The 115,343-nt window shown below is 49.4% G+C and carries 104 protein-coding genes and 1 riboswitch (2 of these 105 only partly in view); of the genes, 35 read left to right on the top strand and 69 right to left on the bottom strand.

Annotated features, from left to right (window positions below):
• The 23 genes from cbiE to CHH60_RS15960 form a co-directional block, all read right to left on the bottom strand.
• Positions 1-980 carry the 5' portion of a precorrin-6y C5,15-methyltransferase (decarboxylating) subunit CbiE gene (gene cbiE / locus CHH60_RS15850; RefSeq protein WP_255247951.1) on the bottom strand. 301 nt of this gene lie to the left of the window's left edge, so 980 of the gene's 1,281 nt are visible here — the first part of the coding sequence; the start codon lies at positions 978-980; its stop codon lies off the left edge, out of view.
• Positions 943-2,097 carry a cobalt-precorrin-5B (C(1))-methyltransferase gene (locus CHH60_RS15855; protein ID WP_095360048.1) on the bottom strand — a complete coding sequence of 385 codons (1,155 nt, stop codon included), beginning with the start codon at positions 2,095-2,097 and terminating at the stop codon, positions 943-945. Before CHH60_RS15855 ends, cbiE begins: the two co-directional genes overlap by 38 nt.
• A gap of 726 nt (positions 2,098-2,823) precedes the next feature.
• Positions 2,824-3,471 (bottom strand): precorrin-8X methylmutase, encoded by a 648-nt coding sequence (locus tag CHH60_RS15860; protein WP_095360049.1) that lies wholly within the window; start codon positions 3,469-3,471, stop codon positions 2,824-2,826.
• 69 nt (positions 3,472-3,540) lie between these two features.
• Positions 3,541-4,311, bottom strand: a complete 771-nt coding sequence (gene cobK, locus CHH60_RS15865; RefSeq protein ID WP_095360050.1) for a precorrin-6A reductase — start codon at positions 4,309-4,311, stop codon at positions 3,541-3,543.
• Positions 4,308-5,540, bottom strand: coding sequence for a sirohydrochlorin chelatase (locus CHH60_RS15870; protein ID WP_095360323.1), 1,233 nt, complete (start codon positions 5,538-5,540; stop codon positions 4,308-4,310). Before CHH60_RS15870 ends, cobK begins: the two co-directional genes overlap by 4 nt.
• A 201-nt stretch (positions 5,541-5,741) precedes the next feature.
• Entirely contained in the window at positions 5,742-7,640 is a 1,899-nt protein-coding gene (gene cobJ, locus CHH60_RS15875) for a precorrin-3B C(17)-methyltransferase (RefSeq protein WP_095360051.1), read from the bottom strand.
• A gap of 400 nt (positions 7,641-8,040) precedes the next feature.
• Positions 8,041-8,229: riboswitch (cobalamin riboswitch) on the bottom strand.
• Between the two features lie 196 nt (positions 8,230-8,425).
• Complete coding sequence (locus CHH60_RS15880) at positions 8,426-9,250, bottom strand: uroporphyrinogen-III synthase (protein ID WP_095360052.1); 825 nt, start codon at positions 9,248-9,250, stop codon at positions 8,426-8,428.
• 131 nt (positions 9,251-9,381) lie between these two features.
• Positions 9,382-10,584, bottom strand: coding sequence for a GerAB/ArcD/ProY family transporter (locus CHH60_RS15885; protein ID WP_095360053.1), 1,203 nt, complete (start codon positions 10,582-10,584; stop codon positions 9,382-9,384).
• A gap of 55 nt (positions 10,585-10,639) precedes the next feature.
• On the bottom strand, positions 10,640-10,861 hold the full coding sequence (locus CHH60_RS15890) for a hypothetical protein (protein ID WP_095360054.1): 222 nt from the start codon (positions 10,859-10,861) through the stop codon (positions 10,640-10,642).
• Positions 10,854-12,053, bottom strand: coding sequence for a Ger(x)C family spore germination protein (locus CHH60_RS15895; RefSeq protein WP_176476081.1), 1,200 nt, complete (start codon positions 12,051-12,053; stop codon positions 10,854-10,856). The genes CHH60_RS15890 and CHH60_RS15895 overlap by 8 nt, the downstream gene beginning before the upstream one ends.
• 4 nt (positions 12,054-12,057) lie before the next feature.
• Positions 12,058-13,518, bottom strand: a complete 1,461-nt coding sequence (locus CHH60_RS15900) for a spore germination protein (protein WP_441339400.1) — start codon at positions 13,516-13,518, stop codon at positions 12,058-12,060.
• A gap of 297 nt (positions 13,519-13,815) precedes the next feature.
• Positions 13,816-14,802, bottom strand: a complete 987-nt coding sequence (locus CHH60_RS15905) for a siderophore ABC transporter substrate-binding protein (protein ID WP_095360057.1) — start codon at positions 14,800-14,802, stop codon at positions 13,816-13,818.
• A gap of 39 nt (positions 14,803-14,841) precedes the next feature.
• Positions 14,842-15,600: an iron ABC transporter ATP-binding protein gene (locus tag CHH60_RS15910; RefSeq protein WP_095360058.1), complete on the bottom strand. Its 759-nt coding sequence runs from the start codon at positions 15,598-15,600 to the stop codon at positions 14,842-14,844.
• Positions 15,594-16,556 carry an iron chelate uptake ABC transporter family permease subunit gene (locus tag CHH60_RS15915; protein WP_095360324.1) on the bottom strand — a complete coding sequence of 321 codons (963 nt, stop codon included), beginning with the start codon at positions 16,554-16,556 and terminating at the stop codon, positions 15,594-15,596. Before CHH60_RS15915 ends, CHH60_RS15910 begins: the two co-directional genes overlap by 7 nt.
• A 2-nt stretch (positions 16,557-16,558) precedes the next feature.
• Positions 16,559-17,512: an ABC transporter permease gene (locus CHH60_RS15920; RefSeq protein WP_095360059.1), complete on the bottom strand. Its 954-nt coding sequence runs from the start codon at positions 17,510-17,512 to the stop codon at positions 16,559-16,561.
• Between the two features lie 242 nt (positions 17,513-17,754).
• The gene (locus CHH60_RS15925) at positions 17,755-18,090 is read right to left on the bottom strand and encodes a hypothetical protein (protein ID WP_095360060.1); all 336 of its coding nucleotides are present in this window, start codon (positions 18,088-18,090) and stop codon (positions 17,755-17,757) included.
• A 55-nt stretch (positions 18,091-18,145) separates the two neighbouring features.
• Positions 18,146-18,847 (bottom strand): pirin family protein, encoded by a 702-nt coding sequence (locus tag CHH60_RS15930; RefSeq protein ID WP_095360061.1) that lies wholly within the window; start codon positions 18,845-18,847, stop codon positions 18,146-18,148.
• 211 nt (positions 18,848-19,058) lie between these two features.
• The gene (locus CHH60_RS15935; protein WP_095360062.1) at positions 19,059-19,469 is read right to left on the bottom strand and encodes a DoxX family protein; all 411 of its coding nucleotides are present in this window, start codon (positions 19,467-19,469) and stop codon (positions 19,059-19,061) included.
• A gap of 26 nt (positions 19,470-19,495) precedes the next feature.
• Positions 19,496-20,356, bottom strand: coding sequence for a M56 family metallopeptidase (locus CHH60_RS15940; RefSeq protein ID WP_095360063.1), 861 nt, complete (start codon positions 20,354-20,356; stop codon positions 19,496-19,498).
• Between the two features lies 1 nt (position 20,357).
• Positions 20,358-20,774, bottom strand: coding sequence for a BlaI/MecI/CopY family transcriptional regulator (locus CHH60_RS15945; RefSeq protein WP_095291044.1), 417 nt, complete (start codon positions 20,772-20,774; stop codon positions 20,358-20,360).
• Between the two features lie 254 nt (positions 20,775-21,028).
• Positions 21,029-22,489, bottom strand: coding sequence for a catalase (locus CHH60_RS15950; protein WP_095360064.1), 1,461 nt, complete (start codon positions 22,487-22,489; stop codon positions 21,029-21,031).
• Between the two features lie 234 nt (positions 22,490-22,723).
• Positions 22,724-23,530, bottom strand: a complete 807-nt coding sequence (locus tag CHH60_RS15955; RefSeq protein ID WP_095360065.1) for a winged helix-turn-helix domain-containing protein — start codon at positions 23,528-23,530, stop codon at positions 22,724-22,726.
• Positions 23,506-23,901: a Fur family transcriptional regulator gene (locus CHH60_RS15960; RefSeq protein WP_095291039.1), complete on the bottom strand. Its 396-nt coding sequence runs from the start codon at positions 23,899-23,901 to the stop codon at positions 23,506-23,508. Before CHH60_RS15960 ends, CHH60_RS15955 begins: the two co-directional genes overlap by 25 nt.
• A 307-nt stretch (positions 23,902-24,208) precedes the next feature.
• Here CHH60_RS15960 and CHH60_RS15965 point away from each other — a divergent pair, with 307 nt between their 5' ends.
• Complete coding sequence (locus CHH60_RS15965; RefSeq protein WP_255247952.1) at positions 24,209-25,300, top strand: GGDEF domain-containing protein; 1,092 nt, start codon at positions 24,209-24,211, stop codon at positions 25,298-25,300.
• A 105-nt stretch (positions 25,301-25,405) separates the two neighbouring features.
• Here the strand turns inward: CHH60_RS15965 and CHH60_RS15970 are convergent, their stop codons facing one another.
• Complete coding sequence (locus tag CHH60_RS15970) at positions 25,406-26,344, bottom strand: aldo/keto reductase family protein (RefSeq protein ID WP_095360067.1); 939 nt, start codon at positions 26,342-26,344, stop codon at positions 25,406-25,408.
• A 183-nt stretch (positions 26,345-26,527) separates the two neighbouring features.
• Positions 26,528-28,171 carry a GAF domain-containing sensor histidine kinase gene (locus tag CHH60_RS15975; RefSeq protein WP_095360068.1) on the bottom strand — a complete coding sequence of 548 codons (1,644 nt, stop codon included), beginning with the start codon at positions 28,169-28,171 and terminating at the stop codon, positions 26,528-26,530.
• 382 nt (positions 28,172-28,553) lie between these two features.
• On the opposite strand from CHH60_RS15975, the gene CHH60_RS15980 reads away from it, so the two are divergent.
• The 3 genes from CHH60_RS15980 to CHH60_RS15990 all read left to right on the top strand — a co-directional run bounded on the left by CHH60_RS15980 (position 28,554) and on the right by CHH60_RS15990 (position 32,048).
• Positions 28,554-30,515: an anaerobic ribonucleoside triphosphate reductase gene (locus tag CHH60_RS15980; RefSeq protein ID WP_095360069.1), complete on the top strand. Its 1,962-nt coding sequence runs from the start codon at positions 28,554-28,556 to the stop codon at positions 30,513-30,515.
• The gene (gene nrdG, locus CHH60_RS15985) at positions 30,512-31,021 is read left to right on the top strand and encodes an anaerobic ribonucleoside-triphosphate reductase activating protein (protein WP_095360070.1); all 510 of its coding nucleotides are present in this window, start codon (positions 30,512-30,514) and stop codon (positions 31,019-31,021) included. The genes CHH60_RS15980 and nrdG overlap by 4 nt, the downstream gene beginning before the upstream one ends.
• 187 nt (positions 31,022-31,208) lie before the next feature.
• Entirely contained in the window at positions 31,209-32,048 is an 840-nt protein-coding gene (locus tag CHH60_RS15990; protein WP_095360071.1) for a methyl-accepting chemotaxis protein, read from the top strand.
• Between the two features lie 96 nt (positions 32,049-32,144).
• Here CHH60_RS15990 and CHH60_RS15995 read toward each other — a convergent pair whose 3' ends face one another.
• Complete coding sequence (locus CHH60_RS15995) at positions 32,145-34,964, bottom strand: glycoside hydrolase family 3 C-terminal domain-containing protein (RefSeq protein ID WP_095360072.1); 2,820 nt, start codon at positions 34,962-34,964, stop codon at positions 32,145-32,147.
• 385 nt (positions 34,965-35,349) lie between these two features.
• Here CHH60_RS15995 and CHH60_RS16000 point away from each other — a divergent pair, with 385 nt between their 5' ends.
• The 5 genes from CHH60_RS16000 to CHH60_RS16020 all read left to right on the top strand — a co-directional run bounded on the left by CHH60_RS16000 (position 35,350) and on the right by CHH60_RS16020 (position 39,765).
• Entirely contained in the window at positions 35,350-36,894 is a 1,545-nt protein-coding gene (locus CHH60_RS16000; protein ID WP_095360073.1) for an FAD-dependent oxidoreductase, read from the top strand.
• A 261-nt stretch (positions 36,895-37,155) separates the two neighbouring features.
• Positions 37,156-37,485: a PadR family transcriptional regulator gene (locus CHH60_RS16005; protein WP_095360074.1), complete on the top strand. Its 330-nt coding sequence runs from the start codon at positions 37,156-37,158 to the stop codon at positions 37,483-37,485.
• The gene (locus CHH60_RS16010) at positions 37,478-38,071 is read left to right on the top strand and encodes a DUF1700 domain-containing protein (protein ID WP_095360075.1); all 594 of its coding nucleotides are present in this window, start codon (positions 37,478-37,480) and stop codon (positions 38,069-38,071) included. Before CHH60_RS16005 ends, CHH60_RS16010 begins: the two co-directional genes overlap by 8 nt.
• Positions 38,068-38,967 (top strand): DUF4097 family beta strand repeat-containing protein, encoded by a 900-nt coding sequence (locus CHH60_RS16015; RefSeq protein ID WP_095360076.1) that lies wholly within the window; start codon positions 38,068-38,070, stop codon positions 38,965-38,967. Before CHH60_RS16010 ends, CHH60_RS16015 begins: the two co-directional genes overlap by 4 nt.
• A 78-nt stretch (positions 38,968-39,045) precedes the next feature.
• Positions 39,046-39,765, top strand: a complete 720-nt coding sequence (locus tag CHH60_RS16020; protein ID WP_095360077.1) for a 3-ketoacyl-ACP reductase — start codon at positions 39,046-39,048, stop codon at positions 39,763-39,765.
• 75 nt (positions 39,766-39,840) lie between these two features.
• Here CHH60_RS16020 and CHH60_RS16025 read toward each other — a convergent pair whose 3' ends face one another.
• On the bottom strand, positions 39,841-40,389 hold the full coding sequence (locus CHH60_RS16025; RefSeq protein ID WP_095360078.1) for a helix-turn-helix domain-containing protein: 549 nt from the start codon (positions 40,387-40,389) through the stop codon (positions 39,841-39,843).
• Positions 40,390-40,421: 32 nt separating this feature from the next.
• Positions 40,422-40,793, bottom strand: a complete 372-nt coding sequence (locus CHH60_RS16030) for a glyoxalase superfamily protein (protein ID WP_095360079.1) — start codon at positions 40,791-40,793, stop codon at positions 40,422-40,424.
• Positions 40,794-41,003: 210 nt separating this feature from the next.
• Between CHH60_RS16030 and CHH60_RS16035 the strand changes: the two genes are divergently transcribed.
• The 3 genes from CHH60_RS16035 (at position 41,004) to CHH60_RS16045 (ending at position 43,724) form a co-directional block, all read left to right on the top strand.
• Complete coding sequence (locus CHH60_RS16035) at positions 41,004-41,681, top strand: alpha/beta hydrolase (RefSeq protein WP_095360080.1); 678 nt, start codon at positions 41,004-41,006, stop codon at positions 41,679-41,681.
• Positions 41,678-42,448: a DODA-type extradiol aromatic ring-opening family dioxygenase gene (locus CHH60_RS16040; protein WP_095360081.1), complete on the top strand. Its 771-nt coding sequence runs from the start codon at positions 41,678-41,680 to the stop codon at positions 42,446-42,448. Before CHH60_RS16035 ends, CHH60_RS16040 begins: the two co-directional genes overlap by 4 nt.
• 304 nt (positions 42,449-42,752) lie before the next feature.
• Complete coding sequence (locus tag CHH60_RS16045; protein ID WP_095360325.1) at positions 42,753-43,724, top strand: cation diffusion facilitator family transporter; 972 nt, start codon at positions 42,753-42,755, stop codon at positions 43,722-43,724.
• Positions 43,725-43,873: 149 nt separating this feature from the next.
• Here CHH60_RS16045 and CHH60_RS16050 read toward each other — a convergent pair whose 3' ends face one another.
• Positions 43,874-44,461 carry an NAD(P)H-dependent oxidoreductase gene (locus tag CHH60_RS16050; protein ID WP_095360082.1) on the bottom strand — a complete coding sequence of 196 codons (588 nt, stop codon included), beginning with the start codon at positions 44,459-44,461 and terminating at the stop codon, positions 43,874-43,876.
• A 129-nt stretch (positions 44,462-44,590) separates the two neighbouring features.
• Here CHH60_RS16050 and CHH60_RS16055 point away from each other — a divergent pair, with 129 nt between their 5' ends.
• Positions 44,591-45,610: an AraC family transcriptional regulator gene (locus tag CHH60_RS16055; RefSeq protein WP_095360083.1), complete on the top strand. Its 1,020-nt coding sequence runs from the start codon at positions 44,591-44,593 to the stop codon at positions 45,608-45,610.
• A 214-nt stretch (positions 45,611-45,824) separates the two neighbouring features.
• Entirely contained in the window at positions 45,825-46,325 is a 501-nt protein-coding gene (locus CHH60_RS16060; protein WP_095360084.1) for a hypothetical protein, read from the top strand.
• 356 nt (positions 46,326-46,681) lie between these two features.
• On the opposite strand, the gene CHH60_RS16065 is transcribed toward CHH60_RS16060, so the two are convergent.
• From CHH60_RS16065 to CHH60_RS16080, 4 genes are read right to left on the bottom strand one after another with little or no spacing between them, the layout of a single operon-like run.
• Entirely contained in the window at positions 46,682-47,755 is a 1,074-nt protein-coding gene (locus CHH60_RS16065) for an ABC transporter substrate-binding protein (RefSeq protein WP_095360085.1), read from the bottom strand.
• Entirely contained in the window at positions 47,752-48,558 is an 807-nt protein-coding gene (locus CHH60_RS16070; RefSeq protein ID WP_095360086.1) for an ABC transporter permease, read from the bottom strand. Before CHH60_RS16070 ends, CHH60_RS16065 begins: the two co-directional genes overlap by 4 nt.
• On the bottom strand, positions 48,533-49,366 hold the full coding sequence (locus tag CHH60_RS16075) for an ABC transporter permease (RefSeq protein ID WP_095360087.1): 834 nt from the start codon (positions 49,364-49,366) through the stop codon (positions 48,533-48,535). Before CHH60_RS16075 ends, CHH60_RS16070 begins: the two co-directional genes overlap by 26 nt.
• Positions 49,356-50,465 carry an ABC transporter ATP-binding protein gene (locus tag CHH60_RS16080; protein ID WP_095360088.1) on the bottom strand — a complete coding sequence of 370 codons (1,110 nt, stop codon included), beginning with the start codon at positions 50,463-50,465 and terminating at the stop codon, positions 49,356-49,358. The genes CHH60_RS16075 and CHH60_RS16080 overlap by 11 nt, the downstream gene beginning before the upstream one ends.
• A gap of 258 nt (positions 50,466-50,723) precedes the next feature.
• Between CHH60_RS16080 and CHH60_RS16085 the strand changes: the two genes are divergently transcribed.
• Complete coding sequence (locus CHH60_RS16085; RefSeq protein WP_095360089.1) at positions 50,724-52,064, top strand: MFS transporter; 1,341 nt, start codon at positions 50,724-50,726, stop codon at positions 52,062-52,064.
• 41 nt (positions 52,065-52,105) lie between these two features.
• Here the strand turns inward: CHH60_RS16085 and CHH60_RS16090 are convergent, their stop codons facing one another.
• The 11 genes from CHH60_RS16090 to CHH60_RS16145 form a co-directional block, all read right to left on the bottom strand.
• Complete coding sequence (locus CHH60_RS16090; RefSeq protein WP_095360090.1) at positions 52,106-52,573, bottom strand: NUDIX hydrolase; 468 nt, start codon at positions 52,571-52,573, stop codon at positions 52,106-52,108.
• A gap of 138 nt (positions 52,574-52,711) precedes the next feature.
• Positions 52,712-53,920 carry a nitric oxide synthase oxygenase gene (locus CHH60_RS16095; RefSeq protein ID WP_095360091.1) on the bottom strand — a complete coding sequence of 403 codons (1,209 nt, stop codon included), beginning with the start codon at positions 53,918-53,920 and terminating at the stop codon, positions 52,712-52,714.
• Between the two features lie 127 nt (positions 53,921-54,047).
• Complete coding sequence (locus CHH60_RS16100; protein ID WP_441339396.1) at positions 54,048-54,527, bottom strand: Dps family protein; 480 nt, start codon at positions 54,525-54,527, stop codon at positions 54,048-54,050.
• A 344-nt stretch (positions 54,528-54,871) separates the two neighbouring features.
• Positions 54,872-55,612 (bottom strand): HAD family hydrolase, encoded by a 741-nt coding sequence (locus tag CHH60_RS16105; protein ID WP_095360092.1) that lies wholly within the window; start codon positions 55,610-55,612, stop codon positions 54,872-54,874.
• Positions 55,613-56,113: 501 nt separating this feature from the next.
• Positions 56,114-57,853: an adenine deaminase gene (locus CHH60_RS16115; RefSeq protein WP_095360094.1), complete on the bottom strand. Its 1,740-nt coding sequence runs from the start codon at positions 57,851-57,853 to the stop codon at positions 56,114-56,116.
• A 93-nt stretch (positions 57,854-57,946) separates the two neighbouring features.
• On the bottom strand, positions 57,947-59,005 hold the full coding sequence (locus tag CHH60_RS16120; RefSeq protein ID WP_095290989.1) for an ABC transporter ATP-binding protein: 1,059 nt from the start codon (positions 59,003-59,005) through the stop codon (positions 57,947-57,949).
• 18 nt (positions 59,006-59,023) lie between these two features.
• A complete protein-coding gene (locus CHH60_RS16125) occupies positions 59,024-59,815 on the bottom strand; it encodes an ABC transporter permease (protein ID WP_095360095.1) in 792 nt (263 codons plus the stop codon).
• Positions 59,816-59,821: 6 nt separating this feature from the next.
• Positions 59,822-60,643 (bottom strand): ABC transporter permease, encoded by an 822-nt coding sequence (locus CHH60_RS16130; protein ID WP_095290986.1) that lies wholly within the window; start codon positions 60,641-60,643, stop codon positions 59,822-59,824.
• Positions 60,644-60,864: 221 nt separating this feature from the next.
• On the bottom strand, positions 60,865-61,803 hold the full coding sequence (locus CHH60_RS16135) for a nucleoside hydrolase (protein ID WP_095360096.1): 939 nt from the start codon (positions 61,801-61,803) through the stop codon (positions 60,865-60,867).
• Between the two features lie 99 nt (positions 61,804-61,902).
• Complete coding sequence (locus CHH60_RS16140) at positions 61,903-62,973, bottom strand: ABC transporter substrate-binding protein (protein WP_095360327.1); 1,071 nt, start codon at positions 62,971-62,973, stop codon at positions 61,903-61,905.
• A gap of 236 nt (positions 62,974-63,209) precedes the next feature.
• Positions 63,210-63,554 (bottom strand): Na-translocating system protein MpsC family protein, encoded by a 345-nt coding sequence (locus CHH60_RS16145; protein ID WP_095290982.1) that lies wholly within the window; start codon positions 63,552-63,554, stop codon positions 63,210-63,212.
• A gap of 359 nt (positions 63,555-63,913) precedes the next feature.
• Between CHH60_RS16145 and CHH60_RS16150 the strand changes: the two genes are divergently transcribed.
• The gene (locus CHH60_RS16150; RefSeq protein ID WP_110758512.1) at positions 63,914-64,822 is read left to right on the top strand and encodes a hypothetical protein; all 909 of its coding nucleotides are present in this window, start codon (positions 63,914-63,916) and stop codon (positions 64,820-64,822) included.
• Between the two features lie 269 nt (positions 64,823-65,091).
• Positions 65,092-65,823, top strand: coding sequence for a DUF3105 domain-containing protein (locus CHH60_RS16155; RefSeq protein ID WP_176476083.1), 732 nt, complete (start codon positions 65,092-65,094; stop codon positions 65,821-65,823).
• A gap of 178 nt (positions 65,824-66,001) precedes the next feature.
• Here CHH60_RS16155 and CHH60_RS16160 read toward each other — a convergent pair whose 3' ends face one another.
• Both CHH60_RS16160 and CHH60_RS16165 read right to left on the bottom strand, forming a co-directional pair.
• Entirely contained in the window at positions 66,002-66,955 is a 954-nt protein-coding gene (locus CHH60_RS16160; RefSeq protein ID WP_095290977.1) for a nucleoside hydrolase, read from the bottom strand.
• Between the two features lie 232 nt (positions 66,956-67,187).
• Positions 67,188-69,422, bottom strand: a complete 2,235-nt coding sequence (locus CHH60_RS16165; RefSeq protein WP_095360099.1) for an MMPL family transporter — start codon at positions 69,420-69,422, stop codon at positions 67,188-67,190.
• A gap of 175 nt (positions 69,423-69,597) precedes the next feature.
• Between CHH60_RS16165 and CHH60_RS16170 the strand changes: the two genes are divergently transcribed.
• Both CHH60_RS16170 and CHH60_RS16175 read left to right on the top strand, forming a co-directional pair.
• Positions 69,598-70,221, top strand: a complete 624-nt coding sequence (locus CHH60_RS16170) for a TetR/AcrR family transcriptional regulator (RefSeq protein WP_095360100.1) — start codon at positions 69,598-69,600, stop codon at positions 70,219-70,221.
• Between the two features lie 25 nt (positions 70,222-70,246).
• Complete coding sequence (locus CHH60_RS16175; RefSeq protein ID WP_095360101.1) at positions 70,247-70,849, top strand: GNAT family N-acetyltransferase; 603 nt, start codon at positions 70,247-70,249, stop codon at positions 70,847-70,849.
• 26 nt (positions 70,850-70,875) lie between these two features.
• Here CHH60_RS16175 and CHH60_RS16180 read toward each other — a convergent pair whose 3' ends face one another.
• Entirely contained in the window at positions 70,876-71,772 is an 897-nt protein-coding gene (locus tag CHH60_RS16180) for a diacylglycerol/lipid kinase family protein (protein ID WP_095360102.1), read from the bottom strand.
• Positions 71,773-71,879: 107 nt separating this feature from the next.
• Positions 71,880-73,091, bottom strand: coding sequence for a serpin family protein (locus tag CHH60_RS16185; RefSeq protein WP_176476084.1), 1,212 nt, complete (start codon positions 73,089-73,091; stop codon positions 71,880-71,882).
• A gap of 279 nt (positions 73,092-73,370) precedes the next feature.
• Here CHH60_RS16185 and CHH60_RS16190 point away from each other — a divergent pair, with 279 nt between their 5' ends.
• Positions 73,371-73,964: a hypothetical protein gene (locus tag CHH60_RS16190; RefSeq protein WP_095360104.1), complete on the top strand. Its 594-nt coding sequence runs from the start codon at positions 73,371-73,373 to the stop codon at positions 73,962-73,964.
• A gap of 103 nt (positions 73,965-74,067) precedes the next feature.
• Here CHH60_RS16190 and CHH60_RS16195 read toward each other — a convergent pair whose 3' ends face one another.
• The 4 genes from CHH60_RS16195 to uxaC form a co-directional block, all read right to left on the bottom strand.
• Positions 74,068-75,951 (bottom strand): ABC transporter ATP-binding protein, encoded by a 1,884-nt coding sequence (locus CHH60_RS16195; protein ID WP_095360105.1) that lies wholly within the window; start codon positions 75,949-75,951, stop codon positions 74,068-74,070.
• On the bottom strand, positions 75,948-77,675 hold the full coding sequence (locus CHH60_RS16200) for an ABC transporter ATP-binding protein (protein ID WP_095360106.1): 1,728 nt from the start codon (positions 77,673-77,675) through the stop codon (positions 75,948-75,950). Before CHH60_RS16200 ends, CHH60_RS16195 begins: the two co-directional genes overlap by 4 nt.
• On the bottom strand, positions 77,672-78,214 hold the full coding sequence (locus CHH60_RS16205) for a MarR family winged helix-turn-helix transcriptional regulator (protein WP_095360107.1): 543 nt from the start codon (positions 78,212-78,214) through the stop codon (positions 77,672-77,674). The genes CHH60_RS16200 and CHH60_RS16205 overlap by 4 nt, the downstream gene beginning before the upstream one ends.
• Before the next feature lie 182 nt (positions 78,215-78,396).
• Positions 78,397-79,839: a glucuronate isomerase gene (uxaC, locus tag CHH60_RS16210; RefSeq protein ID WP_095360108.1), complete on the bottom strand. Its 1,443-nt coding sequence runs from the start codon at positions 79,837-79,839 to the stop codon at positions 78,397-78,399.
• Between the two features lie 203 nt (positions 79,840-80,042).
• Between uxaC and CHH60_RS16215 the strand changes: the two genes are divergently transcribed.
• Positions 80,043-80,792 (top strand): MBL fold metallo-hydrolase, encoded by a 750-nt coding sequence (locus tag CHH60_RS16215; protein WP_176476085.1) that lies wholly within the window; start codon positions 80,043-80,045, stop codon positions 80,790-80,792.
• A gap of 208 nt (positions 80,793-81,000) precedes the next feature.
• Here the strand turns inward: CHH60_RS16215 and CHH60_RS16220 are convergent, their stop codons facing one another.
• Together CHH60_RS16220 and CHH60_RS16225 are read right to left on the bottom strand one after the other, a co-directional pair.
• A complete protein-coding gene (locus CHH60_RS16220; protein ID WP_095360110.1) occupies positions 81,001-82,473 on the bottom strand; it encodes an alpha-amylase in 1,473 nt (490 codons plus the stop codon).
• Between the two features lie 107 nt (positions 82,474-82,580).
• A complete protein-coding gene (locus CHH60_RS16225; RefSeq protein ID WP_095360111.1) occupies positions 82,581-84,926 on the bottom strand; it encodes a helicase C-terminal domain-containing protein in 2,346 nt (781 codons plus the stop codon).
• 135 nt (positions 84,927-85,061) lie between these two features.
• Between CHH60_RS16225 and CHH60_RS30485 the strand changes: the two genes are divergently transcribed.
• Together CHH60_RS30485 and CHH60_RS16235 are read left to right on the top strand one after the other, a co-directional pair.
• Positions 85,062-85,559: an antibiotic biosynthesis monooxygenase family protein gene (locus tag CHH60_RS30485; protein WP_095360112.1), complete on the top strand. Its 498-nt coding sequence runs from the start codon at positions 85,062-85,064 to the stop codon at positions 85,557-85,559.
• A gap of 163 nt (positions 85,560-85,722) precedes the next feature.
• The gene (locus tag CHH60_RS16235) at positions 85,723-87,705 is read left to right on the top strand and encodes an LTA synthase family protein (protein ID WP_441339401.1); all 1,983 of its coding nucleotides are present in this window, start codon (positions 85,723-85,725) and stop codon (positions 87,703-87,705) included.
• Between the two features lie 120 nt (positions 87,706-87,825).
• Here CHH60_RS16235 and CHH60_RS16240 read toward each other — a convergent pair whose 3' ends face one another.
• The 4 genes from CHH60_RS16240 to cidR are packed head-to-tail and all read right to left on the bottom strand — an operon-like array spanning position 87,826 to position 91,066.
• Positions 87,826-88,497, bottom strand: coding sequence for a GNAT family acetyltransferase (locus tag CHH60_RS16240; RefSeq protein WP_095360113.1), 672 nt, complete (start codon positions 88,495-88,497; stop codon positions 87,826-87,828).
• 31 nt (positions 88,498-88,528) lie between these two features.
• Positions 88,529-89,206 (bottom strand): GNAT family N-acetyltransferase, encoded by a 678-nt coding sequence (locus CHH60_RS16245; protein WP_095360114.1) that lies wholly within the window; start codon positions 89,204-89,206, stop codon positions 88,529-88,531.
• A 51-nt stretch (positions 89,207-89,257) separates the two neighbouring features.
• The gene (locus CHH60_RS16250) at positions 89,258-90,115 is read right to left on the bottom strand and encodes a carbon-nitrogen hydrolase family protein (protein ID WP_095290949.1); all 858 of its coding nucleotides are present in this window, start codon (positions 90,113-90,115) and stop codon (positions 89,258-89,260) included.
• A 57-nt stretch (positions 90,116-90,172) separates the two neighbouring features.
• On the bottom strand, positions 90,173-91,066 hold the full coding sequence (gene cidR, locus CHH60_RS16255; protein ID WP_095360115.1) for a cidABC operon transcriptional activator CidR: 894 nt from the start codon (positions 91,064-91,066) through the stop codon (positions 90,173-90,175).
• Positions 91,067-91,230: 164 nt separating this feature from the next.
• Between cidR and CHH60_RS16260 the strand changes: the two genes are divergently transcribed.
• The 3 genes from CHH60_RS16260 to CHH60_RS16270 all read left to right on the top strand — a co-directional run bounded on the left by CHH60_RS16260 (position 91,231) and on the right by CHH60_RS16270 (position 92,903).
• Positions 91,231-91,602, top strand: a complete 372-nt coding sequence (locus tag CHH60_RS16260) for a CidA/LrgA family protein (protein WP_095360116.1) — start codon at positions 91,231-91,233, stop codon at positions 91,600-91,602.
• Positions 91,599-92,279, top strand: coding sequence for a CidB/LrgB family autolysis modulator (locus CHH60_RS16265; RefSeq protein ID WP_095290944.1), 681 nt, complete (start codon positions 91,599-91,601; stop codon positions 92,277-92,279). Before CHH60_RS16260 ends, CHH60_RS16265 begins: the two co-directional genes overlap by 4 nt.
• A 105-nt stretch (positions 92,280-92,384) precedes the next feature.
• Positions 92,385-92,903, top strand: a complete 519-nt coding sequence (locus CHH60_RS16270) for an AbrB/MazE/SpoVT family DNA-binding domain-containing protein (RefSeq protein ID WP_095360117.1) — start codon at positions 92,385-92,387, stop codon at positions 92,901-92,903.
• A 197-nt stretch (positions 92,904-93,100) separates the two neighbouring features.
• On the opposite strand, the gene CHH60_RS16275 is transcribed toward CHH60_RS16270, so the two are convergent.
• Positions 93,101-93,472: a DoxX family protein gene (locus tag CHH60_RS16275; RefSeq protein ID WP_095360118.1), complete on the bottom strand. Its 372-nt coding sequence runs from the start codon at positions 93,470-93,472 to the stop codon at positions 93,101-93,103.
• A 481-nt stretch (positions 93,473-93,953) separates the two neighbouring features.
• Between CHH60_RS16275 and CHH60_RS16280 the strand changes: the two genes are divergently transcribed.
• On the top strand, positions 93,954-94,226 hold the full coding sequence (locus tag CHH60_RS16280; protein WP_236146850.1) for a winged helix-turn-helix transcriptional regulator: 273 nt from the start codon (positions 93,954-93,956) through the stop codon (positions 94,224-94,226).
• A gap of 115 nt (positions 94,227-94,341) precedes the next feature.
• On the opposite strand, the gene CHH60_RS16285 is transcribed toward CHH60_RS16280, so the two are convergent.
• The 5 genes from CHH60_RS16285 to CHH60_RS16305 form a co-directional block, all read right to left on the bottom strand.
• Positions 94,342-95,346 (bottom strand): Gfo/Idh/MocA family protein, encoded by a 1,005-nt coding sequence (locus CHH60_RS16285; protein WP_095360119.1) that lies wholly within the window; start codon positions 95,344-95,346, stop codon positions 94,342-94,344.
• Between the two features lie 68 nt (positions 95,347-95,414).
• Positions 95,415-97,076 (bottom strand): glycerol-3-phosphate dehydrogenase/oxidase, encoded by a 1,662-nt coding sequence (locus CHH60_RS16290; protein ID WP_095360120.1) that lies wholly within the window; start codon positions 97,074-97,076, stop codon positions 95,415-95,417.
• Between the two features lie 403 nt (positions 97,077-97,479).
• Entirely contained in the window at positions 97,480-98,967 is a 1,488-nt protein-coding gene (glpK, locus tag CHH60_RS16295; RefSeq protein ID WP_095360121.1) for a glycerol kinase GlpK, read from the bottom strand.
• 81 nt (positions 98,968-99,048) lie between these two features.
• Entirely contained in the window at positions 99,049-99,627 is a 579-nt protein-coding gene (locus CHH60_RS16300; protein ID WP_095360329.1) for a glycerol-3-phosphate responsive antiterminator, read from the bottom strand.
• A 234-nt stretch (positions 99,628-99,861) separates the two neighbouring features.
• Positions 99,862-100,629, bottom strand: coding sequence for a GTP cyclohydrolase II (locus CHH60_RS16305; protein ID WP_095360122.1), 768 nt, complete (start codon positions 100,627-100,629; stop codon positions 99,862-99,864).
• A gap of 324 nt (positions 100,630-100,953) precedes the next feature.
• Here CHH60_RS16305 and CHH60_RS16310 point away from each other — a divergent pair, with 324 nt between their 5' ends.
• The 4 genes from CHH60_RS16310 to gntK all read left to right on the top strand — a co-directional run bounded on the left by CHH60_RS16310 (position 100,954) and on the right by gntK (position 105,711).
• Complete coding sequence (locus CHH60_RS16310; RefSeq protein ID WP_095360123.1) at positions 100,954-102,228, top strand: ABC transporter substrate-binding protein; 1,275 nt, start codon at positions 100,954-100,956, stop codon at positions 102,226-102,228.
• Between the two features lie 45 nt (positions 102,229-102,273).
• A complete protein-coding gene (locus CHH60_RS16315) occupies positions 102,274-103,224 on the top strand; it encodes a carbohydrate ABC transporter permease (protein ID WP_227779678.1) in 951 nt (316 codons plus the stop codon).
• Between the two features lie 21 nt (positions 103,225-103,245).
• Positions 103,246-104,073: a carbohydrate ABC transporter permease gene (locus CHH60_RS16320; RefSeq protein ID WP_095360124.1), complete on the top strand. Its 828-nt coding sequence runs from the start codon at positions 103,246-103,248 to the stop codon at positions 104,071-104,073.
• An 84-nt stretch (positions 104,074-104,157) separates the two neighbouring features.
• On the top strand, positions 104,158-105,711 hold the full coding sequence (gntK, locus tag CHH60_RS16325) for a gluconokinase (protein ID WP_095360125.1): 1,554 nt from the start codon (positions 104,158-104,160) through the stop codon (positions 105,709-105,711).
• Positions 105,712-105,775: 64 nt separating this feature from the next.
• Here the strand turns inward: gntK and CHH60_RS16330 are convergent, their stop codons facing one another.
• Positions 105,776-106,147 carry a nuclear transport factor 2 family protein gene (locus tag CHH60_RS16330; RefSeq protein WP_095360126.1) on the bottom strand — a complete coding sequence of 124 codons (372 nt, stop codon included), beginning with the start codon at positions 106,145-106,147 and terminating at the stop codon, positions 105,776-105,778.
• Positions 106,148-106,306: 159 nt separating this feature from the next.
• Here CHH60_RS16330 and CHH60_RS16335 point away from each other — a divergent pair, with 159 nt between their 5' ends.
• The 3 genes from CHH60_RS16335 (at position 106,307) to CHH60_RS16345 (ending at position 108,518) form a co-directional block, all read left to right on the top strand.
• Entirely contained in the window at positions 106,307-106,615 is a 309-nt protein-coding gene (locus tag CHH60_RS16335; RefSeq protein ID WP_255247954.1) for an ArsR/SmtB family transcription factor, read from the top strand.
• An 8-nt stretch (positions 106,616-106,623) separates the two neighbouring features.
• Complete coding sequence (locus CHH60_RS16340; RefSeq protein ID WP_176476100.1) at positions 106,624-107,430, top strand: hypothetical protein; 807 nt, start codon at positions 106,624-106,626, stop codon at positions 107,428-107,430.
• Between the two features lie 128 nt (positions 107,431-107,558).
• Positions 107,559-108,518, top strand: a complete 960-nt coding sequence (locus tag CHH60_RS16345) for an MraY family glycosyltransferase (RefSeq protein WP_095360332.1) — start codon at positions 107,559-107,561, stop codon at positions 108,516-108,518.
• 166 nt (positions 108,519-108,684) lie between these two features.
• On the opposite strand, the gene cydC is transcribed toward CHH60_RS16345, so the two are convergent.
• From cydC to CHH60_RS16365, 4 genes are read right to left on the bottom strand one after another with little or no spacing between them, the layout of a single operon-like run.
• Complete coding sequence (gene cydC / locus CHH60_RS16350; RefSeq protein ID WP_095360128.1) at positions 108,685-110,586, bottom strand: thiol reductant ABC exporter subunit CydC; 1,902 nt, start codon at positions 110,584-110,586, stop codon at positions 108,685-108,687.
• A 1-nt stretch (position 110,587) separates the two neighbouring features.
• Positions 110,588-112,456 carry a thiol reductant ABC exporter subunit CydD gene (gene cydD, locus CHH60_RS16355; protein ID WP_095360129.1) on the bottom strand — a complete coding sequence of 623 codons (1,869 nt, stop codon included), beginning with the start codon at positions 112,454-112,456 and terminating at the stop codon, positions 110,588-110,590.
• A gap of 1 nt (position 112,457) precedes the next feature.
• The gene (gene cydB / locus CHH60_RS16360; RefSeq protein ID WP_255247955.1) at positions 112,458-113,513 is read right to left on the bottom strand and encodes a cytochrome d ubiquinol oxidase subunit II; all 1,056 of its coding nucleotides are present in this window, start codon (positions 113,511-113,513) and stop codon (positions 112,458-112,460) included.
• Positions 113,458-114,873 (bottom strand): cytochrome ubiquinol oxidase subunit I, encoded by a 1,416-nt coding sequence (locus CHH60_RS16365; protein WP_095360130.1) that lies wholly within the window; start codon positions 114,871-114,873, stop codon positions 113,458-113,460. The genes cydB and CHH60_RS16365 overlap by 56 nt, the downstream gene beginning before the upstream one ends.
• 389 nt (positions 114,874-115,262) lie before the next feature.
• Here CHH60_RS16365 and CHH60_RS16370 point away from each other — a divergent pair, with 389 nt between their 5' ends.
• Positions 115,263-115,343 carry the 5' portion of a hypothetical protein gene (locus CHH60_RS16370; RefSeq protein WP_095360131.1) on the top strand. Its footprint extends 1,212 nt past the window's final position, so the window shows 81 of its 1,293 coding nt (coding positions 1-81); its start codon is at positions 115,263-115,265; its stop codon lies beyond the right edge, outside the window.

Genomic DNA, 115,343 nt, shown 5'->3' on the forward strand with positions numbered 1-115,343 from the left:
GGTAGTTCGTCCAGCCCTGCTGGTGCTTTGGCATGAAGGACGGTAAAGTCTGTCCGGAATTTGATCCGGTTGGCCTCGATGTTCACGAGGTCACCTTCGTTCTTCTCGATGGCGAAAACCTGGCCCCGCGGCGCCAGCCGCGTGCACTCCACCGCCACCGAGCCGGAACCTGCGCCGATATCCCACACGATGCTGTCCTCGCCAAGCCGCAGCTCAGACAAGCTGAAGGCGCGGACCTCGCGCTTGGTAATCAGGCCCTTCTCCGGTTTGCGCTGATGGAATTCCTCATCTGCAAACCCAAACCCTTTGCGCGGCGCAGGCGCATCCTTGCGGCGCAGCAAAATAACGACGTTCAGCGGGCTGCATTCAGCTGCCGCCAGTTCGTCCAGGGTGTAATGGCGGGCACGCTCGTCTGGCCCGCCGAGGTTCTCGGCAACGTAGGCATCATACTCGGTCATGCCGAACTTCTGCAGATAAGCCCCAACCGCAGCGGGGCTGTTATGCTCGTCCGTGAGCAGCGCAATTTTGGCTTGCCCATTAATGCGCTGTGCAAGGCCTTTGAGCGGACGTCCGTGCACGCTTTCGAGCACGGCGTCGTGCCAGCTCTCGCCAAGCTTGGCGAATGCCAGCTGCAGCGAACTGAGATTAGGCCGGATCTCCAGTTGATCCGGGCCCAGCTTGCGCGCAAGATACCCGGCGATGCCGTAGAACAGCGGATCTCCCGAGGCAAGCACAACGATGTTGTGCGTGTCCTGCAGCGCTTTTATTTTCACAACCAAGTCGCTTAATCCACTCTTAATCGTGTGTTTCTCTCCCGCAAATGCAGGGAAGTACTGCAGCTGACGTTCACCGCCCACCAGTACATCCGCTTCCTGAATCAGATTCAGGCTATCCGCCGTCAATCCTGCCGCACCTTCTTCACCTACGCCGATGATACGGATTCTATGATTCTTTGCTCCAGCTGCTGTCGTCCAGTTCACTGATTTCCGCCCTCCCCAATTCCATTCCTTTCATCGTGACCAATACCACTTCGACCGTTACCCCGCCTCCGGCATGCTCCAGGCAGTGCCTACAGGCATATGTACATAGCTTTTCAAAATAGGGCAAATAACCCGCCTCAGTCATCATGTCGGCCACTTGAGTCGCCGTGTTGGCTTCCTCGATCGCTTGCGCCAGTTCATCTCCAGCCCCGGTCTCGCGGGCCACGGACGCAAGAAATCCAAAATCCACCGGCGCACTCTTGGAGTGCACCATCATGACCCCTTGGGCCACTTTGGCAAATTTGCCCGGCATCCCCACCAGGCTGATGCGCTTCATGCCCAGTCGTTTCCCGTGTTTGATGGCGAACCCGACAAAGTCACCCATCTGAATGAAGGCTTCTTCGGGCAATTCGGGCATCATTTTCATCGCATATTTCTCACTGCTGCCGCCTGTCGTCAGCACAATGTGATCACAGCCAGATGCCTGCGCAACTGAAATGGCTTGTACCACACTTGCTTTGTATGCAGAGGTGGAGAATGGAACGACCACGCCACGTGTGCCCAAAATGGAGATGCCGCCCAAAATGCCGAGACGCGAATTCAGCGTCTTCTTGGCAATCTCTTCGCCGTCCGGCACGCTAATGACGACCCTCACACCTCTGGCTGTCCCATGTTCGGCAAGCACCTGGGTCACGGCCTCGGTAATCATGCGGCGCGGAACGGGATTAATCGCAGCTTCGCCGACAGGAACAGGCAAGCCGGGTTTGGTCACACGACCTACCCCGATGCCGCCATCCAGCTCCACACCAGGCTCCTCCCGCCAGGATACATGTGCGATGATCTTCGCCAGATGCGTAGCATCCGGATCATCCCCGGCATCTTTGATGGTGGCACAGGTAGCCGTGCCGTCCGTCATCAGTTCCTGCTCGATCAGTTCGAACGAGTGGTCAAAGCCCGCGGGCAATGAAACCACAGCCTGTGCAGGGGTAACCCCGGTTAACAGAATTTGCGTGGCCCCCTTGGCAACGGCCGTAGCGCAGGCTCCAGTGGTGAAACCGGAACGCATCGGTTTGTCCGGATCGGGTGCTTCCCCGCTTTTCATGCGTTTCTTTTCCATGGCTTTGAACCTCCCGTCCTTTCTTATCACATTACATAGTAGATGACACTTGGCTCACCGCGTATGCGAAAACTATGGGGTAGCCGCTACGGGTACGGATCGTTCTTCCGATCGCTGTTGTCTCCAGATTTCTTTGATTCCCTTATGTATAGGGAGAATTCCGGAGACAAAGGCGAACGCTGTCGCTTCTACAGAATCGATTCCGTCCCCTTCGCTACTCCCTGCGTCTTTGCATACCTAACAAAGTTCGTGATCAAACCTCATGAGCTAAACAATGTCATGAGGTTTATTATGGGTAACTGGACATTCCATGCTACTAGCAGATAGCTTGGAATGTAGTTACCAAGTTTACGGTTCATGCCATCACAATTTAGCAATTGAGCGATGTTTAAGGATTGAATCTACCTCATACACTTTATACCCTGCATGCTCCAACATTCGCTCCGGTTTAGTTGATGATTGCTATTCTCTAACGAACTCAGGAAGTGCTATTCGAGCCGATTTCCACACACTGAAAATCTAACGAATCGTAGCGATGCTATTTCACCAGGAATTCGATGCCTCCACCGTTTTTGGCATCTTTGAGCAGAATAGCTTCACTCAGGTTCGTTAGAGTTTAAAACTCATGATTATCTGCGAAATAAGGCTCTTGATGTTCGTTAGTACTGCCCTTGTACTCCCTGCTAGGTACGCTCTAGATACGCTCAGTTTAGACTGAAACAGCGACTAATCCTTCACTGCCATCAGTGAGATCGCGTTCAGCGCAGCTACCACGATGGTACTGCCGCCTTTGCGGCCAATGTTCGTGATGAACGGGATGTCCAGCTTGCGCAGCTCATCCTTGGATTCGGCTGCGGACACGAATCCGACAGGCATACCAATGATCAAGCCTGGCTTGGCTTCGCCTTCTTTTACCAAACGGATCAGCTCAAGCAATGCTGTCGGTGCGTTACCGATGGCATAAATTCCGCCATCGTAGGCCTTGGTTGCTTTGCGAGTCGAGATGATGGCCCGCGTTGTATTCAATCGCTTCGCTTCCTCCATCACATCTGGGTCGGAAATATGCACGTGCACATCTCCACCGAACCCGCGAATACGATCCTTGCTTACTCCAGCCTGGATCATCTGTACGTCGGCAATAACGGATTGTCCTGCACGAAGGGCTGCAATTCCTGCCTGAATGGCATCCGGATGAAACACCATGCTGCGGCCAAGTTCGAAGTCAGCTGAGGCATGAATGACACGCTGTACAACGGGATATTGTTCTTCCGTGAATGGGTGCTCACCCAGCTCCTCGGTAATCATCTCGAAGCTTTTCCCCTCAATCTCCTGAGGCTGTACAGTTAAAGGTTTAAATTCCGTTTTGAAATCCATATGCACTCACTCCTTCAATCGTAATATGATTCAAAATGGGTCTATCCTAATTTGATCTATTCGGGTGTCCTACTCCATCAATACGCGCTTCAACTCGGAGAGTACGCCTTCAAATTCATCAAACACCGTTCCGAATTCAGCTTCTGGGCGGGATATCAATACAACCTGAATGCCAAGCTCCAGCGCAGATTGAATCTTCTCATCTACAGCCCCGGTCTTGCCGCTCTCCTTGGTCACCATCACGGTGGTGGCATAATGCTTGTACAATGCTTCATTCATTTCACGGGAAAAGGGCCCCTGCATCGCAATAATATTGCGCTGTTCCACACCCAGTTCACCGCATTTCTCCATATTGTCGAGACGCGGAAGCATACGGGCAACGAGACGAATATCAGGATCACCGAGCAGATGCTTGGTGAAAATCTGCAGCGTTTTGCTTCCAGTCGTTAACATGACAGAACCTTTGAGTTCTTTTGCCTTAAGAGCTGCTTCCTCATAGGAAGGCACGACATGAAGCAGCGGATGGTCATCGTAGGCAAGTCCCGTCCGCTCGTAACGGATATAAGGAATTTCTGCCTGTCTAGCTGCTTCCATGGCATTGGCATGGGCCTCTTCCGCAAAGGGATGACTTGCATCCACTATGGCACGGCTACCTTTTTCACGGACAAGCTGGACCATTGCCTCTATCGTCAGCCTGCCTGTTCGAACCGGCAGCCCCGCCTCGGACAGACTGTGCGCTGCACTCTCAGTTACAACCGATGTGAGTACGTCCATCCCCTGCTGCTGAATCTGTACAGCCAATTCCCGCGCATCACTTGTACCGCATAACATCAAAATCATGGACGGTTCACCCGCTCCGAAGCAGCTGCGATCTGAGCATGCCCTGCATCTTCTAGTGAGATGTTCTCTCCGTCTCCGCCCTCTTCATCTTGATTATGTAACGCACCTTCGTGGTCATGATGCGAATGGTGAAGTTCTCCGTCGTGGTCATGATGATAATCCAGCGATGCTTCACGGCTGCTCACGGCATGTTCGTGAGTATGATGCTCCTCATTGTGGTGCTCGTGATCATGGGCGTGATGATCGTGACTGTGTCCATGGTCTTGGTCATGATGATGATGGTCATGGCTGTGATCATGTGCATGATCATGATGATGGTGATGGTGGTCATGATCGTGGTCGTGGTCGTGATGATGATCGTGATCATGGTGATGGTGGTGATGTTTGGCAGCCTCAAGTCTGAATTGGCAGTTGTCACAGTTGGCCGCTACCCGTCCATTCAATCCTTCGTTCGCGCGTTCCAATACCAGTTCCACCAATTTCGGATGGAATCCAAAATATCCACCGATCTCTACCTGAACTTCCGGATGTGCCGCAGCAAATTCTGCGGTCATCTCATCAATCCGTTTGATCAGCACCCCTGTGAAAAGGAAATAAGGCATGATGACGATTTTCTTCGCCCCGAGCAGGAGACAACGCTGCAATCCATCCGGGAATGAAGGCTGCGTCACGCCGATAAAGCTGCTTTCGGCCCATTTGTACGGTAGCTTCTCCCATAACATCCGGGTCATTTTGAAAAAGTCACTGTTGGCATCTGGGTCACTGCTTCCCCGTCCAAGGACAAGTACGGCTGTCTCTTCATCCGTAACAGGAGCGGGTGGAGCCGCCACTGCTGCGCCGCCTTGCTTGGCGGTAACAAGGACAGGCTGTGCTTCCTGCAGACGGGTCTGCATAATTTGTACGACTTTTTCATGTACGCCAATCGGACGCCCATATACGAATTCCACTTGCGGATAACGGATCTTGGCCCGGTCGATGGCATTCGGGATATCAATTTTGGCGTGGCCCGCAGCAAACAAAATAATCGGCACCAATACGACGCGCGTTGCCCCTTTATCTACACAAGCCGTAACCCCTTCGGCGATGCTCGGTCTTGTTAATTCTAGAAAACAGGTCTCTACCACGGTATTCTCCGGCGCTTTCTCCGCTACCGCTCGTGCAAACTCCATTAACTCCCGGTTTCCCTCTGGATCACGGCTGCCGTGTCCAACCAGCAAAATGGCATTCATCATGGCTTCTTCCTCCCCCGCCTGATCCATAGACCAGGCATCTCAATTTTAGGTTGTGCTTACTTGGTAAACGAGCCTTTCACGAAGGGTAACCTGGTTACCCCATCATTTCGATCTATATAAAAGTGCGATGAACTTTTCCGCTATAACTACACACATTGGATAGAAAATATTAAGACGATAACAAAACTGGCGCGAATCCTAGTCGCCGCATACCGGGTTTACTTCCACGGTCACAGGCGCATCGACGTGACGGAAGCCTTGGATTACTCCAACGCGTTTGAAAAATTTATGGAACCTCTCATTGGGGTGTCCTTTTTCCTTGTACTCCGCTACGATTCGCTCCACAACCCCGCCAATCTGATCACCTGGAATCCCTTCGGCTACCGGCTGGGCAGGGTGAGCGTTTCGTCCGAACTTCTTGCCGCCAAGGAACAGGTCGTATCCGCCCTTGCGGTAGACGATACCGATGTCCTCCAGCACGGCGCCATAACACGCCATGCCGCAGCCATTCAGAGCCACACTGGTCTCTTTCGGCGCACTAAGTCCGCCTATAACAGCCTGCAAATGATTGGCCATCGGAACAGCATCATCCTTCTCCATATTGCAGAAGTCACAGGCCTTCACCTTGATAACGTCACCGATCGGCACCACGATGAAATTCGCTGCACGCAGTTCTTCTACCAGCTGATCCGGCTCAAAGGTCGGTACCCGCAAAATAATCTGATGCTCCGGCGTGTATTCCAGCTCGCCTTCTTCACTCGCGCATTGTGCCAGCAGCGCCATCTGGGCTGCGGTAAACTTCTTGTTGCCGACGCCAGGCGACACGCCAATCTCGAACAGCGGTGCCTTGCGTCCCGGCTCAGGTGCTGTCCGCACAGCAGCTGCCCCTGCAGTCTGCGGCGTCGCGGCTGGCACGCCTAACCCGGCTGTATCCAGCCAGCGGCTGGCCGCCTCGCCAGCGAGCTTGCCGCCTGCCGCAAGCCGCGTCAGTGCTTCGGCAGCCAGTTCGGCTGGACCAGCATGCGGCACCGCCAAGACAGCACGAGGTGCGCCTTCGACCGCTGCAGGCCGCTCGGCTGCAAGCACCGCGGTGCTGCCGCCCGCTGGCTGAGCAGCAGGCAGGCCAGCGCCCTGCTGCCCTTGCGGGCCCATGCCCGTACTGGCGCTAGCGCCGCGCAGGGCTGGTTCCGCAGCCGGCTGCGCGATCTGCGTATCGCGGGCCGCGCTTGCTGCATCGGCGGAAGCGGCAGAGCGGGCCTCCATCGCACCGAGCGACCAAGGCTCAGCTTCCGTGCGGAGCCGCTCATGCGGTCTGAGCGGCTGTTCCACGGTATTCAGCGTGTATTTGCGCTGATATCCGCGCGGTGTGACCATGAGTCCTTCGTACATCATGGTCGAGGAGTTACCAATGATCACAGTCGTAAGCATGCCGATATCATGATTCAACATGTCTTCCAGCGTGGTCATCACAACATCTTGACGTTCTCGATAGGCACTTTTTACAAGCCCCACGGGTGTCTGAGGACTACGGTACCGCAGCAGCATCTCCTGCGTCTCCACGATCTGGCGTGTCCGGCGTCCACTGCGAGGGTTGTACAGAGCAATGACAAAATCAGCTGATGCTGCTGCTTCAACACGGCGAATAATCGTCTCCCATGGCGTAAGGTGGTCACTCAGACTGATCGTACATGCATCATGCATCACGGGTGCACCGAGCAAGGAAGCACAGGATTGAATGGCAGATACACCCGGGATAACTTCAACGCCAACGCCCGTTTCCGGCTTCCAGCCTTGCTCCATCAGCACCTCATACACTAATCCGGCCATGCCATATACACCTGCATCGCCACTGGAGATTACTGCAACGATTTTGCCCATCTCGGCCTGTCTGACCGCTTCCTGTGCCCGGCTTACTTCCTCGGTCATGCCTGTCCGTACAATCTCCTGTCCGTCCAGGAGTGGACGAATCAGATCAACGTAAGTGTTATAACCAATGATGACCTCACTCTCCCGAAGTGCCTCCAATGCCCGTGTGGTGATATGCTCCATCGCTCCTGGGCCAAATCCGATAATCAGCAGCTTTCCTTGACTCTGCATTGCTTCTCCTCCTCCATCTCCCTGTTCACCCTTAACACGCCAACCACATCTATATCATCGCTACTTTAGCCGTTGTCTGTAGCGAGCTCTTGATTATTGAGTTGCTCCGTGCAGCTCAACCTTCTTATCCCGGCTATTCCAAAACAGTGAAAAAGGACGGCTTGACCGACCTTCTTCTTCGCGGCATGTTCGATTAAATCCAGTTCCAGATCGACTGTAAAAAAACAAAAAAATCCCATCCTTATAACGGATGGGATACGCATGTACGTACACTCAAGAAGACAGTCCACGGCCCTATAGAGGATAGACCTGTGGCTGCATGGCCGCAAAGGGCCTGCCAGGCGAACCGGTTGTTCGCCCGTTTCCTGATTCTTCGTACACCACTCCTTTCCGCGAAGGGTTCGGTGACACATGCAAGGTAGGTCTCCTGGCTCTGGATCATCAGCTTCCTTTTCTGTCTTCCCCGAATGTACGAGTGACCTGGATGAAAAGGGCTTCACCATTACAGTGGCGGGACCGCTCGGGATTTGCACCCGATTCCCTGTTACCTCTTGCTCGACGCAAGAGCACCTTGCTTGTTTTCATGAATGATATTGCTTTCATCATAACATCGCTCAGGAAAAAATGTCCATGCTTATGATGTTTGTCCTTGATTCTATTTTCAGACAAAACAGAAAAAAAGTTCTGATCCAGAACCGATCAGAACTTGAATTATGATATGCATATGAGAAACCCTCATAACAATCTTACTAGATACTATATTAGACTACGTCCTGATCTGCTTATCAGGATTGATCTGCGTGTGCTGCAGCAATATATCGTCCCAGCTCAACGATGAGCGCTCCCATCTTTTCTTCCTCCGGAACAACTCGTGCTTCAATCCCTTCTTCACGCATGGCGTTCGCAGTCACTTTGCCAACAGATGCAGGAATGACACCGTCCCGGAAGGCCTGCTGCATCTGTTCCAGCTTGCCTTGGGAAGCCGCATACGCTGCCAAAAACCTTACTTGGGGACCGCTCGTGAATGCTACGGCATCAACCTCACGCTGCACGATCTCATTCAAAAGCAGTTCCAGTTCAGCCTCTTCCGGCGGTACATGGCGATAAGGCAGAACCTGTCTTACCTCGGCACCCTGTTCTTCCAGCCAGTTGACCAGCTTCGGCGCAGTCTCCCCATGAAGCTGGAGCATGACTTTCTTGCCGGCAAGATCATGTGGCGCGAATTCGCGGATCAGCCCGTCCGTACTGCCATCATCATCCCGGACCAGCGGTACGAGCTTGCGCTTGCGAAGTGCATTCACCGTTTTGTATCCTCTTGCCGCAATTGAAGCTTCCGACAGGACATCCAGCAGTTGACCAGCTATGTCCATATCCTCTGCCATTTCAAATATGGCATCGAGCCCCATGCCAGTAGTTAATACTGCCCAATCGGGTGGATCAGAGATTAAGGATACGAGACCATTACGTATGTTCCGATCATCCAGGAATACCGTTCCCTGTGCTGGCCGCACGAGTGGAATGCCACCCATTTTCTCAACTAACAACGCCATTTCCTTGGATTTACGCGGTCCCGTCAGTGCTACACGTATACCTGCCAAATGTTGAGCCATTCATGTTTCCCCCCAGTTCGTTCGTCCGAACGTCATTCGTTTGACTACAGTATACAGGGTAGTTTCATGGAGGGAAACCACGTTTCACGTCATTTGGCCTGATCTTCTATAACGATTTTTTATGATTGGCATCAGGAAGGCTGAAGCTCGCCCCCCTGCATGTCATCCTTTCCAGTTTCGTCTTCCTGGTCCGAACCACGTCTTTTCTTCTCCTGTTCATGCTGCTTTTTGGATGGTTCACGATGCTTCTCTCCTTGACGTGAAGAGTCTCTTTCCTTTTTACGTGGTCGGAGAAACACGAAAAGAATGATGGGAAAGAGAACTTCAAACAGAATGGCAATCCATGTCCATTCCCGCGTGAAGCGGAACAGTTGAATCGCATTCTTGAAAAACCAAAATGCACATACGAATCCTAACAGTGCAATTGGACCCGTCATCAGCTTACCAGATAACTTGGGAATCATCCGTTTCAGACCCCAACAGATAAAGTACAGGTCAAACCCAATCTTCGTAATCATGGTAGGCAGGGTAGCTGCAGCTAGGGCCAAGTCAAACCGGTCCAGAAAGTCACTTACCTGCAGCTGTCTGGCAAGTTCGTATGACGGGTATACCAGCCTCGACGCAATCGGCACACCAATGGAGGTAATGGTCTCGATCATAATCAGCATCATCAGCAAGGCACCGATCGTTATTCCCCATGTTATCGGTTTGAAACGAAAGTCGCTTCCCTTAACTACAAAAGGCAGTGCAATCATCTCTCCAAAGAAGGACAAGATGTACCAGCTTCCCTTGCCTACACCTGCTACATCAATATCAAAGTACGGCATCAGATTATCCAGGTTAACTTGTTGAATTAACATGAACGGGACAATGACCGAGTTGAGCAGAAACAAGGTAATGTACAGCTCAGACATCCCAATTAAGGAACCCAGTCCTCCTCTCACGATAAACACAGCCATGAACAAGAGAGACAACACGATAATGGATATGGGCGTCGTCTCGAGCAAGGTTATACTTACGTAGTCACCGATCAGCCGGATGTCACGGGCAAATATCAAAAGAAAAAACATGATATACATTAAGCCCGTCACCCGGCCCAGGAAGGGAAATCTTTCGGTCAAAGACTCAAACAGGTCCTGATCGGGGAATCGGCTCTGGACACGATTTAACATCCACATGGATGCAAATATAACTAAAAACACAGGAATATAGGATAGATAGGCATGCTGTTCGGCATAGAAAATGGCCTGTGCATGGGGTTGAATCAGCGTACCTGTTACACTCATCAGCAAGATCAGCAGCGTAAGCTGCCGGCTAGTCACTCCCTGATTCATCAAATACCTCCTTTCTGCCTACTCAACCGGAAGACGATAAACAACAAACAAACATCTATGGCAGCGGCAAATTTCGCTGAATCCAATGGGTCAGCCAAACCGTAATAAAGAACGTTTTGCTTAAATGGGTAACATAGAACCAAATTCCGGTACTGCCTGCTATCACCACATAAGATAACCAACGGTTGATCGCCGCCGCCTGCTTCAGATGCTTAAAATCCATGATAATGACGATGATGACCATCGCCAGGTAAGTAAACACGAGCGGCTTAATCATGGACGATCTCCTCCTCAGTCAATCCAATCGGTTTATTAGTAATACCTACATTCTCTATGATGATATGGGGCTCTACCACAACCTCCATATTTGGATATATGTCATACCAACGGTCCTTGATCCTGTCCCATTCTTTTGGCATCTGCTGATGGATGGACCGACCAAGCCCCAAAATATCGGCATTATACTTACGCTGGAGCAGCCTTACGCCCTCCTCGATATCTTCCTTCACTTTTTTGTGAAAAGCTTCGTTAAGCGTCAAAATCTCACGTTCCCGCAGATCGCCGTAATTCGATTCGTTATCCACCAAAACTCCCTTGGCGTATAGTTGAATCGTGACACTCACTTTGTCATTACGAATATGCGGCTGGAACGAAGAATTGTTTTCGTTCAGCTTCAGGAACAACGTCCCCTCTCCTTCTGGAGCTTTAATCATTACCTCTGGCGTATTGGCTTCACCCATCGCCAAAATAAGAGCATCCGCAGGAGCCTTTTCAATCATTCCCACCAGTTTGTCCTTTTTGAAAATGGCTAGTCCATCCAGCTTGATATTGGTTTTGACATCCTTCCAATTCTTGGGTACATTTTCCGCAACGGAAGCAATCGGGAGAAAGGGATCTATGCCGTCGGCAAGAATGGAGTCTATAAACAATTTGAGCGAACGCGGATGCCGCATATTGAGGAAGCATAGCTCCCGTACCATCTCCGAAGGGAATTTTTCAATAGGTGCGTCTGTATCAAGAACCTTAAATGCTTCTCCCTTGGTCACGACTGGCATGGCTGACAGGCGGTTCAGCGGATATCTGGTTAATAGGTCCAGCATCGGAGCAATGCCTTCCCTGGCCAGGTCCTCTCCGATCAGCAGCGTACGACGATGAGCATAATAGAGACGCCGGGATAAGGCCTTTTGCCCTTCTAGCGAGGTCCCGCGAAACGTTTTGGCTGTCGTGGACAGCATGAACCAGGATTTGTCCCCGCTTGTCCCTCCCCCGCCACCTTCACTTCCGGAAGCGCCAGACTGACCAGGTAACGCTATTTGCAAACTTGTCCTATAATCCTGCTTTTCCTTGTCCACTGCAATTCCAATCACAAATGCAATATCATTAATCTCTTCGCGATCCCAACAGCCTGATAACAGGAGGGTACACAGGAAAAGCAGCACCACGGTGCGATACTTATGCATGAAATGCATGAGCTTACCATCCCTCCTCAGCTTCTGGCGAACCATTGATCTTGGCATTCATACGCTTCTGATCCCGATGCACCGTAGAAGGACGATTGATCATCTTCCACCAAGGTGTACGAATCACAATATCCTTGGTATCCGTTCTGTTATAAGGACTAAGACCTGACAGATACGGTACACCGAAAGAGGTCATTTGCGTCAGATGCACAGAGATCAACACCAATCCAACCACAATCCCATACAACCCAAGCGCTCCGGCAAGAAGCATGATGGGAAACCGCAGCAAGCGAACCGTGATAGCAAAGTTAAAGCGCGGGATGGTAAACGATGCAATACCTGTCATGGATACGATGATAACCATGGGCGCCGATACAATCCCGGCCTGAACCGCGGCCTGCCCAATTACGAGTGCACCCAGAATGCTGACGGCCTGACCCACCGTCTTCGGTAACCTGACCCCTGCTTCACGCAAGGCTTCAAATGAAAGTTCCATAATAAGAGCTTCCACCAGAGCGGGGAACGGAATGGCTTCCCTGGCTCCGGCAATACTCAGGATCAGCGTTGTCGGAAGCATATCCTGATGGAAGGTTGTAATGGCGATATACAGTGCTGGCAAAAACAATGCGATCGCCACGAACAGAAACCGGATCCATCGTACCAGATTACTGATAAAGAACCGTTCATAATAGTCCTCACTGGCCTGCAGCATCTGCCACATGGTAACCGGACCAATCAGGGCAAACGGGCTGCCGTCCACCAGAATGGCAAAGCGGCCCTCCAGCAGGTTCCCCACGACCGTATCGGGTCGTTCCGTATAATGCATCTGTGGGAACGGAGAATACGGATGATCTTCAATCAATTCCTCGATATATCCCGTTTCCAGAATCCCATCAATCTTGATCTTATTCAGGCGTTTTTTGACATCCTTGATCAGTTTGGGATCCACAATGTCATCCAGATAGGTCAGCACCACATTGGTCTTGGTCTCTGTCCCGATGGTCATGCTCAACATCTTGAGCGACGAATTCTTTAACTTGAACCGGATGAGAGCTGTATTTACACGAAGTGTCTCCGTAAATCCTTCACGAGGCCCCCGAATAACCGATTCGGTTTGGGGTTCCTCTACTCCCCGGCGGACGCCGCCTTTGACATTAAAGAGCCAGGCATCCCGGCTTCCATTAATCAGCAAGAGTGCCGACGCTTCCAGCACACCATCAGCTGCTTCAGCCCAGGAGTCCACCTTTTTCACCTGAGTTAACGCAATCCGGGTATCATCGATGGGGACGTCAGGTTCATCGGTACGCTGCTCGATCAGTCCCCGAATCAGCGGACGGAGCATATGGTCCTGAATATCAGCCGAATTGACAATCCCTTCGATATACACCAGAAGTCCCTGAACTTCAGGGGATATCATGACATTGCGGAACACCACATCCGAACTGTCAGAGAAAATGTCTTCCAGGGCAAGCATATGGCTCTCATGTGTCAATCCGATGGGCTGCTTCAATATGGGCGGAGATGGCAGCCCCAAGGGGATATATTTTTTTTCGGCTGCGTTTGAGGCAGCTTCTTTTCCTGTTGTCCTGTCGGCCATGTCCGTCCCTCCGCTCTTTTTTATACAAGGTAGCTTGTGCCAAATGAACGGGAATTATGTGGACGATTTACAAAAATCCATGCTTCCTTCCGTCTTCAGGAAAACAAAAAAAGATCCCTGCGTTCGCAGAGATCCTTCTTCTCAGTTCCAATACGTTGCTGTTATATACTTCCGTTATTTGACGCTTGCGTCCACTTCCTTGATCATTTCCTGAATGGATTCCAGGCCGCCACCGGACAAGTACCAGTAGTTCGGGTCAAGGTACACGATATGTCCTTCTTTGTACGCTGTTGTATTCTTAACCAGATCATTCTCAATGACCTGTTTAGCTGGAGCTGCTTCCCCACTACCTGCAACCACTGCACTGCGGTCTACCACAAACAGGTAATCCGGATTAGTCTCCATCACATATTCAAAGGAAACGCTCTGTCCATGAGTTGACACTTCAATATTGGCGTCTGCTGGTTTAAAACCAAATACGTCATGAATGACTCCAAATCGGGAGCCTGCACCATATGCGCTCAGTTTGCCTTCATTTGTCAACACGATCAGTGCGTTTTTGCCTGCAGCCGTTACTTTGTCTTTCAAGGCTTGAGCAGAGGCTTCAATGGTAGTCAACGCTTGTTCTGCTTCAGCTTCCTTGCCGAAAATTTCACCAAGTGTCTTCACGTTTTCCGTCAGGGAATTCATGTAATCCTCGGTGTCTACCGCCATATAAATGGTCGGTGCAATCTTGCTCAATTCTTCATATGAATCGGCCAAACGTCCCGAGATGATAATCAGGTCAGGACTCATGGCATTTACCTTTTCAAAATCGGCTTCTTTCAAGCCACCAACGTTGGTGTACTTGGCATCATTATACTTTTCCAGATATGGAGGAACGCCTTCTTGGGGAACACCGGCAACTTCTACGCCCAACTGATCCAGGGTATCCAGCACGCCATAGTCAAACACCACCACGTTTTGCGGATTTTTCTTCACTTTGGTTTCGCCAAGTTGATGTTTAATAACAATCTCCTCATTGGAATGTGCTGCCCCCGCATTGGCCTCTGAACCTGTTCCTGTACTTGCACCCGCATTCTCCGCTGTTTTATTACCCCCGCATGCTGCAAGCACCACAGACAATACAACGAGCAGCGTAAACAACCAACCCTTTTTCATAAATAGACACCTCTCACTCTCTATATTGGTTTAATTTCCTTACGAAAAGTACACACAAATCTTGCGTCCATCGATCACCTGCACTGGTATATGCATGTCATATACCTGCTGTAATACTTCCGTATCAATGATGTCCTCCGTTTTACCTTCCTGAACGACACGGCCCTCTTTGAGCGCAACAATATAATCGGAGTAGCAGGATGCAAAATTGATGTCATGAATGACAATGACTATCGTTTTGCCAAGCTCATCCACCATTTTGCGCAGTACCTTCATAATCTGCACGGAATGTTTCATGTCCAGGTTGTTCAGCGGTTCATCCAGCAGGATATATTCGGTGTTCTGCGCAATAACCATGGCGATGTACGCCCGCTGCCGCTGTCCACCGCTGAGCTCGTCCAAATACCGTTTGCGGTACGGACCAAGATCCATATAATCAATGGCTTCCTGTACCCACTGGCGGTCTTCTGGTGTAAGCCGTCCTTGTGAGTAAGGGAAACGCCCAAACGCCACCAGATCCTCCACTGTCAGCCTGATATTGATATGATTGGATTGTTTGAGCACAGATATTTTCTTGGATAACTCCTTGCTCTTCCAGCCTTCAATTTCCTTGCCTTCAATCAGGACCTGACCGGTGTCTTTGCCAATGAGCCTGGTAATCATGGATAACAGTGTACTCTTACCGGCGCCGTTCGGTCCGATAAAGGACGTGATCTTCCCTTTGGCAATATTCAGTGATACGTCATCCACTACCCGGACGCCGCCGTATTGTTTTGAGACATTTCTGACTTCTACCACGACTTACTCTCCTTTAGCAGCAAATAGATGAAATACACACCGCCTACAAAGTTGATAATGACACTTACGGTTGTAGAGAAGGTGAATACCCGTTCCACGATCAGCTGTCCGCCTACCAAGGCAACGACGGCGATGATGACCGAGCCCCAGATCAGCACGGTATGCCGGTGCGTCCGGAACACCTGATGAGCCAGATTCACCACCAGCAATCCTAGGAACATAATCGGACCTACAAGTGCAGTAGAGATGGACACCAGCACCATGACAACGAGCAGCAGCCGTTTGACGATATAGTGGTAATCCACACCGAGGTTCACCGCATGATCCTTCCCAAGTGCCAGAACATCAAGATACTTGGTGAATTTCCGCGCATACAGCAGGATCAGAAGGATGGAAGCCATCGAAATGATCAACAGATCCGTATTTACATTGTTAAAACTGGCAAACATTTTGCCTTGCAGAATAAGAAATTCATTGGGATCGATGAGGACCTCCATGAAGGAGGACAGGCTCTGAAAGAGTGTTCCCAGAATCAGACCCACAAGCAGCAGCAGATAAATATTGCGCCCTCGTTCCCGCTTGAACATGAATTGATGCAGCAGCAGGGCAAAGAGGGTCATTAGCAGGACAGACACTGCAAAATTAAGATTTTTATTTACAAAGCTGATATGACTGCTTCCAAACACAAACACCGCAAACGTCTGAAACAACATATACAGGGAGTCGAGTCCCATGATGCCAGGTGTCAGGATGCGATTGTTGGTTATCGTTTGGAAGATGGCCGTTGAGTATGCAATACATGCTCCCGTGAGCACGATGGCCAGAATCTTCTTTCCCCGGCGCGGCAGGATATAATCCCAATTGCCCCCGGACTGAATAACCAGAAACACACCAATCAGAATGAGCGCCGCTGCGATCAAGATGCCAAACTTTAGAGTATTCGCTGAATATTTCATTCTCATGACCCATTTGCCTTTCTTCGAAGCAGTAAATACAGAAACAGCACACTGCCTACGACTCCCACTGTCAAACTGATGGACAGCTGATACGGATAAATAATCAATTGACCCAGAATGTCACAGACCAGAACGAATATCGCCCCCAATACTGCCGTATGAGGCAGTGTGTCACGCAAGTTATCTCCCTTATAGAGCGTAACAATGTTAGGCACGACCAGACCCAAAAACGGAATGGTTCCTACGGTGATAATGACCACAGCCGAGACCATGGCTACCAAAATCAATCCGAGGTTCACCACTCTCCGATACGCCAGGCCCAGGTTGGTAGCGAAGTCTTCTCCCATCCCCGCCAGTGTGAACCGGTTGGCGAAGAGATAGACGATAATCAGCAGCGGAATACTGATATAGATCAATTCATATCGGCCCTTCATGATGGTGGAGAAGTCACCCTGCAGCCAAGAGGAAATGTTTTGGATCAAATCGTTTTTGTAGGCAAAAAAGGTCGTCACCGAACTAACGATGTTACCGAACATCAAGCCCAGAAGAGCGATGTAGATCGTGTCCTTGAATTTGACCTTCTCGAGAATTCGCATAAAGATCAGCGTACCTGCCAGGGCAAAGGCGAAGGCGACCAGCATTTTTTGCAGAGAGGACGCTCCAGGGAACCACATCAGGGTCACCAGAATTCCAAGCCTTGCGGAATCCATGGTACCTGCTGTTGTAGGCGAAACAAAGCGGTTGCGTGTCAGCTGCTGCATAATCAGACCAATAACACTCATACTGATGCCCGCGACCAGAATGCTGATCAGACGGGGAAATCGGCTGACTTGCAGTACCTGCAGCTGCACTGGGGTCAAGTGGAATATATCCAGGGGCGAAATGTCCGAATTGCCGATAAATATGTAAACGATAGACAGAACAACCAGTGCGATCAACATATAACCTAACTTCATCTCTCTACTAAACCCCTCACCGATAGCCTTATGACAACGTAATGACTCTATTCTTCCATATGATATTGATATTCATTATCAATTAATATGGATTATATCTATATTAATTTCCAGATGTCAACCTTCTTTGTCTTCGCAATTTCTGGGATTTCCTAAAACAACCTGAAAGGCATCACATGCCATATGAAATAGACAAAAAGAAATAGGCCTTCCGGTTTGGAAGACCCATCTAAGTATGATCATTAATCAGCAAAGTAATCTTCAGGCACATATCGAATCTCTGAATTCGCAAAAATTGTAAGGGTACCACGATCCTTATCGTATGCAACCCGGTCTCCATGGACGTAGTACCAGTGCTTCAGGAGGGGTTGATCCTTGCGCTGTACGAATCGAAAGACGTTCAGCTCCTGCCTGAGCTCAATGATCTGTTCCACGGTTTGATCATCCAAACCTGTAACGGTGAATACGAAGCCTTCGCCCTCTTTTTGGAACCGATAGGACAGGGAATCTGTTTTGCTATTCGCCAGACCTCGCCCGGTTACCCCATGTTTAACCATAAACCATTCCTGCTGTGCCATAGACGTATATCCTCCCTTAGTGCTCGTGTCTATTAAATGCTGCGTTCCACTCAAGTTAAGGCAAATCAATGAGCATGAAGAACGCATCCTCACTTGCCTGAAAATCCGTGACCTGAGTCTGTTCTACCCTCGCTGTATCGCCTGCAGTTAAATCGTGCTCACCATTCAGTCCAAGCTTACCCTCAATCACAAAAATATACTGGCGGCGCCCCTCATCCTGGTTATATGTTAATGCCTCACCTTTAGCCAAACGGCATAGATATATCGTCATATCCTGATGAATGGATGCAACCCGCGGTCCGCCTTCAGGAGATACTACAGGCAGGAGCGCTCCCGTTAGTGCAGCAGGATCAAATGATGTCGTCTCATACGAAGGCTGCAGCCCCCTAGTCGTAGGCATGAACCAGAGCTGAAGCAAACGTACCTCTTCCGTATCGGACGCATTGTGCTCTGTGTGAATCATGCCGCTGCCCGCGGACATTCGCTGAATCCCCCCAAACGAGGTTACAGCTACATTGCCAAGATTGTCTTCATGACGAAGCTTGCCGTTCAGCACGATGGACACGATCTCCATGTCACTGTGCGGATGTGCACCAAAACCACGCCCAGGTGCAATCACATCATCATTTGCTACCCGCATCGGCCCAAACGCTGTGTTCTCCGCATCCTGATATTCTCCAAAGGAAAAGCTATGACTGCCGCGCAACCAGCCCCGGTCGAAGCTGGCACGGGCTTCAGATGGAATGATATTAATCATAAAGCACATCCTCCGTAATGTTCTTATTTTTTCTTAGTAGCATACTTATTCTCATTGTACCAAAAGTTTAGGCTTGGCGTCCAAAATAAAAAACCTTCTCCTGCCAGAGCAGTTCACAAGTATAATTACCCGTAAACCAACCCAGCAGAAAAAGGCTTCGATGCAGGCTTAGCCTGCTTTTTATGAAATACATGCTCACAAACGGTGAGTCTTATGAGCTTGCATTCTGAACCTTACTTTGTCTGGCTATAAACTGATCCACCGCGAGGAAGCGGCTGCCTGTGAATAGCAAGGTCAGGGAACCTGCCAGCGTCAGATAATCAAATTCAGTACCACCAATAAATGGCTGATCTACTTTGGCCGTAAACAGAACCCCTGCCATCAAGATAATAAACAACGCAGCAAACACACGTGTTCCCAATCCAAGAATCATCGCGGCCCCGCCGGCCAGCTCAATAATGGCTACAACAGATGCGAGGAACCCAGGGATACCCATGCTCTCAAAAAAACCTACTGCACCACTGATTCCACCTTCAAACTTGCTCCACCCATGCAATACAAAGATGAGACCGATCATGATTCTTAAGAAGAACAAACCAATCTCTACACTCCTACTATTCATGTACATCTTCCTCCTTGACATTCAAATTATCCGATCGACCACACAAACAAAACAGACATCAACAGAAACACTGTCGCCGACATTATTATGGCGAACCATGGGAGAGCCAGCTCAACATCTTGTTCCGGATCAAGCAAACGAGAGATGCGCACATTCACCGACGTATCGGCAAACGAGGATTGCACAGCCATCTCCCGTACCCGCCATGGTTCCGGACAAGCGCGGATCAGTTTGAGCAAGGCACTGCCAATTCCCGCTGCATTTCCCGTACGTTCAATCGCTTCATTATCGGCTAAAATTTCGCGGACGATATGATATTGTTTCGAAGTATGCTTCAAAACAGGAATATACGGCATCATCATGGCAAACACCGACAGCAGCGTGGTCTTCAACGGATCACGGTGCCATAGATGATGGACTTCATGATACACAACAGCTGCTTCTTCTTCAGCATCGAGCATACCGAGCAACCCCGTCGAGAGAACAATGTAAGGCCTCCATAAACCAATCGTAAAAGCAATCGGTGACTGCTTGTCCACGACGATGAACCCCGGTTGTTTGAGATGGCGGTACTTGACCTCAAGGGCTCTGGACATCGCTTGGTTCTCGATCGCATGGAGCTTGCGTACGGCTGCTCGCGTCTTCATCATTCGATGCATGAACAGCCAGCCTGTTCCTCCAAAAGTTAGCACGACAAGCAGCATCAAAAAGTGGCCTACCGACAACCAGCCCATCCGGCTCATCCAGTGATTGCACAGCCAGAGCAGATTAAAGGGAATGTCCCAGCCAAACAGTTTGTACATGGCGTACATAAACATTTGAATGAACACAAGTAGCGGAATGCCAAACCCGACAGTAAACAACAGTTTCGAGCGGGCCTTCCACATATCAGTCGCTATCCTTTTTCCATTGTTTGATCTTCTGCTCCAGACGTTCAATCAACCCCGCATCGGCTTCATCCAGTGCATCCAGCATGTGGCTCACTGCAAGTGCACCGAATTCGTCCACCAGTTCATGCGACAGCTCCTTCGATTGGTCGTTCATAAACTCCTCCTTGCTCTGTACAGGGTGATACAGTGACGTCCGGCCTTTCTGTGTTTTGCGAAGCAGCCCCTTGTCCACGAGCCGGTTCATAACCGTCATGACGGTATTGAAATTAACATCTTTATCTTGTTCAAGTGCTGTTTGCACCTCGCGGATGCTGCTGCCTGGACGCGCCCATAAGATATCCATAATCTTCGCTTCCAGCGGGCCAAAAAAACGATTCAGCCCACGCTCACCCACTTTAAAATTGTGTATTTTCATGTTCAGACACCCCTCACACTACCCATTGTAGTGCCATCAAACGAGAAGTCAACCTCTATGTCAGCTATTTATTGTAAATGATTTGTAAATTTGTTTTCCATTTCAGAATATCACTGGGAGCGTATATGAGAAACCAGGTCGGCTGCAAAGACAGCAAAAAGACTGGACAGTCCTGCATTTCCTGCAGTCATGCCCAGCCTTATCAGTATTAATTTTATTTCACGTTATGAAAATATATTAATAATGTCTTTTATTTACGGTCTGCCGGGTGGCATGTATGCCGAGATATCTACACCAAGTCCACGAGCCAGACGTCCACCAAGCTGTCCGTCAGCCTGGAAGAAGTGACATAATGCACGCATCTGCGTCTGGGCCGGAACACCTTTCAGGTCATTAATCAGATTATCAAGCAGATTATTCTGTTCTTCCGCCGTAAAGGAACGGAACAATTCGCCTGCCTGCGTGTAATCATCGGTTTTCTCAATTTTCTCCCGTGTGACATGACCGTGCAGCGGCACCTGAGTATCCCGGTATGCCGGATCTTCCTGTGGACTGCTGGAGGAGCTGTTCGGCTCATAATTCACAGGGGAGGGATCCTGATTCACATTCATGAGTCCATCGCGCTGATGGTTGCGAACCGGTGCATACGGGCAGTTCACCGGAATCTGCAGATAGTTTGGTCCAAGCCGGTGACGCTGGGTATCCGGATAGGAGAACAGGCGTCCTTGCAGCAGTTTATCCTCAGATGGCTCAATCCCAGGCACCAATGCACTTGGCGAGAAAGCCGCCTGTTCTACTTCAGCGAAGAAGTTTTGCGGATTGCGATTCAGGGTCATAGTGCCTACCGTTTGAAACGGAATGATATCTTCTGGCCAGGTTTTGGTTGGATCAAGCGGATCAAATGAGAAATTATCCATCTGCTCCGGCTTCAGAAGCTGAACCTGCAGCTTCCACTGCGGATACTGGCCGTTTTTGATATGGTCATACAGATCCCGGGTAGCGTGGTTGAAGTCCTGTCCTTGCACTTCAGACGCTTCCTGACGAGAGAAGCCGCGCACACCCTGCGCAGATTCCCACTTATACTTCACGTAGTGGATCTCGCCTTGAGCATTAATCCATTTGAACGCGTGCACACCGAATCCATCCATCTCACGGTAACTCGCAGGCGTACCCAGATCAGAGAACAACCACGTCATCATATGTGTGGACTCAGGTGAAAGGGTCATGAAATCCCAGTACCGTGCAGGGTCTTGAATATTCGTATCTGGCGCAGGCTTCAGGGAATGCACCATATCCGGGAATTTCATCGCATCACGGATGAAGAATACAGGCAGATGGTTACCGACAATATCATAGTTGCCCTCCCGTGTGTATAGCTTGACGGCAAACCCCCGTGGATCACGCGCAGTCTCTGGCGAACCCGTTCCGTGAATTACCGTGGAGAAACGGACCAGTACTGGTGTTTCCGTTCCAGGCTCCTGCAGGAAATCCGCTTTGGTGAACTCTTTCATGCTATTCTCCAGGGTAAATACCCCATGAGCACCTGCACCTCTGGCATGCACTACCCGTTCCGGAATACGTTCACGGTCAAAATGGGCAATCTTCTCGATCAAATGATAATCTTCAAGTAGAGTGGGTCCTCTTCTGCCTGCTGTGCGGGAATTCTGGTTATCACCCACGGGTGCTCCCTGGTTAGTTGTCATACGTTCTGTCATTTCTGCATCCTCCTCATGATGGCCTCATGCCTGCGTATCTATTATTTAAATCATATTCGTCATTACTTTAAATATACATTTAGACTTGATCTAACTGTTAAAATGATTCTAACATGTCCCATATAGCGTCTGCATGAGCTTCACATGAGGTTATCATGAGCATCCTGATCGTTTCATGAATGAAGGATGAATATCTGCTTATGTCATAAATAACTGGAAATAAAAAAAAGCGGACTAATCCGCCAGGCGGTAGCCCACTCCTCTTACTGTAACAATATATTGCGGGGAAGCTGCGTTATCTCCAAGCTTTTTGCGCAAGCTTTTGATATGAACATCGACTACATTGCTTCCACCCGTAAAGTCAGTCTCCCAAATATCGCTGAGCATCTCCTCCCGCGAAATGACAGCTCCTTTGGCATCAATCAGCTTCAGCAGCAAATCGTATTCGGTCTTCGTTAAGTGAATCCGCTCATTGTCCCGCTGAACACTCATCCGCTCACGATCCAGCCACAAGTCTTTGAAGCTGATCCGTTGTCCTTCCTCGGGCAAGAAGCCGCGCTTGGGCGTAACCGGACTATTGCCAATCATGCGCTGTACCCGGTACAGTGCTTCCTGCGGACGGGCTGGCCACACCAGCAGCTCTTCCTGAAGCATGGGTCCGCTTGCGCTTCCTATCATATTCTCGCCCACCAGATAGAGGCAAGGTGCCATACGCTCTGCCTCCCGGTTCAAACGGCTGCTGATGCCAGCGAACGCATCAATCGTTCCAGCCACAGACAGATCATAGATCAACAGATCAAATACCAGCCGTTCATGAAGATCCGGTTCCCAGCGATGAAACACCAATACATCGAAGCAGCTGTCCGTCAATGCTTTGACCAGTTCATGAACCTGGCCTGGCATCGGACTTATCAGAATGACACGCCGTGTAACAGGACAAGCCTCCACAAAGGGAGCTGGATCAGCAAGAGCTGGCTTGACCCGCAGCGGCAAACGTCGATCAGACATCCTGATTTTTACTTGATCCGTTTGTTTTTGCATTCCCCGCAGACACCTCCAAAGACCACATGAGCGTGATCAATTGCATATCCGGTTTCCTCGGCCACCTGCTGCATCCACGCCGAAGGGACCTCTGTCATAACCTCATCCACTTTGCCACAGACTTCACACATAATATGCTGGTGGTCATCCATGCGGGCGTCATATCTGCTGGCAGTCTCACCAAGCTTAAGCTCCCGGATCAATTCCTTGTCCGTTAAATAACGCAGCGAATTATATACGGTGCCATAAGCGAGATTATAGCCTTGTTCCACCAGACGGTTCATCACGTCTGCAGCAGTCGGATGGTCTTCCGAGTGGCGTACTACATCATATACGGCCTGTCTTTGTATCGTCAGATTTAGAGTTCTCACGGCAATTCTCCTTTATTAATCCATTCCAGAATATATACAATGACACAGCAATCCATCGATCGCTATGATTCCCAAAAACGTTGAAACAAATTTTGATTTAGATTAAGTATAAATCTTAATGTATAATGAAGTCAATACGAGTTCATTACCAGAAAACTTATATTAATAATAGACCATTTCCAGCAATCGAATTGCACATTTGCTATAATATGGTTCGCTACTGTGCTCTTTTTCAGATAAAATATAGTAATGTGCGTTAAAGGAGGGCTGTTCATTGTTAAGCACGTTCTTTATAAATATTTGTGTTATGATCACATTCATGTACATATCCGGAATTATTGCCAAATACTATAACATTCGCGTCCCGTTCCCTTCATTACGTGTGCAGATGATCGGCGGCTTCCTGTTTGGTATCTATGGTACTGTGCTAATGAACTATTCCTTCCCTCTTAATGAAGATACCATTGTGGATCTGCGCCATCTTGCGATTGTTACAGCCGCAGTGTATCTGGGAGGTCTGGCATCGGTCATCTCTGGACTTGTCATCTCCATCCTGCGCATTGCCATCTTTGGTATGTCGTCTCCAGCGATTGATGCCGGTTTCGTCATGACACTAATCGGTTTATCCGGTGTATATTTTGCCTATGCTTCCTGGTCGAGATTAACCAAAATCATAACGATGAACCTGCTGGGCATAACACTGATTTTTGTGATTCTGGTGTTGAATTCCAGCAGCATGAATTCATTAATGAAAGTATATCCGTTACAAATGACGATTTCTTTTGTCGGTGGGATCTTTATTTATTTTATCGCCGAATTTATTAATAAATCGAATGAGATGTTATTCCTTCTGGAACGCAGAGCATCCACAGACCACCTCACCAATCTCAGCAATCGCCGTCAGTTTGAGAAATCCCTGGAACTGCAGCTGGAGCGTGCCCGGGAAAACAGACAGAAGCTTTCCCTGCTCGTCATTGACATCGACCGCTTCAAAAAAGTGAATGATACGTACGGTCACAGCGCTGGAGACGCTGTTCTGAAACAGCTGGGGAAATTACTAATTGAACATTCGCGATCAGCTGACATGGTCTCACGTAACGGTGGCGAGGAATTTGCAATCCTGCTGCTGGACTGCGGCAATCATCAAGCCCTGGCCATTGCAGAATCCATTCGCCAGTCTGTTGAAAAGTATCTGTTCGCTCTGCCGGATGGCACAACCATTCGCCTGACCATTTCGATTGGGGTGGCCGTCTTTCCGGACCATTGCGACGAGCAGGATGACGCTGACTTCTTCGAGCAGGCAGACCGTGCATTATATGAAGCCAAAAATACCGGGAGAAATCGGGTCTGCGCCATTCCGAAGCGATCCAAGGTGCTTATTGGCAATCGTTTGCTCTAGCTTAAAACCCAAAAAGGATGTCCCGCAGTTAAGCCTTATCTGGCTGCGGAGCATCCTTTTTTACGATTTAGTTTACATAACTACGCCTTGAAAGACGGTTAACCACTAAGACAGGATCTGCTCGATCTCTTCAATAATGGCTGAATCCAGCTTCACACCTGAAGCAGCAGCATTCTCCTTCACCTGCTCCGGACGGCTTGCCCCTACAAGTGCACTGGACACATTGTTTTGACGCAAAATCCATGCAAGTGCCAGCTGCCCAACCTTCAGATCCAGCTTGTCCGCTACTTCAATCAGCTGACGCACTTTTCCGATTTTGTCTGCATTGATCTTGCCTTCATCCCAGCCGAGCTTCGCCGCACGGGAATTCTCCGGAAGGTCTGAAGCCGAGGTGTACTTGCCGGTTAACAGGCCTTGTGCAAGTGGAGAATAGACAACTTGTCCGATTCCCTTGCGCTCACCAAGTGGAATAATCTCCTTCTCAATATAGCGGTCAAACATGTTATAAACCGGCTGGTTGACCACGATATGATCGAGCAGCAGACGGTCAGCGGTACCGAGCGCTGCCTCCATCTGAGCAGCAGTCCATTGGCTCACGCCTACGTACAGCACTTTTCCTTGACGAACCAGGTCATCCAGTGCCCGCAGCGTTTCTTCGATCGGTGTTTCCGTATGATAACGATGGCAATAGTAGATGTCCACATATTCCACGCCTAAGCGTTTCAAACTGGCATCACATTGCTCCTTAATATGTTTGCGGGATAAGCCCTGATCATTCGGACCGTCGCCCATTTTGCCGAACACTTTGGTTGCAAGAACATAGGAATCACGGGAATATGCTTTCAAAGTCTGCCCAAGCAGCTCTTCCGCCGCGCCGCGTTCGTATACGTTTGCTGTATCAAAAAAGTTGATGCCTTCATCGAATGCGGTTTCAATCGACTTCACCGCATTTTCACGCTCCACATATCCTCCGTACGTCAGCCAGCTGCCCAAGCTGATCTCGCTTACTTTCAGTCCGCTTCCACCCAATCTGCGGTATTCCATTGAATGCACATCCTCCTCTAGATTAATTAGTATGATTCTTACTTTTCTATTGTAACGTAACCAGCGTGGATGAAAAGGGATTTAACAAAAGAAAACGGATAAATAAACAGATCGGATTTGAGGCGCGCTCTTTTCGTATACAATAAAAAAGCGTACCTGATTAGGTACGCTGCTTATATTTTATTATGCCCGGTGCAATGTCGCGCTCAGTGCGTTCAGCAAGTCCAACTGTCTAACCGGCTTGGTTAAGACAGCATTAACGTTCCCCGTCTCCTGTGGATCCATATGCATTCCGTAGGGGACCAGGATGATGATGGGCAGTTGTTTTGCCATTCCCTTTAATTCATGAATAAACTCCATGGCCTTGTCTGGCTCTAACCCCATGTCAATAACCGCAATTTCAGGCTCAAGTCCATCTTCCATCCAGTGTTTTGCCTGGCTCGTGTCTGATGTCATATTTACATCCATCTGCCACCTGCGCATGAGGGAAGATACCCCCTGCAGAATATCAGGAGCTTTGACCAGCAGTACCGTTTTACCTTTCAACCGCTCTTGAATGCCTGTAAGCTGCGGAAGTTCCCAGTGCTTCATCAGGGGCAGCCTGATCTGAAATTCCGTCTCTTCTTCACCCAGGCTGCTCACCTCTATACAGCCATGCATGAGAATGGCGAGATTTTGGCTGACGGCCAAACTGAGGTTGGTACCCACAAGCTTTTGAATGCTGATATTTCCGTCCAGTGTATTAAACGCCTGCAGTTTTTTGTCCGATGTCAGCATCCGACCTGTATATTTGATATGAAGCAGCAGCGTACCCGCCTCATCCACATTCTGACTATCGACGGCTGCCGTAACGAGCACGGAACCTGTACGCGTGGAATCAATGGCATATTTCAGCACATTTGCGAGCAGCTGACCGATCTTGACCTCGTCTCCCACGAAGACCTGAGAGACATTCAGTTCAAGGTTCAGTCCCAGCTCGATTCCTTTCTCCATCGCCAGCCCGGCATGAAGATACACGGTACTCTCAATAGTAGAAACCAGATCAAAGGGATCATCATGAACTACCGTTCTACCTGTTTCATTAATATTAAAGTTCATTATATTATTCAGCAAAGACAGGAGGATGTGGCCACTGGTCTCAATCATGTCCACATATTCCACATGCTCTTCGGGCATATCCGGTGTACGCATCAGATCGGTTAAACCAAGAATGCCATTGAGCGGGTTGCGAATCTCATGACTCATTAGCGCAATCATCTGGGACTTCGTCATCGCTTCCGATTCAGCACGTTCCTTCTCCATCTGCAGCTGTTGTTTCAGCTGCTCCGTATCGTTCAGCTTTTGTTTCTGTATGAGCAAATTGTTCTCCAAGTCAATGACATATCCAAGAAATACTGCCATGGCGTTCAACGTCTTCATATCTGTCTCACGGATGACATAGTCCGGGTTGTCCATTAAACAAATCGTCCCAAAGGTTTCACCCGAACGCCGCATAATGGGTATGCCCACAAAAAAACGGTTACCGAGCGCCTTGGTTACATCCATTGAGCAAGTCAGCGGATGTGCTGCAGTATCCGTTATGGTCAGGTTTTCTTTTGTATTTCGCAGTACCAGACTGCAGTAGGAAGAATCAAATGGAAGTTCACTGCCACTGATAACCAGTTCCTCGTTTCGGTTAAAAGCTTCCAAAATGACATTGGTCGTTCCGTCATTGGTGGCAACAAAGATCGTATTGACCTCCAATATACCGCTTAACACGTCCACGATGTGGGACGCTGCTTCCTGTACATTTTCATAGAAGCCTCTTGTTATCCCTGCCGTTCCCATGATCCACCCCTCAAATCTTAGCTGTATTTCTACATCTTTATCTCAAAATGAATCTATCCTGTATATGAGGGTCAAATTTCTCAAGTTAACTGTCACAACATGTACATATGTGTTTACCACCATAGAAGCCCAAGAGAATCATAGTGCACGAAAACCACTCTTATCCCTAGTGCAGCATAAATAGGAATTATACTCTTCCAGGTTCACTTTGAAAACCATTATCCACTCTCCCTGCTGCAGTTCCTGCCGGTAGAAGGTTACGGTGTGAGAATGATCACACCCAAAAATCCACATATAGTTTATAAATGGATAATGCAAATCTACATATAGTGTTTAGATGAAATAACCGATATTATAAATCAATATTTGGGAGGAATCTCACATGAACCTGCTTGAGTATGCCACTCCACCGGCATCCGATCTATTATCCGACCTGGGAAGACGAATAATTGGCGCAGAAGACGCAGACACACTGAGGGAGAACGCTAACCTCAATGGTGATTCGTTCAGCGGCAAGATGAGCAGACTCGGCTCGGAGACAGCCAAGTGGCATGCTCTTCGTCATGTGCTGCCGGAAGAGCTTGCTGCATCTGTGGAGAATGGAGATCTCTACGTTCATGATCTGGATCAGTATGCGCTTGGAACAACCAATTGCATCTTTATCCCGTTTGATCGACTGCTGGCCTCCGGCTTCAATACGGGTAACGGCTCCGTGCGTACCCCTCAGACCATCATGTCGGCAATGGCGCTTGTCGCCATCATATTTCAATCACAGCAAAACAGTCAGTACGGCGGGGTATCCGCCAACAAAATCGACTGGGATCTGGCTCCTTATGTACAACGCTCCTTCCGCAAACATTATCGCAAAGGACAGCGTTTGCTTGGAGAGCACACACAGATTGACGACGAGCATCTGCACCTGGACAGTTCACTGGCACGGGAAGCATGCCCGCGTGCTTTCGCTTTTGCCTGCGAGGAAACAGAACTGGAGACCGGACAGGCTGCCGAATCCCTGATTCACAATCTGAATACCATGAGCAGCCGGGCAGGTGGACAGATTCCTTTTACCTCGCTGAACTATGGACTATGTACCTCAGCCGAAGGCAGGCTTGTATCCCGTTCCCTGCTGGAAGCAACCATCCGCGGCCTTGGCGGCGGGGAAACCCCCGTGTTTCCACAGCATATCTTCCAGTGCAAACAGGGAATTAACCAGGCACAAGGGGAACCCAACTACGACTTGTTCCGACTAGCCGTGACTTGCTCTTCCCGGCGCATGTATCCGAACTTTGTCAACGTGGATGCCTCATTCAACCTGCCTTATTATCGTCCTGAAGATCCGGATACCATCATCGCCACCATGGGATGCCGTACACGTACGCTGGCAGACCGCTTCGGACGCAATCGGCAGAGTGGCAAAGGCAACCTTTCGTTCAACACCATCAATCTGGTCAAACTCGGCATTCGCTATGGCATCTGTCAGGGTGCACGGGTCGTCGCCGACCGTGCGGGGTTCTATAAAGCTCTTAAAAAGGTCATGGAACGTGCTGCTTCCGGACTGCTGCACCGCTATCGTATCCAAACGGCACAGCCTGCCAAGGCATCTGATTTCATGATGCGGGAAGGTGTGTGGGAAGGCGGTGAGCAGCTCGCACCAGATGAACCGGTAGCCGAACTATTGAAGCATGGCACCTTGTCTATTGGTTTTATCGGGCTTGCCGAATGCATGACCGCACTGTATGGCCGGCACCATGGACAGGACCCCCATATCCACCGTGAGGCGTTGAACATTATCCGCACCATGCGTGAATTCTGTGATCGCATGAGTGAACTGCATAACCTGAATGTTACGCTCTTTGCCACGCCTGCCGAAGGGTTATCCGGCAAGTTCACCAAGATTGACCGCGAGCGATATGGCCTCATTGCTGGGGTCAATGATCGGGAATATTACACAAATTCATTTCACATTCCGGTCTATTACACCCTGCCAGCTTACCGTAAAATTGAACTGGAGGCTCCCTTCCATACGCTATGTAATGCCGGGGCCATTTCCTATGTTGAACTGGATGGAAATGTACGGGCCAATACCAGCGCCTTCCAGCGTATTGTTCAATATGCACTCGCACAGGATATTGGATATTTCTCCATTAATCACCCGATTGACCGCTGTCCGGCATGCGGATATGAAGGTGTCATCGGTGATGTATGTCCTGGGTGTGAGGCACATGAGGACCACGTGCACTTCCAGCGATTGCGCCGGGTCACCGGTTATCTTACGGGCGACTACAAGGTACGCTTCAATTCCGCGAAACAGGCAGAAGTGCGGGATCGGGTGAAGCACAAGTGAATCTGTACGGTTATATTCCCGAGTCTGTAAATGAAGGACCTGGTCTGCGAGCTGTCATCTTTATCAGCGGGTGCCATCATGCCTGCCCAGGATGCTTCAGTCCGGATTCATGGAGCTTCCGGGCAGGAGAACATTTCACCGCAGAGCGGCAGCAGCAGATTATGCATGAGGTAACTGCCCATCCCCTGCTGGATGGGGTTACATTATGCGGGGGTGATCCCTTTTTCTCAGCAGAGGAATGCATCCCTTGGGTTCGCCGTTTCCGCGATGCATGCCCTGACCGGACCGTGTGGGCCTATACGGGATTCACCTATGAAGAGCTTGTCGCTGATCCCATACGGGCTGAACTGGCTTGGCTGTGTGATGTCATTGTAGATGGCCCCTACGTGGCTGCCGAACGGGATATATCCTTACCTTTTCGGGGCAGCCGCAATCAACGCTTGGTGGATGTGCAGGCGACGTTAAGAGATCAACAAATTGTTACAATTAGCCTTGATTCGTTGTAGCCCAATCTCAATCGATATTCTCATTGAAAATACGCAGAGAATGAATTGCGTGTATTTTCCGATGAGAATTTTTTTGTTTTTTCACTACTCACTTCTTTATTGCATGTCGATATACTATATAGGTGGTTACTAAAATAAACTTTGGTACTTTTCTATATTAAACATTTTAGGAGGCATTTACCCAATTATGGATATTATTCAAGCACTCATTACATGCATGCCGTTTTTCCGTGATACCATACGCCAGGATGTAACCCTTTCCATTATCGATCGGGAGAAGTTCCTGTACTTTTCTGCAGGAGAGTCCTTAAAACAATTGGAATTCAAAGCGGGAGATCCTTTGCTTGAACCCAATCGTAATTTTGCCGATCTGAAAGGCACTACGGAGAAGCAGTTCGATCATTACCCCAAGGAATTATTCGGTGTTCCATTTGATGTATCGTACCTGCCGATCAAAAACGAACAGGGTGAGGTCATCGCCATATTCAATCTGCTCTACAGCATGGACGACCAGGCTCAGTTACAACAGCTCATGGAAGCAACGGAGCATCTGACCAATCAGCTTATTGATAGCGTGCAGCATGTAGCTGCACATTCCCAGGAGCTGAGCGCCACGACCGAGGAAATTCGGAATAACTCCAAACAAGCTGTACAGAAATCAGGAAACGTAACTCAGGTTGCGAGCTTCATCCGTGAAATCTCCGAACAAACCAACCTGCTCGGTTTAAATGCTGCCATTGAAGCTGCCCGTGTAGGTGATGCAGGAGCAGGATTCGGCGTCGTTGCGAAAGAAATCCGTAAACTGTCGGTAGATACCAAGCAAGCCACCACCCAAATTGAAGAATCCCTCCTCGCTGTCCGGCAATCCATTCAAATGATGGAAAATGAGCTTGGAGAGATTACCGCCAGCTCGCAGGAACAGGCGGAACTCGTCAACAATTTCATGAGTACCATTGAACAGCTGAATGAAACCAGCCAGCAACTGAAACAATTCGTGAACAAACTGATTACGTTTGACGGCAGATAATTTACATACGATGTTCAAGTCGAAAAGCCCCCGAATCTGATTCGGAGGCTTTTTTATTCAATTATTCAATAGGCTGTACGCTCATTCTATTTGTTTTTAGCGAATCTCAAAATGGCTTATGCGTACACCCGCAGACAATACAAGATAGATGTCTCGCTGACCTGCTGCGCCTTGAAGATCGGCTTTCACCGTAGACCATTGCTGTGCACCACTTTGTGCAATATCGATACGTCCTGCCAGCGTTCCATCCGCTGCATCCAGACGAACTTCCAGCACCGCACCTGGCTGTTCTGACGATACACGCGCTTCAATGGCTGCTGCATGAGCGCCCAGATCGGCGTCTTTGAAAGCAATCCATCCTTGTTCACCCGTCACGCGGACAGAAGTTCCACCTTCTTTGCTCTCATCCAGATCCACACCAAAGTAAGCATCATAATTCTCAGCACGGGTCGCGACGCTCAAATTACGGGCAGGGATCGTTTCACCATCAATCGTCAGATCAGCTACAAGCTGAATATCGGATGACGACTTGCCGACCATGATCGAATACGTTCCTGCTTCAACCACATAACGATCACGGGTGACATCCCAGATGGCCAGTTCCTGTACTGGCAAGTTGAAACTCACTTTTACGGTTGCGCCAGCTTCAACATGGAGACGACGGAATCCTTTTAACGTTTTGAGTGGACGTTTCACCCGGGATTTGCCGGCGCGTACATACAACTGTACCACTTCATCACTGGCAATGGTTCCGGTGTTGGTTACGTCGACGGTTACTTTGACCGTTCCTTCTGTTCCCGCTTGGTCAGGATTCAACTCCAGGTTGCTGTATTTGAACGCAGCATACGTTAATCCATGTCCGAATGGATACAGTACATTGCCTTCAAAATACTGATACGTACGTCCGGATTGGATGATGTCATAGTCCTTGATATCCGTTAACTGATCTGCGGATTGCACCCACGTCATGTTCAAACGGCCTGCTGGTGCGTAATCTCCGTAGAGCACGTCGGCGACAGCATTACCCAGTTCCTGTCCTGCATGGGAAGTGTACAATACAGCCGGGATGTTCTCTTGAACCCAATTGGATGTGAACGGGTAACTGCCCACAATAACCACAATGGTATTCGGATTGGCCGCATATACAGCTTCAACCAGACGTTGTTGGGATTCAGCCAGATCCAGGCTTGGACGGTCAATCTCTTCTTTCCCGTTCACAAGCGGATTGTTCCCGACAAATACAATGGCCGTTTCTGCTTCTTTCGCAGCTGCTACCGCTTCATCCAGCCCGTTCACAACGATGTCCTTCTTAAACGTCTCAGTCACGCCAAAAGACTTCAGCTCTTCTGACACGGCAAATGCGTCATTTCCGCCATTTGGCGCGGTTACCGTTTTGCCATTCCATGTTGTCAGACCAACACTGCCATCTTCCTGCGGAAGCAAGTGGAATACTTCCTTCACAAACCAGCCGTACACTTCATCTGCTGAAGCCGTTACCGATTCTTCGTCTGTAGTCAGATATTTGCCATTGCTTTCTGCCTGCAGAGTAAGACTTCCGAAGCCCCAATCCGTCAGCGTGAACGTCTCCGCTTCTCCCGAGGCAATGAGAGGTGATTTCTCGCCTTCGCCCAGTCCGATTGCTTTTCCATTCGCTACGGAAGTTAATGTAATCCGGTCATTTCCATCCTTGAACGCAACCTTATCGCTGCCTACCTTGCCGCTGATCGCCTCAAGCGGAGATACACTGTAAGGCATGGTGCCAGCATACCAGTCACGGTAAACGGTGCCGCCCAGCTGACCAATGACAGCCACTTTGCCTGATTTTGTTTTATCCAACGGCAGGGTGCCTTTAGCGTTTTTGAGCAGTACAACCTGTTCTCTTGCTGCTCTTAGCGACAGGGCCTTCGCCTTCTCTGTCATCATCGCTTCTTCGCCAATAGATGCATACGGATTGCCTTCAGCCGGATCGAACTCACCCAGACGGAAACGTACACGGAATGTATTGAACAATGCCTGGTCGATATCTTCCATTGTAAGTGTTCCTTGTTCAAGGCCTTCGCGCAGTGCTTGCTTGGACAGATCCGCATCATCGGTAATGCTGTCGATTCCCGCTTTTACGGACTCCACCGTGCCCGGTGTATGAGAATCATAGTACTTATGATCGTTCTTGATCCCCATCACATCACCTGCATCGCTGACAATGAAACCATCCATGCCCCACTCGCCTTTGACAATTTCGTTCACAAAAGGATGAAGCAGCGCCGGCGTGCCATTAATGGAGTTATACGCGGTCATCATCGACTGCGCTCCGCCTTCCTTGAACGGCTTCTCGAATGCTTTCAAATAATATTCACGCATATTGCGCGGATCAATGCTCGATGAGCCGCTTCCGCGATCCACTTCATTATTGTTGGCAAGGAAGTGCTTGAGCGTTGCAACAGCCTTGTAATATTTCGGATGATCTCCCTGGATCCCCTTAACCAGTGCTGTGGTAAGTTCGGCAGTCAGTTCCGGATCTTCGCCATAAGCCTCTTCATTGCGGCCCCAACGTGGGTCACGTTCCATATCTACTGTAGGTGCCCACAGAGTGAGACCATTCACAGCCGGATTGCGTTTGTAGAACACGCGCGCCTCGTCTCCGATGACAGAACCGATTTCTTTCATAAGCTCCGCATCCCATGTGCAAGCCAGTCCAACAGGCTGCGGGAAGGATGTAGCTTCCCCAAGCCATGCCAGGCCATGCGCGGCTTCTGTTCCGTGTTTATAAGCAGCAATACCCAGGCGCTCTACCGCTGGCTGGTATTGCAGCATGGATTCAATCTTTTCATCTTCCGTCAGACGGGATACCAGGTCCTTAACCCTTGCGTCCAGTTCGAGCGTTGTATCCTGAAATGGATATTTGGTTTGATTAGTCATGGGTTGAAATCTCCTTTATACTTCAGATCGTTTAATGGCTAATGATAGCGAATACATGAAATGTAATGAACACTGTGCACTTCAATAAATATTTGACTCGTTTTATATAAGTAAAAACATTGTTAAATCAGCATTTTCACATCTGTATATATTACCTTATTACATTTACTAAAACGGTTTCGATAATCCTATCATAATGCATGTCTGGCAAAAAAAACAGGGGTCCTCTCCAGGAAAATGTGAACAATGATTTGTAAAGTCTCTGCCACCTCGTTTTATTCGGACATAGTGTGGCAATCATGGATAGGAGTACATCCCCTTCGCGCTTGCCTGGGATACGAACCATTTAATTATAACCTGAAGAAAGATCAAGGAGGACAACCGAATGAGCAACAATCAACAGCCCCCGGCGGGCCTGCCCCCCATACCGGAATCGATCTGGAGGGCTACTCATAAATTTGATGCCTATCCGAAGCTTACTGAAGACATCACTGCAGATGTAGCCATTATTGGTGCAGGGATTGCAGGCATCACAACAGCCTATTTGCTTGCCCAAACCGGGATGCGTGTTGTGATGCTGGAAGCCGGGAAAGTACTCGATGGTACAACCGGACATACCACAGCCAAGGTTTCTGCGCAGCATGGGGTCATTTTCGATGAACTGCTTCACCACTTCGGACAGGAGCAGGCACGCATGTATTATGAAGGCAATGCTAATGCTGCCAATTGGATGCGCAATCTGGTGAAAGAAAAACAGATCGATTGCCAGTGGGCAGAGGAGGATGCCTATGTCTATATACAATCCGAAGATAACCTGAAAAAGCTGGAGATCGAGCTCACCGCTTACGGCAAGCTGAACATTCCAGGTCAGTGGGTCGATCCGCTTCCGATTCAAGTTCCATCGAGAGCAGGCATTAAGATGCCGGGTCAAGCCCGCTTTGACCCTCTCGCCTATTTACACCATTTGCTTGATTCTGCCGTTAAGCAGGGAGTACAGATCTATGAGCATACGACCGTCACCGACGTGGAAGAAGATGCATCACTTCATGTACGGACTTATGGTAATGGTCCATCCGTGACAGCAGAACATGTTGTTGTAGCCTCCCACTTTCCCGTGTATGACCCCGGCTTTTATTTCACAAGGTTGCACGCCGAGCGTTCTTATGCGGTTGCCGTAGAACCTCAAAAGCCCTATGCTGGCGGCATGTATATCTCGGATGATGAGCCAGCCCGTTCCCTTCGCAAGGTGATCCATGAAGGAAAGGAACTCATCCTTTTCGGCGGGGAAAACCATAAAACCGGACAAGGAATCTGCACCTATGGTCATTATGAACGCCTCGAGCGGTTCGCAGAGGAAACGTACGGCATCCGCAGCATTCCGTTCCGCTGGTCCGCCCAGGATCTGATATCCATTGATAAGGTTCCCTATATTGGACCGATTACCGGAAGGCATGAACGAGTTTATGTTGCTACCGGATTCGCCAAGTGGGGCATGACCACCGGAACGATGGCCGGACATATTCTGGCAGATCGTATCACCGGTCGTGACAATCCCCATGCCGCTGTCTTCGATCCAGCCAGATTCAAGACAGATCCAAGTGTGAAAAACTTTATCATCGAAAACGCAAATGTAGCGAAAGAGCTGATCTCTGGAAAAGTAGGCATCGTTCACAAGGACGTCAGCGAGATCGGCAATGACGAAGGTGCCGTTGTTCGTCATAACGGCAAACGTGCCGGTGCTTACAAGGACACCAGCGGCAAACTGTTTTTGGTCGATACAACCTGCACGCATCTGGGTTGCGAAGTGGAATGGAATGAAGGGGAACGCTCGTGGGATTGCCCTTGCCACGGTTCCCGCTTCGATTTTGCCGGCAAAGTCATTGAAGGACCGGCTGTCAAAGATCTTAAAGTGCTTGAAGCCACAGAATAAACAGAGTAGATTCAGTTTCCAGACCCGGGTAGGATTCCGTCTTCGGACGGAGGCATCCTACCCGGGTTTTACGTATGCTGTTCTTATGGGAAGTCAATCGAAGTTTACACCAACATCGGGTGTCTGTTCTTGAGCACAACCATGACACGGAACTATTTTTAAATCACTACCTTGCAATATACAGTACTGAATGGTATTATGATTTCACAACTACTGATCAATACACACTAGTGATTGAAGAAGGATTAAGGAGGAACCTGTGTGAACGTGAATATCCAGTTCAAAAAGGGAGTACTGGAGCTATGCGTCCTGGTGCTGATTAACCGCCAGGATCGGTATGGCTACGAACTGGCTCAGGCGGTTTCCAAACATATTGAAGTTGCCGAGGGTGCACTGTACCCATTACTTCGCAGACTTGTTCAAGACGGGTACTGCACCACCTATTTGCAGGAATCAAGCGAGGGTCCGCCCCGTAAATATTACAAGCTGTCAGACACAGGTCGTGACTACATGCAGGCACTGACTACGGAATGGAATGAATTTGTGCGCAACGTCGCAAATCTGATTGAGGAAGGAACCGATAATGAATAGACAACAATTTATGCAGGCCATGGAAATCCATCTGCGGCCGATGGAGCCTCAGGAACGGGCGGAGCTGCTCGCTGACTATGATCAGCACTTCGAGCTCGGGCTTCAGGAAGGAAGAACTGAAGAGGAGATCGCCCGCGAGTTAGGCCATCCGGAAGAGATTGCACGGGAAGCACTCGGTGCCCGCTATGACGTGAACACGCCGGGTTCCGATCCCTTCTACGCTCCGACTTATGGTGAAATGCGGCCGCCGAAGAACAGCAACCGGGCAGCTCGCAACTTTTTTACAGGTATTGGCCTGATTTTTCTGAACTTGATTCTGGGCATTCCTCTGGGGTTAACCCTCTGGTCGCTATGGCTCGCCATTGCCAGTGTGTCCCTGCTGGTATTGGCCCCGGTCGCAGCTGCGGTGGACTTCCTCTTCCTCAGTCAATTTGATAAGGCAGAACTGTTCGTGGCTATTGGAGCATTTGGTGTTGGGATTCTGTTCTTTTTGGCCGCAAAGCGAGTATTCAATGCCTTCAAGGCCGTCACGCTACAATACATTAGATGGAATAGTAAAACAATGAAAGGAGACGTTTCCGCATGAGTACAAAAAAGTGGTTGGCTCTGGCTGTCATCTGTATCGGAATAGGTTTGCTCGGAACGTCCATATATGGAGTTCAGTTCGGAGATGATCGGGAAGCTTACTCCAAACGGTGGGATTTCAAAAATGATGAGTTGCAAAATGTAATTATGGATGCCAATTTTAGCGCAGATATCGAATTCGTGGTCAGCCCGGATTCCAATGGTTATATTGAGGTAGACGGTAAATGGGACCCGGTCGTCATCCAAAGTTTCGAACAGGCCACGTTATCTGGCGGCACGTTCAAGCTGGCGCAGACACAACGTGAGCGAATACAGTTTTTCACCCTGTATTGGAGTGATCGGGATTCCAAAATCACCGTAGCCCTGCCTGAAGGTCACCAATTAAATGAGGTTAAACTCGATTCATCCTCAAGCGACTGGAAGTTGGCCGGTTTACATGCCAATCTGCTTGAGCTCAACAATACCTCGGGATCCATTCGTCTGGAAGATATATCGGCCCCACGTATTGATCTGGACCTCACTTCAGGGGACATCAAGGTATCAACTATCGATGGTGACATGACTGTAACTCAAACCTCCGGAAGCTTCACCGCAGATCAATTAGAAGGTAATGTTAACAGTAAAATAACATCAGGAGATGTAGAAATCACACAGTTAGATGGAGCAGCGAATATCCGCTTCACTTCTGGAAGTGTTCATATCGAACAGACCCATTCTGCAGCGATAGATGTGTCGGGACAATCAGGAGATGTTTTCATTCAAGCTGCACCCGATTTTGAAGGAATCTACGACGCTCGTGCCACTTCCGGAGATGTAAATGTACCGGAATCTACGATGAACAGCAAGGAAGTCATCAAGGCCCGTACCACCTCTGGCAGCATCCGTATCACCAAGTAGTGATGAAGCAAATATCAGAACTGTGGGTAATATAGTATAATCAACTGCCATTCCAACATATAAGGAGGAATTACCCACATGGAACTTAAAAATAAAACGGCTGTCATTACAGGAGCCGGTAAAGGTATTGGCCGCGCCATTGCCGAAGCACTTGCCAAGGAAGGTGTGCATCTCGGCTTGATTGCACGTACGGCTTCCGATCTGGAGGCCCTTCAGCTAACGTTAAGCGAGGCATATGGCATTAAAGTCACAAGTGCTGTAGCTGACATTTCTGATCGTACACAGGCAGAAGCAGCAGTAGCAGCAATAGAAATGGAGCTTGGTGCGGTTGACATCCTCATTAATAATGCAGGTATTGCCAGCTTCGGCACCTTGCTCGACATGGAGCCTGAAGAATGGGAGCGTATCCTGCTTGTCAACGTTATGGGTACATACTACGTAACACGTGCCGTCCTGCCGAGCATGATAAAGGAAAGCAGCGGCAGTATTATCAACATTGCTTCTACAGCAGGTGAACGTGGTTTTGCTACAGGTTCAGCATACTGTGCATCCAAGTTCGCACTGCTAGGGATGACCGAATCCCTGATGCAGGAAGTACGCAAATCCAACATTCGTGTAACGGCGTTAACCCCAAGTACAGTCAATACAGAGCTTGCTACCAATGCCGGATTGAAAATCGGAGACGAGGATCGCATGATGCAAGCGGAAGATGTAGCCGAGCTTGCCCTGGCAACACTTAAGCTCTCCGATCGTGTATTTGTCAAAGCTGCTGGAATCTGGACAACCAATCCGCAGTAACAGCATAAATAAATCTGGCCGCCCGGAAACCTCCTGGCGGTCTATTCATTTTGCCTATGAGGAGCTGCCACGCCCCTATTTGTCCCACAAACGGTCCAGATCCAGCTCTTTGGACACTGCGATTAACACGACTGCTGGCTCATCTCCAACATTCGTAACCTCATGAGGAACAATGGCATTCCAGCTAAACGAATCCCCCACTTCCAATATCTCAACGTCTTCACACTGTGCTGCACGAATCCTGCCCTGGAGGACCAGGTGACTCTCTTCCCCAGCATGCTTGTTAACCCCTGTGGAAACACCCGGCGGCAGTTCTACAATCGACATGCGCATGGCCCCTTTTGCCGTCAGATGCTGTACCTTGATTGAACCGCTCCCCGCAGTCGTTTCCTCCCGCTCATCCTTGCGCACCACATTCATCCGCTGTTCTGGTGTAAGCAGTAGGTAAGGCAGGGGAACCTCCAGATAATCCGCGATACTTTCAAGTGTAGCAATGGAAGGGGATGTCTTGTTATTTTCGACGTTGCTTATGAAGCCCTTTGACAACCCCGTTCCCTCGCACATTTGCATGATCGTAATCTGTTTCTGCTTCCGAATCGTACGAATGGCCAAACCGATATCCATAATGCTTCTCCTACCCTTCTCTTCCTAAATCCTCAGTCTGTCACACGGGGAGACTCATAATAAATGATCCGATTGCCAAACGGATCTGTCACGGTCATTTCCCTTAATCCCCAAGGCGTATCCGTAATCCCCGGCCTGGACTGTTTGTATTTTTTCTGATTAAGCCTGCCACAGAGTGCACCCAGATCATTCGTTTCTATTCGCAGCGCAGCTCCCGGAGTACAGTCGCCGTGATGCTCGGACAGGTGAAGAACAATGGAATCAAGCGATATCTGCATATATAAGGGCATCCCCTCTTCAAATCGATGCTCCCAATCTACGACAAACTCCAAGTAGTCGACGTAAAACTCTTTGGCCTTATCCTCATCAAATATTCTCAAAATAGGCACGATCCCTTGCAGCATCCTGATCACATCCTCGGAATTATTATGAAAATCACAATCAGCAACGTTTTTTAGTATTTAATTAGATATTCTAATACGTAACATATTTTCATAATACAAAAAAAATATTGACCCTACAATGGATCCATGATAAATTTTGTTCATCAATAAGAATATTTATTTCATATTAGTGAACTATTATCATATCACTTTCTTCAGGCGGTGATTCCAATGAATACCTCATTTACTTATGAAGTTCGATTGCCTTCGGATTACCATACAGATCAGCAATATCCCGTTATTTTCGCCCTCCATGGCATGGGTTCGGACGAGCAGGATATGCTTCGTCTAATGGAACCCCTGCAATCTGATTTTATTATCATAGCTGTTCGGGGGCCCCTTGTTCAGGGTAGCGGTTATGCCTATTTTCAAATTAAAAGCATTGGTAATCCTGTTCGTGAGCTGTTTGACGCTTCGGTTCAAGGCTTGCATCAGCTGATCGGAGATTTGTCCTCTGAATATGCCATTGACCCGGCTCGGCGTTATATTGCAGGATTCAGTCAGGGTGCTATTATGGCGATGACGCTCTCCTTGATCATGGACGATGCTATCAAAGGAATCGTAGCCATGAGCGGATACATTCCGCAATTTGTAAAAGACGAATACCCAATAGAGCCTGGAACAGCGTTATCCGTATTTATCTCCCATGGAGACCAGGATCACATGTTTCCCCTGCAGTTGGGTGAAGACAATGCGAATTATTTCCGTGAACATGCTCGAAGTGTAACTTACGTTCCTTATCATGGCGGACATCACGTCACCGCAGAGCTTCACGATCAATTCCAATTATGGCTTCGCAGCGATGCTGAACTGGCTGCCGTCAATACGAAAGGACTGAATGCACAATGATGCCATCCTTCTTTATCGCACATGGTGCGCCTTCACTTGCACTGGAGGAGAATGTTTATACCGAATTCCTGCAAAAACTCGGACAGGAACTGCCGAAACCGCGAGCCATCGTTTTATTCTCCGCCCATTGGGAGTCTGCAACTCAACTTGTATCCTCTACGGCTCAATATGAGACAATCTATGACTTTGGTGGTTTCCAGCCGGAACTGTATCAGATCAAATATCCGGCTCAAGGGCACGCAGAGACAACGGCAGATGTTCTTCGTCTGCTCAAGAAAGCTGGCATTCCCGCTGAGGCTGATTCCGTGCGCGGGCTGGATCACGGTGCCTGGGTTGTTCTTCGCTTGCTCTACCCGGATGCGGATATCCCGGTCATTGCGCTTTCCGTGAATCGCTACTTGACGAATGAGCAGCAGTATCAGATCGGTCAAGCCCTTGCTGCACTTCGCGAACAGGATATCCTTGTGATTGGCAGCGGCGGCACAGTCCACAATTTGCGCCAGCTGAACTGGGAAAGTAACGGCGTGGACTCCTGGGCCATGGAGTTTGACCAATGGCTGGAGGACAAGCTTGTCCAGTGGGATACGGAAGCCCTCTTCGCTTATGACAAGGTCGCACCATCCGCTTGTGCTGCTGTCCCTACACCAGAGCATTTTGTTCCCCTGCTGCTGGCTATGGGAGCTGGCGATCAGACCAAGAAGGCATCCCTGTTATTCAAAGCATATCAATACGGCAATCTAAGCTTGTCCTGCTGGAAGTTTGAATAAAAATTTTAAGCAGGAGTATTCATCGCTGAACGCAAGGAATACATCAATCGGCACTCCCTGGGAGTGCCTTTTTTCATGCCTATTGTATGAATTGAATATCTACGATTCCTCCTTATTCAAGATCTTAAAATTTGTCCATATTATAATATGGCCTTTTTTGCATAATGCTGGGATATGTAAAGCAGGTTATAATAACATTTAGTGGTAATGCACAAGATGTAACTAAGAATCTTAAATTTTACACCTATCAAATCTTCTGGGAGGAACAATCAACGTGGCTGATCAAGCAAAGTCAGAGAGCTTTATGTCTCTCGTCAAAAAGGGGAATACGTCCTCGGCTGTAGCTATGGCAGGTAATGCCGTACTTGCATTGTGCAAAGGAGGAGCCTTTCTATTCAGTGGCAGTGGGGCCATGTTTGCCTCAGCCATGCACTCGCTCGCCGATGCCATCAATCAGGGGTTCGTCTTTGTCGGAAGTGTGTTATCCGAGAAAAAACCGACACGCCGCTTCCCGACCGGTTTTGGACGGGTCATCAACATCTTCTGTATGATTGCCGTCATCGTGGTTACGATTATGGCTTATGAAACGATCCATGAAGGCATTCATCTGCTGCAGCACCCTGCGGGTCATTCAGGCGGACTCTGGATCAACATCGGCGTACTCATCTTGAACATTGTGATTGATGGTGCCATTCTGATTAAAGCGATGAAGGAAATTCTCGTGGAAGCACGTGCGCCCAAGGCTTCCGGTTTCTCCCTTGTTCCGGCAGCGATCAAAAACGTAGGACGCGCTGCACCGCCGACACGCCTTGTGTTCTACGAAGATGTGGTGGCTGTACTCGGAGCTACACTTGCCCTCGTCTCTGTCGTTGTTATTGCATTGACCAATTTCGCATTGCTGGATGGCATTGTGACTACCCTAATCGGCTGTCTGATGATTGCTGTAGCCTTCCGCGTCGGATATGACAATATGATTGGACTCATTGGTGTAGCTGCACCACAGGATATCGAGGACAAGGTGTCCCAAACGATCTTGGCAGACTCCCATGTGGCCGATATCCAGATGATGCGTATTATCCAGGAAGGCCGTTATTATCATGTTGAAGGACTGATTGAGCTGACCAAAGGCCTGTCCTTGGCCGATGCCGATGATATCAAGTTCCGTATTCAGGAGAAATTGATGACCAATCCGGATATTGCCGATGCAGCCATTTCCATTATCGAAGATGATGGTGTGAACAGCTGGGGCAAGAAACATTCGGACGTTGTAAAATAACGCCTTTTTATTGTATATCCAAAGTGAGCAAGCCCACTCTTCGGAGTGGGCTTGCTGCATGTTCAACGAATAATCTTCAACCATTGTCTTTGGATAAGACTTTAATTGGAATAGTAGAATTAGTGCCTAACGCCGGGATTGGTACCTTATCATCTCTTTCCCTGTTTGGCTCCCATTTCCTCGATTTTCCCCAGCCATTTCCTCCGGAATGCTTCGGTAGACCCCTTGATCGGACTAATCTCCGTAACCCGTACCGGGGATACACCAGAGAATTTCAATATATTTGAACTCATGACCCGGTGCCCGGCTTGCCTGTAGATCAATCGGTAATACCAGCGGGGTGTATCCATCGTCACGATGAGCTGTGCGGACTTTCCCTTTAACAATTTGTCCCACAGGGGCGAGCCTTCCCGGTATCTCATGGCAAACCCCGGCAGGAATACCCGGTCGAAAAACCCTTTCAGAACAGCTGGCATCGCCCCCCACCACAACGGATACACAAACACCAAATGATCGGCTTGACGGATCAATTCCTGGGCTTTGACCAGATCCTCCTCAAGTTCGGTCCGCTTACGATAACCGTATTTAAGGTTCGGATTAAATTCCATTTGGCTCAAATCAAGCAAATTCACGTCACTGCCGGATTTCCGGGCGCCTTGGATATAAGCATCGGATAACGCTCTACAATAGCTCTCGGGATCCGGGTGGCCGTTAATCACCAGAATATTAGATTTCATACTTAGGTTCCTCCTGTATAATAAATGAAAGCCGAAGAAGCTGGCGTATCCCCATCATAAAGTGACTTTACATCTAAACAAATGATCGAGGGCGCCGAAAATGTTGCTAATTCGCGCAAATGGAGGTACATGAACAACCACAATATCGGAGTATCCATATCCTTGCTTTATCCAATTATGAAAACTCTTGTTCACAAAGGGTTTGAACCCGAAGCATTTTTCAAATATGCCGATTTCGATTCGGCTGTCCTGGAACATGCCGACGCCCGAATTCCGGTTGAGGAACTGGAACGAATAATGCAGCAAGCTTCTGCATATTCAAACGATTTGTATTTTGGCCTCAATCAGGGTCTGCTGCTCGACTTCGCAGATCTGGGCCTTCCCGGTTACATGATGATGCATTCCCAGACCATTGGTGATGCCCTCGCCGCATATCAGCGATATAACATCATTCTGTACAGCGGCTTCAATCTCGATTGGGAGATTCAGGGACAGGATGTGGTCCTTCGTCTGTTTTTGCAATCGCCGCAGCAGATGTCCCGTCATTGTGTGGAAGACATGGCCGTATCTGTTATGTATCTGATCCGCAAGCTGGCGAATCGTCCGGTAGAGGTAAAAGAGGTCCGTTTTAGCCATGAAGCTCCGGATAATTCAGGAAATCTCAGCCCATATGTTGACATGTTCGGCGTGGTTCCCCAATTCGGGGATCCCCATAATCTGCTGCGTCTGCACAAAGACATTCTCCGTCAGCCTGTGCTCTATTCGGATGCCAAAATGCTGCAGGTATTTGAAACGATGGCCGAGAAAAGCAAGGATCTGCTGCAGCCTTCTCATACGTTCTCTGGCAAGGTCAGCCGCTGGCTGATCGACAGCCTTCCGGCCTCCTTCCCCACATTACAACACACCGCAGAACATCTCGGCGTGAGCATTCGCACACTTCAAAGCAGGTTGCGTGAAGAAGGTACGACGTACCATGAAATCTCCGTTCAGGTACGGAAGAAGCTTGCCCTGAATTATTTGCAGGAAGGACAGTATTCTGTCGGTGAAATTGCCTATGCCCTTCATTTTTCAGAGCAAAGTGCGTTTCAGAATGCTTTCAAAAAATGGACTGGACAGACGCCGGGACAATATCGAGCGGGTCTGACCTGAATCCTTTATAGGCACCTGTGCAGGAAACACACGGGTTAAGGCCTGATGATGAAAGTCACCCTGTGGTTCCTACCTAGACTTAAGTCTAGGTTCTTTTTAACGCCAAAGACCGAGGATGGAGAATTCCAGTTCATGGTATGCTGTGTGTAACGAGAAAAAGAATTACATATCTGTTCGGAACGACGCTAATGAAACGATGAAAAGGAGAGATATCATGGCTAAACGTACGATCCTGGCGCCTGTACTCATTTTGCTGGGCGTGTATCTGATTCTGAACCAGGGAGGTTCACTCGGTCCGGGTACGATCTTTGCCAACTTCTGGCCTACCCTGTTCGTCATCCCGCTCGGCCTGTTCTTTCACTGGCTGTACTTCTCCATGATTGGCAGAGGGGTGGGCTTGCTTGTACCGGGCGGTATTTTGCTGACTGCCGGCGTAGTTAGCCAGATCGCCATGCTCTTTGGTAACTGGGGCACGATGTGGCCTGGCTTTATCCTTGCGGTTGCTGTAGGTTTGTTTGAATTGTACTGGTTTGGCGGACGAAACAAGTGGCTGCTCATTCCCATCAACATCCTGACGGTGATCTCGCTGCTCTTCTTCACGGTGATGTCCATCGGTTCGATGCTGAGCAGCATGTCCTTCATTCAGCCATTTGTGGCCATTGTGCTTATTATGGGCGGGGCTTGGTTAATCGTGGGCCGCAAAAGAAACATGTAGGGATATAAGTTTATTACACTAGGCCACTCCGATGACAGAACAACTTCCGATCGCTGTTATTCCCGGATTTCCTTGATTCCCCCTTCGACAGGGAGAAATCCGGGAATAGCTTATGCTTCCGAAGTAGCTTTCTATCAGAAAGCTTTTAGGCGAGCGCTTCACTTCTCCAGTTTGTCTGTCCTCTCCGTTCCGTGTAATCCGAAAGTTCATCTTATATACCAATAGCAAGTACATTTTGCTCTAAAGGTAAGGGTAAGAGAAAACCCCGATCATCCTGGAATGGATGATCGGGGTTTTGACTTTATAAAGCACATTCAAGTATGCAGCTCATGCGGCATCTGTTATGCCGATCAGTGTTATTTGCTGTGCATTTTAAACTCAAGGAACAGGTCGTTATAATGCGAAAGCATTTTTTTACCCAGATTATCGTACACTTCCAACTTGCTTGTCAGTGAATCATCCGGATAGAACCGCTCATCACTGGAGATATCCTCTGACAGCAGTTTGAGCGCCTCAGCGTTTGGTGTGGAATATCCGACATATTCGGCATTACGTGCGGCATGATCAGGGTCCAGCATAAAGTTGATAAACTGGTGTGCTCCTTCAATATTGCTTGCCGTCTTCGGAATGACCATGTTATCGAACCAGAGGTTCGATCCTTCCTCAGGCACCACGTAATCGAGCTTGTCGTTCTCATCCATAATCTCCGAAGCGTCTCCAGACCAGACGAGTCCAACCGCCGCTTCCTCATTGGCCAGCAGCATTTTGATCTCATCACCGACGATGGCTCTGACGTTAGGCGTCAGGGTAGACAGTTTCGCCAGTGCCTCCTGAAGATGGTCTTCATTGGTGTCATTCAGGGAATAATGCAGACTGTTTAGTCCCATCCCGATGACTTCACGGGCACCATCCAGCAGCAGAATTTGATTTTTCAGACGCGGGTCCCACAGGTCATCCCAGCTCTCAAACGTCAATCCGTCAACCAGCTCAGGATTGTAGACAATCCCCACTGTTCCCCAGAAGTATGGAATCGAATACTGATTGCCTTCGTCAAAGGACAAGTTCAGGAAATCAGGATCTATATTGTCCAGATTGGTTAATTTGCTGTGATCAAGTGGAACGAGCAGGTTCTCTTCTTTCATTTTGCTAATCGCATATTCGGAAGGAATCGCTACGTCAAAGGTTGTTCCTCCCTGCTCAATCTTGGTGAGCATCGCTTCATTGGAGTCAAACGTCTGGTAGATGACCTTGATGCCAGTCTCTTCCTCAAACTCCGCCAGCAGATCCGGGTCGATATAATCGCCCCAGTTGTAGATGGTCAGCGTATTGCCGCCCGAGTATCCCTGACTCTTGTTGAGATAGGAGGCCAGGATCATGAGGGCAAAGGCTGCCACAAATACAATCGCAAATGTCCGTACCAGTTGCTTCATGGACGCAGCCCCCTTCCGGCAGGTGTCCGTGCAGCACGGCGGTTAATGAAGTAATAGCCAATAACCAGCAGCACCGTTAGCAGGAAGAGCAGTGTCGACAGTGCGTTAATGGACAACGATACACCCTGTCTCGCCCGGGAATAGATCTCTACGGATAGCGTCGAGTACCCGTTCCCCGTTACAAAGAATGTTACCGCGAAGTCATCCAGGGAGTACGTCAGCGCCATGAAGAATCCGGCAAAAATCCCCGGTTTAACGTATGGCAGTACTACACGTGTGAGGATCTGCCATGAGCCTGCGCCCAGATCGCGTGCCGCATCCATCAGCGTTGGGCTCATCTCCTGCAGTTTTGGCAGCACCATGATGACAACAATCGGCACACTGAACGCGATATGGGACAGTAGGACCGATGTGAAGCCCAGCTTGATCCCGATCATGGTGAACAAAATCAGGAAGGATGCACCGATGATGACATCCGGGCTTACGATCAATACGTTATTGAGAGATAACAGCGTATTCTTGGTCCGTTTACGCCGCACATGATAGATCGCGAGCGCACCGGCCACGCCAAGGATCGTCGAGATGGCCGAAGACAGCAGCGCAATAATAAAGGTATTCAGTACAATGATCAGCAGCCGGGTATCGGCAAATACTTCCCTGTACCATTCCAGCGTAAACCCTTCAAAATTACGCATGTGACCGCCGCTGTTGAAGGAATAGAAGATCAGGTACGCAATCGGTGCATACAGGATCGCAAAGACGACAGCCAGATAAACGTTAGACAGCTTTCCGTTTCTTCCCATTACGCACCTCCTTCTTCCCTGATCCGGTCAGAAACATAATGATCGCCATCGCAATAATCAAAAAGACGGCAATCGTCGACCCCATTCCCCAGTCCTGAGTGACGAGGAAATGCTGTTCAATGGCTGTACCCAGCGTAATAACCCGGTTACCCGCGATAAGGCGGGTGATCATGAACAGGGACAGCGCAGGGATAAATACAGCCTGACATCCCGATTTGACTCCAGTGAGCGTCAGCGGGAAGATGACCCGGCGAAATGTCAGCCAGGATGAAGCCCCGAGATCCCGCGCCGCATAGATCAGCGAAGGGTTCATCTCTTCCAGCGCGTTGAAGATCGGCAGAATCATGAACGGGATGAAGATGTACACCGAAACGAAGATAAAGCTGAAATCGGTGAACAAGATCTGCTGTGAACCGATGCCAATCACCTCAAGCAAGGAATTGGTCAAGCCGTATGTTCCGAACAGGCCGATGAAGGCATAGGCTTTTAACAACAGATTGATCCAGCTAGGCAAAATGATAAGCAGCAGCCACAGCTGCTTATGCTTCGTCCGGGTCAGCAAGTATGCCGTCGGATACGAAACCAACAGGGCAAACACCGTAATCAGCAGCGCATACCAGAATGAACTCAGTGTCATCTGCATATACACGGGCGTGAAGAAGCGGGCATAGTTGCCAAACGTGAAATTGCCCTCTACATCAAAGAATGAATAATAGACAACCAGCAGTACCGGAGCGACAACGAACAGCACCATCCATAATACATATGGAATCAGATACGCATTGCGTGTACTCGCCTTACTCTGCATGGATGGCCTCTTGATAGGCTTCGAGTCGTTTGTCGAATTCCTCTTCGGTCTCGTTGAAGCGCATGACGTGAATGGCTTCCGGATCAAAATACAACCCGATACGTTCACCCACGACTGCTTTCTTCGTGGAATGTACCAGCCATTCATTCCCTGCATCGTCATAACTGGAAATCTCATAATGCACCCCGCGGAACAGCTGGGAGTCGACATTGACCTTCAGCTTGCCCTGATCCTCGGTCGTAATCTCCAAATCTTCCGGCCGGATCACGATCTCAACTGGCTCGTTAGGCTGCAATCCCTGGTCGACACATTCATACTGTGCACCAGCGAATTCCACCACGAAGTCCTGTTTCATCTTGCCGGATACGATGTTCGATTCACCGATAAAGTCGGCCACAAAACGGTTAATCGGTTCATCATAGATGTCATTCGGCGTACCGCTCTGCTGAATTACGCCGCCATTCAGAACGAAAATCTCATCCGACATGGCCAGTGCTTCCTCCTGGTCATGCGTAACGAAAATAAACGTAATGCCCAGGCGCTGCTGCAGCTCACGCAGCTCGTACTGCATTTCGGTCCGGAGCTTCAGATCGAGTGCGGACAACGGCTCGTCCAGCAGCAGGATCTCAGGCTCATTGACAATCGCACGTGCAATGGCGACACGCTGACGTTGTCCACCGGACATTTCGCCAATCTCGCGGTTTTCATAACCGGACAGGTTGACGAATTTGAGGGCTTCCAATACTTTGCTGCGTATTTCAGCCGTTTTCATCTTTTTAATCCGCAAACCGAAAGCCACGTTCTCAAATACATTCAAATGCGGAAATAACGCGTAATCCTGAAATACGGTATTCACCTGGCGCTGGTGGGCAGGAACACGGTTGATCAATGCTCCGTTAAAATAAATGCTGCCCTGAGTCGGCTCCGCAAAGCCGGCGATCAGCCTCAATATCGTCGTTTTGCCGCAGCCCGAAGGGCCAAGCAGCGTATAAAATTTACCCCGCTCAATCTCGAAGCTGACTTCCTTCAATACGGCTTCATCCTGATCGTATTGCTGGGTCACCCGGTCGAACCGGATAATTGGTTGTTGATCTGACATGTTTCATCTCGCCCCCTTAAACTTGAGGTACAACTTATCCTGTACACTTTCTATAATCACATCATTATTACAAATCCCATCTATTATATATGATTCAGCTATATCCGCAATGGTTTTGATGTAAACGCAGTATGTCTTTTCTTCTTATTTTCACAAATCCTGCATACATTACGTTTATATGTCGATATCTACGCATCCTATAAGGCGATTGGAGGGTTTTTGAGCTTACCTGAGTTCGTAGGAAAGGAGTCTTCGAACGTGGACATTCGCCGTAACCTGCCTTTGCTGATGATCATTTGTTTTCTTAGTCAGATGGGCGGTTTCATGATCCTCCCCCTGTTTCCTTTATTTATTGAGGAATTCGGCCTGTCCGGCTGGCTGATGGGGGTTATTTTTGCACTCTTTTATGTTGGAAAAGTCATTGGAGGGGTTCCGGCTGCAGCACTCTACCGCAAACTGGGAGGTCAACGGGCGTTAATCGTCATGCTGCTCATTCTCGCCGTCTGTATGGGTGGCTTCGCAATCTCTTCTGCTGCACTTCTGTTTGGTTTGCTGCGGCTGCTGCAGGGGCTCGCTTCCACTGGACTCACCGTCATTGTCCGGTCCATCATCGGGGATGGGGGCAATGCGGATAACCGCGGTCTGTACAATGGATATATCAGCAGCAGTGAAGGCGGAGGCATGGTGCTTGGGCCGGTGATTAGCGGCTGGCTTGCGCTGCACTGGCCGTTATCGGTTCCATTTCTGCTCGTTACGCTATGCTGCCTGATCGCCATGGGAACGGCTATGGGGATCAAGAACAGGCCAGAATCTAAACAGATGTTTACAACCGACGAGCGCGAGCAGATGCCAGAACTGGACTCAGGGGCAGACCCAGACATTCGGATAAATCATGCCCATGAGAATAAACGTCTCCCTTCGGCATCTAAGGATACCGCCATCAACGATATTGCAGTGCACGATACAGTTGCTGCTTCTCCAACACCTAGTGCTCCCGACCATATCCATGCAGGATCTCGGACAAGGTTGACCCTACGACAGCAGTTAATCGGTTACGGTACGGTACATTTCCTCGAGATGAGTGCCTATGCGGTATTTCTGACGTACTTCGCTCTCTATGCAGCCCACATGATGCATTGGGACCCATTTGCGACCAGCCTGGCTTTTACCGTGGCAGGGATCTCCACGCTCGCTGCTGCACCCGTAGCCGGTTATCTATCCGATCGCATGGGTGACCGACTGCTGCTCTGCATGCTCGGCATGCTGATGATCGGCATTGAAGTGGTTGTTTTTCTAAGCACCTCTTCTTATGCGTGGGTTTACATGGGCATGCTGATTGGCGGGGTTGGCGGTGCCTGTTACATGGATTCCTTTTTCGCTCATATCGGGGACCACATCCCTGATGCAGGCAGAAGCGAGGCCATTGGCAAAATCGTCTCTGGGGCGGAGATCGGCTCCATCATTTCTCCTCTGATTGCTGCGCTGCTTGTAGAGTACGTTTCGCTCTACGCCGTGTTTGTATTCAATCTGGTGCTGATCGTTGCTGCTATTGCCGTTCAGGCAGTGATGCGGAGCCGGTACAGAGCGAAACAGGGGTAACGTACAAAAACCGCTCACATGAGTGGGCGGTCCTTATCCTTTTATTTTCTTCCTATTAAAGAGACGATATGTTGAGCATTTTCTTGAATTTTTCTTTTTAAGTATGGGTCTGTCTTGTCAGGTAATTCTGTTGGTTTGTAAAACTTCGCTTCTAAAACTTCTACGCCATCGGGCTTAGGTTCACCTTCAAATTCTGTACAAACGTATCCAATGACCACATTATGATATTCATGCCCGTTTCTTAACTTCGTATATAATTCTTTACCGGAAAAGACGCCGAATAGCTCCAGTTTCTTTATTTTTATCCCAATCTCTTCTTGAACCTCTCTCATCGCTGCCTCTTCTACAGACTCTCCCAACTCCATGAATCCACCGGGCAATCCCCAAGTATCATCATTATGCCGAACTAACAGAATTTCACCAGCCCTATTCAAAATCAGAATACTCGGTCTCACCAAAATTACAGGAGCATTGCCAACCAAGCCCCTCAATGTCTCAATGTAACCCATGGATTATCCCCTCCTATGTGGATTCATGACTCATTATAGAAGAGTTTTATCTATCCATATAGAGAAAGATTCCCCTTAACCTTTTCCTATTTTGCAGACCTTAAGCTGATGGAAAAAGAAAAAAAACCGCTCGCACATCTAGTGTGCAAACGGGCATCTCATGGATGAATCTCCAGCCTGTGGCCGATGGTGATTGACATCTGTATTCTGTTGTTCAACATTCTCTGGTTCAGCACCAGATGATTCTCCATCTAATGTATACGCTGATTCCTGACGAAAAAAGTTCGGCTTCACGATTTCATTGCGATAGGAGCTGTGGAAAATATGCGTCGTTGCCGGAGAAACAGGCGGAATCAGCCAAACCCAGTCTCCAGTCAGCTCACGTCCTGCCTTTGCCTCCCTCTGCTCAAACAAAGCAAATTGCGCCGCCGCCGTATGGTGATCCACCATGCTGACACCTGCTTTCTTGAAGGAATGCAGTACGGCTACATTCAATTCAACAAGCGCACGATCCTTCCATAGCGTCGTTTCGCTGGATGTGTTCAGTCCGAGTGCTGCCGCCACTGCAGGCAGTTTATTGTAGCGGAAAGTGTCCGCCAGATTACGTGCGCCAATTTCCGTCTCCATATACCAGCCGTTAAACGGCGCGGCCGGATAAGAGATGCCTCCAATCTCAAGCCGCATATCCGCAATCATCGGTACACCGTACCAACGCATGCCGAGTTCGGCAATTTCAGATCGCTCGGGGTGTTCAATGTTCACTTCTACAAGGTCCTCATGGGGTACAGCGTACCACTCGGGAGCTTGCCCTTGCGCCTGAATAATGAGCGGTAATACATCGTAATCTCCCCCTGTCCCTTGCCAGCCAAGTGACATGGCCGCCTTGGTCAGTTCCATGGATGCAGGATCTCCAATGATCCCTTGTTCCGTCTCGTATCCGGCATAACGGATAAGCTGGTGATTCCAGATCCGCACAGGAGCTCCACTTGGCCCATTTGGCGGAAGAATCGTAATCATGGGGATAATCTTACCCCCATTGGATGCCAGTCGGATGTGATTCATTACGGCCTCCGCAGCAGTTCCGGCTGTGTCTGCATGACGCGCATCCACAATCCGCAGCTTGTCCCAGAACAATCGTCCGATACAGCGGTTGCTGTTCCGCCATGCCATTTTGCAGCCGTGCTCCAGTTCTTCGGTCGTATGCACATAAGTGCCCGTATCTTCAATATCCTGATGAATAGCAATAAGCCGGGCCTTCGCGTCTTCTCGCGAATGGCCCAGCTCTTCATAACATGTATATATAAACCGTTCAGCTTCTCCCTGCAATGGATCCAGGTCTGTCCGCATCATTCATTCCACCAATCTGTCCATCTCGAATGCCACTATTATACGGCAAGCACACCGGATTTGTAAGCGAACGGGGACTTTGTTCACGGACTCTACATATCGTTGTCAGGATGCGGGTTATCTTAGCTTATTTGCCCAGAAATGCGTTTAACATCCAGATTTCTTTGTCCAATGCCGCTGTGAATCCAATCAGCATATCTTCCGTAGCGTTATCCTCTGCTTCTCCTGCTGCATGGATGCCTTGCTTAATCACTTCTACCATGGTGTGCAGATCGGCAACCACCGACTCTACCATACGCTCAGCAGACAACTGTCCCTGTGCCTCATCAACTGGAGACAAACGAAGCTGTTCAGACATCGTAGCTACCGGACGTCCACCAATAGCAAGCAAGCGTTCTGCGACTTCATCCATGTTCGCTGTAGCCAGGTTATACAGTTCTTCGAATTTGGCGTGCAGTGTGAAGAAATGTGGTCCTTGAACATACCAGTGGAAATGGTGCAGTTTCGTATACAATACGGACCAGCCTGCAATCTGGCGGTTCAGGACCTCTTGCAATGCTGCGGTATGGTTGGCAATAGTGTTCATTGATGTTTGAATTGTACTCATGGATAGGTTCCCCTCTCATATACAATATAATGTGATTTTAATTCAAGAGATTCTGATTCTTCGTTGCACTCTTTAATTTAGACTTAATCTAAATCTTGTTTTAATTATAACACCACCTATCTACTTTGTGAAGGCTTTAGCCTGCTCTTCCAAATGAAGATTCCATGAAGTTCCACTTCATCTTCCTATAAAAGTGAGATCTTGCTGCTTGTCAGAGTACACACCGCATTTATACCTCGGATTCACTTGATGTGCAGCGATTATCCTCACATTGTCCACAATCTAAAAAGCCCTGTTGCCTACCTTAGTATGGCAAACAGGGCTGCAAAACACACAATCTCTCTTTATTGTAGAACAAATTCGGATGTAAGAATGCGAGTTATTTCATTATAATCTTTTGCCACATGATGGGGCTGATGATCGGATTCTGGCAGAGCATTCCGATGGTTGAACCAGATGACATTCCATCCGGCGTTTACCGCACCTACTACATCATTACGCCAGGAGTCCCCGACATAATAACTGGAACGAGCAGCCGTGCCTGTCTGTTTATTCACATGTTCAAACAATTGCCGATCCGGCTTGGCATACCCGAGGGTTCCTGAGATGAAGATTCGCTCCTCCGGGACGAGGTCAAACACCTTCAGCGCTTCGAGCTTGCGTCTCTGATGTTCCCCCTCACCATTCGTAATAAGTCCTACAACGTGTCCGTCTGCCATAAGGCTCCTCATCAGATCATAAGCACCATCAAATGGCTGAATCTGAAACTGTCTGCTCAGATACTGCGCTTGCAGTGCTTCAGCCTGTCCTTCAATTAAGGGTACCCCGAACTCCTTCATCGTCAGTTCAAATCTGCGTCTGCGCATCCGTTCTACGGCTTCTGCTTCCGGAACGGCAGAGAGACCCTCCTGATCGGACAACCAGTCGCTGTAGTAGCGGAATCGGTGATAAACATCGGCATAAGGAACATCAACGGCTAGACCAAGAACCTCCTGCAATGCTCCTCTAAGGGGCTCCAAGTGGTCATACAATGTATCATCTACATCAAAAAATATGGCCTTTTGAGTTTGGTCTTTGGATATCATAATGGTCCTCCTTCTCTATCTTCAATGAAGTGAGTTATAGTTCATTCATAAAATCAATAAAATATTAGAATATTATGGGGACAAACTTTAATAAATGATACAATAACTTTTTAACAAATCTGCAAGGAGGCAGCCAAACTGCATGACATTCTCCACATACCCGAAAGAAAAGAAACAACATAATATTTATAGCTTAGTCCTAAATCTCATTTTTTTCGTGATTACTGCATTTATACTAGTCTACGCCTATTATACTTACGATGCCAAACCCTCTTCCAGCTATCTGTTAATCGTAATCCCGATGTCGGGGTGTGCAATAAGGTCAGTGTACCACGCAGTAAAGCTCATAAAAATGAAGGAGCGTAAAAATGAACATTGAACGTGGAAAAGAAAGATCGATGCTTATCTCGCCTTAAACCAACAGCAAAAAAGGTAGCTATACTGCACTCTTTCTACAGTATACCTACCTATTCATGTTCTTCAATTGAATGAACTATCCATTCACTCTACAACCAACGGTACAACCCTGCCTGCATTCACATCAATCAAACCGTGATCTGTAATTTTCAGCGCAGGGCTCACTGCAAGGGAATGGGTGCTGATCGACATGATCGGGTTATAGTGAACATAACCAAGAGAGAGCATCGCTGCCCGCAATTCCTTCACTTGATGAGACACAACCGCAAGCGGTTCTTCTGTCAAAATACCGCCTACAGGCAGTTCCAGATGGGACAGTACTTTGCCATCCTCTACCACACAGAAGCCACCCTGGCTCGAAATGACCGTGTTAGCCGCCAGAATCATATCTTCACGGTTGCGGCCAACGACCAGAAGGTTGTGGTTATCATGTGAATATGTCGTTGCGATGGCTCCCCGTTTAATCGTATCTCCACCGATCAAGCCATGTGCACGATTACCGTTCACACCATATCGTTCAAAGGTAGCAATCTGTCCGTATCCACTATCTTCCCACTCAAGTTCCCCACTCGATGCCTGAACCTCTGCGATATGTTCTTCCACAAAGGTCGAGCCGTCCTTCACCATCATTACACGGCAGTTGAATGAATCTTGTTCCGCCTGATTAGCAGTATCCCTAACTTTGGGATCGCTCAATGAAATCGTGAAGTCCTCTGCTGTCAGCTTGTCCAATTGCACACTGTTATAGAAATGGTGCGGGAACTGCCCCGTCATCCGTTCCTGCTTATACGGTTCGTAGTCGTCATAAGCTTTCCGGCCATTTTTGTACACTTGATCAATCGCCAATGTTTCCAGATTCGATATGAGAACGTAATCTGCCACCTTGCCTGGGGCGATGCTGCCCCGATCCGTCATTTTCATTCGGGATGCTGGTGTAGACGTTGCTGCATAGATGGCATCCTCCGGACGCATGCCCATCTGAATGGCCTTACGCACAATATGATCCAGATGACCTCGTTGGATGAGGGAGTCCGGCATAACGTCATCCGTCACGAAGCAGAAATGCTGAGCCACATCATGCTGAATTAGGTATTCCATAACTTCAGGGGTCATCGATTTCTCCTGGATCTCAATGAACATGCCTGCTGAAATCCGCGCCTGCAGTCCTTCAATGCTCTGATGGGTATGATCCGAGTCCACACCTGCATAGATCAATCGGTGCAGGTCCAGCCCTAGCAATTTCGGTGTATGACCTTCAATCACGAGATCCGGATAATTTCGGCGAATATGCTGGAGAATCTGGTTGGTCTTACATTCCGGATCACGGATGACATCCACGTAGTTCATGATTTCACCCAGACAGATGATCTCTCCGGTTGCGAGAAGTACATCCATATCTTCGATCTCAATAGATCCGCCCGTTGTTTCCATCGGCGTTGCCGGAACGGAGCTCGGGATGGCATAGAACATGTTGACCGTGGTCTCCCGACTCGCAGCCATCATCTCCTGTACACCTTCCAGTCCGAACACATTTGCCATCTCATGCGGTTCCGCTACAATGGACGTTACTCCGCAGCGAATCAGGCCATGGGAAAAGGTAGTCGGCGTCACCATGGTACTCTCAATGTGCAGGTGAATATCGATCAGGCCAGGAATCATGTATCTTCCCCGCGCATCGATCACTTCGTCTGCCTGAATCAGTTCAGGACCGCCGGGTCCGACATACATGAATCTGCCGTCAAGTACAGCGACGTTATTCAATTCAAACCGTTTATAATAACTGTTATACACATTTACATTCACAATCAGTTGATCTGCACGCATGGGGCATAATCTCCTTCTTTTGAGCATGCTGCATATCCAATCATGCAGCATGCTGCCTTTGCTGCTTCCTGCTGCTATTCACGAATATTACTTCTATTCAACGAGGACAAGCTTGTCCTGTGGGAAAATCAGGCTGACACGCTGACCGCTGAGGTACGGTGTCTCCATCTCCTGGTTTGCCGTAAAATCACCGAGTTCGGTCTCAATCACATATTGATAGCTGCGTCCAAGATACGTACTCACCTTCACGATACCTGGCAAAGCATTGGCCAGATCCGCTGACGTATCTCCACTGACGATCAGATCATCCGGGCGAATTGCACCTTTGCGAGCGCCAGGACGTGCTGTTCCAGGATGAGCTGTCGCTGTAAACAAACGACCTCCCGCTTTTAGCGAGATCTGGTCTCCTGCATCACTGCGTTCAGCAAACTCAATAAAGTTATGGAATCCAATAAATTGGGCTACAAATTCCGTTGCCGGATATTTGAAAATGGTCTCCGGGCGATCGAGCTGCTCGACAACGCCCTTGTTCATGATGGCTACCTGATCCGAGATCGAGAAGCATTCTTCCTGGTCATGGGATACATACAGTGTTGTAATACCAAGCTCCTGTTGAATGCGGCGAATCTCCACCCGCATGTTCAGTCGCAGGTTGGCATCCAGGTTACTGAGTGGTTCGTCAAACAGCAGCAGATCCGGTTCGATTACGAGTGCACGTGCAATCGCCACCCGCTGACGCTGTCCACCGGACAGTTCCTGCGGAAAACGCTTCTCGAAGCCGTTCAGGTTCACCACTTCCAGAATACGCATAACGCGTGCAGAGATATCCTTGTCTTTTACCTTGCGCATCCGCAGGCCGAAGGCCACGTTGTCATAGACAGACAGATGCGGGAATAGCGCATAACTCTGAAATACAAATCCGAAGTTCCGCTTGTTTACCGGAACCTTCGTATAGTCCTTGCCGCCGAACATAAACTTGCCCTGTGTTGCTTCCAGGAATCCGGCGATGAGGCGCAGCGTAGTTGTTTTGCCGCAACCGCTCGGTCCGAGCAGGGAGAGCAGCTTACCTTTTTCCAGCTCCAATTGAAAATCCTTCAGGATCGTCTGGTTATCGTAAGCCACCGATACGCGATCCAATGTCAGCAATGCCATAGCGTTCTGCGCCTCCAATTAACGTTTAGTAAAGTATGAAAATCCGCCCATGATCCGTTCGATCACGAACATTAAAAGTCCAGTCAGTACCATCAGCAGCACGGAAATGGCTGCGATTGTTGGGTCAAAGTAGTTCTCCACATACGTCAGCATCTGAATCGGCAGTGTACTTACCCCTGGTCCGGTCATGAACACGGAGATATCCACGTTGTTGAACGACTCCAGGAAGGCAATCAGCACGGCCGCCAGAATCCCCGAACGAATGTTGGGCAGCACGATCTGGAAGAACGTTCTTACCCGTCCTGCGCCGAGACTCAGTGCAGCTTCTTCCACAGCAAAATCAAAGCTCGAAAGACTGGAAGCAATGACGCGAATGATAAATGGAAGCATGATAATCGTATGACCGATCAGCAGACCCAGATACATCGGCAGATGATAGATTACGATCAGATATTTCATCAATGTAAAACCAAGCACGATTCCCGGAATGAGTACCGGGGACAGGAACAATGCGTTCAGCACAGACTTGCCTTTGAAATCGTAACGACTGAGTGCATAGGCAGCCGGTACTCCGAGCAGCAGCGCCAACAGATTCCCCAGCAGGGAAATGATGATCGACGTCTGGAACGTGCGGAGGAACCCGCCTGTGTTAAAAATATTTTCGTACCAGCGGAAGGAGAAACCTTCCGGTGGAAATTTGAGTACCGTTCCCGGTTCAAACGAAGTGACCGATATGATCAGAAGCGGGCCCAGCAGAAAGATAAAGACCAGCAGACTGAACAGGCCCAGCCCGATATGTTTCTCCCGCATATGTGTCTACCCCTTCGGATTTAAAGTTTTGGCCATTTTGTTCATGACACCGACCACGACAAACGTGATGACAATCATAATTGCGGCAACGACCGAGGCCAGATACCAGTCGTTAAGGGTCATGGCGTTTTGATACAGGAACGTGGCAATAACGCGCTGCTTGCCTCCAAGAAGCGCAGGCGTCGTATAAGCTGTGAGGCTTCCGACAAAGACAAGCACGGCTCCGATCACAAGCCCTGGCACAGCCAGCGGGAATACGACCCGGCGGAATGCCGTGATACGCGAAGCTCCCAGACTTTGTGCCGCTTTGAGCAGATCATTATCGATGTTCTCAAGCACACCGACCAGAGAAATGATCATGAGCGGCAGGAACAGGTGAGTCAGACCAATCATCATGGCTGCCGGCGTGTACAGGATATCCAGCGGTTTGTCCACGATGCCCAAGCCAACGAGTGCATTGTTGATCAGACCTTTGCGTCCAAGAATGATCATCCAGCTGAACGAGCGTACAACCGGGCTTGTCAGCAATGGGAAAATGGCCAGTGCCAGCAGGATACCTTTGCGGCGCGGCGCTTTTTGCGAAATATAATAAGCTGTCGGGAATCCGAGCACCACACAGACAAGGGTGGTGACCACGCTGACCTGCAGCGTCGTAAGCAATATTTTCAAAAAGTAAGGGTCTCTGAAAAAATGCATGTATCCTTCAAACGTGAAGGAGTTTTCCTGGAAAAACGTTGATCCGATCGTCAGGACAATCGGAATGATCATAAATGCCGCCAAAAACACGAACCCCGGCAGCAATAGCCAGTAGATTACTGATTTCTTCATCGCGGTACTCCTGACTTATAAGATGGTTTTATTCACATGTTAAAGTCACAACTTTACACTAACTCACTCCGTTGCAGAAGAATCTTTCGATCGCTGTTATCCCCAGATTTTTTTGTTCCTTTGTCAAAGGTTAAAATCCGGGGATAAAGGCGAACGCTTCGCTTCTCCAGCTTTCTTCTGTCACTTCGTTCTCGTGTAAAAAACGAATTTAACGCTCATAGCTACGCATTTAATGCGTTAATAAAAAGTTCAAGGAACGCTTCCGCGTCCACTGTTTCGCAGACAAGCGTGTTGGGCTGCTGGCCCAAACGGTTTTGGAAGTCACATACCATCTGGCCATCGCACAGACGGCTGGCCGTTTCGACATCCACGTAATACGATTTGCGCCCTACCAGTTCGGGTGCAAAGGCAACGCCCACTGCCAGCGGATCATGCAGTGCGCAAGCCCGGATGCCGTTCATTTGTTCGTAACGGTTGATGTAAATCTCTGTGCTTTGAGCCACGTACGCGCGCAGCGCAGGATCTGTGAGACGTTCAATCGTAGCTTCATTCAGCAGCGTTTGTCGCGTGACATCCAGGCCAACCTGCGTAAGCTTCTCAATGCCTGCATGCAGAACAATACGTGCAGCTTCCGGATCAGCGTACGTATTGTACTCTGCGGTCGGTGTAATATTGCCATGTCCACGAACAACGCCACCCATGAAGATCACTTCCTTCAATAAAGAAGGCAATTCTGGACACTTCAGCAAGGCAAGTGCCAGGTTGGTCAAAGGCGCAGTCATAATCAGCGTGAGTTCACCCGGATACAGCTTGGCTTGCTCTATAATATAGTCCGGGGCAAAACCCTCTTCCGCTTGCTTGGACACGGCCGGATCAGGCAGTGCTCCGCCCAATCCATCCTGTCCATGTACCCGATGTTCATAATGTGATTGTCGGGTGAGCGGACTGGCCGCTCCAGCAATCACTGGAATATCAGGCGCATCCGCCAGTTCAAGAATCTTGCATGTATTATCCGTTGCCTGCTGGAGCGATACGTTCCCGCAGACTGTGGTAATGCCGAGAATGTCCAGCTTCCGGCTCTTGACGGCCAGCAAAATGGCCAGCGCATCATCAATACCCGTATCCACATCCAAGATGATACGTTGTAACGCCTCACTCATACGTTCTCCACTCCTTACCATTGATCGTGCTTGCTGCAAAGGTTATTCATTTCGATAAGTCGCTATCTGTCTTTCTGATCTAGCTCTATTTAATGTTTCTTATTGTGCAATTTCACGGTTCCAACGATCCGTCCAAGCTTTCGCTTGTTGGTTCACGAATTCCATATCCAGCTTGTTCAGCTTCTCAACCACGTCAGCGCCATACGTCACGCCTTCTGCTTCTTCTGCAGTCAATTCAACCTTGGTATTTACCGGTGAATCCACTTTGGCTTTGGCGGACTTCGCTTGTACATCCTGGCTCAGCTGCCAGTTGATGAACTCTTCAGCCAGTTCTTTGTTTTTGCTGCCCTTCACGACGTTAATTGTATTCATGACTGCATATGCGCCTTCACTAGGTGCAACAAACTTCGCATTTGGCACAGCTGCTTTCAGATCTTTGAAGTACATTTCCATGATCGGTCCGCCTGCAATCTCTTCTTGCGAGAACATGTTCACGAACTCGGACGTTTGGCTGTAGAATTTAACGACATTGCCGCTCAATTCTTTCAGTTTCGTAAATGCCGCATCTTCATTAAATGTATCGTTTCCAGCTACGCGGGAAGCTGCATCCACGACCATTGGGCCTGCTGTTGCCGTAATATTCGGGATCGTCAGGTTGTTCTCGAATGCCGGATCCCACAGATCACTCCATGAAGTCACTTCTTTGGAAACGAGGTCAGGATTGTAGGCAATTCCGAGCTGTCCAACCGTGTAAGCCGGGCCATAATCTTCGCCAAGTGGTGCTTTGGCAATATCGTAAATATCATTAACATTCGGAATTTTGGAACGATCGATTTTCTCAAACAGACCTTCATCGATACCTTGTTGTGCATAGTAGTCGGAGAGGTAAATGACATCAACATTCGATGTACCTTGACGGATTTTGTTCAGACGCTCAGCGTTGTTGCCGACTTCAAGCACGATGTCAACATTATGTTCTTTTTCGAATGGACCAAATACTTCTTCATTGAAGAAATCTTCGGAGAAGCCCCAAGTGGAGATCACCAGTTTGTTCGCTGCTGTTCCCTCGCTGCCTGATCCACCTGTCGCATCATCCGTGCTGCTGCCGCAACCTGCAAGTAATACCGATGTCATTGCCACTGCTGCCAAACCGCTAACCCACTTTTTCATCATGATCCTGAATTCCTCCTGAAATGTGTGATGTGTATAAAAAAAACAAAAAGAAAAGCATTCTTGTAAGAACAAGAACACTTTTCTTCGTAAACAAAGGAAAGCGACACCCGCTGCCGGTACATCATTGGTTTCTGCTTCAGAATCAATCCGAAGACTAGACGCCATCATATGAAATTGTTGGGACGATATAATCGAAACACGCGCATGACCCGAATCGAACCAGTCGATCCACGTTATGCCTGTTCCAGAATGATATTCGTAATGGCCCACTGTGTGGACGCATCGTAATCCCTTAGTACAGCTTCAATTGGCAAACCCATGTGCTGCTCGAGCTTCTCCCGGAATTTCTTCTTATATAAGACAGACATGCGGAAGTCCACTTCCAGCTTCAAGCCGGGGGCCTCCCCTTCCAGGGCGTCAGAGCGTGGCGAACGTCGGTGCTTGGCAAAGAAGGTCACAATATTCTGATCCACGGTCACTCTCAGGAGAGTGGTACCGAAGCCGAATAGTTCCTTCGAAATTTCGTTGTAATACTGGCACATCTTTTTCTTACTTTCATTACTGTCCAGCAGTTCCATGAATTCACCTTCATCATTTACTACCGTACATTCGACGTGTTAACACGTTTGATTATACATAAATATGAGGTAGGAGGCAACCCAAAAGATATACTTAACATGCAAATAACACATAAAAGCGAACGATGACCAAAAAAACACCGAAATTCATATGCCAATTCCACTGTAAACGAAAACTCTCTACCTGATGACTTCCTATAATATTGTTGCTTGGAAAATCATTATTGATACACCGTTCGTGTAATTTGGGAAATAACGGTTATTAATTACGCTGTAAACATAGACAAACTTCGCCACCAAACGTTAAAATGAGACAAAATGTCTATATTACTTCATATATGAAATTGGAGGCCCCTGTTATGAAATGCCCGGTATGTAATCATGAAAATGGAAATGCACATTACTGCGAGAGGTGTGGTACAGATCTGACTCAATCCCCATCTTCTTCTACCACTCCCCGTGACCACGAATCAGCTGCTGCTGTCGAATCGGAATATACACGTTGGTCCAGTACGCAAGCAGCACCTTCTTCATCCGTTCCATCCCGTACACCTTCTGCTCCAACACCTCATGACCAGACGTATGGCAATTCCGGCCCGAATGACCACTCGACTGCAGGAGACACCAATCAGTGGAACAATGTCATGCAAAATGAGAAGGTGCAGCAAGCCAAAGAAGTCAGCAAACAGTACATATCCTATTTTCTTAGCGTCCTAGCCCGTCCTTACCAAACGATGAAAACTGTCGGCGATCAACACGCGCTGAACGGATTAATTACGATGGCTCTCATTGCAATCCTGTCCTCTACATACTTTTTACTTACCTTCAGCCGGTTAGATATGGGTGGTTTGTTCGTAGCTGGATTCATACGTCCGCTGCTGTTTACCGCTATTATCCTGATTTTGGCTGTAGTACTGATCTATGCTGTATTGAAAATCGAGAAAATAACGTTCCGTCCGAAAACGCTAGTAGCACAGTATGGTACCCTACTTGTTCCGTCTGTTGCAGCACTTGTACTCGCGAACTTGTTTATCTTTATTTCATATCCGATCGCGATCTTCCTGCTGGCTGTTTCGTATGTCATTGTTTTTGCAGGCATGAATGCGGTGCTGTTCCAACATCCGCTCAATCGTACGAAGTCAGCCATTGACAGCATGTATACAGTCCTTATTGCTAACGTTGTTTTGCTCTATATTTTGTACCGTTTGCTCGCAGGCTCCATTCTTGGAATTCTGGGCATGATGCTTTCACCATTTGGTCGTTTGTAATCCGATTTTTATTTCAAATTACATCTACGATAAGACTCCTCTGCTTTGTTCAGAAGAGTCTTTTTTCGTTTCCCGATCCAGGATTGCACTGGCATCTTCGATACACTATAATGTGTAGTGCAAACCTTATGTTTGAATTTACGTACCGGGAACTTCACTGTTTCCTTGAAGAAGGGTTCTCGGCGCAGTTATACACTACATAATGTAGTGTTATTAAGGACATTTCCATTTTAGAAAAGAAAGAAGAGGATCAATCGATGAATCACGATATGAATCACATGCAAATGAACCACGAGGCAGGAACATCCTATCTGTGGCTCATTGTAGGGGCAGTCCTGCTCCTGCTCTCCATCGCAGCTTATATCCTAGCTTCGCGTACACAGAGCAAAGTACTAAGTCATATGAAGAAAGATGAACGAGCCACTATCAAAAAGAAAAGCCGCTCCATCCGGCTGGCTGCACACGCATTGCTCGGCGTCTCTGTCATAATCCTTATTCTGTTCTTCACGCAAGGTGCATTCGACAAATATGACGTGGCTGATCTTAACGCTAACGCCAACATTGAAGTAACGGATGACCCTTACTATGGTGCAGAACATACGGAAGACCCTATTGATTACGACATGACTATTCCCACTTCAGGGCCTCATAACCCACATGACATCAAGTTTGGCTTTTACACCGATTTCCCGGGATATCCTTATCTTGTTCACAATCTGGAGCATGGCGATATCATCATCTATTATCGTGAGAACGCCAGTGACGAACTGAAGGAGCACCTGAAATATCTGACCAAGTTCCGTGAGGCCGGGGCCGGTATACTGGCTGTACCAAACATTGATATTCCAGAGGGCAGTGAAGTCGTCGTGACGGCCTGGACCAAAACGATGAAGCTGGACACCTTCGACGATGCCAAAGTTGGTACATTTATTAACCGGTACATTAACCAGGGACCAGAGAAAATTCCTCCTTCTATTCGCCAAGGTGGCGGAACGATGTAATCGTTGATGCTCCATTACACGTCGAATCCTGGATTCACGGAGAACGCAATGACACGCAGCTATGTTTGTGTGATTAAAAAAAGCCGCACGGCAGCACCCGGGAGAAATCCCGGGCGCTCTGCCTGCGGCTTTTTTTATGATCTTCTAATAGCAGAAGACAACGCTGTGGTTGTCTGGATTAGTAGCGCTGCGGAGCAGCCTTTTTACCCAGATCGGTCATATAAGTAAAGAATGCATCCGGATCCGTATCGTACACCAGCTGCACAGGACGTCCGTCCGCTTGCTCTACCGTACGGCCCTGGCTTGGACCATCCGGAATTACGATGCAGTTCACGGTTTTCTTCTTCACGATATCTTCGCGACCAACGGAAGCTGTTGTCAGCACGTCCCACAGATAATATGTGGAATTCGTTTCACTGTACACCAGTGGCGGGCATCCTGCGTAACAGTTTCCGAGGAAGTCCACACCTTCGAAGCGGCGCTCTGCTGCCCAGCGATTACGCACAGCAGGTGTAAGAGGTACTTTGTTCGTGCTCTCCAGTGCAACCAGGTCGATCTGGATGCCGCTTTCCCATACGCGGTAAGCCGCTTCCGGATCCCAGAATACGTTCCATTCGGCTGTGCCATCATGCTCAGGCTCTTCCACGTTTCCTTTTTCGAACGTACCGCCCATCCAAACCAGCTTGTCGATTTTCTCTTCAATGTCTGGTGCTTCGTCAAGTGCACGTGCGAGGTCCGTCAGTGGGCCCGTGAACAAAAGAAGTGTTTTGCCTTCTGTGTTACGAACCTTCTCAATCAGGTGCTGGTGAGCCGGAACAGCTGACAAAGGCGCTTCCATTTTGCCAGATTCGTTCAATATAGGCAGTGCATCTACATAGAAGGAGTGCAATCTCCACGCTGCAGGAAACGGATTTTTACCTCTGGAGTTGGATTTCGATACTTCGACGGAATATGTACCGAAGCGATCAATAATCTTACGGCTGGCATCCGTCGCTGGCTCCAAATATCCGTCTGCCGGAATAACCGATACACCTGTAACTTTTACATTATCCATCTGCAGAAGCATGAACAGCGATACGAGGTCATCCACGCCGCCGTCATGGTTAAAATACACATTAAGTTGGTTCGTCATTACTTACTTTCATCCTTCCCCTGGTTGTCCCATTGATGTACTTTCATCCGTCAGCCCCTGGACCAACGTTCCCTCTATTATGTCCCAAAACCCTGTTATACGTAAACCATCCCCTCAGAGTTGCCATAAAAATGCGGGCAGTGCTGTTGTTCGCACTGCCCGCATCTTCTAAACCCATGCACTGCTCATCGAGGGTGGAATGGATCCATCCTCGATGAATTCGGACTTCAAATTACATAGAGGAGGAAGTTTGCTTCTCTCTTGCTTCTTCGGCGACAGGCTTGTATTTGCCTGGCCAGAATGCCCATTTGCCCAACAAGGCTGTAATGGCCGGTACCATGAATGGACGAACAAGGAATGTATCGAGCAGCACACCCGCTGCCGTAATAATTCCGAACTGCACCAATACCTGAATAGGCAGTGTTGCCAGCACGGCAAACGTACCTGCAAGAATCAGACCTGCGGAAGTAATAACAGAACCTGTCTCGCCTACACCTTCCTTGATCGCTTGGCGTAAAGGCATCGTTTTGCGTTTCTGCCAGATACTTGAGATCATGAAGATGTTATAGTCCTCACCAAGTGCTACCAGGAATACGAATGAATACAGCGGAATCGCACCCTGAATGGCATCTGCACCCAAGCCATAATGGATGATAAGCCATCCGAGACCCAGGGCCGAGAAATAGGAGAGCACCACTGTTGCAATCAGATACGCCGTCGCTACAACAGAGCGCAGGTATAACAAAAGCAGCAGTGTAATCATGCCGATGACAACAGGGATAATGATGCTCGCATCCCGCTCTCCGGTTACTTCGATGTCGTACTGCTCCGCAGTCTGACCATCAATCCAGACGTGACTGTCCACACTGGTAATTCCTGCGTCAGTTAATGCCTGCTCAGCCGTCGCCCGCAAATCGGGAATATGCTGCATAGCCTCCATGGAGTATGGGTTCAAGTTAAACTCGACATCATAGGCGGTGATGTTGGCATTCTCAGCACCCTGCTGGGCTTCACCCACCTTACTTACATAATCCAATGCTTCGAGACGCTGCTTCAGATCGGTTTCCTTGCCCTCTGAATCTATAATGACCTTGGCTGGAGCCAATTCGCCTTCGGAAAACTGTTCCCCAATGACCGTAAATCCTTCACGTGAAGGTACGTCTTCCGGGAAGGAAGACAGCAGGTCATACGTAAATTTGATCTGGCTGGAGAAGGCAGCCAGTCCACCGAGCAGTACCAGCGTAATGGCCAGTACAGTCCATGGTTTGGTGATGACTGTGCGACCAATCCAGCTTTCCTTGATTTTGCGCGGAGCCGGAGCTGGTTTGCCTTTTCTCTTGGCACGCTCCACTTCCATTTCGTGCGTACGTGGTACGAACGGGTAGAATGATCCTCGCCCGAAGATGGCAAGCAGTGCCGGAACCAGCGTCAAGCTGGCAATAAACATGATGAAAATGGACAAACTGAATGGAACAGCAAAACGGTGATATGCACCGTACTCAGCCAGCAGCAGCACGAGCAGGGCTGCAACGACTGTGAATCCACTCATGGCGATCGCACCTGATGATCCGGTGATGGCCTGGAACAACGCCTTCTTTTTGTCCGGCTCATGATAGAGAATCTGGCGGAATCTGGAGATCATGAACAGGCAGTAGTCCGTACCCGCTCCGAACAATAATACGGTCATGATGGAAATGGACTGTGCATCAACCGTAATCCAGCCCTGATCCGCCATGAAGCCGAGTATCGGACTCGTGACCATGTAGGCGAAACCAACCGCAATAATGGGGATGATCGCCAGTACCGGAGAACGGTAGATTAGCAGCAGGAGTACCAGAACAAGTACCACCGTTGCGATCAACAGGGATACGTCGGCCGATGAAAATAGTCCGCTCGCGTCAATGGATATACCTACAGGTCCGGTGACCCGTGCAGTTAAAGCACTGGCATCATCTATAGCGACATCAAACGGATTGGAGCCAAAAATGTCCTCCGTTTTCTGCTCGACCGCCTCAATGCCTTCCTTCAATTGTTCAGAGTCTGCTCCTTCATTGAAGAAAAGCGGCATAACCAGCGTACTTCCGTCTTCCGACAGCTGGCCTTGAATCGCCTGTGGCGGCAATTGATACAATGGCACAACCGCTTGCTGCTGCTCTACCGGATCCTGATCCAGCCGCTCGGTCAGCGCCTGAATCTGTTCGATCTGCTGGTCTGTCAGCCCGCCGGCTTGATGCCAAACAATTAATGCAGGGAGGCCTTCTCCACCCGGAAACTCCCGCTGGGCAATCGCAGCTGCCTGTACGGACGGCTTGGAATCACTCAGGTCTTTTGCGTTATTCGTCTCGCGCTCGCCTACGGCTGGCCATACCACGCCGAGTACAACCGCAATAATAATCCATACTAACAGTGTAATCCATTTGGTTCGTTTGCCCGCAACCCAGCGGCCGTAGCCCGATCCTTCTTGCATCGTTTCTTCATCTCCTGTTCTGTTTCTATGAAACCGTATTGTATATGAATTGTAGAAATGAACCACGGGTCATAGTATAATCGAGTTAATTATATATACCGTAAGGTTAATTTTGCAATACTAATTTTTTGAACACTTTATGCCAAGATAATTTTTATGTAAAGAGGTATGCCGCATGACTAAAAAAACTACGCCTTCCCGGTCACCAGGAAGACCAAAAGCAGGTACCGATCAGACATCAGTCCAGTCCAAGATACTAATGACTGCTTCGCAGTTATTTATGGAATATGGTTATGAACCCGTCTCTCTACAGCAGATTGCCACACTATGCCATGTGACCAAGGCGTCCATCTATTATCATTTTTCCAGCAAACCGGAGCTCTTCACTGTCGCCATAACGCGTATGATGGCCATGGGCCAGCAGCAGACGGCACTTCGTTTGGAAGAGCCCGGATCCTTGCAGCAGCGGCTGGAGAATGTTGCTGCAGCCAAAATGCAGCAGTCCCATGTGGACACGGAAACAATGATGCGTGAAGCTGAATCCTATCTCAATGCCGACCAGCTTGCGCAGATCCGTGAAGCCGAGACTCAGATCTTCGATGTTCTCGCCACACATTTTAAGCGGGAGATGGACAGCGGCTATTTGCGCTCTGCGAACCCTATGCTGCTCGCCCAAGCATTCACATCCCTGCTCATGCTCGCGAACAGGGAGGATGTGCGCAGCATGCATGGAAGCATTGAAGACTTGGCTCATGAGCTGGTTTCCTTATTTCTGGACGGTGCCGTTCAGCGAAAGTGACGTATACTTTAAGGAGGTATCACGAATGTCCCAACCAACATCATCCCCACGTGTTCCCCGTCTGCTCGAGACAGAACGCATCTATCTTCGTCCGTTTGAGACGACGGATGTCGATGACTACTTTCCAGGTCTGTTTGACCCTGAGATGCGAAAACTTACTGGAACACAGAACAGCTTTACCCGTACACAGGTGGAACGCTTTGTCGAGAACGCAGGTCAGGACGATTCCCGGCTCATGCTGCTCATCGCCTTACAGGAAAATGATCAGCTCATCGGCGAGGTTGTTCTCATGGACATGCACGCCAAGAACCGCAGTGCACACCTGCGAATAGGAATCGATCGTGCGGAGCACCAAGGCAAGGGCTATGGCAGCGAGGCGTTGCTGTTGATCCTTGATTACGGCTTTGGCATTTGCAATCTGCACCGAATCGAGCTCGAGGTGTATGCCTTCAATGAGCGAGCCGTTCGTACCTATGAGAAGCTGGGCTTCCAGCGCGAAGGTATCCGAAGAGATGCACTGTACTACAACCATCAATATCATGATGCCATTCTCATGAGTATGTTGGAGCATGAATTCCGTGAACGGCGTGCCCCAGGGCAGATGACAGGCCCTGCGCGGCAGGGGTAATTTATATAAAAAAACCGGAGAAGTGCTTAGTACACATCTCCGGTCAAAAACGTCAGATGACCCGCCAGCACCGACAGCTCGGCGGGTGTCTTCATGTACAATTCGCCATCCGTATCAACGGGCATGGGAGCATCCGTCTCCAGTAGCAGGGTTGACGCCTTGAAGTAACTGATGCTTTCATTCTGTGGCTGCCACTCTCCCTCCGGTTTGTGCGACAGGATCTCTCGCAGCAGCGGAATGCCCGTCTCATGAATAATGAGGATATCCAGTTCACCGTCCTGCAGCGCATCTGGCGCAAATGGAAGTGAATTCGTTCCAAGAAACCGTCCGTTCGCCGCGTAGATCATAACGGCTTCCCCTTCCATCGTTTTGCCGTCTGCCTCCATCCGGTAATGAAAAGGCTCGGTATTACTAATGGTCTGCAATGTGCTGATGAAATAGCTCAGCTTACCCAGCGTACCCTTCAGGTTGGAGTTAATATTCTGCGATGTATCACTGATTAATCCAATGCCGAAAAAGTTCGTGAATACCCGGTCATTGGCCCGTCCAATGTCGATCGAAACAGCATGACCTTCAAGCAGCTGACGTGCCGCAACCTCCACATCCGGTGACAATCCGAGAGAACGTGCAAAATCATTACAGGTCCCCCCAGGCAAAATCCCGATCAGCGGCGGGTTCTGCAGACTCGCCAGTCCATTCACGCATTCATGCACCGTACCGTCCCCACCCAAAATAAAAACGACATCGAACTGTTCCCCGCGATCCCGGCACAAGGCTTCCCCCTCTCCGGGTTCGTCCGTGCGTACAACAACAAGCTCACCAACAGCAGGTGCTAGTACCCCGGTTGCAGTACCTACAGCATCTGCACGATTTGCTTTTCCGGCATGATTGTGATGAATTAACAACGCTTTGTTAAATGTCATCGCTCTCTTCCTCCATTCTAATGCTTGTTTACCCTTTAGCCGTCAAGGTTGAAGCAGTAGCGATATGATTTGGGTAGAGCCAATACTTCTAACTTACAGCTAAAATGTCAGTGGGAAGCGACCTGTTCAGGTTGCTGAATGGCTCCAGCGAAAACCCATGCTCCAGTTGAATCATCTACCAAAGCAACCATGAATGGACGATTAACCTCCATCTTGACACGATCCGTAGGTGGAGCACTCCCAGCTCTCATCTCCAACAGTGTAGAAGCAGCCGCTACGGTTCCTTGCTCACTCACTTCCATCACAGCTCGGTGGATAATTTGTCCAATATAGGCCTGCCAGTCCGGTCCACGCGGGATCATTTTTGTAAAATCAGCAGCATACGGATCAAAGGCCTTCTCTATCCCAAGCTGCTGCATGGCTTCTTTTAAATGAACTCCATACTCGGCTCGAAAACGGGGCAAAGACAAATCTACCAACCTGAAGTCAGATGCTTCATTCAGCTTCTGGGGATGATCCTCCAGCTGCTGCTGGATTCCTTCCAGCGTATGACCTTCCCGGGGCAATACAACCAGCATATACATTTGTCCATCCCCATAGGGAAGCCGAATGGCCTGCCAATCCTCATTTTCAGTGTAATGGAATTGATTCGACTGATGCATCATCGGCACAGTCATCGTGCTTCCATTTGCAAGCCGGAAATCGCCATCTCTTGTATACTCAGGTTGAAATTCGTTCGTCCAGTTGCCGTCAAAGGCTATCGCATTCACCAAAATCATGAGTGTTTCCGCTGCAGGCGATTCCTGCATCAATTGAGGGATCCTGCCACGAGTATGCTCTTCCACCCAACGATTAATTTCATCTTTGGCATGTTCGGGTTGTACATGCAATGGCCCAATTTCGGCATCAAATGCTTGCTGTAAGTCAGCCTTATACTCATCTTCTACCGTGACCCCGTTCTTAATCCACACCGCATTGGCAATCTCAATCTCTATTTCAGAGCCAGGATGCATTAATAATTGATGTAGTGCGGCATCCGCAGTATTTAACTGCCTATCATCCCATTCCGACCAACCCATCGCTTCTGCCATTTCCCGCCTTGTTTCTCCCTCACTGCCAAGGTATGCCATGCCCATCCCCACTGAAATACTATATGGAGAGATCAGCAGATTCTTCGCTCTCGATTCCTTCTGCGCTCCAAGCTCTCTGATCAGCTGCAGCCCCAATCTGTTCATCGCCTCAATCTGTTTCGGCTCGATTTTCTTCAGAAGTGCATTCCGTTCATCAGCGGATAATTCCTGATTGGTACTGGATTCCAACCTTGTCCTTCCCCTCCTGTGCTGAACAGCTTGTAATGAACATCCAACATACACAACATAATAACAGGTGAACATATAACCGTGTATGCATCGTAATCCCCTCACATCCGTAATAAATAGAAATCGTACATGGCCAATGAGTATTTTCTTTTTTTTACTAAACGCATGGTAGAGAAAAAAGGTTACTTCACACTCCATAATCAGCCCTACGGGGGAGACGCCATTCAAAAGGAGTTAAATCGGTTATATCTATACCATATACGAATGGAGGGATTTCCTATGATTCCGGCAACGTTGGAACAATTGGAGCAAGTCCGCAAGGAATGCCGCACGATGGTCCGCAAGAGAGCAACCGCTTCTGCTGGTACTACACTTGTCCCTTTACCTGGTACAGACGTACTGGCTGATGTGGGGATGCTTATGCAGCTATTGCCTGCCATTAACAATAAATTCGGATTGTCGCAAAAACAGCTCGACGGCATGGATCCTGAAACCAAATCCATGATTTACGGATTCGTCATGTCCATCGGAAGCAAAGTCATCGGCCGCATGGTAACGAAGGAACTTGTCGTTCAGGTACTGAAACGGGTCGGAGTACGCGTAGCCACTAAATCCGTTGCCAAGTTCGTTCCACTTGCAGGCCAAGGTCTAGCCGCAGCTCTCAGCTTCACAGCCATGCGTTATGTGGGTAACAAACATGTCGATGACTGTTATGAGGTCGTGAAACGCATGCTTGAACAGCGTGAGCAAATTCCGGGCGAACCCGCCCCGTCAGCTCTTCAAGAAGCGAACACGGACGCAAAGTCCGAAGAGAAGGCCGATTCCCGTGATGACGCAGATCGTACAGCTGTGGTGGAATCCAAAGACAAGTAATTCATTTCAACTTTGCGGCAAAATGGATGCTGCCCAACAAATAAGCCGGGCTCCCAACAAGGGAGTCCGGCTTATTTTCATATCATTATATGCATCGTTTCAATTAGATCGCCTGGGGCTGCTGCTCAGCAAACTGGCTGTTGTACAGATCCGCATAGAATCCTTGCTGTGCCATCAATTCCTCATGATTGCCCTGTTCAATCACATTACCGTGATCCATGACAAGGATGAGATCCGCCCCACGAATGGTAGACAAGCGGTGAGCAATGACGAAGCTGGTACGATCCTTCATCAGGTCATTCATTGCTTTCTGAATAAATACCTCAGTCCGGGTATCCACGCTGCTTGTTGCTTCATCCAGAATAAGAATGGACGGATTCGCCAAGATGGCTCTTGCAATTGTCAGCAGCTGTTTTTGTCCCTGAGAGATGTTGGATGCTTCTTCGTTCAGCACGGTATCATAGCCATCCGGCAGCGTACGGATAAAGTGATCGGCATGGGCTGCATCTGCCGCCTTAACCACTTCTGCTTCGGTTGCACCCTCACGTCCATACGCGATGTTGTCCCGAATGGTTCCGTTAAACAGCCATGTATCCTGAAGCACCATTCCGAACAGACTGCGCAGCTTGCCGCGTTCCATGTCCCGGATATCAATACCATCAATCGTGATTTTTCCATCCTGAATTTCGTAGAAACGCATCAACAGGTTGATCAGTGTCGTCTTACCGGCGCCGGTTGGTCCTACGATGGCTACGGTTTGACCCGGCTTAACATCAATGTTCATATTTTTGATAAGCAGTTCATCCGGTTTATATCCAAAATTAACGCCTTGGAACGCAACCGCTCCTTTGGGTTGCTGTATTTGCAGAGGCTGTTTTGACTCAGGAACCTCTTCCTCTTCATCCAGCAGTTCGAACACCCGCTCCGCCGAAGCGATAGTGGACTGAATGATATTGGAGATGTTGGCAATCTGGTTAATCGGTTGTGTGAATTGACGAGAGTACTGCGTGAACGCCAGAATATCCCCGATCGAGATGGCGCCACGTGTAACAAAGATCCCGCCGACCACGCAGATCAAAACATAACCCAGGTTACCGACAAAGCTCATGAGCGGCATGATGATCCCTGAGATAAACTGAGCCTTCCAGCCCGATTCATACAGCTCTTCATTCACTTTCTCGAATTGCTGCACCGACTGTTCTTCGCGTCCAAATGCTTTTACGACCTTGTGTCCGGTGTACATCTCCTCGACATGTCCGTTCAGCTCACCCAGTGATTTCTGCTGTCCCGCGAAATGCTTTTGTGAACGGGATGCCACCAGCATCACAACGATTACACTGAGTGGCAGCGTCAAAATGGTGATCAGTGTCATCCATGGACTAATCGTCAGCATCATGATAATTACGCCGACAATGGTTACGACAGAAGTAATAAACTGGGCCAAACTCTGCTGAAGCGTATTACTGATGTTGTCCACATCATTGGTCGCCCGGCTGAGCGTCTCCCCGTGAGTGCGGGAGTCAAAGTATTTCAGTGGCAGCCGGCCCACTTTGGCGCTGATCTGCTCACGCATGTCATAAACCACTCGCTGAGCAACGCCAGCCATCAGGTATTGCTGAATATACATAAATGCTGCACTGAACAGGTACAATCCCAGGAGCAGATACAACACTTTCATTAATGCAGGAAAATCAATACCCGCGCCCTGTATCCCCTGTAGAATGGCGATGGCGCCTTGGCTCAGTATATCGGTTCCTTCAGCCATAACCTTCGGACTGATAATACTGAACACGGTACTGAGAATCGCTGCGACAAGCACACCAAGCAGACGATAACGGTGTGGCTGGAGATACTGAATCAGCCGCCGCAGTGTACCTTTGAAGTCCTTCGGCTTCTCGCCCGGAGGACGCATGCCCATACCGCCACCAGGGTGACCTGGTCCGCCGGAACGTGGTGCTCTGCTTTTATGTTCGGTACGTTCACTCATGCGATCTCCTCCTCTGTCAGCTGGGATGATACGATCTCGCGGTACACTTCATTGTTCGCGAGCAGTTCCTTATGGGTACCGGAACCAACAATGCGTCCTTCATCCATAACCAGAATGCGATCTGCATCCATAACTGTACTTACTCGCTGTGCAACAATCAGTACCGCCGCTTCGGTCGTTTCAGATTTCAGCGCAGCACGAAGTTTGGCATCTGTTTTGAAATCCAAAGCGGAGAAGCTGTCGTCGAAAATATACACTTCCGGGCGACGAACCAGTGCGCGTGCAATGGACAAACGCTGTTTCTGTCCACCAGAAACGTTATTACCACCTTGAGCAATAAGACTGTCATACCCGTCTTTCATCTCGGAAATGAAGTTCTCGGCCTGAGCAGTCCGGGCTGCTTGAACGATCTCCTCCATCGAGGCATCTTCTTTCCCGTGTCGGATATTCTCCGCAATCGTTCCCGTGAAGAGGACTGCCTTTTGTGGCACAAAGCCAATTTTCGCTCGTAAATCTTCCTGACTAATCTCACGTACATCCGTACCGTTAACCCGCACACTGCCTTCTGTTACATCATAGAAACGGGGAATAAGGCTGAGCAGCGTGGATTTCCCTGATCCTGTACCGCCAATAATGGCTGTGGTCTCTCCGGGACGGGCCGTAAACGAAATACCCGACAATGCCGCATTCTCTGCTCCCGGATATCGGAAGGTAACATTGTCGAATTCAATGGTGCCCTGCAGGGATTTCATGCCACGAGGCTGCTCTGGATCACTAAGATCAGGCTGCATATCCAGTACTTCGTTAATCCGTTCTGCGGATGCAGAAGCTCTTGGAATCATGACAAAAATAATGGAAACCATAATCAGTGAGAACATGATCTGCATCGCATACTGGATAAACGCAATCAGGGAACCGATATTCATGTTTCCACTGTCTATGCGCTGTCCTCCGAAGTATAGAATGGCGATCATGGAGAAGTTCATGACAAGCATCATGACAGGCATCAATGTCGCCATCAGAACGTTAACTTTAATCGAAGCATCTCTCAAATCCGTATTTGCTCCGTTAAAACGAACGCGTTCATGTTCTCCGCGGTTGAAAGAACGAACAACACGAATACCTGTCAATTGCTCACGCAGAACCAAGTTCAGTCGGTCTAGCTTCTTTTGGATTTGTTTAAATAGCGGCAGACCCTTGGCCCCAATCAGTGCAATAGCACCAGCCAGTACAGGCAGCACGACCAGGAAGATCGTAGACAACTTGGCGTCCTGGGATACAGCCATGAAGATACCACCGATACACATCATCGGAGCCATGATCATCATGCGCAGCATCATCGTTAATACGTTCTGAACCTGTGTAATGTCATTCGTTGTACGAGTAATCAGTGATGCGGTACCGAGCTTATCAAATTCCTGCAGCGAGAAATTCTCCACATGGCGGAAAACCCGGCTGCGCAGCTGCTTGGCGAATCCGCCTGCTGTACGGGAAGACAAGTAACTGGCCAATACGGAACACGCTGTGCCCCCAATGGCAATGACCAGCATCCAGCCGCCAATTTGCCAGATGTACGGAACATCACCTTTGACGATACCATCATTGACGATATCCGCCATCAAGGTTGGCAGGTACAGCTCGGCGAGCGATTGCAGCAGTACAAGACCCAAAATGAAGATAATGGGGATTTGATAAGGCTTGAGCATGCGAAACAATTTCATCATGGCGTGTCATCTCCTTCTGTTGAATGCCCCTTTTGCTGGGAAGCGAGCGAGTCAAAAAAGCTATATACTTTCGTCAGCAGCTCGGCTAACTGGGTACTGTCTTCCTCTCCCAGATGCTCAACCAATCTGTTGAATATCTGCATGCGCTCTTCATGAGCAGCCCGAATAATATCACGGCCCGCTTCCGTAATCGTAATACGCACGGCACGGCGGTCATCGGGGTCCATGGTTCGCTTGACCAGCCCCTCGTCCTCAAGTCCACGAATGACTGGGGTAATCGTCGGTGATTTTACTCGCAGCAGCGCACTGATCTCCGATACTTTCAGTCCTGGATGATCTTCATTCAATTCGCTGTTGAAATCAGGGGGATTATCTCGCCAATCCAGACGCTCTCCCGGATGTGAACCGTGGAGCAAACAGGCCAATACCATAATTTCATTATGGTTGCGCCCGTGGGGTTTATGCTGTCTCCATTTGCCTTTATTAAACTGCATGATGGAATACAGCAGCTTCTGGGCCACTGGATCCAGACCTGTCATATAGGGTTCCTCCTTTTTACATTCTCATTGAATTCTCAATTAACATAGGATCACTATTAAATAGTACATCAATTAATTAGGTATCCTAATTATATTTTCGTCAGCGGTGGAAGTCAAATAGGTAAATGAAACCACAAAAAAACCGCGGCAGATCGCCACGGTTTCGAAAAATTCTATGTTAATCAGGACTGCGAAGCAGATACTTTTTTGAGGGAAGCCGAGAATGGGAAATACTCCTTGGCATTGTTGTAGGCAATGCCCTGAACCATCTGTCCGAGCAATTCCATATCATGCGGTGCCTCTCCTTGCTCCACCCATTCCCCGATCAGATTGCAGACCAGACGGCGGAAATATTCGTGTCTTGTATAGGAAAGGAAGCTGCGAGAGTCCGTCAGCATCCCCACAAAACGGCTCAGCAAACCGACGTTGGCCAGTGCTCTCATCTGAGCGAGCATGCCATCCTTGGTATCGTTGAACCACCATGCTGCGCCAAGCTGAATTTTGCCAGGTATACCGCCACCCTGGAAGCTGCCGACAATGGCAGCCAGCACTTCATTATCACGCGGATTCAATGAATATAGAATGGTTTTGGGCAGTGCCTTCTCCTGCTCCAGTGCGTCCAGCAGACCGATCATCGCAGAAGAGAGCGGTGTATCATTCACCGCATCATATCCGGTATCCGGTCCAAGCTGAGCGAACATCCGGCTGTTATTGTTACGGGCTGCATTCATATGGAACTGCATCACCCAGCCCCGCTCCGCATATAGCTTGCCCAGGAATGTCAGTGTAACGGTCTTATACTTATTCTCTTCCTCACGGCTTACTTGATGACCTGCGAGTGCTTTGGCAAAAATGGCTGCCGCTTCTTCCCTTGTTGCCTTGCCATATGGCACATAGTCCAGTGCATGGTCGGAAACTCTGCCACCTACGGAATGGAAAAACTCCACCCGGGATTCCAGCGCAGAGAGGAATGAATCATAATCCGAGATTGCTGTACCCGAAGCCTGAGACAGCTTGCTCACCCATTCGATGAAGGTATCCCGATTCAGTTCAAGCCCTTTATCCGGACGGAAAGAAGGCAGCACAGCTGTATCAAAGCCTTCGATTTCCTGAATCTTCAAATGGTATTCCAGTGAATCACAAGGATCATCGGTCGTGCACACAACCGTGACATTGGATTTCGTAATCAGGTCACGTGCGCCAAATCCTTCACTGTTCAGCTTGGCATTTACTTTTTCCCAGATTCCTGGAGCACTGCTCTCATTCAACACTTCATATACCCCGAAGTACCGCTGCAGCTCCAGGTGGGACCATGCATATAACGGGTTGCCGATCATCATGGGTACCGTTTTGGCATAAGCCAGGAAGCGATCGTAATCGGTCACGCCCTCACCGCCAGTGATGTACTGCTCTTCGATACCGTTTGCACGCATTAGCCGCCACTTATAGTGATCCCCGTACAACCAGGCTTCCGTAATATTGCCAAACGTCTTGTTCTCGTAGATCTCCTGTGGACTGAGATGGCAGTGATAGTCAATAATCGGCATGTCCTTGGCATAATCCTCATATAACTTGACGGCTGTCTCATTGTGCAGCAAAAATTGTTCATCCAAAAAAGACTTCATTCGCTTCGCACGCTCCCTTTGGGTGAGTTTACGTTCATATGGGTACACTTCCCATCTTTACGCTACACTGTTTCCTATCAAAGTTCAATAAAAAATGATAGCGTATTCAAAAAAGGTTGATTTAGGCATATGCCCCCGAACAAGATATACTGGTTTTAATGAACGATATGCTGATCTGAAGATCATACAAGGAGATGAAATCGTTGAAAATTACATTTCTGGGCACAGGGGACATGTTCAGCGTAGAGCAGCATCACAACAGCATGCTCGCTGAATTTGGTGGCACGCACCTGGTCATTGATTTTCCGGAATCGAATGCCAAAGCGCTCAAAGAGGTCGGGTTCCCCATGACTGATATCCATAATGTATTTATCACACATTTGCATGAAGACCACATTAACGGTGTACAGATGCTAGGATACTATTCGAAAATTGTGGGTGACCGCAAACCGCGCCTGTTTATCCACGAACAGCTGGTCGAGCCGCTATGGAGCATCTTATCTCCAGGCATGCGCTACACCACCGATGGCGAGCGTACAATGAGCGATTATTATGATATCGTTTCACTGCCGGATGGTGGCACGTTCGAACTGGGCGGTGTGACGTTTGAGACATTCCGTACACAGCACGTTCCGGGCATGGTCAGCAATGGTATTCTTGCGAAGCCCTACTTCTACTACAGTGCAGATAGCACGCTGGATCAGGAACGGGTAGAACAGGCTGCCGCAGATGTGCAGCTGATTTTCCATGAATGCCATATGCATGATTTGGTGATCAAATCCCATACCTCGCTGAAGGACCTGGAACAACTGCCTGCGGAAGTACGGCAAAAGACCGTCTTAATGCATTATCATGACGAATATGCAGATGCGATTACCCGGGAACGGTTCAACCACGAGCATGACCTGCGCATGGTCGGTACACTGGAATCGTTTGAGCTGGATGAGAAGTAAATAAGTATAGGATGCTTCGAGTAGTTTCAGGAGCTGAAGCACCGTTCTACTAGAAGATGAGGTGGCCTTCGTTCACGTTCCCAAATGGAGCCGAATAGAGGCTGCCTTCATTAGCACAATAATAAAAGCCGGACCCAGCAGAAAAACCACCTGCAGGCATTCCGTCGCCATTTCAGGTGGTTTAGTTGTCTTTATTTATATCCCGATCTTACTCAGTCACACTCTCGTCATCAGGCAAAGCCCATACGGATAAACCTCCGCCACACACATGGAACGTAGCCCAACCGTCCTTCTCAATGGTGATACTATCCTCGCAGCTGTGCGTCAGATCGGTCCATACTTCACCTGCACGATGTTCGCCGACAAACATTCGTTTCTCGCCATCATCCCCGTTCGAGACCACCACCGCGCAACCGGAGCCCTCGATTTCTTCCACGCCGCGGCGTACCCATCCAATGGTATTGGGATGGTCGAAATAATCCTCCTGCTCGCCATAAGCTTTGTTATAACGTGCAGATAGCAGGATATCCAGAATCTCCTTTTTACCCTCAACAGGCTCGGGGCCACCAATACCATAATAATCTCCGTAAAAGACGACCGGATACCCATCACGACGCAACAGGGTCAATGCATACGCGCTGGGTTTAAACCAGTCCCCAATCCACGATTCCAGTGCTTCATGCGGCTGGGAATCATGATTATCGACAAACGTTACAGCATGCGTTGGGTGTGTCTGAACGAGCGTATCATCGAAGATTTTGGACAGGTCGAAGTCTCTGCCTGCCAGTGATGCCTCATGCAGCTTGTAGTGAAGGGACACATCGAACAGATCGATCTGATAATCCACCGTATCCAGGAATTGACGGCAGGCATCAAGATTGGAATTCCAGAACTCCCCTACGATGTAGAAGTCCTGCCCCCGCTTGCGAATCATCTCTGCTGCAAATTCCTTGATGAATTCATGGTTAATATGCTTGATCGCATCCAGGCGGAAACCACTGCATTGCAGCGTGTCGATCAGCCATTTTCCCCATTGGAGCATCTCCTTGCGGACCTCCGGGTGATTGTAGTCGATATTGGCAAACATCAGGTAATCATAGTTGCCGAACTCGTCATCGACATTCTGATTCCATTTCTTGTTCTCTCCTGCGATGCGGAATATGCCGCTCCGTTCTGTCTTGGCATCAAAGTCCGTACCGTTAAAGTGCTCGGATGTCCACTTGAAGGAAGAGTATTGGTCGCCACGACCCGGAAACGTAAATTTGGTCCAGCCTTCGATCTCGAACGGTTTAGATATATCCTTCGTCCGGTCGTTAGGGTCCACTTCGATGACTTTGAACACTTCCTTCTCGTCGGCACCTGCCTTGTGGTTCATCACCAGGTCGACATAGACGGCAACACCGTTTTTCTGACACTCGGCAATGGCATCCACCAATTCCTGTTTGGTACCGTACTTCGTCCGCACACTGCCCTTCTGGTCGAACTCCCCGAGATCGTACAGATCATAGACACCATATCCGGTATCCTCCGGGGTAATAGCTTTGGTCACAGGGGGCACCCATACCGAATCAATGCCTTTGGCTTTCAGCTCCGGAGCCATTTGGGCCAGTCGTTTCCAATGCTTACCGTCTGCAGCCAAATGCCATTCAAAAAACTGCATCATCGTATGATTTCTTTTCATCAAAAACCGACCTCCTTGATTGCTTTCGAAGCGGACGTTGGAACGGATATGTATTCGCCCTTGTTCGTTCGTTTGCTATCCAAGTAATACCCTTTTTGGCCTATGCTTCAATCACCTGCAGAGAAGTTTCCGGTTGAAGGCGAGATGCGCTTGTAGTCCAGCCACTCCTCGGGCAGAAGGGAACGATACGGCTCCTGGGTGAACCGATCATCCACCAATACGAGTACGCCCGTATCCTCTTCTGTCCGAATCAGCCTGCCGCCTGCCTGCAGCACCTTGTTCATCCCCGGAAAAACATAAGCATAATTGAAGCCATTGCGTCCTGAGCGGTCAAAATAGTCACGAAGCACGTTGTTTTCCAGTCCAATCTGCGGAAGCCCTGCACCGACCACAACAACCCCATTGAGACGATCTCCCGGCAGATCCACCCCTTCTGAAAATACGCCGCCCATCACGGCAAATACGAGCCTGGTTCGTACCGGATGCGGCTGGAATGCATTCAGGAATGCCTCCCTTTCCAACTCATTCATGCCTTGTTCCTGCATGACCGTATCGGCCTCACCAGGAAGCTGCATGTAGGTCTCGTAGACTTCACGCATATACGGATATGAAGGGAAAAAGACAAGCAGGTTGCTCCGCGGCCACTCGGATACGAGCTGATGCAGCATGTTAGCAATCGGCTGCCTGGAACGCTGTCGGTCCTTGTAGCGAATGGACAAGGGAAGCAGCCTTACATCCAATTGTTCCCGCTGAAAGGGTGAAGGGATACGCAACGTGTAGTCCTCTTCCTCCGCACCAAGCATGTCCCGGTAATAACCCAGTGGTGACAAGGTTGCCGAGAAATGAATGATGGAACGGAACCCCTTCGCTGTCTGACGGAGCAGCACGGATGGATCAAGACAGAACAGCTTCACTCTCACTTCGCTTCGTACACATTCAGCATACGTGACGAATCGTTCATCATACAGCTTGGCGATACGCAGAAAGTTCTGGGCTGTGAAGTAGGCATCCAGCAGCAGTTGATCCGTCTCGGCATTTCCCGAACCGCCTTCCACAAGATTCTGCTCCGCAACCATGACAAAAGGTTCCAGCAATTCAATTAGTTCTTCCGGCGCCTCCTGCTGCAGCAGCTTACCCTCTTCTCCTCCATTTTTGCGCAGGGTGATCAGGTACTTATCGATAGCTCCCGCATGGTCTGTAATGGCCTTAGCGGCAGCGACACTGCTGCCTAGCGTCTTAAACTCCCTTTTGACATCCAGAAAAACAGCCTTCTCCAGCTCAGCGGAAAACATCATGCGGCCGCGATCGACCAGATTATGCGCCTCATCGACCAGCAGAACCGTCTTGCGTTTCTGCTCCTCCAGCATGCGTTTGAGGGAAATACGCGGGTCGAAAATGTAGTTATAGTCACAGATGACTGCATCGGCCGCATATGCCGCATCCAGTGAAAATTCGAACGGACACACCCGGTGCTTGCGCGCGTACTGTTCAATAACCGGGCGTGTCATCAATGTTTCATGCTCCAGCATATCCAGCACTGCCCCATTAATGCGATCATAATACCCTTCACACATGCCGCACTGTCCGGTATCACAAGCTTCCTCTTCCTTGAAGCAGATCTTGTCCTTGGCAGTCAAACTGATCACGTGCATGTTCAGCCCTTCCGCCTGCATTCTGGCAAAAGCCTCTTCTGCCGCAACACGAGTCGTCGTTCTTGCAGTAAGGTAGAACAATCGACTGGCTTCGCCTTCACCAATTGCCTTCACTGCAGGAAATAAGACGGACATTGTTTTCCCAATTCCGGTCGGTGCCTTGGCCATCAGTCCCTTGCCTTCACGGATAGTCTGATATACTGCGCCTGCCAGCTTGCGCTGCCCTTCCCGATATTTGCGAAAGGGAAACGGCAGTTCTTTAACAGTGACATCCCGCTTCTCTTCATATGCAGCAATCATCTCGGCATAAGGAGCATATCCGGCAATGACCTCAGCAGCAAATTGCTCAAGCTCCTCACGTTCGAGCATGCGCCGATATCTTCTCTCCTGACTATTCACGGTCTGCACATAGGTAAGCTGTACTTGCATTCTTGGCTCATCATGCTGAACGGCATACATATATGCATACATGATGGCCTGCGCCCAGTGGACCGGAAGTCCGTCGCCCAGATCATCCAGGTTGCCGGCTGTAGATTTGATCTCATCCACAGTCAGCTGACCCTCCAGACGAATCAGACCATCACATCGCCCTTCAACTACATAGACCAGGTCTCCATGCCGGATTTCAGCTTCAAGCACAACTTCTTTCAGATCTTCTTCCGTATACTCCTTCTGCACCCGCTGGTGAATTCGGGTTCCCTCCTGCATGGATGCATTGGAGCGGAATCCAGGACGAATACTGCCGCTGCGATATACATATTCAACCAAAGGCCTGACTGATATTCGAATGGTATTTGTCATACGATCACCCGTTCTGTTTTAGTCTTTCTACTTTATCATGAAAAGACCTGGCCAAACCAGCCATTCCGCAGATTGGACTCGTTCCTCCCCATATGCTATGTTGAAGAGGAACGTACATTTAAGGAGGCAGATTCCATGTATATTTATTTGGTTCCTTCCCCGATTCCGGACGTGCTCGCTGCATATCCGCACCTGACCTTGCGGAGCGAAGAACAGGTGCGTCTTGCCATCGAAACGTCTGAACGTCTGCTTCATATTGAGTCAGATGACAGCATAGCCGCATATGAGGCATTTGATGCCGCAGGCTCCTGGACAGGCGGCAGCTTTGCGGTTTTGAATAATATCCCGGTGACGGAAGACGGCCGTGGTGACTTCGAGGATCGGTTCAAAAACCGTGCACGCAAAGTGGAGGACGAGCCAGGTTTTGTCGGTATCCGGGTGCTCCGTCCCCTGAAAGATGATACGTATGTTGTACTTACCCTGTGGGAGTCAGAGGATCACTTCAAAAGCTGGCAGCAGTCTCAGGCCTATAATCATGCCCACCGCAATCGCAGTACAAGTGAAGGGCTGACCGCACAGAAACCAGCCATGTTTCCAAGAGCCTCTTATGTCACGACATATACGATAGAATAGTGGGCAGTCTGACAGACTCAAGTGCCCCACCAGTTTTACTTATGCAGCAGATCACATGGCCTCTCCCTGAATGGGAGGGGCTTTTCTATTGCATACTTTTGACACGACATACCATGAGGTAGCATAATACTTGTTAAATGAAACTTCGGAAGGGAAGGCGGTTATGTTGTCACGCAGTTCACTCACCCGGTTTCTAAGCGGACCGTTTATATTGTTTACCGTGATCATGATTATCAAAAGCTCCCTGGCCTGGATCGTCATTTTCGATGATATCCCGGTCTGGAAACCTTTGCTCACTGAGCTGCCGCTGATCTGGATCTGCTTCTGTCTGATTGAGTGGTTTGCAGCCAAAAGACGGATGTGGGCCTATCTTGCACTGAACCTGGTGCTGTCAGGTATTTTTTTCGCTGCCATTATGTATTACAAATATTATGGGGTCATCGTCAATTATCATGCGCTCGCGCAGGTGAATCAGGTGACGTCGGTGAAGAGCAGCATGTTCTCCCTGCTGGACCCGTATTACTTGTTTATTTTTGCGGATATTCTGATTATTGGCGGCATCCTGATCCGGCGCCGGATCAAGCTCGGCGTTACCGAACGTCCGGGAAAGATACCTCTGGATCGGAGAAGCAGACGCAGAGTCGCCTCCGTTATTCTGATGATTTCCCTGATAATCTGCATGCTGAACATATACCCGAACCGGGCAAGCATGAGCGAAATCACGCAAGCGGAACAAATGGGAATCCTCGGTTACGAGGCTTATACCATTCTGGCGGATCGGCCTGACAAGCCCGTTCCCCTTGATGAAATTGATCAGGATCGAATCGATCAGATCAAACAAACGACAAATCTGGAGGCAATCGTGGATTCGGGGGCAGCTAAAGGCCGAAATGTGATTATCCTCCAGCTGGAATCATTTCAGAATTTCCTGATTGGTCTGAAGGTGGATGGCCAGGAAGTCACGCCACATCTTAACCAGCTTGCACAGGAAAGCCTGTATTTCCCGAACTTCTATCAGCAGGTAGGTCAGGGGAATACATCGGATGCCGAGTTTGTTGTAAACACATCATTCTATACACCGCCAAACGGAGCGGCATCGACGGTCTATGCCGATAAAGCCCTGCCAAGTCTCCCTAAACTATTGTCGTCAAACGGGTATCAGACGGCTACATTCCATTCAAACGATGTTCGTTTCTGGAATCGGGATCAGCTCTACCAGGCGCTTGGTTTTGACCAATATTATGATATCGATTATTTTGGCACAGCGGACTCCATTGCTTTCTCGGCATCGGATGAGGTGCTGTATTCCAAAACGCTCGATAAATTGGAAGAAATGCAGGCAGAGGGCTCGCCCTTCTATGCACAGATCATCTCCATGTCTGCACATCACCCGTACCATTTGCCAGAGAGAAAGGTTAGCCTGACGCTGCCGGAGCGGTACACGGACACCCTGCTTGGCGATTATCTGGTATCCCAGCATTATGCTGATCAGGCGGTGGGACAATTCATCGATGGTTTGAAACAACGCGGACTATGGGAAAACAGCCTGCTGGTGGTATACGGAGACCACCTTGGCCTGCCCATCTACTCGCTGGACCGGGACGATAAAGAGTTAATGAAGGAAATCTATGGCCGGGAGTATACATCTGCGGACATGATTAACATTCCGCTCATCATGACGGCTCCCGGTGTCACGCCTGCAGAGCAGCTGGATCAGATCGGCGGACAGGTGGACATTCTGCCAACGATAGCCGGACTCACAGGAGCATCTCTCCAGGATCAACTGCACTTCGGGCAGGATCTGCTGCGGGAGTCAGGCAATCTGCTGCCGGAACGCTATTACCTGCCTACCGGTTCCGTGCTTAATGATGCCTCATTATTCATTCCGGAGACCGGTTATGGTGACGGAACCCATTACTCGCTTGCCGATGCCGGAAGGCAGGACATCAGGCAGGTGGAGAACCGTTCGGAACCAAAAAAGGAGTCATCGGAAGAGGCAGCTGTTCCGGCAACTGCCACAACGGATGACGACACAGTGTCCTCCTCGGGTTACATTACCAAGGACGAGTATGAGCGTGCTTTGGATCTTATGCATTTGTCCAACAGTTATTTGATTCAATTGCCTGATCGAAATACAAAAAAGTAGCTGGAAGCAATCATCAATCTATTAAAAGAGCCCATGATACAGGAATGGAATCCTGCTTCATGGGCTTTATGCATTTCCAGCCGTTCGCAGGCTGTGTCATGCTGTATATTCAATTCGTAATTACAAAGGCAGCAGCGGCACCGAAGTGCGAGCTTTCAGCTGATCCACCATCGCAAGCCATTCCTGCGGTTTATTCGGCAGGACAGCATAATAGCGATTCAGGAAATCGGCCACCAGGCTGGCTGGCAGCTCCCCTTGCTCCTCATTGCCCGGCATGAAGCAGAGGTCAAGTCCACCCACCGCTTCTCCGTCTCCTTGCCAGGAAGGATGAACGTACGGGAAATCCAGTCGTTGATATCCCAGATGGGACAGCACTTCGCGCCGTACATACGGATCCATGGGCTTAATGCCGCCAAATTCATGATCCTGGCTAAGATACGGGTTATAGATCTCGGCGAACATGCCGAACAGTTCCTTGCCGTTTGCCGCGGCAAGCTGCTGCAGGTCACGCTTCCGGTGGTTGGCAAGGAAACTGCCGATGCCCAAACCTTCGCGGCCGATGATCGTAAAATCTGTCATGGCCACATTCCAGTCTTCGTAGTAGCGGTATTCAGTCGCTCCCACAACGTTCCCTTCATGCACAGCCACAAATACGCGAATGCCGGGGTCTTCCAGCGGTTCCTGCCACAGCGGAAATTCCAGCACTTCCTCAGGCGGGAAAATCTCCTGCATCAGCTTGTGCATTTGGGCAAACAAAGGATCATTAATTGAAGTAATTCGTGTAAATTCCATGGATTCATCTACCTCCAATGTTAAATGTGCTTTATGTCTTGAATGGATTGCGCCATTCCATAAGGGCTGCATAGTTGCAGGACTCCTCATCATCCAGATACTCCGTCGCCACGCCCACCGGCATACGCCCGCAGCGCAGCAGGAATGAGATTACCGGGTCATGTTTCTCGCCGGATACCACCTGCTCCAGGTACGATTCAGCCGTCATTTCATCTGCCACCAGGTGGTACCCGGGCATTCTTCCGGCACCAAGCAGCCGATCGAGCCCCTGTGCAATGACCAGATGATACATGGCCTGCATCATGAGCTGTGCCAGCCCCCACTTGCGAAATTTCGGACGTACACAGAGATCAACAATGTAGAGCGTGTTGCCAGCTGGCTGATGATTGCGAATATACCCGTCATCGGTCACTTCAGCCCACGTGTGGCTTACCGGATGTGAAGGGTCCCATTGAATGCGCAGCGAGGTCATCGATCCCGCCAGCTCACCATCTACCTCAATGCAGATGGCCCCATCCGGGTAATTGGCTACATGACTGGCAAGCTGCTCATGGTTCCAGAGCAGCTCTTCCGGATAAGGCGGAGGAAAGCTCTCGGCCTGGATGCGAATCAGTTCATCGAAGTCAGCCTCCTGATACGTACGAACGACAGCTTTTACGGGCTTACCGTGCTTATCCGGACCGGTAATCAACATTTCTTTTTGATACATGCTGATAATCTCCTCCTCCCAACAGACAATACGGGTAGTTCAAGCCTCAAACTACTCCCAGTCGGTATATAGATCGGTGCGGCGGTCACGCCAGGTCGTTACAGATCCACGCTCACGTACTTCATAGAGCAAATCCAGATCCAGATCTGCTGTTACGATCATATCATCGTTAATCTCACCTTCGGCCAGGATACCGCGCGGCGGGAACGGGACATCATTCGGCGTAATGATGGCAGCCTGTCCGTAGTTGGCACGCATGAAGTCCACTGTCGGCAGATTGCCTACTGTTCCGGTCAGTACAACATAAACCTGATTCTCCACTGCACGCGCATGACTTGTATAGCGCACCCGGTAGAATCCGTGCCGATCATCCGTGCAGGAAGGACAGAAGATGACGTCAGCTCCTTTGGCTTTTGCCATACGCACAATTTCCGGGAACTCTATATCGTAACAGGTTAGCATCGCAATTCTGCCTTTATCCGTGTCGAAAACTTCAAGGCCATCACCCGGTGCCATATTCCATTCCTGTACTTCGGTCGGTGTAATATGGATCTTGGCCTGGCGTGCAATACGACCATCCGGATAGAACATGTGGGCGGTATTATACAATTTCCCTTCACGCCGGATGACATGGGTTCCCCCGATCAGATGCATGTTGTACTTCGCTGCCAGGGATGTAAACAGCTGTTCATACTGCTCCGTAAAATCTGGCAAGTCCTCAATAGTCAGCGCGTTGCCCTTACCGTCACCAATGGACATGAGCTGAGTTGTAAAAAATTCAGGGAACAGCACAAATTCAGTTCCGAATTCGTCGGCTGTCCGTATGTAATGCTCGGCTTGAGCAGCAAACTGCTCAAAGGAGCTGATGGTTTGCAATTGGTACTGTACAGCGGATACCCGCAATTTCATGTTTCTCCACCTCCATCATTATTCTGCTCTCATTGTATCAACGATATGAAGTAATTTCTATTTCCTTTCTTCGCTCAACATCGCCTTGGTGAAACCGATCCATTCCCTTGTGGCAAAAGAAAGATAACGGTCCTTGCGCCAGATCATGCCGAGCTGCCATGGGATCACAGGTTCCACAACAGGCATAATGCGTACACGCATATGATCCACTTCACGGCAGATGGTCTCGGGGAGTAATGCCACACCCAGGTTGGCCGCAACCATTGCACTGAGCAAATCCCACTGGGAGCTCTCATAGACAACCCTCGGCTGGAATCCTACATGCTGACAGGCAGCAATGATCCGATCATGCAGGGCAAAATCCTCCCTGAATAGCACAAAGGCATCATGCTCCAGTTCAAGCAGGGCAACCGATTCTTTGCCTGCCAGCGGATGCGAAGGGTGAACGAGCAGATTCAGCTTTTCTTCCACGAACACAAAATGATCGAGCAGCTCATCCACCGTCGGCAGCACAGCCACACCAATGTCCAGTGCACCACTGATGACGTCGGCCTCTACCTTTTTCGCACCATCCTCAAACAGTTGAATGCTCACTTGCGGATAGGCCTTATGAAATTCACCGATGATCATGGGAAAAAAGCTCGAGCCTACCATAGGTGGCAGTCCGATGCGCAGATGTCCCTTCTTCAGGTTCATCAGATCATCGAGTTCCGACGACAAGCTGCGAAACGATTTTTCAATTTCCAGTGCCTGCCGAAAAAAAACATGCCCTGCATCGGTCAATTCGACTCTCTTGCCGTACCGATCCAGCAGCGTAACCCCCAGCTCATCTTCAAGACTTTTCACGGTTTTGCTGATGGTTGGCTGCGTGATAAACAGCACCTCGGCTGCCTTGGTAAAGCTCTGCTGCCTGGCGACTTCCAGAAAATATTGCAAATGGCGGATATCCATCGTCTGATTCCAGCCTCTCATAGATAAATGGAATAGAAAACATTCTTAATATGCATTTTACTCATGAAAGAATGCGATGTAAAATTTGTAACAAGAAAGTGTGTTTCCATTCATTTTCATAAACAATCAAAACAATTACGTTGATGATATAAGGAGGAATTGAAGTGAAAAAATGGGGACTTGGTATATTGCAGGTTGCTCTCCTCATGGCCTTTTCACTGCTCATGGACCAGTTGGCCCGTGCTCTCCATTTGCCTGTGCCGGGTTCGATAATCGGTATGGTTGTACTGTTTATTTTGCTTCAGACTCGGGTCGTGAAGCTGCGCTGGATTGAAGTCGGAGCCGCATGGCTGCTCGGAGAACTGCTGCTGTTCTTCATTCCTTCAGCCGTTGGCATCATGAATTACATGCCCATGCTTGAACATGACGGACTGCAGATTCTGTTCATCGTCCTGCTGAGTACATTTCTGGTTATGGCCTGCACCGGCCTGGTTGCTACACGAATCGCCAAACGAAAGGAGCGTCACACCGGATGATTGGATTTCTCTGCTTGTTGTTAACTGTCGGTATTTACTTGATTGCCAAACGCATGTATCGCCAATTGCCCAAGGTTTATCTGTCTCCACTGCTAATCACGCCCCTGCTTGTCGTTGGCGTTCTGCTTGCGACCGGGACAGATTATGCAGATTACAGCAGCGGCGGCAAATGGCTTAGTCTTCTGCTGCAACCGGCTACGGTAGCTTTTGCAGTACCGCTCTATACCTTTTTCCATGTGCTTAAAAAGCATATATCCGAGATTGTCTTCAGTGTCATGACCGGATCAGTGGTGGCCGTACTCTCGTCAGCCCTGCTCGCCAAATGGCTTCAGCTGGACTCCGGGCTGATTCACAGCCTGATTCCGCGTTCCATTACAACTCCGATTGCCATGAATGTCTCGGCTACCATTGGGGGTATCCCCGCTGTTACTGCGGTTTTTGTCATCATGACCGGTTTGCTTGGTGCGATTATGGGTCCTTCTATCGTTAAAATGCTCCGTATTGATGGAGAGATTGCCCGCGGAACCCTGCTCGGAACGGGTGCCCACGGCACAGGGACTTCCAAGGCTTTTGAGCTCAGTTCCCTGACAGGAACCATCTCCAGTATCTCCATGGTACTCGCTGCATTGTTCACTCTAGCGGTGGCACCTATTCTTTCTAAACTTATTTTCCCATAATAGATAGAATTGTCCCTATTATTTGAAATATTATTGTTGTATTAAAGCCCTTTCTTCCTTACAATAAGGACATGTTTTATAAGCGAATATTGCGGGGGAGATGCGATGAAAAGAACCGGAATGAAGAGATCTCTGGACCGCCTTGGACGAATTGTCCTTCCCAAAGAAATGCGGGATACGATGGAAATCCATATCGGCGATCCGCTTGAGTTTTTCATTGAAGGGAAAGAGTTGATTTTGAGAAAGTACAAATCAACGTTGTGTGTGTTTTGCGGTGATATGGATACGGATATGTATTTCAAAGAGCAATTCATCTGCCGGACGTGTGCTGTTCAATTAAAACACCCGGATGACACTCCCGAATGGTTCGTTCCTCAGAACAAACAGGCTCCTGCAGCCGTGGAGCGTCCTGCTTCCGATTCCGCCAAAGTCTCGTCTCCAACATGGGATGAGGGAACTGTACCTGCCAGCACTGAGTATCCTGACCTGCGGCCCAAGACGGCTCGCATGCTGCAACAGATGAAAGAAATTGTTGAACAGAATCCTGGTTTGGCTCAGCAGCAGATTGCGGAAAAGCTTGGTATTAGCCAAGGACGCGTCTCCCAATTAAAGAAATTGCTATAATATGATTTCATTTTATTATTTATAATCAGGAGATCTTCCGATGAGGAAGTCCTACTGCAAGAGAACCCTGTGTATGTGTGGGTTCTTCTTTTTTTCCTCTAAAGAAAAATGAATTACATGAAGGCATCGTAAAAGAGGGCAACTGTTTTGGCAGCCGCCCTCTTTGATTATTCAATCTATACGTTGCTCTATCTAGGTTACGCCTGAATGACTTCCAGGACCTCTTCTTCCTCCAGCTTGCGCATACCGATCGCCAGAACGACAATATTGGCAACGAGCAAGATTGCCGGAAGCGCAACTGCCCCGTATTGTCCGTAGATCAGATGACTTCCGAGTGCACCAATCAGAATAAATGTCAGCACACCTGCTGCTACCATGCGGGTACGCGGGATCAATAAACCTACTGCACTAAGCAGTTCTACCGCGCCGAGCAGATACATCGTCCACTTGGGATACGAGAAGCTCTCGAACGTCTGCACCATCATCTCAGCACCCATTACCTTGTTAAGCCCCGTCATCACAAATACACCTGCAAGCACCACCAGAAAAATATATCCAATAACTCTCATTATGTATGTTCCTCCTGTAACTGATCTAAAGATTAGATGAAAAGAAAAGCTGGAGCATCTTGTCTGCTGCACATGCCGAATTCAATTCAAATCTGCAAGATGCTAAATCTATGTCAAAGCCGTCTTGCGACGACTCAGTTTTCAAGCCAACACGTGAACGAATAATTGGTCCATATCTATCTATTAGGTATTATTAGATACTGGCTTACTTTTATGAAGTGAGTATATAATAATAAGATTATTTATTCAAGTAATTTTTTGATAAATAGTGTATAATACATACAAAAGGGTTGTTGCATGGATTTTTGCCGTAACCTTTATGAATGAATGCTTCTTATTTTTCGTCAGAGTGGCGGTAAGCCAGGCACTTTTTTTATATACAAGACAGTTAGACCATTCCAACATTGTTATGCGAATTGAGGTGAACACGTTGAAGCTGAGAAAAGCAAAATCACCAAGTCCCTGTTTGATCACACAAGCTATGGACATCATTGGTAAGAAGTGGGTTCTGCTGATCATGTATCAGCTGCTCTCCGGACCTAAACGCTTCACAGAGCTGGAAGCGGAAATGGCCATTAGCGGCCGTCTGTTATCCGAGCGTTTGAAGGAAATGGAGATGGAAGGCATCGTAACCCGTCATATGTATCCTGAAATTCCGCCACGGGTTGAATACGAGCTGACTCCCAAAGGCAAGGCTATTGAGCCGGTGATCAACCAAATTTATGGCTGGTCCTCCGACTGGCTGAAACGATAGCAATGCAGATCCCTTTAATCTAAAACACCAAAAGCCTGAATAGGTGCTGATCTTCTCCAGATCAGCTTCCCATTCAGGCTTTTTTCTTGAATTACCATATAACTATTGAAATAAATTAATGTGAAAGGTTTCTAATAGGCTTCAGCTGCACCGGCAGACCGGAATCGGCAGATGCCAGCGCTGCTGTTGTAATCTCCTGAGTACGGCAGGCATCCGCGTAATCAGACAGAATCCGCGTACGGTCACCCGTCCGAAGAGCATGAATGAATGCCTCGTTCTCCCGTTCATACGGGTTATGTCCTGCCGGAATCTCCTGACCTGCCATTGCGTGAGCAGCAGCACTCGGCAGCAGCAGACGGTCCGGTGTCCAGTCCCATACTCCCGCTTCCGTGTAGAACTGAAGTCCGGCACCACCTTCTCCATCCGGCAGCAGACATGTATTGGCAATGCTCGCAATGGCACCGCTCTCCAGCTTAAGCGTAACATTCGCTACATCTGCCACGGTAACATGATCGTGCTTCTCATGCATCACACGCTGGGCTGCTGCAGCATATACCTCAGTAACTTCTCCTGCACAGTACCGGAGCAGATCCACAATATGTGTTGTCTGCTCGACAAACTGTCCTCCGGATCCTTCCTGACGGCGCCACCAGGCTACGCCTGGCATACCACCCATCCAGCGTCCAAGTGCCATGCCGATCGTCTGATCCTTCATTGCCCCCCGAAGCACCTGGGCTGCTTCCTGATAGCGGAAGTGATAACCTACCGAAGTAAGCAAACCTGTATCCTTCACCTGATCTAAAATCTTGCGCGGAATATCCATTCCTGTACTTAGTGGTTTCTCTACAAGGAAAGGGATGCCGCGACGAATCAGTTCCAATTCGATTGAACCATGCGACATTGGCGGAACGCAGATGTAAACTGCATCCAGCTTCTCCCCGTCCAGCATATGTTCAAGCTCGCTGTAGCCAGCTGCATCATACACGGAAGCCATGGCCTCAGCTTTCTCCAAGGTGGTCCCGAGCACACTTGCCACACGGACGCTTTCCATTCGTGCCAAAATATCTGCATGTACTTTGCTGAACCAGCCTGTTCCAATGATGCCGATCTGTAACGTCATGGATGTAATCCCCTCTCTTTGTTACGCGCTTACATGTTCCATTCGACCCCATCATACAAAATCCTGCATTATATTTTGCCAGATGCCCCCAATATCAGCTGGTCCAGCTCTTGTTCATACCCTGTTCTCTGCTCATCCGTCCAGTACAGCCGATCATTCATGTATTGGATAACTGCCGACTTATACTGACGCACCTCTTCAATTCGGAAAAATAAATCGCCTGTTCGTCGCACCAAGAAGTCTGCCGGGGTTACGGCCATTTCTTCCTCAATTGCATAATTCAGCATGAGCAGCAGTTCCTGCGGCATGCCATGCAGTTCGGCCGCCTTGGCCCGTGGATCAGGCAACCGGTCATACAGGGCATCCACATTGGATCCATAGGTACGAGCCAGCCGCTCTGCAGCTTGCCGATTGAGTCCGAGCGCTACCCCATCCTTAATCTTGCGCTCTATATAGACAGAATACCCTGCTGAGCCACCAACGTCCCCACCGGAAATCGGCATCTTCTTCGTTATGCAGGGCCCAATCGATTTCCCTGTTTCCTGTTTCAGCTCCCGGGCAGCCAGATCCACGACCATTTCAGCCATTTTGCGATACCCGGTCAGCTTTCCCCCCGCAATGGTGATCAATCCGGAGGGGGAGACCCATACTTCATCCTTGCGCGAGATTTCGGAAGGACTCTTGCCTTCCTCATGGATTAATGGACGTATGCCAGCCCAGCCTGATTCCACATCTTCGGCACGAATCTGAATATCTGGAAACATACCATTTACCGCATCGATTACATAATTCCGATCTGCTTCAGAGATCAGAGGATGCGCCGGGTCATCTCGGAAAACAGTATCGGTGGTACCCACGTATGTTTTGCCATCACGCGGAACTGCGAAAACCATTCGCCCATCAGGGGTATCAAAATATACAGCTTGCCGAAGAGGAAACCTTGACCCGTCGAATACCAAATGAATGCCTTTAGTCATTTGCAGTGTCTTGCCCTGACGTGAACCATCTACCTTGCGGAGCTCATCCACCCATGGACCCGAAGCATTGATTACCTTGCTTGCCCTTAATTGAACACGCTCGCCTGTGATCTGGTCCGTGGCCTGGATGCCAATGATCTTTCCGTTTTCCTTTACAAATCCGTCTGCTTTTACATAATTCACAGCTTGGGCTCCACGCTTTACCGCTTCTTTCATCACTTCAATGGTAAGCCGTGCATCATCCGTCCGGTATTCCACATATAACCCACCACCCAGCAGTCCATCTCGGCGCAGCAAAGGTTCGCTGTCCGAGACAGCTCCAGCATTAAGCATCGTACGGCGCTCGCTGCGCTTCACACCCGCGAGCCGGTCATACACCATCAAACCAATGGATGTGCTGAAGCGCCCAAACGTACCTCCCGTATAGATGGGCAGGAGCATCGGCTCCGGTGTCGTCACATGAGGTCCATTTTCATAGACAATTGCCCGTTCGCGACCTACCTCAGCCACCATTTTCATTTCGAATTGCTTCAGATATCGTAAACCTCCGTGGACCAGTTTGGTTGAACGACTGGACGTGCCCGCTGCAAAATCCTGCATTTCAACCAGCGCAGTCTTCAGTCCGCGGGACACAGCATCAAGGGCAATGCCTGCCCCAGTGATCCCTCCGCCTATAACCAATATGTCAAAATGTGCATTCGCCATGGATTGTAGATACTCGCCGCGCATCGCTGCCGAGAAAGGTGAAGTCATCGGTATTCCTCCCATTCATTGCCTTTATTTTTGCTAACCCATCCTCAAAAAAGAACAAAAAAAAGACCACGTCATTCGCTGCAGCAATTGCTGAGCGGTACGTGGTCTCTCCCGATCTCCAGACATCATTTTTTAACTTGTGCCTTAATCCTATCACACATTTTGGGTGGCGTGAAGGCCTGAAATGACACATTATTCAAAAAAATTTCAAAAAGTTGTTCTGCCCAAGGACGTAATTTCAAACTGATCCACTAACCTCTTTATTTTCCTAATCATGGATATATGCATTTCGTTCTCCAGGAAAATATCCCCTGTAAGTTATGCATCTTTTTCCACCAATAATTATCATGTATTGAATTTGTTTAATGAAAAAGTACAAATAGCTAAATCTTCATATTCCTACTTATTTGAAGGCCATCGCAGCCTTCACTGCTCGCTGCCAACCGGTGTACAGATCATTTCTGGTATCCTCTTCCATCAGCGGATTGAATACACGCTCCGTGTTCTCATGATCCTTCAGTTCATCGGCACTTTCCCAGTAACCGACAGCAAGACCTGCCAAATAAGCAGCCCCTAGAGCCGTTGTCTCGTTCACCGTTGGGCGCTCAACCGGTATGCCCAGAATGTCGCTCTGGAATTGCATCAGAAAGTCATTGGCCGCTGCGCCGCCATCGACGCGTAACGAATCGACAGCAATCCCCGAATCGGATTCCATAGCCGCCAGGACATCCTTGGTTTGATACGCCAGCGCTTCAAGCGTCGCTCGAATAAAATGTTCCTTCGTGGAGCCGCGTGTCAGACCGAATACGGCACCCTTCACCTCGCTGTCCCAATACGGACTACCTAGCCCCACGAAGGCCGGTACCATATACACACCGTCTGTGGAAGGTACCCGTGCAGCATAATCCTCACTATCCTTGGAGGAACGCAGCATCCGTAATCCGTCACGAAGCCACTGAATGGCGGAACCCGCCACAAAAATGCTGCCTTCAAGTGCATACTCTACCTTGCCATTAACACCCCAGGCGATCGTTGTGATCAATCCATGATCCGACTTTACCGGATCTTTCCCGGTATTCATGAGCATGAAGCACCCGGTACCATATGTGTTTTTCATACTGCCCTTGTGATAACATCCCTGACCAAATAAAGCTGCCTGCTGATCCCCCGCTGCGCCAGCAATGGGAACCCGGTGGCCGAAGAAATGATAATCCATCGTGTGCGCATACACTTCAGAGGAACCTCGTACTTCCGGCAGCATCGCTTTTGGAATATCGAGAATACGGAGCAGTTCGTCATCCCATTGCAGATCATAGATGTTGTACATCAATGTACGGGAAGCATTGGATACGTCCGTTACATGGGTACCTCCGCTGAGCTTCCAGATCAGCCAGCTGTCGATCGTGCCAAATAGCAGTTCTCCCTGCTCCGCACGTTCACGTGCTCCTGGCACATGGTCCAGAACCCACTTGACTTTTGTACCGGAAAAATAGGGATCAATAAGCAGTCCCGTTTTTTCACGAAAAAGGTTAGCCAGTCCCTTCGTCTTCAGCTCATCACAGATATCAGCAGTTTGTCTCGACTGCCAGACTACGGCATTATAGATGGGGCGGCCAGTTTCCTTGTCCCACACCACAACCGTCTCGCGCTGGTTCGTAATCCCGATGCCGGCAATCTGGGCAGGCTTAATTCCGCTCTCTGCCAAGCATGAAGCCATAACCGCAAGAATGGAGCTCCAGATTTCATTCGCATTCTGTTCGACCCAGCCTGGTTTGGGGAAATACTGCGGAAACTCCTGCTGGGCAATATGTACAATCTCCCCATTGTGGTTAAACAGGATAGCCCGTGAACTCGTGGTTCCCTGATCAAGGGCCATAATATACTTTTCCATATCGACAACCTCCTGTAAGCATATTGCATTATTCGATATCACAGGTGCCTGATTGACAGATGCAATAATGTTGAAACTATGCTATTGTTTCGGTTCTGTAAGCGATTCCCCAAAATGTCGGATCAGGTCAAAATTGGACGTCGTCACCGCTGTTGCCCCGGCCTGCAGCGCGAGCTCAACCTCTTGGGCAGACCGGATCAGCCCTCCGGCAATAATGGGAATCCCAGTCCGTTCCGCTACCTCGGTAATAATATGCGGAATAACGCCAGGAAGCACTTCAATATAATCCGGCTGTGTCTTCGTCAGCAGTTGATAACTTTTCTCCAACGCATTTGTATCTAGCAAAAACACCCGCTGAATCGCGGTGATCCCCTTTTGTTTCGCCTTTTGAATTACTGTCGCCCGTGTAGAGATCAAACCCGCCGGTCGAATATGCTGACACAAATATTCTGCCGCGTACTCATCGTTCTTCAGCCCTTGGACTAGATCGGCATGCAGCAGGATTTTTTTGCTTCGCCGCCTTGCCTCATCCAGCAAACTCTCCAGCTGGGCAATGTGGGTATCCAGCAAAACCCCATAAATGTAGGGGCCATCAATAATCGCTTCGAACTGCTTCATGCTCTTGGCAGCGGGTAACATGCTCTGTCCCTCAAATGGCACCATCGTTCCTCCTGCATCATTCAGATTGCCTATATTGTATAATCCGTATGGTAGATCGGCAAGCAGAGCCCGGCATCAGGAAGCATCCCCATGGTGTTCATTACTCTGTCGTAAACACCAAAAGGCCGTTGTCGTGCACCCCCTAAGGAGTGAACAACAACAGCCACTTTTTGTCGATTTCATAGCAAGAAAACTTCACTGGAATCAACGCTGATTTAACACATAAGGTGAAATTTAAGCCTGCGCATGCGGAAGCAGCACATCTGCACCAGCCCAGCCATCGTTCTCAGCCAGGTGACCCGAACGACTTACTTTCGTTTGCAGGTATTTCTCATTGAACGCCGAACGATCGCCCCACAGCGGAACACGTCCGCCCACATTCAGTCCCGCTTCCTGCAGTGCAGCCAGCTTCCGCGGATTGTTGGTAATCAACGTAACAGGTGCGGAACGCAGTGCACGCAATACAGCAATGGCATCGTCATAGGTACGAGCATCGTCCGTAAAGCCAAGCTGCAGGTTCGCATCTACGGTATCCAGACCTTCCTCTTGCAGGATGTACGCCATCGCTTTGCTGAACAGACCAATCCCGCGACCTTCATGGTTCGCCAGGTAGAACAAGGCACCCGCTCCATGGGCTGCGATCATTTTCATGGATTGCTCCAGCTGGAAGCCACAATCACAGCGCTTGCTGCCAAAAATATCGCCTGTATGACAGATGCTGTGCATCCGGATCAGCGCTTCCTGGGCTTCGGCAAAATCGCCGTACACGAGCACACTCGACTGCTGACGTTCTGCCAGCTCGGCAGTAGCCAGCGATTCAATCAGCTCGCCGCTCTCCATGACCTTATCCGATTTCAGCCAGCTATACCACTGGAATGTATGCGTCTCGCCATCCAGATTGACCGGGAGCTTAATCGGTCCAACCAGATATATAAATTCTTTTCCACTCGGAAAAGTCTGGATTTTGGGGGCAAGTAGTTGAATAATATGTGAATTGATCATAATGTTTCGTTCCTCCTGTTAAGCCATTTAATATACAGATTGATTCGTATCCAGACCGAAAAAAGATCACTGGACGTTTATAGTACGTATCTATATTATTGTCATCATCATTAGTTACTTTATGTAAGCAAGTTTAAAATAAAAATTATATTGTGTCAAGTAACTTTTGTTTTTAAAGTAACTAATAAAATCAGGATACGAAACCGACACAAATTTGTGTTTCATTTTCGGAATATTGGGTATGAGTTTATAAACTGCTCATAGAATGATGTTGTAGTCCAAAGTACTTCATGCCTCGAACTTAACGATGAGGGGGTTGTGCACATGATCCGCCGGAAAAGAACCTGCTGGACAGCCATCATGATGGTCTGCGTCCTGCTTATAAGCGGATGCTCCATCTGGCCAGGACAAGACGATTCTGCGAACAACAAAAAGGTAACGCTTACACTTTGGTACTGGAACCGTTCCATTGATGATAAGCTGATTGCCAAGGCCAAGGAACAGTTCCCCAATATTGAACTGACTGCCCAGAAGATCGGCGGTGACTTCAAGGCGAAGCTCAAGACAACGCTGGCCGCCAAATCAGGCGAGCCCGATATTGTTGCCCTAAACGACTGGATCATGGAACTCTTCCCCAGTGAAGACCGTTTTTATAATCTGTATGATCTCGGCGCTGGGGACGTCGAAGACCAGTACCTTGAATGGAAATGGAGGCAGGGCGTCACGCCCAGCGGACAGATGATCGGTTTCCCGATGGATACGGGACCGACAGCTCTCTTTTACCGGGCAGACCTCTTCAAGGAGGCTGGACTGCCATCTGAACCCGAGGATGTAAGCCGACAGCTGAATAGCTGGGAAGCATACGCCGCAGCAGGCGAACAGATCAAAGAGAAACTTGGGGGCAAGGTATTTCTGACCGATAACATTGGAAGCGTTTACAACCAAGTGTTGTCCCAAGGAGCTGAGCGCTACTTCCGCCCGGATGGTTCGTTTATCGGCATGGATTCTCCTCTGGTACGCACAAGCTGGGATACGGCCATTGATTTCAAGCAAAAGGGATTGCTGGCGAATGCAGACGGCTGGACTCCAGGCTGGAATGCAGCGATGAATAATGGGGAAATTGCATCCTTCGTGGGTGCGGTCTGGATGAAGCAGGTGCTGCAGGAAGCTGCGCCAGATACATCGGGTAATTGGCGGGTGGCCCGTGCTCCTGGCGGAGATGGTAATAACGGCGGTTCTTTCCTGTCCATTCTGAAGTCCAGTGAGCATCCTCAGGAAGCCTTCGAGCTGGTGCGCTGGCTGCAGAGTCCGGAAAATCAGCTGGAGCAATATCAGACGTTGAACCTCTTCCCTTCTGCTCCGGGTGTGTTCGACTCTCCCGCAATGAAAGAAGAGGAGCCCTTCTTCGGCGGACAGGCGACAGGGCCTGTATTTGCCGAATCGGCACAGCATGTTCCAGACGCTTTTTTTGGTGAACGTTACCCATCGGTACACAACATTATTACGCGGCGCCTGAATGATGTCGCGAAGCAAAATGCAGATCCCCAGCAGGTCTGGACCGATACCGTACACCGCGTTGAGCGGGAACTCCAGCGTTGACCTGAAGAACGTGTGTGTTCGATATCCGCATAAGGAGGAATTCATATGGCTGTAACCGAACCCCATCTCACTCCCGAACCCGGAGCTGTGCGTCCGGACCTGGATCGGAAGAAATCTCTCCTGTCCCAAATTTGGGAACATCGTGCCCTATATGCAGCGATCTCGCCGTTTTATATTCTCTTTGCCGTGTTTGGCCTGTTTCCCATCGGCTTCTCATTGTACCTGGCCTTCCATAAGTGGGACGGCATTGGCGTAATGACCTATAACGGGCTGAACAATTTTAAATACATGCTAACGGATGCCGAGTTCTGGCAGGCAGTGGGCAATACGTTCATGATCTGGATATACTCGACCATTCCCATGCTGTTCTTCGCCCTGATTGTTGCCTTTTTGCTGCACGCGCCGTTCGTGAAGTTCCGTACACTGTTTCGGGTCGGTTACTTCCTGCCGAACGTCACATCCATCGTGGCCGTGGCAATCATCTTTGGTGCACTGTTTGCCAACAACTATGGCTTTCTCAACTATCTCCTGCAGTCGGTCGGGCTTCCGGTCGTGGAATGGCTTAATGCGCCTTGGGGTATTAAAGTGGCGATCTCCTCCATGGTCGTCTGGCGCTGGACAGGGTACAATGCGGTCATTTATCTGGCCGGACTTCAGAGTATACCCCAGACCTTGTATGAAGCAGCCAAAATTGACGGCGCATCCGGTATACAGTCCTTCTTCCGAATTACAATTCCGATGCTGCGCCCTGTGATTCTGTTCACGGTGATTACATCAACGATTGGCGGCATGCAGCTGTTCACCGAACCTCAGATTCTCGTGGGCAACGACGGCGGTGCAGGCGCAGCCGGGATGACCATTGTTCTGTACCTTTACCGTGAATCGTTCATCAACAATTACTTCGGATATGGTGCAGCGGTGGGTTGGGGCATGTTCCTCATTATCGCCCTGTTCTCCATCGTGAACTGGAAGCTTGTTCAAGGCAAGTCATCCTGATGTGACAAGGGGGGAGCGCTCATGACATCCAAATACCTCAAATCGCTCGTATTGTATACCGGTCTTATCGGGGGCATGCTCATTTCCATGTTCCCGTTCTATTGGCTGATTGTAATGTCCACACGGACAACGTCCGACATCTATGCATTTCCGCCCCAGCTCTGGTTCGGTGGGGAATTATGGAATAATATCAGCCGGGTGCTGGAGCAGATCGACTTCTGGGGTGCATTTGTCAATACACTGTTTGTATCCGGCATGGTGACCGTGCTCGTGCTGTTCTTCGACTCATTAGCGGGTTTTGCGTTTGCGAAGTTTGAATTTCCAGGCAAAAAGTGGCTCTTCGTCCTGCTGCTGGCCACCATGATGGTGCCTTCCCAGCTGTCGCTCGTGCCTTCCTTCGTGCTCATGGCCACGTTCGGTTGGGTCGGTTCCTTCAAGGCCCTGATTATCCCGGGCATGGTGAATGCCTTCGGCATCTTCTGGATTCGGCAGTATGCCACGGAGTCCATCCCGAATGACCTGCTCGATGCAGGCCGGATCGACGGCTGTAATTTCTTCCGTCTCTATTGGAATGTGGCGCTGCCCATCCTGCGACCTGCGTTTGCGTTTCTCGGCGCATTTACCTTTATCGGAGTATGGAACGACTACCTGTGGCCGCTCATTGTGCTGACAGATGAACGGAAATACACGCTGCAGATTGCTCTCTCACAACTAAACGGACTGTACAACACGGATTACGCGATGGTTATCGCCGGTACTCTGCTGGCTGTTATTCCGCTCATTATCATGTTCTTGTTCATCAGCCGCCAGTTCATTTCGGACATTGCCGCAGGAGCAGTGAAAGATTAAGACACGGCATTTTGATCCATCCCTCAAGTCTGATATTCTTATCTAAAGATAAATACCAGATGCTCCAGAGAAAGGGATGACAAAATGGCTTCTTCACCCTATATGATTGGCGTAGATATCGGCACCACATCCACCAAGGCCGTATTGTTCGAACAAAACGGTTCCATTGTGGCTCAGGGTGGTGCCGATTATCCGCTGTATACCCCTACTCCTGCGATTGCTGAGCAGGATGCGGACGATATTTTTCAAGCTGTTGTAGAATCCGTTAAACAGGCGACATCCAAGGCGGGTGTCAAACCGGATGAGATTCTGTTTGTATCGTTCAGCTCGGCGATGCACAGCATCCTGCCTGTTGACGGGCAGGGCAAACCGCTGATGCGTGCCATGACGTGGGCAGACAATCGCAGCGCGGAATGGACCGAAGCACTCAAAACTGAAATGAACGGTCATGAAATCTATCTGAGAACAGGAACACCCATTCATCCGATGTCACCGCTGACCAAGATCATGTGGCTGACCCAAGAACAACCGGAACTGTTCAAGCAAACTCACAAATTCATTTCCATGAAAGAATACGTGTTCCTCAAGCTGTTCAATGAATACGTGATTGACCACTCCATGGCGTCTGCCACCGGAATGATGAATCTGGAGAAGCTGAACTGGGATGAGGAAGCTCTGCATGTGGCAGGAATTACACCAGATCATTTATCCCAGCTTGTGCCGACCACGCATGTGCTCAAGCAAGGTCTGAACCCAGATTATGCCGAGAAAATGGGCATTGCAGACACGACGCCATTTGTCATCGGGGCAAGTGACGGCGTGCTCTCCAATCTTGGCGTAAATGCAATTGATCCTGGCGTGGTAGCAGTAACCATCGGCACCAGCGGAGCCATTCGTACGGTCGTGGACAAACCGGTTACCGATCCGAAAGGACGCTTTTTCTGTTACGCGCTCACCGAGGATGCGTGGGTGATCGGTGGGCCCGTGAATAATGGCGGGGTCATTTTCCGCTGGATTCGGGACGAGTTTGCAGCATCTGAGGTAGAAACAGCGAAGCGGCTGGGGATCGACCCTTATGAAGTGCTCACGCGTGTCGCGGAAAATGTAACACCGGGATCGGAAGGTCTGCTCTTCCATCCGTATATGACAGGTGAGCGTGCTCCGCTCTGGAATCCGAATGCCCGCGGCTCGTTCTTCGGTCTGACACTTCATCATAAGAAGGAGCACATGATCCGTGCGGCCCTGGAAGGTGTGTTGTTCAATCTGTATACGGTCATGCTGGCTATTGAGGAGAAGATCGGCCGTCCTACCAAAATTCAGGCAACGGGCGGCTTCGCCCGCTCCGAATTATGGCGGCAGATGATGGCCGATATTTTCGACCAGGATGTGATTATTCCCGAAAGCATTGAGAGCTCCTGCCTTGGCGCAGCCGTGCTTGGCTTATATGCACTAGGCCGAATTGATTCCCTGAGTGCGGTATCCGGCATGATCGGATCCACACATCGCCATCAGCCTGACCCGGATCATGTCCGCATCTACCGGGAATTGCTGCCGATCTTTATTCGGATCTCCCGCAAATTTGAGGAAGAGTATGCGGATATCGCTGCTTTTCAAAATAAAACGATGCATCAGAAATAGTTCCAGAAAAAACAGGTGTCCATTTAAGGGCACCTGTTTTTTTACCTACTTATGAATACATTACTCATTTATATTTACTGAATGCATCCTTGTCGTCCTGCACATTTTCCAGATACATAATCTGTCCCTCATCATTCACGCGGGCGATATCAATCCCTGTTTTGGCATATACCGTGCCATCAGCAGCTTGCCCACATACGGCCCAGTTTGTCTGATAGCTGCCATCCGGCTGAAGCACCCACCCGTCCCACATATGTTTGACGTCCATGTTGTACTCGTAGAATGCTTTCATAAAACCTTCAAATCCCCTTCTGCTGGTTCCGTTCAGCACAATCTCTGCATCCGGTGTGAACAGGGACAGTAAATCCTCCATCGCACGTGCATCCGTACGGGAAGCGTCAAATAAACGAAAATAGTTGTTTAACAAGGTAATCATGGTGTTCCTCCTGATGGTCATAAACCGATATGAATTACAGTTCGAATAATTTCGAACTATTGAATAGCAATGTATCACACGATCCAGTCTCCTTACAACCCTCAGTTCGAAAAAAATCAAACATTGAAAGAGACGTTTCAATATGCTACCGTCATAGATATGAAAACACCTACGATACCCATGGCTTCGGACATGGAGTTTACCACGGTCTGCAATGCACTTGGAGATCCGGTGCGCATGAAGATTGCAAACTGCCTGGCCAGCTCCGGCGAGAAAAACTGTTCCGCCTTCGAAGTAGACCATATTTCCAAATCAACATTGTCCCATCACATCAAAATCCTTCGTGAAGCAGGCCTGATCCAGCCACGTATTGAAGGCAAACAGCATTTTTACTCTTTGCGAAAGGATGATCTAAACAGTCGTTTCCCCGGTCTGGTAGAATTAATATTGAATACGGCAGGAGGTTAATTGCATTGTTGGATAAAAAAGCGGCAAAAATACTGCTGAGCACATTCTGGGGAGGTGGCGGCTGGAAGACAGAACGTGCACCATTCTCTGGAGATGATTTTGAATATGCCAAGAGCAAGCATATGATGTTCGATCCACAGACCACCACTCACAACGAGATTGTCCGGCGTCTGCATGAAATGCACCAGGACATCACCTTGAAGGACAGGGTCGTTTCGGCTTTTCTGCACAGCCTGTCTACCAAAAAAGTATATTTGCGCAGTGCGCTCTCAAGTTGGGCACTCACCTCACGTTTACCTCTGCATACCTATGCGGAACGGCCCGCGCTTCATGCCAACACCAGTGCATGTGGGGATTGCAATTACCTGCGGTTACAGTCGGACAAGCAGTATGTGAACGTGGATCTGAACGTCCTGAATTTTGAGCGGATCAAATGGGGCGGGGTCCGTCATGGATGGCTGCTCTACTGTTTAATGGATCTGGAGCTGCTGCTTCTTGATAACGATTCAAGCTACGAGGTAACCTCGGAAGACAAGGCCATCCTTGAACAGCTTCTCGCAGCCTGCCAGACTGGTGATCCCAAGGATAGTGCCCGCTCGCTTGAAAAGCTGTGGAAAGGTCTGCTCCCTTCGAGCAAACAGGAACGGGATGCCCTGATTGAGATCTGGGCTGCTGCCGGACTGCTGGTTCCTGGTGATACGCCGAGAAGAGGCAAGGGTGGTTCCGGCGATTTTATCTTTGCAGCTACTTGGCAAGGAGATGACGGCTATCATGTGGAAACAGCAAACCACTTCTTTGGATCTTATTTGCGATAAATATTCTGAACTTTGGCTTTCTGCCAACATGTGCGATCTTGCAGGTTACAATAATGACATCGACAGATTTCCGCTTTAGCTCGTATAATAGGGGAAAAATGGTAGGTGGGAGTGAATCAAGCAATTTTATGGTATACATAATGGCCTTTTTGCTGTCTTTTGTTGTCGTGCTTCTGCTCATTCCTCCGCTTAGCCGACTGGCCCACCGCCTTGATTTTGTGGACAAGCCACGGGAGGACGTAGAGCGCAAGCTGCACAGGCAGCCCATTCCACTGACGGCGAGTTACGCGATATTCACCGGATTCTTCCTGACATACATTGCTTTTACGAAGCAGTTATCCATGGAGACAGCCGCATTGGTTGCAGGCGGTATGCTCCTATTAACGATTGGCACCATTGATGACTGGTACAAAACAAAAGGCAAAGACTTTCCTGCCCTGCCCAAAATGATCATTCAGATCTCTGCAGCCGTGCTCGTATTTGCTTCCGGCATTGCATTCACCGGGTTTGTGAACCCGCTGACCTCGGAATACGTCATGCTTCCGTTCTGGCTGCAGTTCATTCTGACAATCCTGTGGATCTTCGGCGTAACCACGGTCATTAACTTCTCGGATGGCATGGATGGTCTTGCTGGCGGATTGTCAGCGATCTCGGCAGTCACGCTGTTTGTCGTTGCCCTGGCCAAAGGCCAGAGCGATTCGGCACTCATGTCCATCGTGCTTGTTGGTGTAACGCTTGGGTACCTGAAATACAACAAACCTCCGGCCAAGGTATTTATGGGTGATGCCGGAGCGACATTTCTTGGTTTTATTCTGGCTGTCATTGCCCTTGACGGGGCATTCAAGCAAGCCACCATGCTGTCCCTATTCATCCCGATTCTGGCTCTTGGTGTACCGATCTTCGACAATATCTTTGTTGTTATCAAACGTTTCATTCAAGGCAAAGCCATCTACCAGGCCGATGCAAGCCAGGCTCATTACCGCCTCCTGCGTGCAGGGCTGAACCATAAGCAGGTGGTTGGCGTTTTGTATCTCATTAGTACCTGCCTCTGTCTCTCTTCCATCATTCTCATGTTGGTCGAAATGTAGGGACGGACAATATTGCTTTATACAGGTAAAAAAAAGAAGAGCCCGTGAATCCACGGGCTCTTCTTTTTGCTGATATGACCCTTACATCAGCTCTGTAACTTGGAGTAAGTCTCTCTTTTCTTCCGATCAACGTGATCAAGCCCTCAATTCTCGAAACCAACCACACTTACCTGGAAGCTGCCGGCGGCAAGGGAACCCCTGGCTTCTGCCAGTCTGTCCATCCTGGTCGGTCAAGTTCCACGAGGCGACGATAGCGCTCTTCCCGAGCCAGCAGCTGTTCGTGAGAACCCTGCATGGCAATCTGTCCATTTTCCATAAAAATGACCTCGTCCATCTGTTCAGCACCAATGAGATGATGGGTAACCCAGATCATCGTTTTGCCCTGCATGCTGTCCAGAATGGTGCGCATCAGTGCGCGTTCCGTCACAGGATCAAGTCCCACTGTAGGTTCGTCGAAGATGACGACAGGTGTCTCCCGCAGCAGCACCCTGGCCAGGGCGATCCGCTGTCGTTCGCCACCCGAAAAACGCATACCCGTCTCCAGCATCGGGGTATTGTACCCCTGCGGCAGAGATTCGATAAGGCCGGATAAACCGACTTGTTCAGCCACGCGTCTGATCTCCTCATCCGTTGCGTGTGGACGGCCAATTCTCAGATTGTTCGCGACCGTCGTATCGAAAAGGTGCGGATTTTGATTTAGCACCGCAATGACATCAGGTACATTCTCCCCCAGCGTCTGCACAGGCTGATCATTGATCAGAACTTCCCCGGCTGAAGGGAGCAGAGCGCCTTGAATCAGTTTGAGCAGTGTGGATTTGCCTCCACCACTGCGCCCGAGAATCGCTAACCGTTTGCCTTGGGGCAGATTCAGAGATACACCCTGTACCGCATGGGAATCTTCAGAAGCATAGCGGTAACTTACATGATCGATTTGAATATCCGCCCTCAGCTTCGGAGGGATACGCAGACGAATGCGTTGATCTCGTGAACGATTCGTCATCTCCGCTGATTCAGAAGGGGCTTCAGCCAACTGCTTCGTTTCATCTATGCCTGACTTAACACCATGAGTATGTCCCTTACCCTCCAGATGCTGCAATCGATCCAGCGATTCACGATACTCGGGGATACGTTCCACCGCATCGGACACAGGCAGTAAGGCTTCCGTAAGTGGGAATAGAACCAATACAAATGCCGCGATCATAACGGCGGGCAGCTGTCCTGCCGCAGCCTCGCTTCCTGCCCACAATGTCACGGACACCACCATCAGTCCGATGATACATTGTGCAATCAGGTCACGCCAGCGCGTCCATCTTCGCAGGCTGCGCCGAACGGAATCTGCCCGTTCCTCCCCCTCCTCCTGAAGACGAACGAACTCCGCTGCCCGGCCACTTGCCAGCCAGTCTCCAAGGCCAAGTACACCGTCAGTAAGCCGCGTATATAGGTGGCTGTTCTCCTTTTTCAACCGCACTTTCTGTTTCCATGTAATCTTTAGCGTAATGGCTGGAAGCAACCCAATAAGGAATAACAAGTACAGACCCATCCACAATGCAAAACCCAGATCCACGGTTCCAAAAGAGATAACTGCCGCACCATACAGGATCAATGCTGTGATGGCTGGGAAAACCGTACGCAGATAAATATCCTGCAGCCGTTCGACATCCTCTGCAAGTGCACCAAGCACATCCCCCGTTTGCATTCGTGAACGCAGGAACAGGGCTTGGGGCTCCAAAATTCGGTACAGCTTCACCCGTTGATCGGCAAGCACACGCAGTACGGCATCATGACCAGCCAGACGCTCAATATATCGAAACACCGCACGGAAAATCCCGAACGCACGAACACCCACAATCGGTACATATACCATCAGAATGTTTTCAGGGCGGAGCGCAGACTTGGAGATCAGGAACCCTGAAGTAAAGAGCAGCAGCACGGCACAACATGCAGCACATGTCCCCAGTGCAACAACTCCGGCAAATCTCCAGCGGTACTGTACCACGTAAGGAGAAATCCAGCTGCTCTTCACACTCCCGTTTCGGGCCGTTTCTATCTGCTCATGTTCAGCTTCCATGTTATACCGCCTCCATCTGGGCCCGAATCATCTGGTAATATACGCCTTGTCTTGCAAGTAACTCTTCATGTGTTCCCGTCTCGGCAACCGTCCCGCTGTCCATCACGATGATGCGGTCCATATGCGGCATCCAGTGCAGGCGATGCGTAGCCAAAAATACGAGTTTGTTCTCAAAACACGGAAGCATCGTCTGTTTCAGCTCGTACTCGGTCTCTACATCCAGATGTGCGGTTGGCTCGTCCAGCAGCAGTACCGGCCGTGCACTTAGCAAGGCTCTCGCCAAAGCTACCCGTTGCTCCTGCCCACCGCTGAGCTGTCTACCGCCGGCTCCAATTCGCTCATGCAGTCCGTTTGGCAGAGAAGAGACCAGCTGGTTCAAGCCTGCTGCATTAGCAGCCACTGCAACCTCCGCATCCGATGCTTTCGGCATATAAAAGCGGACGTTATCAGCAAGGGTTCCACTGAATATATAGGGATGCTGCGGAATGGCAGCCGTTTGCGTTCTCCAGGATTCCATCATCTCCGGGGACACGGGCTGACCGTTCACCAACACTCGTCCTGATGTGGGCAGTTGAAAACCAGCCAGCACGTCAATCAATGTGGATTTCCCTGCACCACTTGCACCGATGATACCAACCTTGATCATACCGGAAATCTGAAAGGTGACATCCTCCAGCGAGGTGGCTCCGTCCTCTTCATGACGTACTTGGATATCGGTAAGTGCCAGCCGGCTGCCCTTGTTCCAGAGCAGCTTCGATGAATCTGAAGACACTTGTCCGGTAGTGCGATCATCACGCAATACAACACGTATGGTCGAGGCATGTTTACGGTCGGAAGAAGACTGCTGTACAGGTCTCACTCCATCCGTCCCTGCCTGCATCTGAAGAACAGTAGTGGCATATGCTTCCCGCTGTCTCTGTTCGGCTGCCTTCCCCCGCTCAATCATCTGAACAATTGCTTCTCCGGCTTCCTTGCCATCCAATGTGGCGTGATAATCTGCACCTACCATACGCACAGGCAGGAAATACTCCGGTGCCAGAATAAGTACCGTCAGCGCCGGTCCGAGCAGCATCTGTCCTTCCGTTAGCCGCAAGCCGAGACCAACTGCGACTGAGGCAACCGAGAGCATGGTGAAGAAGTCCAGCGCGAAGGAAGACAAAAAGGCCATGCGCAGCGTAGACATCGTTGCTTTTCGGTAGCGCTGGCTGACTCGAATAATCGTATCCGTATGCTTACCGCTCTGGCCCAGCGTTTTCAGCGTTTCGAGTCCGCGAAGCGTATCCACAAAGTGATTGGCCAGTGCCTTGTATGACTTGAATTGCCCATCAATCTTACGCTGTGCGGCAAGACCGACCAGAATCATGAACACAATTAATATGGGAAGGGTCACGGTCAAAATAATACCGGACATGATATCCAGCTTGAACACATACAAGAGAATAACGATGGGAGTAAACCCCATGCCCAACATACGGGGGATAAAAAGCTCCAGATACGTCTTATACTGGGCTGTTCCTTCGCGTGCCAACGTGACCAGATGCCCTGTTCCTTCCGTTTTGGCAAAACGCGGGCCAAGCCTGAACCACTGCTCTATCATTTGCCTGCGCAGGTCTGTTCCCGTTTTCTCTGCATATCGCATGGCCACCAGCTGCAGCCAGAAGGAAATGGCGTACCGGGCAGCAAAAGCAGCCAGAAACAGCAGCAGCACAGGGTACTGCTCTGCGATGGATGACCCTTCGAACAATGCCGTTATGGCCTCGGCAAGCCATTTTGCCTGCATAATGATTGTCATCGCCTGCAGCAGTACCAGCGCTGAAGCCAGCGCCAGTACAGGCCGGATCCCCGGCAGCTTCAGCAATCCCCGTCCCATGTCAGTACTCCAGGTGATGCTGCTCGTTCAGACGTTTGCGGAAAATGTAATAACTCCAGATCTGATATCCGAGGACAAAAGGCAGCAGTGTGCAGGCTACAATCGTCATCACTTTCAGTGAATACGCACCGGAAGCCGCATTATACACGGTCAGATCGAACGCTGAGCCCAAGGAACTGACCATGACTCTTGGAAACAGGCCAATGAATACAGAGGCAAACGCGATGGCAATAACGGCTCCAGTCATACCAAAAGCCCAGCCCTCACGCTTATGCCGCACGAAGTACGCAGCGAGACCCAATGAAACGGCACCAAGGACCACCATGATCCAGAGCGCCCAGCCGCGAACCGCGAACACATCTGTCATGAAGTAGGTCATCACTGCATACACCGCAAGAATGGCGGCCAGCGGTAGCATTAATTTATTTGCCATATTCAACGCCCGTTCCCTGAGATCGCCAACGGTCCGCAAGGAAGCGAACAGCAGACCATGAACGAGACATAACAAGGTTACACTTAGACCGCCAACAACAGTATACGGGTTGACGATGTCCAGGAATCCCGCACGCATCTGCATCTCTCCATCAATGGGCAAACCCTTCATGAGCGTTGCAAAGACAACTCCGAACAGAAATGGCAGGAGGCTGCTTGAGACGACAATGATGATATCCCATGTTTTGCGCCAGCGCTGCTGCTTCATCTTGCTCCGGAATTCAAAAGCGACTCCACGGCCGATCAATGCGAGTAATACAACGACAAGCGGCAGGTAAAAACCGCTGAACAAGGTGGCATACCAATGCGGAAAAGCAGCGAACATTGCGCCGCCTGCCGTGATTAGCCAGACCTCGTTTCCATCCCAGAACGGACCGATGGAGTTGATCAGGGTACGACGTTCACGATCTGATTTGGCAATCATGCCTGTGGACATTCCCACACCAAAATCGAAGCCTTCCAAAAAGAAAAAACCGACAAACAATACAGCAATCAACAGGAACCAAAGCTCACTTAGTGACAACGGAATACCCCCCATCCATGCCGAACGGATCGGCCGATTCATCGTGTTCCTCCGGCTTATCTACTGCGTGCGGACCTGCCTTGATCTCACGAACGAACAGATAGACCATGACAATGCCCAGAACCGTATAAGCCGCCGTAAACGCAATGGTAGAGAACAGAATCTGGCCTGCGCTCACGTTAGGCGATACACTGGCTTCGGTCGTCATATATCCGAATACCGTCCAAGGCTGCCGCCCCACCTCCGTCATAATCCAGCCCGACGTATTGGCGATGAAAGGCAGGGATATGGCAACAACCATCAGGCGCATAAACCATGTTCCAGCTACCTCCAGCTTCTTGCGCATCGCCAGAAATGTACCGTACAGGGCGAGTACAATCATTAAACCACCCGCAGCAATCATGATACGGAAGCTCCAGAACGTCGTCCGTACTGGCGGGATGTAGTTCCCTGGCCCATATGTCTGCTGATACTCGGCATTGAGTTCCTTCATGCCTTGAACACTGCCAGAGAATTTGCTGTAGGATAGATAACTGAGCAATCCAGGAATCTTGATCTCACCGGAGTTCTCCTGTTTGTCCGGATCTATTGATGCGATGACCGTCCACGGCGCAGGATCCTCCGTTGTTGTCCAAGTTCCTTCACTGGCTGCCATCTTCATCGGCTGCGTCTCCACCAGATATTGCGCTTGGAAGTGCCCGGAGAACGCCACACCGAATGAGGAAACAAGACCAATGATGATGGCAATATTGAACGATTTGCGAAAAATCTCCACATCCTGCTTTTTCATCAATTTGTACGCACTGATGCCGGTTACCACGAAGGCCCCTGTCATTAATGCGCCAAAGATCGTATGCGGGAATTCAACCAACAGCTGACCATTGGTAAGCAGGGCGAGGAAATCATTCATCTCGGCACGGCCGTTGTTGATTTCGAAACCGACCGGATGCTGCATGAATGAATTGGCTGCTAGAATCCACAATGCGGACAGGAATGTGCCGACAAATACGAGCCAGATACAGGCCAGATGTACTTTTTTGGACAACCGGTCCCACCCGAAAATCCAGAGCCCGATAAATGTAGACTCCATAAAAAACGCCAGTAAGGCTTCAACCGCCAGTGGCGCCCCGAACACATCCCCGACAAAGCGTGAATACTCGGACCAGTTCATGCCGAACTGGAACTCTTGCAGAATACCTGTCACGACCCCGACGGCAAAGTTAATCAGGAACAGCTTGCCCCAGAACTTGGCCATCGTTTTGTAGATCTCCTTGCCCTTGACTACGTACAACGTCTCCATAATGGCAACCAGCAGTACAAGACCGATGGACAGCGGTACAAAAAAGAAATGGAAGATCGTTGTGAGTGCATATTGGATACGCGATAGCATAATCGGATCCATACCGTTACCCCTTCTTTCTGTTTACATCGCAGTGATTTGCATTTGGCATGGAAGCTGCACCTTCGCTGTCTGTCTGTCCGCCAAATACGTGATGAACGTATTGTGCCAGATTGCCTATTTTGTACATGTGACAATTATCACAATCTACATCAGAATTGCGAAAAAAATGTGACGATGGTCACACATTGGATAAAATTCAGCCTAATATGCGGCTTATCTGCTTCGTCTATTCAGGGAAGTTGCTCATGTTTGGCACAACATGCCCATATGCTAGAGTCAGACATATCATGCGAAGTGCCTTAAGGGCTGTACATATGATGTGGAGAGATGGAACACCTCCGGAAGCGGGGGCGGAACGTTAGAATGCAGTCAAAGTGAGGTGATGACCTATGGATAAGCCTGAATCGATACCGGAGATCAACGGGAAAACAGCGTCAAATGAGGATGGCAGCAAATGTCCTCCCAATCGG

The organism is Paenibacillus sp. 7523-1, assembly GCF_002276415.1.
Taxonomy (GTDB): domain Bacteria; phylum Bacillota; class Bacilli; order Paenibacillales; family Paenibacillaceae; genus Paenibacillus; species Paenibacillus illinoisensis_A.

Excerpts from the sequence above, each read along its gene's own strand:
- cydC (WP_095360128.1), bottom strand. The coding sequence starts at position 110,586 with ATGGAAGCTGAACATGAGCAGATAGAAACGGCCCGAAACGGGAGTGTG.
- CHH60_RS16315 (WP_227779678.1), top strand. The coding sequence starts at position 102,274 with ATGGCTGTAACCGAACCCCATCTCACTCCCGAACCCGGAGCTGTGCGT.
- CHH60_RS15925 (WP_095360060.1), bottom strand. The coding sequence starts at position 18,090 with ATGGCACAGCAGGAATGGTTTATGGTTAAACATGGGGTAACCGGGCGA.
- CHH60_RS16015 (WP_095360076.1), top strand. The coding sequence starts at position 38,068 with ATGAGTACAAAAAAGTGGTTGGCTCTGGCTGTCATCTGTATCGGAATA.
- CHH60_RS16075 (WP_095360087.1), bottom strand. The coding sequence starts at position 49,366 with ATGCAGAGTAAGGCGAGTACACGCAATGCGTATCTGATTCCATATGTA.
- CHH60_RS16090 (WP_095360090.1), bottom strand. The coding sequence starts at position 52,573 with ATGGGTTACATTGAGACATTGAGGGGCTTGGTTGGCAATGCTCCTGTA.
- CHH60_RS16040 (WP_095360081.1), top strand. The coding sequence starts at position 41,678 with ATGATGCCATCCTTCTTTATCGCACATGGTGCGCCTTCACTTGCACTG.
- CHH60_RS16030 (WP_095360079.1), bottom strand. The coding sequence starts at position 40,793 with ATGCTGCAAGGGATCGTGCCTATTTTGAGAATATTTGATGAGGATAAG.
- CHH60_RS16175 (WP_095360101.1), top strand. The coding sequence starts at position 70,247 with ATGTCCCAACCAACATCATCCCCACGTGTTCCCCGTCTGCTCGAGACA.
- CHH60_RS15930 (WP_095360061.1), bottom strand. The coding sequence starts at position 18,847 with ATGATTAATATCATTCCATCTGAAGCCCGTGCCAGCTTCGACCGGGGC.
- CHH60_RS16170 (WP_095360100.1), top strand. The coding sequence starts at position 69,598 with ATGACTAAAAAAACTACGCCTTCCCGGTCACCAGGAAGACCAAAAGCA.
- CHH60_RS16150 (WP_110758512.1), top strand. The coding sequence starts at position 63,914 with ATGAAATGCCCGGTATGTAATCATGAAAATGGAAATGCACATTACTGC.
- CHH60_RS15965 (WP_255247952.1), top strand. The coding sequence starts at position 24,209 with ATGATCACATTCATGTACATATCCGGAATTATTGCCAAATACTATAAC.
- CHH60_RS16105 (WP_095360092.1), bottom strand. The coding sequence starts at position 55,612 with ATGATATCCAAAGACCAAACTCAAAAGGCCATATTTTTTGATGTAGAT.
- CHH60_RS16100 (WP_441339396.1), bottom strand. The coding sequence starts at position 54,527 with ATGAGTACAATTCAAACATCAATGAACACTATTGCCAACCATACCGCA.
- glpK (WP_095360121.1), bottom strand. The coding sequence starts at position 98,967 with ATGGAAAAGTATATTATGGCCCTTGATCAGGGAACCACGAGTTCACGG.
- CHH60_RS16125 (WP_095360095.1), bottom strand. The coding sequence starts at position 59,815 with ATGCGGGAGAAACATATCGGGCTGGGCCTGTTCAGTCTGCTGGTCTTT.
- CHH60_RS15950 (WP_095360064.1), bottom strand. The coding sequence starts at position 22,489 with ATGACAGAACGTATGACAACTAACCAGGGAGCACCCGTGGGTGATAAC.
- CHH60_RS16050 (WP_095360082.1), bottom strand. The coding sequence starts at position 44,461 with ATGAAATCTAATATTCTGGTGATTAACGGCCACCCGGATCCCGAGAGC.
- CHH60_RS15980 (WP_095360069.1), top strand. The coding sequence starts at position 28,554 with ATGAACCTGCTTGAGTATGCCACTCCACCGGCATCCGATCTATTATCC.
- cobJ (WP_095360051.1), bottom strand. The coding sequence starts at position 7,640 with ATGCAGAGTCAAGGAAAGCTGCTGATTATCGGATTTGGCCCAGGAGCG.
- CHH60_RS15970 (WP_095360067.1), bottom strand. The coding sequence starts at position 26,344 with ATGGAATACCGCAGATTGGGTGGAAGCGGACTGAAAGTAAGCGAGATC.
- CHH60_RS16275 (WP_095360118.1), bottom strand. The coding sequence starts at position 93,472 with ATGAGAGTTATTGGATATATTTTTCTGGTGGTGCTTGCAGGTGTATTT.
- CHH60_RS15920 (WP_095360059.1), bottom strand. The coding sequence starts at position 17,512 with ATGAAGTTAGGTTATATGTTGATCGCACTGGTTGTTCTGTCTATCGTT.
- CHH60_RS16200 (WP_095360106.1), bottom strand. The coding sequence starts at position 77,675 with ATGATGAAATTGTTTCGCATGCTCAAGCCTTATCAAATCCCCATTATC.
- CHH60_RS15935 (WP_095360062.1), bottom strand. The coding sequence starts at position 19,469 with ATGAATAGTAGGAGTGTAGAGATTGGTTTGTTCTTCTTAAGAATCATG.
- CHH60_RS16225 (WP_095360111.1), bottom strand. The coding sequence starts at position 84,926 with ATGACAAATACCATTCGAATATCAGTCAGGCCTTTGGTTGAATATGTA.
- CHH60_RS16020 (WP_095360077.1), top strand. The coding sequence starts at position 39,046 with ATGGAACTTAAAAATAAAACGGCTGTCATTACAGGAGCCGGTAAAGGT.
- CHH60_RS15995 (WP_095360072.1), bottom strand. The coding sequence starts at position 34,964 with ATGACTAATCAAACCAAATATCCATTTCAGGATACAACGCTCGAACTG.
- CHH60_RS16205 (WP_095360107.1), bottom strand. The coding sequence starts at position 78,214 with ATGACAGGTCTGGATCCAGTGGCCCAGAAGCTGCTGTATTCCATCATG.
- CHH60_RS16165 (WP_095360099.1), bottom strand. The coding sequence starts at position 69,422 with ATGCAAGAAGGATCGGGCTACGGCCGCTGGGTTGCGGGCAAACGAACC.
- CHH60_RS15885 (WP_095360053.1), bottom strand. The coding sequence starts at position 10,584 with ATGAATCAGGGAGTGACTAGCCGGCAGCTTACGCTGCTGATCTTGCTG.
- CHH60_RS15870 (WP_095360323.1), bottom strand. The coding sequence starts at position 5,540 with ATGAATGCCATTTTGCTGGTTGGACACGGCAGCCGTGATCCAGAGGGA.
- CHH60_RS15905 (WP_095360057.1), bottom strand. The coding sequence starts at position 14,802 with ATGAAAAAGGGTTGGTTGTTTACGCTGCTCGTTGTATTGTCTGTGGTG.
- CHH60_RS15990 (WP_095360071.1), top strand. The coding sequence starts at position 31,209 with ATGGATATTATTCAAGCACTCATTACATGCATGCCGTTTTTCCGTGAT.
- CHH60_RS16070 (WP_095360086.1), bottom strand. The coding sequence starts at position 48,558 with ATGGGAAGAAACGGAAAGCTGTCTAACGTTTATCTGGCTGTCGTCTTT.
- CHH60_RS16265 (WP_095290944.1), top strand. The coding sequence starts at position 91,599 with ATGATTGGATTTCTCTGCTTGTTGTTAACTGTCGGTATTTACTTGATT.
- CHH60_RS16035 (WP_095360080.1), top strand. The coding sequence starts at position 41,004 with ATGAATACCTCATTTACTTATGAAGTTCGATTGCCTTCGGATTACCAT.
- CHH60_RS16025 (WP_095360078.1), bottom strand. The coding sequence starts at position 40,389 with ATGGATATCGGTTTGGCCATTCGTACGATTCGGAAGCAGAAACAGATT.
- CHH60_RS16285 (WP_095360119.1), bottom strand. The coding sequence starts at position 95,346 with ATGACGTTACAGATCGGCATCATTGGAACAGGCTGGTTCAGCAAAGTA.
- CHH60_RS15900 (WP_441339400.1), bottom strand. The coding sequence starts at position 13,518 with ATGCTTGCCCTGGAAGACATTTTCTCTGACAGTTCGGATGTGGTGTTC.
- CHH60_RS16250 (WP_095290949.1), bottom strand. The coding sequence starts at position 90,115 with ATGAAATTGCGGGTATCCGCTGTACAGTACCAATTGCAAACCATCAGC.
- cobK (WP_095360050.1), bottom strand. The coding sequence starts at position 4,311 with ATGATTTTGATGTTATGCGGTACAAGTGATGCGCGGGAATTGGCTGTA.
- CHH60_RS16365 (WP_095360130.1), bottom strand. The coding sequence starts at position 114,873 with ATGGATCCGATTATGCTATCGCGTATCCAATATGCACTCACAACGATC.
- CHH60_RS16095 (WP_095360091.1), bottom strand. The coding sequence starts at position 53,920 with ATGCGGACAGACCTGGATCCATTGCAGGGAGAAGCTGAACGGTTTATA.
- CHH60_RS16245 (WP_095360114.1), bottom strand. The coding sequence starts at position 89,206 with ATGTATCAAAAAGAAATGTTGATTACCGGTCCGGATAAGCACGGTAAG.
- CHH60_RS16270 (WP_095360117.1), top strand. The coding sequence starts at position 92,385 with ATGAAAAGAACCGGAATGAAGAGATCTCTGGACCGCCTTGGACGAATT.
- CHH60_RS16305 (WP_095360122.1), bottom strand. The coding sequence starts at position 100,629 with ATGATCAATTCACATATTATTCAACTACTTGCCCCCAAAATCCAGACT.
- CHH60_RS15915 (WP_095360324.1), bottom strand. The coding sequence starts at position 16,556 with ATGAAATATTCAGCGAATACTCTAAAGTTTGGCATCTTGATCGCAGCG.
- CHH60_RS15955 (WP_095360065.1), bottom strand. The coding sequence starts at position 23,530 with ATGCAAAAACAAACGGATCAAGTAAAAATCAGGATGTCTGATCGACGT.
- CHH60_RS16330 (WP_095360126.1), bottom strand. The coding sequence starts at position 106,147 with ATGATTACCTTGTTAAACAACTATTTTCGTTTATTTGACGCTTCCCGT.
- CHH60_RS16195 (WP_095360105.1), bottom strand. The coding sequence starts at position 75,951 with ATGAGTGAACGTACCGAACATAAAAGCAGAGCACCACGTTCCGGCGGA.
- CHH60_RS16115 (WP_095360094.1), bottom strand. The coding sequence starts at position 57,853 with ATGCGTGCAGATCAACTGATTGTGAATGTAAATGTGTATAACAGTTAT.
- cydB (WP_255247955.1), bottom strand. The coding sequence starts at position 113,513 with ATGAATCGGCCGATCCGTTCGGCATGGATGGGGGGTATTCCGTTGTCA.
- CHH60_RS15880 (WP_095360052.1), bottom strand. The coding sequence starts at position 9,250 with ATGGCTCAACATTTGGCAGGTATACGTGTAGCACTGACGGGACCGCGT.
- CHH60_RS16140 (WP_095360327.1), bottom strand. The coding sequence starts at position 62,973 with ATGAAAAAGTGGGTTAGCGGTTTGGCAGCAGTGGCAATGACATCGGTA.
- CHH60_RS16240 (WP_095360113.1), bottom strand. The coding sequence starts at position 88,497 with ATGGAATTTACACGAATTACTTCAATTAATGATCCTTTGTTTGCCCAA.
- CHH60_RS16120 (WP_095290989.1), bottom strand. The coding sequence starts at position 59,005 with ATGGCATTGCTGACATTGGATCGCGTATCGGTGGCTTACGATAACCAG.
- CHH60_RS15860 (WP_095360049.1), bottom strand. The coding sequence starts at position 3,471 with ATGGATTTCAAAACGGAATTTAAACCTTTAACTGTACAGCCTCAGGAG.
- gntK (WP_095360125.1), top strand. The coding sequence starts at position 104,158 with ATGGCTTCTTCACCCTATATGATTGGCGTAGATATCGGCACCACATCC.
- CHH60_RS16130 (WP_095290986.1), bottom strand. The coding sequence starts at position 60,643 with ATGAAGAAATCAGTAATCTACTGGCTATTGCTGCCGGGGTTCGTGTTT.
- CHH60_RS15945 (WP_095291044.1), bottom strand. The coding sequence starts at position 20,774 with ATGAAAATACACAATTTTAAAGTGGGTGAGCGTGGGCTGAATCGTTTT.
- CHH60_RS16060 (WP_095360084.1), top strand. The coding sequence starts at position 45,825 with ATGGCTAAACGTACGATCCTGGCGCCTGTACTCATTTTGCTGGGCGTG.
- CHH60_RS16135 (WP_095360096.1), bottom strand. The coding sequence starts at position 61,803 with ATGAGTGAGGCGTTACAACGTATCATCTTGGATGTGGATACGGGTATT.
- CHH60_RS16280 (WP_236146850.1), top strand. The coding sequence starts at position 93,954 with ATGGACATCATTGGTAAGAAGTGGGTTCTGCTGATCATGTATCAGCTG.
- CHH60_RS15975 (WP_095360068.1), bottom strand. The coding sequence starts at position 28,171 with ATGGGAACGGCAGGGATAACAAGAGGCTTCTATGAAAATGTACAGGAA.
- CHH60_RS16345 (WP_095360332.1), top strand. The coding sequence starts at position 107,559 with ATGGTATACATAATGGCCTTTTTGCTGTCTTTTGTTGTCGTGCTTCTG.
- CHH60_RS15940 (WP_095360063.1), bottom strand. The coding sequence starts at position 20,356 with ATGTGGAAGGCCCGCTCGAAACTGTTGTTTACTGTCGGGTTTGGCATT.
- CHH60_RS16145 (WP_095290982.1), bottom strand. The coding sequence starts at position 63,554 with ATGGAACTGCTGGACAGTAATGAAAGTAAGAAAAAGATGTGCCAGTAT.
- CHH60_RS16010 (WP_095360075.1), top strand. The coding sequence starts at position 37,478 with ATGAATAGACAACAATTTATGCAGGCCATGGAAATCCATCTGCGGCCG.
- CHH60_RS16235 (WP_441339401.1), top strand. The coding sequence starts at position 85,723 with ATGTTGTCACGCAGTTCACTCACCCGGTTTCTAAGCGGACCGTTTATA.
- CHH60_RS16310 (WP_095360123.1), top strand. The coding sequence starts at position 100,954 with ATGATCCGCCGGAAAAGAACCTGCTGGACAGCCATCATGATGGTCTGC.
- CHH60_RS16220 (WP_095360110.1), bottom strand. The coding sequence starts at position 82,473 with ATGAAAAGAAATCATACGATGATGCAGTTTTTTGAATGGCATTTGGCT.
- cydD (WP_095360129.1), bottom strand. The coding sequence starts at position 112,456 with ATGGGACGGGGATTGCTGAAGCTGCCGGGGATCCGGCCTGTACTGGCG.
- CHH60_RS16180 (WP_095360102.1), bottom strand. The coding sequence starts at position 71,772 with ATGACATTTAACAAAGCGTTGTTAATTCATCACAATCATGCCGGAAAA.
- CHH60_RS16290 (WP_095360120.1), bottom strand. The coding sequence starts at position 97,076 with ATGACTTCACCTTTCTCGGCAGCGATGCGCGGCGAGTATCTACAATCC.
- CHH60_RS16160 (WP_095290977.1), bottom strand. The coding sequence starts at position 66,955 with ATGACGAACCAACTTAATGTGTATTTTAACCATGACGGCGGCGTGGAT.
- cidR (WP_095360115.1), bottom strand. The coding sequence starts at position 91,066 with ATGGATATCCGCCATTTGCAATATTTTCTGGAAGTCGCCAGGCAGCAG.
- CHH60_RS16190 (WP_095360104.1), top strand. The coding sequence starts at position 73,371 with ATGATTCCGGCAACGTTGGAACAATTGGAGCAAGTCCGCAAGGAATGC.
- CHH60_RS16065 (WP_095360085.1), bottom strand. The coding sequence starts at position 47,755 with ATGAAGCAACTGGTACGGACATTTGCGATTGTATTTGTGGCAGCCTTT.
- CHH60_RS15895 (WP_176476081.1), bottom strand. The coding sequence starts at position 12,053 with ATGCATTTCATGCATAAGTATCGCACCGTGGTGCTGCTTTTCCTGTGT.
- CHH60_RS16080 (WP_095360088.1), bottom strand. The coding sequence starts at position 50,465 with ATGTCAGATCAACAACCAATTATCCGGTTCGACCGGGTGACCCAGCAA.
- CHH60_RS16045 (WP_095360325.1), top strand. The coding sequence starts at position 42,753 with ATGTCTCTCGTCAAAAAGGGGAATACGTCCTCGGCTGTAGCTATGGCA.
- CHH60_RS15855 (WP_095360048.1), bottom strand. The coding sequence starts at position 2,097 with ATGGAAAAGAAACGCATGAAAAGCGGGGAAGCACCCGATCCGGACAAA.
- CHH60_RS16335 (WP_255247954.1), top strand. The coding sequence starts at position 106,307 with ATGAAAACACCTACGATACCCATGGCTTCGGACATGGAGTTTACCACG.
- CHH60_RS16055 (WP_095360083.1), top strand. The coding sequence starts at position 44,591 with ATGAACAACCACAATATCGGAGTATCCATATCCTTGCTTTATCCAATT.
- uxaC (WP_095360108.1), bottom strand. The coding sequence starts at position 79,839 with ATGAAGTCTTTTTTGGATGAACAATTTTTGCTGCACAATGAGACAGCC.
- CHH60_RS30485 (WP_095360112.1), top strand. The coding sequence starts at position 85,062 with ATGTATATTTATTTGGTTCCTTCCCCGATTCCGGACGTGCTCGCTGCA.
- CHH60_RS16320 (WP_095360124.1), top strand. The coding sequence starts at position 103,246 with ATGACATCCAAATACCTCAAATCGCTCGTATTGTATACCGGTCTTATC.
- CHH60_RS16000 (WP_095360073.1), top strand. The coding sequence starts at position 35,350 with ATGAGCAACAATCAACAGCCCCCGGCGGGCCTGCCCCCCATACCGGAA.
- CHH60_RS15890 (WP_095360054.1), bottom strand. The coding sequence starts at position 10,861 with ATGATTAAGCCGCTCGTGTTTACTTACCTGGCGATGGTCATCATCGTC.
- CHH60_RS16155 (WP_176476083.1), top strand. The coding sequence starts at position 65,092 with ATGAATCACATGCAAATGAACCACGAGGCAGGAACATCCTATCTGTGG.